The 84,989-nt window shown below is 71.1% G+C and carries 74 protein-coding genes and 2 pseudogenes (1 of these 76 running past the window's edge); 48 read left to right on the forward strand and 28 right to left on the reverse strand.

What is annotated here, in order from left to right; translation table 11 throughout:
* Window positions 1-872, reverse strand: partial view of a helix-turn-helix transcriptional regulator gene (locus ABD329_RS19945; protein ID WP_198280045.1) — the 5' portion only. 10 nt of this gene lie to the left of the window's left edge; the window shows 872 of its 882 coding nt (coding positions 1-872); it begins with the start codon at window positions 870-872; the stop codon falls past the left edge of the window.
* A 90-nt stretch (window positions 873-962) separates the two neighbouring features.
* On the opposite strand from ABD329_RS19945, the gene ABD329_RS19950 reads away from it, so the two are divergent.
* A complete protein-coding gene (locus ABD329_RS19950; protein WP_198280044.1) occupies window positions 963-1,661 on the forward strand; it encodes an SDR family NAD(P)-dependent oxidoreductase in 699 nt (232 codons plus the stop codon).
* A 20-nt stretch (window positions 1,662-1,681) separates the two neighbouring features.
* On the opposite strand, the gene ABD329_RS19955 is transcribed toward ABD329_RS19950, so the two are convergent.
* The 3 genes from ABD329_RS19955 to ABD329_RS19965 all read right to left on the reverse strand — a co-directional run bounded on the left by ABD329_RS19955 (window position 1,682) and on the right by ABD329_RS19965 (window position 5,035).
* A complete protein-coding gene (locus tag ABD329_RS19955; RefSeq protein WP_198280043.1) occupies window positions 1,682-2,275 on the reverse strand; it encodes a DUF4291 domain-containing protein in 594 nt (197 codons plus the stop codon).
* A gap of 202 nt (window positions 2,276-2,477) precedes the next feature.
* Window positions 2,478-3,626, reverse strand: a complete 1,149-nt coding sequence (locus tag ABD329_RS19960; protein WP_198280042.1) for a cobalamin B12-binding domain-containing protein — start codon at window positions 3,624-3,626, stop codon at window positions 2,478-2,480.
* Window positions 3,623-5,035, reverse strand: a complete 1,413-nt coding sequence (locus tag ABD329_RS19965; RefSeq protein WP_246618875.1) for a PP2C family protein-serine/threonine phosphatase — start codon at window positions 5,033-5,035, stop codon at window positions 3,623-3,625. The genes ABD329_RS19960 and ABD329_RS19965 overlap by 4 nt, the downstream gene beginning before the upstream one ends.
* 117 nt (window positions 5,036-5,152) lie before the next feature.
* Between ABD329_RS19965 and ABD329_RS19970 the strand changes: the two genes are divergently transcribed.
* The 3 genes from ABD329_RS19970 to ABD329_RS19980 all read left to right on the forward strand — a co-directional run bounded on the left by ABD329_RS19970 (window position 5,153) and on the right by ABD329_RS19980 (window position 7,090).
* On the forward strand, window positions 5,153-5,560 hold the full coding sequence (locus ABD329_RS19970) for a RidA family protein (protein WP_198280041.1): 408 nt from the start codon (window positions 5,153-5,155) through the stop codon (window positions 5,558-5,560).
* A gap of 94 nt (window positions 5,561-5,654) precedes the next feature.
* Entirely contained in the window at window positions 5,655-6,416 is a 762-nt protein-coding gene (locus ABD329_RS19975; protein ID WP_198280040.1) for a MerR family transcriptional regulator, read from the forward strand.
* A 134-nt stretch (window positions 6,417-6,550) separates the two neighbouring features.
* Entirely contained in the window at window positions 6,551-7,090 is a 540-nt protein-coding gene (locus ABD329_RS19980; RefSeq protein WP_198280039.1) for a DUF2231 domain-containing protein, read from the forward strand.
* Between the two features lie 310 nt (window positions 7,091-7,400).
* Here ABD329_RS19980 and ABD329_RS19985 read toward each other — a convergent pair.
* The 3 genes and pseudogenes from ABD329_RS19985 to ABD329_RS19995 all read right to left on the reverse strand — a co-directional run bounded on the left by ABD329_RS19985 (window position 7,401) and on the right by ABD329_RS19995 (window position 9,827).
* Window positions 7,401-7,754 (reverse strand): annotated as a pseudogene (locus tag ABD329_RS19985) (DUF6247 family protein).
* A gap of 188 nt (window positions 7,755-7,942) precedes the next feature.
* Entirely contained in the window at window positions 7,943-8,602 is a 660-nt protein-coding gene (gene msrA / locus ABD329_RS19990) for a peptide-methionine (S)-S-oxide reductase MsrA (protein WP_198280038.1), read from the reverse strand.
* Between the two features lie 127 nt (window positions 8,603-8,729).
* Window positions 8,730-9,827 carry a hypothetical protein gene (locus tag ABD329_RS19995; RefSeq protein ID WP_344316702.1) on the reverse strand — a complete coding sequence of 366 codons (1,098 nt, stop codon included), beginning with the start codon at window positions 9,825-9,827 and terminating at the stop codon, window positions 8,730-8,732.
* Window positions 9,828-9,947: 120 nt separating this feature from the next.
* Here ABD329_RS19995 and ABD329_RS20000 point away from each other — a divergent pair, with 120 nt between their 5' ends.
* A complete protein-coding gene (locus tag ABD329_RS20000) occupies window positions 9,948-11,111 on the forward strand; it encodes a cystathionine gamma-synthase (protein WP_198277802.1) in 1,164 nt (387 codons plus the stop codon).
* A 46-nt stretch (window positions 11,112-11,157) separates the two neighbouring features.
* Here ABD329_RS20000 and ABD329_RS20005 read toward each other — a convergent pair whose 3' ends face one another.
* From ABD329_RS20005 to ABD329_RS20015, 3 genes are all read right to left on the reverse strand, one after another.
* Entirely contained in the window at window positions 11,158-11,412 is a 255-nt protein-coding gene (locus ABD329_RS20005) for a hypothetical protein (protein ID WP_198277801.1), read from the reverse strand.
* A complete protein-coding gene (locus ABD329_RS20010; RefSeq protein WP_198277806.1) occupies window positions 11,409-12,047 on the reverse strand; it encodes a sigma factor-like helix-turn-helix DNA-binding protein in 639 nt (212 codons plus the stop codon). The genes ABD329_RS20005 and ABD329_RS20010 overlap by 4 nt, the downstream gene beginning before the upstream one ends.
* A gap of 72 nt (window positions 12,048-12,119) precedes the next feature.
* Entirely contained in the window at window positions 12,120-12,620 is a 501-nt protein-coding gene (locus tag ABD329_RS20015) for a MarR family winged helix-turn-helix transcriptional regulator (RefSeq protein ID WP_198277800.1), read from the reverse strand.
* Window positions 12,621-12,859: 239 nt separating this feature from the next.
* Between ABD329_RS20015 and ilvA the strand changes: the two genes are divergently transcribed.
* The 3 genes from ilvA to ABD329_RS20030 all read left to right on the forward strand — a co-directional run bounded on the left by ilvA (window position 12,860) and on the right by ABD329_RS20030 (window position 16,174).
* Window positions 12,860-14,224 carry a threonine ammonia-lyase gene (gene ilvA, locus ABD329_RS20020; RefSeq protein WP_214664985.1) on the forward strand — a complete coding sequence of 455 codons (1,365 nt, stop codon included), beginning with the start codon at window positions 12,860-12,862 and terminating at the stop codon, window positions 14,222-14,224.
* A 190-nt stretch (window positions 14,225-14,414) separates the two neighbouring features.
* Window positions 14,415-15,371, forward strand: a complete 957-nt coding sequence (locus ABD329_RS20025; protein WP_198277799.1) for an ATP-binding cassette domain-containing protein — start codon at window positions 14,415-14,417, stop codon at window positions 15,369-15,371.
* Window positions 15,368-16,174: an ABC transporter permease gene (locus ABD329_RS20030; RefSeq protein ID WP_198277798.1), complete on the forward strand. Its 807-nt coding sequence runs from the start codon at window positions 15,368-15,370 to the stop codon at window positions 16,172-16,174. Before ABD329_RS20025 ends, ABD329_RS20030 begins: the two co-directional genes overlap by 4 nt.
* A 56-nt stretch (window positions 16,175-16,230) precedes the next feature.
* On the opposite strand, the gene greA is transcribed toward ABD329_RS20030, so the two are convergent.
* Together greA and ABD329_RS20040 are read right to left on the reverse strand one after the other, a co-directional pair.
* Window positions 16,231-16,728 (reverse strand): transcription elongation factor GreA, encoded by a 498-nt coding sequence (gene greA, locus ABD329_RS20035; protein WP_020868807.1) that lies wholly within the window; start codon window positions 16,726-16,728, stop codon window positions 16,231-16,233.
* 188 nt (window positions 16,729-16,916) lie between these two features.
* Entirely contained in the window at window positions 16,917-17,321 is a 405-nt protein-coding gene (locus ABD329_RS20040) for a DUF4307 domain-containing protein (RefSeq protein WP_198277797.1), read from the reverse strand.
* A 97-nt stretch (window positions 17,322-17,418) separates the two neighbouring features.
* On the opposite strand from ABD329_RS20040, the gene mca reads away from it, so the two are divergent.
* Window positions 17,419-18,291: a mycothiol conjugate amidase Mca gene (gene mca / locus ABD329_RS20045; protein ID WP_198277796.1), complete on the forward strand. Its 873-nt coding sequence runs from the start codon at window positions 17,419-17,421 to the stop codon at window positions 18,289-18,291.
* Window positions 18,292-18,298: 7 nt separating this feature from the next.
* Window positions 18,299-18,559: a hypothetical protein gene (locus ABD329_RS20050; protein WP_198277804.1), complete on the forward strand. Its 261-nt coding sequence runs from the start codon at window positions 18,299-18,301 to the stop codon at window positions 18,557-18,559.
* Between the two features lie 257 nt (window positions 18,560-18,816).
* Here ABD329_RS20050 and ABD329_RS20055 read toward each other — a convergent pair whose 3' ends face one another.
* Window positions 18,817-22,095, reverse strand: coding sequence for a tetratricopeptide repeat protein (locus tag ABD329_RS20055; protein ID WP_198277795.1), 3,279 nt, complete (start codon window positions 22,093-22,095; stop codon window positions 18,817-18,819).
* A 121-nt stretch (window positions 22,096-22,216) separates the two neighbouring features.
* Here ABD329_RS20055 and ABD329_RS20060 point away from each other — a divergent pair, with 121 nt between their 5' ends.
* The gene (locus tag ABD329_RS20060; protein ID WP_198277794.1) at window positions 22,217-24,253 is read left to right on the forward strand and encodes a thioredoxin domain-containing protein; all 2,037 of its coding nucleotides are present in this window, start codon (window positions 22,217-22,219) and stop codon (window positions 24,251-24,253) included.
* An 808-nt stretch (window positions 24,254-25,061) separates the two neighbouring features.
* On the opposite strand, the gene ABD329_RS20065 is transcribed toward ABD329_RS20060, so the two are convergent.
* From ABD329_RS20065 to trhA, 5 genes and pseudogenes are all read right to left on the reverse strand, one after another.
* On the reverse strand, window positions 25,062-25,952 hold the full coding sequence (locus ABD329_RS20065; RefSeq protein WP_198277793.1) for an MmyB family transcriptional regulator: 891 nt from the start codon (window positions 25,950-25,952) through the stop codon (window positions 25,062-25,064).
* Between the two features lie 576 nt (window positions 25,953-26,528).
* Window positions 26,529-27,332 (reverse strand): SDR family oxidoreductase, encoded by an 804-nt coding sequence (locus ABD329_RS20070; RefSeq protein ID WP_344316705.1) that lies wholly within the window; start codon window positions 27,330-27,332, stop codon window positions 26,529-26,531.
* A gap of 388 nt (window positions 27,333-27,720) precedes the next feature.
* Window positions 27,721-28,359 (reverse strand): TetR/AcrR family transcriptional regulator, encoded by a 639-nt coding sequence (locus ABD329_RS20075; RefSeq protein ID WP_198281221.1) that lies wholly within the window; start codon window positions 28,357-28,359, stop codon window positions 27,721-27,723.
* A 52-nt stretch (window positions 28,360-28,411) separates the two neighbouring features.
* Window positions 28,412-29,411 (reverse strand): annotated as a pseudogene (locus ABD329_RS20080) (MFS transporter); the annotation flags it as partial.
* 137 nt (window positions 29,412-29,548) lie between these two features.
* Window positions 29,549-30,250, reverse strand: coding sequence for a PAQR family membrane homeostasis protein TrhA (gene trhA, locus ABD329_RS20085; RefSeq protein ID WP_246619056.1), 702 nt, complete (start codon window positions 30,248-30,250; stop codon window positions 29,549-29,551).
* Window positions 30,251-30,504: 254 nt separating this feature from the next.
* On the opposite strand from trhA, the gene ABD329_RS20090 reads away from it, so the two are divergent.
* Window positions 30,505-32,340: a phosphoenolpyruvate carboxykinase (GTP) gene (locus ABD329_RS20090; RefSeq protein ID WP_344316706.1), complete on the forward strand. Its 1,836-nt coding sequence runs from the start codon at window positions 30,505-30,507 to the stop codon at window positions 32,338-32,340.
* Window positions 32,341-32,512: 172 nt separating this feature from the next.
* On the opposite strand, the gene ABD329_RS20095 is transcribed toward ABD329_RS20090, so the two are convergent.
* Entirely contained in the window at window positions 32,513-32,923 is a 411-nt protein-coding gene (locus ABD329_RS20095; protein WP_198282102.1) for an SCO4983 family protein, read from the reverse strand.
* A gap of 71 nt (window positions 32,924-32,994) precedes the next feature.
* Window positions 32,995-34,206, reverse strand: coding sequence for a pyridoxal phosphate-dependent aminotransferase (locus tag ABD329_RS20100; protein ID WP_198282101.1), 1,212 nt, complete (start codon window positions 34,204-34,206; stop codon window positions 32,995-32,997).
* 264 nt (window positions 34,207-34,470) lie between these two features.
* Between ABD329_RS20100 and ABD329_RS20105 the strand changes: the two genes are divergently transcribed.
* From ABD329_RS20105 to ABD329_RS20130, 6 genes are all read left to right on the forward strand, one after another.
* Window positions 34,471-36,099 carry an ABC transporter substrate-binding protein gene (locus ABD329_RS20105; RefSeq protein ID WP_344316708.1) on the forward strand — a complete coding sequence of 543 codons (1,629 nt, stop codon included), beginning with the start codon at window positions 34,471-34,473 and terminating at the stop codon, window positions 36,097-36,099.
* Window positions 36,099-37,058: an ABC transporter permease gene (locus ABD329_RS20110; protein ID WP_198281946.1), complete on the forward strand. Its 960-nt coding sequence runs from the start codon at window positions 36,099-36,101 to the stop codon at window positions 37,056-37,058. Before ABD329_RS20105 ends, ABD329_RS20110 begins: the two co-directional genes overlap by 1 nt.
* Before the next feature lie 41 nt (window positions 37,059-37,099).
* The gene (locus ABD329_RS20115) at window positions 37,100-37,969 is read left to right on the forward strand and encodes an ABC transporter permease (protein WP_198281947.1); all 870 of its coding nucleotides are present in this window, start codon (window positions 37,100-37,102) and stop codon (window positions 37,967-37,969) included.
* The gene (locus ABD329_RS20120; RefSeq protein WP_344316709.1) at window positions 37,969-39,768 is read left to right on the forward strand and encodes a dipeptide ABC transporter ATP-binding protein; all 1,800 of its coding nucleotides are present in this window, start codon (window positions 37,969-37,971) and stop codon (window positions 39,766-39,768) included. The genes ABD329_RS20115 and ABD329_RS20120 overlap by 1 nt, the downstream gene beginning before the upstream one ends.
* Window positions 39,769-39,888: 120 nt before the next feature.
* A complete protein-coding gene (locus tag ABD329_RS20125) occupies window positions 39,889-41,901 on the forward strand; it encodes a CocE/NonD family hydrolase (protein WP_198281065.1) in 2,013 nt (670 codons plus the stop codon).
* The gene (locus tag ABD329_RS20130; protein WP_309142909.1) at window positions 41,898-42,536 is read left to right on the forward strand and encodes a TetR family transcriptional regulator C-terminal domain-containing protein; all 639 of its coding nucleotides are present in this window, start codon (window positions 41,898-41,900) and stop codon (window positions 42,534-42,536) included. Before ABD329_RS20125 ends, ABD329_RS20130 begins: the two co-directional genes overlap by 4 nt.
* A gap of 175 nt (window positions 42,537-42,711) precedes the next feature.
* On the opposite strand, the gene ABD329_RS20135 is transcribed toward ABD329_RS20130, so the two are convergent.
* A complete protein-coding gene (locus ABD329_RS20135) occupies window positions 42,712-43,404 on the reverse strand; it encodes a TetR/AcrR family transcriptional regulator (protein WP_198281067.1) in 693 nt (230 codons plus the stop codon).
* 85 nt (window positions 43,405-43,489) lie between these two features.
* Here ABD329_RS20135 and ABD329_RS20140 point away from each other — a divergent pair, with 85 nt between their 5' ends.
* Window positions 43,490-44,365, forward strand: coding sequence for an SDR family NAD(P)-dependent oxidoreductase (locus ABD329_RS20140; RefSeq protein WP_425574355.1), 876 nt, complete (start codon window positions 43,490-43,492; stop codon window positions 44,363-44,365).
* A 169-nt stretch (window positions 44,366-44,534) separates the two neighbouring features.
* Here the strand turns inward: ABD329_RS20140 and ABD329_RS20145 are convergent, their stop codons facing one another.
* Window positions 44,535-46,142 carry an N-acyl-D-amino-acid deacylase family protein gene (locus tag ABD329_RS20145; RefSeq protein ID WP_344316710.1) on the reverse strand — a complete coding sequence of 536 codons (1,608 nt, stop codon included), beginning with the start codon at window positions 46,140-46,142 and terminating at the stop codon, window positions 44,535-44,537.
* 508 nt (window positions 46,143-46,650) lie between these two features.
* Window positions 46,651-47,940, reverse strand: coding sequence for an amino acid deaminase (locus tag ABD329_RS20150; RefSeq protein WP_344316711.1), 1,290 nt, complete (start codon window positions 47,938-47,940; stop codon window positions 46,651-46,653).
* A 146-nt stretch (window positions 47,941-48,086) separates the two neighbouring features.
* On the opposite strand from ABD329_RS20150, the gene ABD329_RS20155 reads away from it, so the two are divergent.
* The 12 genes from ABD329_RS20155 (at window position 48,087) to ABD329_RS20210 (ending at window position 61,684) form a co-directional block, all read left to right on the forward strand.
* Window positions 48,087-49,259, forward strand: a complete 1,173-nt coding sequence (locus ABD329_RS20155) for a sugar kinase (protein WP_198281851.1) — start codon at window positions 48,087-48,089, stop codon at window positions 49,257-49,259.
* A complete protein-coding gene (locus ABD329_RS20160; protein WP_198281850.1) occupies window positions 49,256-50,077 on the forward strand; it encodes an IclR family transcriptional regulator in 822 nt (273 codons plus the stop codon). Before ABD329_RS20155 ends, ABD329_RS20160 begins: the two co-directional genes overlap by 4 nt.
* On the forward strand, window positions 50,074-50,487 hold the full coding sequence (locus ABD329_RS20165) for a RidA family protein (RefSeq protein ID WP_262702963.1): 414 nt from the start codon (window positions 50,074-50,076) through the stop codon (window positions 50,485-50,487). Before ABD329_RS20160 ends, ABD329_RS20165 begins: the two co-directional genes overlap by 4 nt.
* Window positions 50,488-50,679: 192 nt before the next feature.
* Window positions 50,680-52,152, forward strand: a complete 1,473-nt coding sequence (locus ABD329_RS20170) for a GntP family permease (protein WP_198278813.1) — start codon at window positions 50,680-50,682, stop codon at window positions 52,150-52,152.
* Between the two features lie 236 nt (window positions 52,153-52,388).
* Window positions 52,389-53,330 (forward strand): ABC transporter ATP-binding protein, encoded by a 942-nt coding sequence (locus ABD329_RS20175; protein ID WP_198278814.1) that lies wholly within the window; start codon window positions 52,389-52,391, stop codon window positions 53,328-53,330.
* Window positions 53,327-54,703: an ABC transporter permease gene (locus tag ABD329_RS20180; protein WP_198278815.1), complete on the forward strand. Its 1,377-nt coding sequence runs from the start codon at window positions 53,327-53,329 to the stop codon at window positions 54,701-54,703. Before ABD329_RS20175 ends, ABD329_RS20180 begins: the two co-directional genes overlap by 4 nt.
* 6 nt (window positions 54,704-54,709) lie before the next feature.
* Window positions 54,710-57,460: a bifunctional YncE/alkaline phosphatase family protein gene (locus tag ABD329_RS20185; RefSeq protein WP_198278816.1), complete on the forward strand. Its 2,751-nt coding sequence runs from the start codon at window positions 54,710-54,712 to the stop codon at window positions 57,458-57,460.
* Between the two features lie 685 nt (window positions 57,461-58,145).
* Window positions 58,146-58,484, forward strand: coding sequence for a MerR family transcriptional regulator (locus ABD329_RS20190; RefSeq protein ID WP_198278817.1), 339 nt, complete (start codon window positions 58,146-58,148; stop codon window positions 58,482-58,484).
* Between the two features lie 352 nt (window positions 58,485-58,836).
* Window positions 58,837-59,040: a cold-shock protein gene (locus tag ABD329_RS20195; RefSeq protein WP_020868774.1), complete on the forward strand. Its 204-nt coding sequence runs from the start codon at window positions 58,837-58,839 to the stop codon at window positions 59,038-59,040.
* A gap of 326 nt (window positions 59,041-59,366) precedes the next feature.
* Window positions 59,367-60,878, forward strand: coding sequence for a DEAD/DEAH box helicase (locus ABD329_RS20200; protein ID WP_198278818.1), 1,512 nt, complete (start codon window positions 59,367-59,369; stop codon window positions 60,876-60,878).
* A gap of 46 nt (window positions 60,879-60,924) precedes the next feature.
* Window positions 60,925-61,323, forward strand: coding sequence for a CBS domain-containing protein (locus tag ABD329_RS20205; RefSeq protein WP_198278819.1), 399 nt, complete (start codon window positions 60,925-60,927; stop codon window positions 61,321-61,323).
* Between the two features lie 49 nt (window positions 61,324-61,372).
* On the forward strand, window positions 61,373-61,684 hold the full coding sequence (locus tag ABD329_RS20210) for an SCO5918 family protein (protein ID WP_198278820.1): 312 nt from the start codon (window positions 61,373-61,375) through the stop codon (window positions 61,682-61,684).
* A gap of 245 nt (window positions 61,685-61,929) precedes the next feature.
* Here ABD329_RS20210 and ABD329_RS20215 read toward each other — a convergent pair whose 3' ends face one another.
* The gene (locus ABD329_RS20215) at window positions 61,930-63,285 is read right to left on the reverse strand and encodes a M14 family metallopeptidase (RefSeq protein ID WP_198278821.1); all 1,356 of its coding nucleotides are present in this window, start codon (window positions 63,283-63,285) and stop codon (window positions 61,930-61,932) included.
* Window positions 63,286-63,410: 125 nt separating this feature from the next.
* Between ABD329_RS20215 and ABD329_RS20220 the strand changes: the two genes are divergently transcribed.
* Window positions 63,411-64,301 (forward strand): S1 family peptidase, encoded by an 891-nt coding sequence (locus tag ABD329_RS20220; RefSeq protein ID WP_344316714.1) that lies wholly within the window; start codon window positions 63,411-63,413, stop codon window positions 64,299-64,301.
* 84 nt (window positions 64,302-64,385) lie between these two features.
* Here the strand turns inward: ABD329_RS20220 and ABD329_RS20225 are convergent, their stop codons facing one another.
* On the reverse strand, window positions 64,386-65,396 hold the full coding sequence (locus tag ABD329_RS20225) for a chitinase (RefSeq protein ID WP_198278563.1): 1,011 nt from the start codon (window positions 65,394-65,396) through the stop codon (window positions 64,386-64,388).
* A 260-nt stretch (window positions 65,397-65,656) separates the two neighbouring features.
* Window positions 65,657-67,366, reverse strand: a complete 1,710-nt coding sequence (locus ABD329_RS20230; RefSeq protein WP_198278564.1) for a chitinase — start codon at window positions 67,364-67,366, stop codon at window positions 65,657-65,659.
* A gap of 282 nt (window positions 67,367-67,648) precedes the next feature.
* Here ABD329_RS20230 and ABD329_RS20235 point away from each other — a divergent pair, with 282 nt between their 5' ends.
* From ABD329_RS20235 to ABD329_RS20290, 12 genes are all read left to right on the forward strand, one after another.
* On the forward strand, window positions 67,649-68,554 hold the full coding sequence (locus ABD329_RS20235; protein WP_198278565.1) for a hypothetical protein: 906 nt from the start codon (window positions 67,649-67,651) through the stop codon (window positions 68,552-68,554).
* A gap of 26 nt (window positions 68,555-68,580) precedes the next feature.
* Window positions 68,581-69,285 carry a Flp pilus assembly protein CpaB gene (cpaB, locus tag ABD329_RS20240; RefSeq protein ID WP_198278566.1) on the forward strand — a complete coding sequence of 235 codons (705 nt, stop codon included), beginning with the start codon at window positions 68,581-68,583 and terminating at the stop codon, window positions 69,283-69,285.
* 16 nt (window positions 69,286-69,301) lie between these two features.
* Window positions 69,302-71,041, forward strand: coding sequence for a CpaE/TadZ family protein (locus ABD329_RS20245; protein ID WP_344316716.1), 1,740 nt, complete (start codon window positions 69,302-69,304; stop codon window positions 71,039-71,041).
* 1 nt (window position 71,042) lies between these two features.
* On the forward strand, window positions 71,043-71,489 hold the full coding sequence (locus ABD329_RS20250; protein WP_198278568.1) for a TadE/TadG family type IV pilus assembly protein: 447 nt from the start codon (window positions 71,043-71,045) through the stop codon (window positions 71,487-71,489).
* Window positions 71,486-73,009 (forward strand): TadA family conjugal transfer-associated ATPase, encoded by a 1,524-nt coding sequence (locus ABD329_RS20255; protein WP_198278569.1) that lies wholly within the window; start codon window positions 71,486-71,488, stop codon window positions 73,007-73,009. Before ABD329_RS20250 ends, ABD329_RS20255 begins: the two co-directional genes overlap by 4 nt.
* A gap of 8 nt (window positions 73,010-73,017) precedes the next feature.
* Window positions 73,018-73,956 carry a type II secretion system F family protein gene (locus tag ABD329_RS20260; protein WP_198278570.1) on the forward strand — a complete coding sequence of 313 codons (939 nt, stop codon included), beginning with the start codon at window positions 73,018-73,020 and terminating at the stop codon, window positions 73,954-73,956.
* Window positions 73,957-73,985: 29 nt separating this feature from the next.
* Window positions 73,986-74,873, forward strand: coding sequence for a DUF5936 domain-containing protein (locus ABD329_RS20265; protein WP_198278571.1), 888 nt, complete (start codon window positions 73,986-73,988; stop codon window positions 74,871-74,873).
* Between the two features lie 289 nt (window positions 74,874-75,162).
* A complete protein-coding gene (locus tag ABD329_RS20270) occupies window positions 75,163-75,312 on the forward strand; it encodes a hypothetical protein (RefSeq protein ID WP_162496074.1) in 150 nt (49 codons plus the stop codon).
* An 8-nt stretch (window positions 75,313-75,320) separates the two neighbouring features.
* Window positions 75,321-76,046 (forward strand): pilus assembly protein TadG-related protein, encoded by a 726-nt coding sequence (locus ABD329_RS20275; protein WP_198278572.1) that lies wholly within the window; start codon window positions 75,321-75,323, stop codon window positions 76,044-76,046.
* 50 nt (window positions 76,047-76,096) lie between these two features.
* A complete protein-coding gene (locus ABD329_RS20280) occupies window positions 76,097-76,678 on the forward strand; it encodes a hypothetical protein (RefSeq protein WP_198278573.1) in 582 nt (193 codons plus the stop codon).
* Between the two features lie 8 nt (window positions 76,679-76,686).
* Complete coding sequence (locus ABD329_RS20285) at window positions 76,687-77,322, forward strand: OmpA family protein (RefSeq protein WP_198278574.1); 636 nt, start codon at window positions 76,687-76,689, stop codon at window positions 77,320-77,322.
* 211 nt (window positions 77,323-77,533) lie between these two features.
* The gene (locus tag ABD329_RS20290; RefSeq protein ID WP_198282161.1) at window positions 77,534-78,796 is read left to right on the forward strand and encodes an SLC13 family permease; all 1,263 of its coding nucleotides are present in this window, start codon (window positions 77,534-77,536) and stop codon (window positions 78,794-78,796) included.
* Window positions 78,797-78,922: 126 nt separating this feature from the next.
* Here ABD329_RS20290 and ABD329_RS20295 read toward each other — a convergent pair whose 3' ends face one another.
* Both ABD329_RS20295 and ABD329_RS20300 read right to left on the reverse strand, forming a co-directional pair.
* Window positions 78,923-79,330 carry a cold shock domain-containing protein gene (locus tag ABD329_RS20295; RefSeq protein ID WP_198282159.1) on the reverse strand — a complete coding sequence of 136 codons (408 nt, stop codon included), beginning with the start codon at window positions 79,328-79,330 and terminating at the stop codon, window positions 78,923-78,925.
* Between the two features lie 103 nt (window positions 79,331-79,433).
* On the reverse strand, window positions 79,434-79,763 hold the full coding sequence (locus ABD329_RS20300) for a DUF192 domain-containing protein (protein WP_198282160.1): 330 nt from the start codon (window positions 79,761-79,763) through the stop codon (window positions 79,434-79,436).
* A 310-nt stretch (window positions 79,764-80,073) separates the two neighbouring features.
* Between ABD329_RS20300 and ABD329_RS20305 the strand changes: the two genes are divergently transcribed.
* The 4 genes from ABD329_RS20305 (at window position 80,074) to ABD329_RS20320 (ending at window position 84,757) form a co-directional block, all read left to right on the forward strand.
* The gene (locus ABD329_RS20305; RefSeq protein WP_344316717.1) at window positions 80,074-80,820 is read left to right on the forward strand and encodes a prepilin peptidase; all 747 of its coding nucleotides are present in this window, start codon (window positions 80,074-80,076) and stop codon (window positions 80,818-80,820) included.
* A 296-nt stretch (window positions 80,821-81,116) separates the two neighbouring features.
* Complete coding sequence (locus ABD329_RS20310) at window positions 81,117-81,878, forward strand: isoprenyl transferase (protein ID WP_198277563.1); 762 nt, start codon at window positions 81,117-81,119, stop codon at window positions 81,876-81,878.
* A gap of 396 nt (window positions 81,879-82,274) precedes the next feature.
* Complete coding sequence (gene phoH2, locus ABD329_RS20315; RefSeq protein ID WP_198277562.1) at window positions 82,275-83,612, forward strand: RNA 5'-3' helicase PhoH2; 1,338 nt, start codon at window positions 82,275-82,277, stop codon at window positions 83,610-83,612.
* 428 nt (window positions 83,613-84,040) lie between these two features.
* Window positions 84,041-84,757 carry an aggregation-promoting factor C-terminal-like domain-containing protein gene (locus tag ABD329_RS20320; protein ID WP_486388699.1) on the forward strand — a complete coding sequence of 239 codons (717 nt, stop codon included), beginning with the start codon at window positions 84,041-84,043 and terminating at the stop codon, window positions 84,755-84,757.
* The last annotated feature ends 232 nt before the right edge of the window (window positions 84,758-84,989 follow it).

Consider the following 84,989-nt stretch of genomic DNA (forward strand, 5'->3'; position numbering starts at 1 on the left):
GGCGCGGAGGTGCTGGTGGTGGCGGGCGCCGTGAGGTGCCTCAACTTGGTCTCATCCGCACTGCCGGGCACGGCGGTCAAGATCACGATCTTGAAGTCGGAATCGCCGTCGGTCAGGACGTCGCAGTCCACGTCGACGGGGCCGACCTCGGGATGCTCGACCGTCTTGCGGTCCTCGCGGTGCGCGGCCACCGTGCCGCTCGCCCACAGCCGGGCGAATGTCGGGTTGCCCGTGGTGAGCACCTGGACCAGTTCCGCCAGACGTGTGTCATGGGGGAAGCGGCCGGTGGCGCGGCGCAGGTCGGAGACGATGGCGAGATCTGTGGCCTCGCTGTTCCGCGCGATGACCGGCCATGCGGCGATGCGCACGGGGTCGGAGCCGATCGGGAACCTCTCGCGGGCGAAGTTGCGCAGCGCCGGTGGCGACGCCGACGGGTCGCCGAGAAGCGCCGCCCACCCGGCGTTCCACCAGATCAGCTGCCAGTCCGCGGCGAATACGGCGACCGCGACGTCTCCGAGACGGCGCAGTACGCGGTGGACGCCCGGCGGGATGCGATCCGGGATCGGATCGTCATTCGGAGGGGCCAGCCCGGCCATGCGGTGGAGGTGGTCACGCTCGGCGGTGGTCAGTCGCAGGGCGCGGGCCAGGGACGCGACGACCTGGGCCGAAGGTGCCGTGGCCCGCCCCTGCTCCAGGCGCACCACATAGTCGACGGAGACTCCGGCGCGTTCGGCGAGTTCCTCACGGCGCAGCCCGGTCGCGCGGCGTGCCCGGTCCGTCGGCAGCCCCACGGCGGATGGGGACAGCCGCTCCCGCCAGGCGCGGATCGTCGCGCCCAGCCCGACTCCCTCTTTCGTCGCCATACCGGCCATCCTGCCCCTTCCCGCCCCCATTCTGGTACTGCCGTTCCTACGGTCGAAGCGTCCCTGGTACGGCCTCGGCGCCGCGCGGACGATCGATCCATGACCACTACGTTCATCACCGGAGCCAACAAGGGGCTCGGCCACGAGACCGCCCGCCGCCTCATCGAACTCGGTCACACCGTGATCGTCGGGGCCCGCGATCCGGAGCGGGGCGCGGCGGCCGCCGCCGCGCTGGGTGCGCGATTCGTCCGTATCGACGTCACCGACGACGGCTCCGTCACCGCCGCGGCGGCCGACGTCGCCGCGCACGAAGGCGCGCTCGACGTTCTGATCAACAACGCCGGGGTGCACGGTCCGCATGGCGATCCCGGTGCCCTGACCGGCGCGGACGCTCTGAGCGTCTTCGATGTCAACCTGTTCGGTGTGGTGCGGACGACCACCGCCTTCCTGCCGCTGCTGCGCCGCTCGCCGGACCCCGTCGTCATCAACGTCAGCAGCGGGATGGGGTCGCTCGCCATCACCCACGATCCGTCCCGGGTCGAGTCCTCGGTGATCGCGCCCCTCTACACCGCATCGAAGGCGGCCCTCACCATGCTGACCACCCAGTACGCCAAGGGGCTGAAGGACATTCGCGTCAACGCCGCCGATCCCGGCTACACGGCGACCGATCTCAACGGCCACACCGGTCCGCAGACCGTCACCGAGGGCACCGACGCGATCGTCCGCCTCGCGACCGAGGGGCCCGGCGCCGGAACGGGGCGCTTCATCGACCGCGCCGGTCCGATCGGCTGGTCCTGATCGGCCGGCCAGACGGCCGGTCATCCCCGTAGGTGGGCAAGGAGGTCGTCCGGGGCGGGATAGGGGCGCTCCTGGGGCAGCAGTTGGCCGGCGGAGTCCAGGTCACCACCGCTGACCAGGGAGTGGATCTCGCGGGCGAGCGGGGTTACGTCGCGGATGGCGACCGTCCACTCGTCCGCGTAGCGCCGTACGGCCTCACCGGAGAGACCGAGTTGCAGGGACCGGTACGGCAGGGGCTGAAGGCGCAGGTCCCGCTCGGGATCCCACTGCACGCGAGCGGGCGCGCGCTTCAACTGCCGCTGCCAGGTGTTCTGGTCGGGGTGTACCCCACGCACATGGCTCGACAGAATCGCGTGGCGCAGCGCCCACTCGAAGCCGTCACGGCTGATCTCGACGGCCAGGACGGTGTCCTGCCCCGCCTTCGAGCCCCAGCCGCAGCGGTACATCATCCACAGGAACGACGGCTTGATCCATGTCATCCTGTCCCGCTTCCACCGGGCCGGAAAACGGCCCTCGCGGACGGCGGGCAGGCCGATTTCGGGGGAGTACGCCTGGTAGACGGTGATCGTGGATTCCGAATGGACGGCACGGATCACGCGTTGCGGATCTTCCATGACGTACAGCGTGGGGTCGGCCGGTTCGGGTGGCCACTGATTTTCGGCGCCGTCGGCTCGGACGGCTTCGGCTCGGACGGCTTCGGCTCGAACGACTTCGGCGTCGGTTCGCCACGGCGGGCGGGATCGGTGGGTTGGCGCCGTACGCGGCCCGTGCCGCCTGGATCGAGTGGGCCGGGGAACCCCCGGCGGGTTGGCTGATCTAGTCCTCGGTCTCCGGCGCGGCGAGCCATCGGCGGCCCGCCGAGAGCGTGTCGCGGGTCCGGGGCGACCCGCGCAGCTGGTCGGCCAGGGCATCCGTCATCGCGAGGAGGCAGCGGGGCTCCACCGAGCGGGCGGCGAAGTACGCCGCGGCGAAGGCGAGCTGCCCGGTGAATACGCGTGCGTCGTCGACGAACACGGCCGCCGCCAGGGAATCCAGCAACCGGCCCAGAAAATCGGTGCCCTCCTCGTGTTCCCTGGCCGAGGCGGCCGAGGCGGCCGAGGCGGCCGAGGTGGCCGAGGTGGCCGAGGTGGCCGAGGTGGCCGAGTTGCCCGAGCCGTCCGAGTTGTCCGAGCCGTCCGAGCGGGGCCGCAAGCCGGGGAACACGTCACGCAGCGCATACGCCAAGTGCGCCAGCAACTCGGGTCGTCGTCTGACGAGTGCCGCGTACTCCTCCACGGCACCGGCCTGGACCGAGGACTCCCCGCACAACACCGGCGGCCAGCGGTGAAGCAGCGCTCCCGCCGCGGCGCGGGCGTCTGCCGCGTACAGGTCCGCGCCCAGCGCGTACGCCCATACGCCCTCGGGGCCGAACCCCGGACCGCCCGCCATGACCGGGACACCGGCGCATCTACAGGTCTCGATCTGCCGGTGCGCGAGCGGAAGGTTGAACGTCAGCGTGCACGAGAGAGCGACGACGTCGGGGCCGGTCTGATGGACGTCCGACAGGAGCTCGGGCGGGGAGATCGAGCCGCCGAGCGAACGCACCTGGAAGCCGCGCAGGCGCAGCACCTCGGCGAGGATGTGGGAGGGCAGAACGTGCCATTCGCCATCGCTGCACGCCACCAGCACCTGGCGCGGTGGCCCGGCCTCGACAGGGGTGCGGGCGGCGGAGGCGACCGCGTCCACCGTCAGCCTGCTGACATGGGTGGCCGCGTGCTCCCGCGCCACCGTCCACTCGCCGGACTCCCACCTCTCACCGACCCTCACCTGGGCGGGTGCCACCAGGCCGAGCAGTACGTCCTCCGCGCTCACGCCGCCGCTCGTCACCAGGCCGACGGCCAGCTCCAGCGCTCCGCCCTCGTCCGCGTCGGCAAGGCAGGCATCGAAGTCCGCCCGGACGGCGTCGGTGATCCCGGTGGCGTTCATGGGCTCCGTGGCTCCCCGGTACTCGCGGACCCGCCGGGGCCCTCGGGCCGACGGTGCGGCGGTGAGCCACGGCGGGGAGGCGCCTGAAGCGTCAGGAGGGAGATGTCGTCGTGCGGGCGGCCGGCGAGCCATTCGGTCGTGAGGAGCTCCAGCCGCTCGGCGACCGACGGCGCCTGCATGCCGGCGCAGCTGGCCAGCGCGTCGACGAGGCGTTCGTCGCCGTATATCTCCCGTCCGCTCATCCCGCCTCGGGCCTCGGTGAGCCCGTCGCTGTAGAGAAGCATCAGCTCACCGGGTGCGAGGCGGAACTCCGTACAGCCGAAACTGGGATCGGGCAACGCCCCGACGAGCATGCCCTCGCAGACGATTTCCTCCACCTTTCCGTCGCCACGGAGTACGAGCGGGGAGAGATGGCCCCCGCTGGCGATCTCCACCTTCACCGAGCCGTCGTCGCGGGGCCGGGCGGAGCCCGTGACCAGGGTCGTGAAGCGGCGTCCGGCGCTGATGACGAGGTCGTTGAGCAGTTGGAGGTCGCCCAGGGGGTCGGGGCCCCGCTTGACCATGGCCAGGGTGCGCAGGCTCTGCCGTACCTGCCCCGCCAGCACCGCGGCCTCCGCGCCCTTGCCGGCCACATCGCCGAAGAAGAACGTGACACCGCCCGCGGGGCAGGGGGCCACGTGGTAGTAGTCGCCGCTGATGCGCAGGGCCTCGGCGGCCGGCCGGTAGGCGGCGCCGAGCCTGAGGCCGTCGGCCACCGGCAGCGGCTCCGGAGCCATGCTGGCCTGGAGGACGGCGATGGTGTGGGCCTGCTGCGAGTAGAGCGCCGCCGTCGCCAGCGCGAGTCCGGCCCGTTCGGCGAACTTGTGCGCCAGCTCGATGTCCGCGTCCTCGAAGCGGGCACGCCCCGGACCGCGCAGCATGATCAGCACACCGGCCGGTACGCCTCCCGCGGCGAGCTGGACCACCAGCGCCTCCTCGCCCTGAACGAGCTCACCCGGCAGGACGTCGTCGAGCGCGGCCATCTCCTTGGGGCGTACGACAGCGGGGCGGGGTTGGAGTCCGTGCAGCGCGTCCGCGACCTTGGGTATCCGCTCGAGCGCTTCGACCGTCACCTCCCCGGCGGCCCGGCCATCGCCCGGACCCGCCCGGTGCCAGTGCGTACGTCGTCCGCTCGCGGGCAGGACGACCACGGACGCGTCCGCCAGTTCCGGGATCACCAGCTCCACGAGCGCACGGGCGGTACGGCCGTGGTGGAGCGAGGCACCCAGGCGCCGGGTGGTCTCGTCCAGGAAGGCGGACCTGTCGCGCTCGTCGCGGAGCGCGGCCTCGACGAGCCCCAGCAGCTCACTCAGCTGCGCCGGGGCACGACCCCGTGCGCCCCGGCCCCCGCCGTCGCCGCTGTCCGTCATCGGCCACCGCCTCTTGTACGCTTCGCCACTCCGCCGCTGCGCCCGTAATGCCCAATTATTCCCCTTCCGTGTGTCTCGCCATGTAGCGGGAGGGCGTCCGTGACGGAGGATGTCTCCATGATCGAAGGCATCCACACCGAGAAGGCCCCGTTCGTACGCTTCTCCGACGGCACCGCGCCCCCGTTGTCCCAGGCCATCAGGGTCGGTGAGCTGATCTTCACCTCCGGGCAGGGGCCACTCGACCCCGTTACGCACGAGATACCGGCCGACTTCGACGACCAGGCGCGGCAGGTCCTGCGCAACCTCGTCGCGGTCTTCGCCGCGGCCGGTGGCGGCAAGGACCTGATCGTCAAGTGCACCTGCTATCTCAGCGACCGCGGCCACTTCGCCGCCTTCAACCGCGTGTACGCGGAGTTCTTCGCGGATTGCGCTCCGCTGCCCGCCCGGACCACGGTGGTCACGCAACTCGTGCGCGACGGCGTACTCGTCGAGATCGACGGCGTCGGTCGCGTCGGACGCCGGTAACCGCCCGCCGTCCGCGGCTTGCGCTTTCCGTCGCGTCAACTCCTACGGTCGCACGTGTGGCCGGACGCACCGGCCCGGCGAGGAGGGTGCGGCCATGGCCTGGTCGATTGCGGACGTGGCACGGATGTCCGGGGTGACGTCCCGGACTTTGCGTCACTACGACGAGATCGGACTGCTCGCTCCCGCGTACATCGGCGGCAACGGCCACCGCTACTACGAGCAGGCCGGCCTGCTGCGGTTGCAGCAGATCCTGCTGATGCGGGAACTGGGCCTGGGGCTGCGCGAGATCGCGGCGGTCCTGGCGGACCAGGTTGACCAGGTGGCCGCGCTGCGCGAGCACCAGCGCAGACTGCTGGCCGAGCGGGACCGCCTCGACGTGCTCGCCCGCACGGTCGCCCGCACCATCGCCGAACTGGAGGAAGACGAGGAGACGCCCGACATGGGAAAGATCAACGGGCCGGAGAACCTGTTCACCGGCTTCGACACCACCCGCTACGACTCGCCCGCCCGCACACAGTGGCCCGACCAGGCGCAGCGGTCAGCGCAGTTCGCCGCCACGCTCACCGAGGCGGAGACGGAGCGGCTCCAGCGTGAGGCGACTGCGGCCATCGTCCGTATGGCCGAGTTCATGCAGGCCGCCACGCCGGTGACCGACCCCGCCGTGCAGGCCGAGATCGACGCCCATTACCAGGGCATCTGCCGGATGTGGACCCCGGACGCGGCCGCGTTCAAGGCCCTGGCGCGGAACTACGTCGACGACGCGCAGTGGCGCGCGGCCTACGACCAGGTCGCGGCCGGGCTGGCCGAATACCAGCGGAACGCCATGGTCATCTACGCCGACGCCCGGCTGAGCTGACCGGCCGCCGAAAGGGGGCGGGTTCAGAGGAAGCTCAGAACTTCCTGTGCCAGTCTGGCGCGCCTCACAGGCCGACACACGGAGCGCCCGTGCACGCGCCGACTGCTCGTGGTCACTTTCTGGAGGAACACCTGATGAGCATCACCGTTGTCAACGGCCTGCCCGCACACGTCCTGGTCGTGCACTTCGTCGTCGTGCTCGTCCCGCTGAGCGCCCTGGCCGTCGTGGTCGGCGCGATATGGCCGAGTGCCGCCCGGCGGATGGGGGTGGTGCTTCCCCTTCTGGCCCTCGTGACGCTGGCGAGTGTGCCCGTGGCCACGAACGCCGGCGAGTGGCTGGAGGAACACGTCGACAGCAACGCCCTGGTGCGCGAGCACGCCGAGCTCGGCGACGGGTTGCTCCCCTGGGCGGCGGGCCTGTTCGTGCTGGCGACGGCGGTCTGGTGGACGAACCGCGGGTCGGCGTCGGCGGAGGCGGCCCCCGAGGAGCGGACCCGGGCGGCCACGCCCCGGTCCGCTCTGATCGTCCGTGCGGCGGCAGTGGTGCTCTCCGTCGTGGTGGCCGCGGGCGCCGTGGTGGACGTGTACCGGATCGGCGACTCCGGAGCGAAGGCCGCCTGGCACGACGGCTTCTCCAAGACCGCCGATGGTGGCGGACACGGTGACAACGACTGACCTCCCAGACCCGGTTGCCACGGCTGTCGGGCGAGGAACCCCGGGCCCCACTGCCGCCGAGCGTGGTCGTGCCGAGTGCCCCAGGCGGTCGCGTGGTGCCACCAGGAAGAAGAAGTAGCCGCCTGCCGCGTCCATGCGGCGTATCCCCCCCTGTCCGCGGGCCCTTGCCGTGGTCGCTGACATCGACGCCCATGCCGGCCAGGTCGACCAGTTGCCCGGCGAGACGCTCCACTTCGGTCACCACGTGAGCGGGGATGCCGCCTGCCACGTGAGCGTGATCGGGGTCGTTACTCCCAGCGCCGGCCGACGCTCATCGAGGTGGGAGTCCGAGCGCGGCATGTGCGTCGTCCAGGATCCTGCCGATCGCGGATGCAGCGCGTCGGGCCTGGGGCGCGTCCCCCCGTCTCGGCAGCGTCCTCCCAGTGACGGAACTCTTTCGCGATCTCCGGCTGCCGCTGAATGTGCACGTAGACGGCCCACTGGGCGATGAACCGCTGGAGAGGGGCCAGGTCGGAAGCCTGCCGGGACTGGTCGGCCGCCTGATCCAGCTCCCGCGTGAAGGCGGGAAGGGCGGCGGGGCGATCTGCGCGACGGCCTGGCGAAGGGCCGTGGCAGTGGCAGGCGGCTGAGGAATGAGTGGCTGCCCAGTGGCGGAGGTGGTCATTGCTGCTCCCATGGGCGGGATTCTGATCCCTGGGAGCAGCGTATCGACTGCGAGCCCGATCGCATCGCCCGATCGAGTGAGGGCGCGCCTCCTCGGCCTGGCGGGGACAGTGTCCGAGCGGCCAGAAGACCAGCGCCCCGGGATCGGCCGCGGGTTTGGCCGCGCCGGCTGCCAGTGACCGCTGGCCGTTAGCCGTCCGCCGGGGCTACCCCGATCGGGCAGGAGACGCCCGTGCCGCCGATGCCGCAGTAGCCGTTTTTGTTGCGGTCAAGATACTGCTGGTGGTAGGGCTCGGCCGGGTAGAAGGGGCCCGCGGGGAGGATTTCGGTGGTGATCTCGCCGTAGCCGGAGCCCGTCAGGACGGACTGGTAGGCGGTGCGGGAGGACTCGGCCTCGGACTGCTGCTCGGGGGAGTGGGCGTAGATCGCCGAGCGGTACTGGGTGCCGACGTCGTTGCCCTGGCGGAAGCCCTGGGTGGGGTCGTGGGACTCCCAGAAGACCTTCAGGAGGGCGGCGTAGGAGGTGATCTTCGGGTCGAAGACGACGCGGACGGCCTCGGTGTGGCCGGTGAGGCCGCTACAGACCTCCTCGTAGGTGGGGTTCTCGGTGTGGCCGCCCTGGTAGCCGACGAGCGTGGTCCACACGCCCGGGGCCTGCCAGAACTTCCGCTCCGCGCCCCAGAAGCAGCCCAGGCCGAAGTCGGCGACGACCAGGCCCTCCGGGTACGGGCCGGTCAGGGGGTTGCCGAGGACCGTGTGGCGGTCGGGCACGGGGAAGCCCGGTTCGGGGCGGCCCTTCAGCGCCTCCTCGGCGGTGGGGAGGTGGTTCCTGTGGCGGCTGAACAGCATCTTCGGGCTCCTCGCGGGACGGGTACGGCGGCTGCCACGTTCGCGCGGCGTGCTTTGACTTCAACGGGTACGGGGGTACGGGAATTCCGGGCCTCCGGCGGTCCCTCTCACCGTCAGCGCGGCAGTGTCACCGCGGCAGCGTCGCCGGTGTGCCGCCGCTGCCCTCCCAGCCCGCCACCGCCAGCGCCCGGTACACCGTGTACTCGGCCGCCGGGTCCGCCCCGTACGACCACGGGACCGCGCCCACGTGGCCGTCCACATGGCGCAGCTGCTCCAGGGCCTCCGCGTACCGCTCCGCGCGGACCAGGAAGAAGACCAGCAGGTGGCGGACGTGCGGCAGCACCGGGTGGTCGGCGGGGGCCTGGCGGACGGCGTAGAGGGCGCCCTCCATCGCCTTGGTGATCACCTCGCTGCGGTAGAGGGTGCGCACGAGGTTGGCCTCCGGCAGGTGCTCGAAGACGCCGAAGAGGGGGAGGGCGGGCAGCAGGCTCTTCGCGGGGGCGGAGGCGGCGGCCGCGTGGGTGAAGGCGTCGGCGCGGTCCTGGGAGCCGTGCCACTTCTCGCACCAGTAGTGGAGGGCGGCCAGATGGGCGCCCATGTGGTGCGGGGCGAGCTTGGTGACCTTGGTCCACAGCTCTTCGAAGTCGGCCTGCCGATAGGCCATGCCGCGGGCCACGCCGAGTTCGATGATGTGCGGCACCGGGTCCTTTGGGGCCAGCCGGGCCGCCTCGTGGCAGACGTCCCGGGCCTCCTCCAGGATCATCCGGAAGTCCTGCGAGGACGGGTCGAGCAGCGCCTGGCGGACCAGGAACTCCGCGTGCACCTCCGCCGCGCCCGGGTCCTCGGGGGCCGCCACCCGCCAGGTGCGCAGCCACATCCCGCCCTGGCCGGGGGCCTGGGCGAGCTCGAAGGCCGCCGCCCCGGCCAGGGTCTGCACCCGCTGCCAGCGCAGCTCCGAAGTCGCGTCGGTGAGGGCGAGCAGCCGGGCGGCCGGCTGCCAGTCCTGCCGGGCCTGGACCTCCTCCAGCGCGTCGATCAGCTGCCGGTCCGGACCGGGCAGCCGTACGTCCAGCCGCTCGCGCGGCACGAAGCCGTACTCCTGCGGGTCCGAAGCGCGCATCGCGCCCTGCATGGCCCCGCGGCCCCCGCGCATCCGCCGCAGCGCCGGTACGACGATCAGCCCGCCAATCATCACGATGGCGATGAGGAAGATCAGAAGCTCCATGAGGTGTCCCCGTGTGAAGGCCCGTAACGGCTTGTGGTGCGGAACGGCTTGTGGTCCAGCCTATGCGCCCCGGCGGTCGTTGAATCCAGCACGGGCGCGTCGGGCGTTACGCTCGGGCCCATGAGCCACCAGCACCCCCAGGGGCATCCTCAGAGTTTCGAGACGCTCGCCATCCACGCGGGCCAGGAGGCGGACTCCCTCACCGGCGCCGTCGTCCCCCCGATCTACCAGGTCTCCACCTACAAGCAGGACGGCGTGGGGGGTCTGCGGGGCGGCTATGAGTACAGCCGTTCCGCCAACCCCACCCGCACCGCGCTCGAGGAGAACCTGGCGGCGCTGGAGGGCGGCCGCCGCGGCCTGGCCTTCGCCTCGGGGCTCGCCGCCGAGGACTGCCTGCTGCGCACGCTCCTGGTGCCGGGCGACCACGTCGTGATCCCGAACGACGCGTACGGCGGTACGTTCCGCCTGTTCGCGAAGGTCGTGGAGCGCTGGGGCGTGGAGTGGTCGGTGGCCGACAGCTCCGACCCGGCGGCGGTACGGGCCGCGCTCCGCCCCCGTACGAAGGTGGTCTGGGTCGAGACGCCCAGCAACCCGCTGCTCGGCATCACCGACATCGCCGCCGTCGCCGACGTCGCCCGCGAAGCGGGGGCCCGGCTGGTGGTGGACAACACCTTCGCCAGCCCCTACCTCCAGCAGCCGCTCGCGCTCGGCGCGGACGTCGTGGTGCACTCCACCACCAAGTACATGGGCGGGCACTCGGACGTCGTCGGCGGTGCGCTGATCGTCGCCGACCCCGGTCTCGGCGACGAACTCGCCTTCCACCAGAACGCGATGGGCGCGATCGCCGGGCCCTTCGACTCCTGGCTGGTGATGCGCGGCATCAAGACGCTCGCCGTCCGGATGGACCGGCACAGCGCGAACGCCACGCGGATCGCGGAGATGCTCACCGCGCACCCCAAGGTGACCCAGGTGTACTACCCGGGGCTGCCGGAGCACGCGGGGCACGAGATCGCGGCCAAGCAGATGCGGGCCTTCGGCGGCATGGTGTCGTTCCGGGTCGCGGGCGGCGAGGAGGCGGCGGTCGAGGTGTGCGACCGGGCGCGGCTGTTCACGCTGGGGGAGTCCCTCGGCGGCGTCGAGTCGCTGATCGAGCACCCGGGGCGGATGACGCACGCCTCTGCGGCGGGCTCGGCGCTCGAGGTGCCGGCCGATCTCGTACGGCTGTCGGTCGGCATCGAGTCGATCGACGATCTGCTGATGGATCTGGGCCAGGCTCTGGGCTGACGACCGGCTCCGGGGTGGCGACCGGCTCTGGTCACCACCCCCAGCGTCACCACCCCTCGAGGGGAGGGGTGGTGTCGGTGGGCGGCGGCGCGGCCCACGGTTCGACGATCGCCGCCCAGACGCCGAACGCGACGATTGCGGCGAGCAGCAGCAACCAGCCGATGGTGCGCACCACTTGGTGGCGGTGGAGCATCCGCTGCCCCCGTTCGGCGGCCCGGCCCGCCAGATCCGGCGGCAGCGCCGGGTGCGGGCCCTCCAGCATCCGGCGGACCTCGGTCTCCTTGCGGTCGGGGAAGCTCATGGGCCCGCTCCGGCTCCTGCCTCGGCTCCGGCTCCGGCTTCTGCCCCCGTCGCCTCGGTGGCCGACGGGCTGCCGCTGGACGGGGGCGTTCCGCCGGAAGATGACATTCCGGCGGAGGATGACGTTCCACCGGAGGGCGACGTTCCGGCGGAGCCTGGCGTTCCGGCGGACGGGCGCGTCCCAGTCGTGCCGCGCCGGGCCGCCGCGCTGCGCATCGCCGTGACCGCGCGGGTGCAGATCGCCCGGACCCGCTCGACCGGGAGCCCGAGCGCCGCCGCCGTCTGCTCCTCCGCGACCCCCTCGTACAGCCGCAGCACCAGCACCAGCCGCTCCTGCGGGGTGAGCCGGGCCAGGGTGCCGCCGCGCGGGCGGCGGTAGCGGTGACCCCGGTGGGCGAAGAGGGCGGCCAGCGTCCGGCGGGTGTGGTCGTACGGATCCTCGCCGCGCAGCCGGTCCCAGCGCGCGTACGTGCGCGCGAGCGCGGCGGTCAGCAGGCGCTCGGCGGCTTCGGTGTCCCCCGTCGGCTCCCCCGTGAGCAGCGCGGCCGCATGCAGCAGTCGGCCACCCGCGCCCGCGACGAATGCCTCGAATTCCCGGGCCCGGCGGCCATCCCGTGCTGCCCGCCGCTCTCGCACCACGCCCTCCGCCTCCCGTTCCTTTTAGGACACGGCAGGCACAGGCACCTGGTCAAGATGTCTGCGCCGGGGTCAGGTGGCGGGCGCCGCCTGGGGCACCGTGGTGTGCGCGGCGGAGAGGGCGACGTTGAAGCGGGTCAGGAGGTCGCAGAAGAGATCGCGCTCCTCCGCCGTCCAGTCCCCGGTCACGCGGGACATCAGATCGCGCCGTGACGAACGCACCTCCTCCAGGCGGGCCTTGCCGCGCGGGGAGAGCTGTAGCACGACCGCGCGGCCGTCCTCGGGGTGCGAGGTGCGCTTGACCATGCCGGAGTCGACCAGTGGGGCGACCTGGCGGGTCACGGTGGAGGAGTCGATGCCCATGCTCCCCGCGAGCGCCTTGACCCCCATGGGGCCTTCCTGGTCGAGCCGGTTGAGCAGCAGATACGCGGCTCGGTCCATGGAATTGCGGGCCTGGCCGACGCCGCCGAGCCGGGTCTGTTCCGCACGGCGGGCGAAGACGGCGACCTGATGCTGGAGTGCGTCCAGTACGCCGGTGTCGAGTTGAGTCGTCATGTCCGATTGGGTGGGCATGGCCTAGGGCTCACTTCATGCGGTGGTCTGTGGGTGTGGCACAGAGTACGCGGCCGGGGGCCCGCCCGTACGGGGGCTGCAAAAACATGACGGCCTCCGAGCCACAACCTGCCGTTCTGGGCCGTTCCCCGGCGCCGTGGCCCGTCGGCGGCCCCGTGTCCGGCGTCGGTCCGGGGCCATCCCCGCCGCCGGCCCGGCCCGCGGGGGTGTGTCGGGGGTGAGCTGCGAGACTGGGGACCATGGCTGCACGACACGGCGACGAGGACGGGCCCGGCTCCGGGTCCGGCCCGGCCTCGCACCTCATCCCTCCCGCCCCTGCGTCCGCCCCCGTGACCGCGTCTCCGTCCGCGTCCGCGTCCGAGGGTTCTGTATCCGGAGGTTCCGCCTCCGAGGGGTCCGGGACGACGATCACCCTCGACGACATCCGCGGCGCGCAGAAGACGCTCTCGGGCGTCTCCCGGCTCACCGCGCTGGAGGGCAGCCGCTATCTGTCCGGTCTGGTCGGCGCGCCGGTCCACTTCAAGTGCGAGAACCTCCAGCGCACCGGGTCGTTCAAGCTGCGCGGCGGCTATGTGCGGATCGCGGGGCTCGGCCCCGAGGAGCGGGCGGCCGGGGTGGTCGCGGCGAGCGCCGGGAACCATGCGCAGGGCGTCGCCCTCGCGGCCTCGCTGCTGGGGGTGCGCTCGACGGTCTTCATGCCCGAGGGCGCACCGCTGCCGAAGATCGCGGCCACCCGGGACTACGGCGCCGAGGTGCGGCTGTACGGGCAGATCGTGGACGAGACGATGCGGGCGGCGAAGGAGTACGCCGAGCGCACGGGCGCGGTCTTCATCCACCCCTTCGACCACCCGGACATCATCACCGGGCAGGGCACGGTGGGGCTGGAGATCCTGGAGCAGTGCCCCGAGGTGCGCACCGTGGTGGTGGGCATCGGCGGCGGCGGGCTGGCCGCCGGTATCGCGGTGGCGGTGAAGTCGCTGCGGCCGGATGTGCGGGTGGTGGGGGTGCAGGCGGAGGGCGCCGCGGCGTATCCGCCGTCGCTGGCGGCCGGGCGGCCGGTGACGATCGACGCTCCCGTGACGATGGCGGACGGCATCAAGGTGGGACGGCCGGGCGATGTGCCGTTCCAGATCATCGAGAACCTGGTCGACGAGGTCCGTACGGTCACCGAGGACGAGCTGTCCAGTGCGCTGCTGCTCTGTCTGGAGCGGGCGAAGCTGGTGGTGGAGCCCGCGGGTGCGAGCCCGGTGGCCGCGCTGCTGTCTGCGCCGGAGTCCTTCGAGGGGCCGGTGGTCGCGGTGCTCTCGGGCGGCAATGTCGATCCGCTGCTGATGCAGCGCATCCTGCGGCACGGCATGGCCGCGGCGGGGCGCTATCTGTCGCTGCGGCTGCGGCTCACCGACCGGCCGGGCGCGCTGGCCACGCTGCTGGGGGTGCTGTCGACGCTGGACGCCAATGTGCTCGACGTCAGCCATGTGCGCACCAACCCGCGGCTCGGGCTGAGCGAGGCCGAGGTGGAGCTGCACCTGGAGACGAAGGGGCCGGACCACTGCGAGGACGTCCGGGAGGCGCTGCGCGGCGCCGGGTACACGGTGATGGCCTGACGGCGGGGGCGGGGCCTCTCTCGCGGGCGTAGGGCCGCGGCTCGATTTCTTCATTTCGTTCGCCTCGCGCATGTCGCGATGTATCGCGTCTCGGTTACGATTGCCGTCCAGTTGCTGCCGAGCGCTGCCCATATGGGCGGACTTATGCCTTGATTGAGTGTGGAACTGACCCAACCCCGGGAGTGCCAACATGCCAGGCGCTATTCACGCCGAGGGTCTGGTGAAGACCTTCGGTGACGTAAAGGCTCTGGACGGCGTCGATCTCGACGTACCGGAAGGAACCGTGCTCGGACTGCTCGGCCCCAATGGCGCCGGCAAGACCACCGCGGTGCGCGTGCTCACCACGCTGCTGCGCCCGGACAGCGGAACGGCGGTGGTCGCGGGGGTGGATGTGCTCAAGAACCCCAACGAGGTCCGTCGCTCCATCGGGCTGTCCGGCCAGTTCGCCGCCGTGGACGAATATCTGACCGGCCGTGAGAACCTCCACATGGTCGGCCAGCTCTACCAGATGGGAGCGCGGCAGGCCAAAGCCCGCGCGAGTGAGCTGCTGGAGCGGTTCAGCCTCGCGGATGCGGCCGACCGCACCGCCAAGACGTACTCCGGCGGGATGCGCCGACGGCTGGACCTCGCCGCGGCCCTGGTGGTCAGCCCGCCCGTGATGTTCATGGACGAGCCCACCACCGGTCTGGACCCGCGCAACAGACAGGCGCTGTGGGAGGTCATCCAGGAGCTGGTGGCCGGCGGTACGACGCTGCTGCTGACCACGCAGTATCTGGAGGAGGCGGACCATCTGGCGCATGACATCTGCGTGATCGACCGTGGCCGGGTCATCGCCCGCGGCACCTCCGACCAGCTCAAGGCCCGTACGGGCGGCGAGCGCGTGGAGGTCGTGGTGCATGAGCGCGAGGACATCGCGGCCGCCGAGGAGGTGCTGCGGGTCCTGGGCAAGGGCGAGACGACCGTGCAGGAGCACACCCGTAAGGTCACCGTCCCGGTCGTGGGCGGCGCCAAGCTGCTCGCCGAGGTCATCCGCGAACTGGACACCCGTGGTGTCGAGATCGACGACATCGGGCTGCGCCGCCCGACCCTGGACGACGTATTCATCTCGCTCACCGGCCATGGCGCCGGGAAGGGGGAGGCGAAATGAGCACGATGAGCGATTCCCTGGTCATCGCCCGACGGAATCTGATCCGGATGACCAGAATTCCGGAGATGGTCCTGTTCGGGCTGGTTCAGCCGGTGATGTTCGTGATCCTCTTCACGTACGTCTTCGGCGGCTCGATGAAGATCGGCAACAGCACCGACCCGGACGTCTACAAGAACTTCCTGATGGCCGGGATCTTCGCGCAGACCGTGACCTTCGCCACCGCGGGCGCGGGGGCGGGGATCGCGGAGGACATGCACAAGGGGTTGATCGACCGGTTCCGCTCGCTGCCGATGGCCCGGGGCGCGGTGCTCACCGGCCGGACCTTCGCCGACCTGGTGCAGACGACGCTCACCCTGGTGGTGCTGGCCGTCGTCGCGCTGATCGTGGGCTGGCGCCCCGGCTTCGCGGACTCGACCAACATCGGGAAGATCCTGGGCGGCTTCGGCCTGCTGCTCCTGCTGGGATACGCCTTCACCTGGATCGGGGCGCTGATCGGCCTGTCCGTCCGCACCCCGGAGGCGGCGACCTCCGGCGGTCTGATCTGGCTGTTCCCGGTGACGTTCATCTCGAACGCCTTCGTGGACTCCAGCCAGATGACCCCGTGGCTGCGGCATATCGCCGAGTGGAACCCGTTCAGCGCCACCGTGCAGGCGTGCCGCCAGCTCTTCGGCGACCCCGGTCTGTCGCGGTCCGGCGCCTGGCCGATGCAGCACCCGGTCTGGGCGTCGCTGATCTACTCGGCCCTGATCATCGTGGTCTTCCGGACGCTGGCGGTGCGCAAGTACCGCTCGGCGGCCGCCTGAGCGGCCCGTGGTGAGGGGGAGCCCCGGCCGCATGGCCGGGGCTCCACACCGGGCGTTCAGCCCTGGTAGGGCTTGGCCTCGAGGATGCGCACCGAGGCGGTGCGGCCGTTGGGGAGCTCGTACTCCGCGTCCTGGCCGACCTTCTTGCCGTTCACACCCGAACCCAGCGGGGACTGCGGCGAGTAGGTCTCGACGTCCGCGCTCGCGTACTCACGGGAGGCGAGCAGGAACGTCAGGGTGTCGTCGGGGTCGCCGTCGAAGGCGATGGTGACCACCATGCCGGGGGCGACCACGCCCGTGTCCGCGGGTGCCTCGCCGACCTTCGCCTGCTGGAGGAGCTGCGTCAGCTGACGCACTCGGAGCTCCTGCTTGCCCTGCTCCTCCTTGGCGGCGTGGTAACCCCCGTTCTCCCGGAGGTCACCCTCCTCCCGGGCAGCCTCGATCTTCTTCGCGATCTCGACACGTGCGGGACCCGACAGGTACTCCAGCTCCGCCTTGAGCTGGTCGTACGCCTCCTGGGTCAGCCAGGTGACGTTCTCGCTGGTCTGGGTCACAGGTGCTCCTCGTCGGTACTGGGAATACAAATGAACGCCCTACTCAGAAGGGTGCGCCTTCGTCGCCGGGCGAAACCACGAGCCTAACAATTCCGGCAAGAAACGGGGAGGAGGGAACTGGGCGCAATGCGTAGGAATCGCGTCAGTGCTGGTCAGATCGGGGCACGCACCCGACACGTCCTGTTCGATTATCGAACAGGCGTGCAGTCGATCAACTCGGCGCTGGTCGCCCGGGCCGTGGTCCGTACGGTCACGACCTTGACCATGTCCTCCTGGTGCTGGCCGAAGGTGAAGTCCTTCCGGCCCACCTCGTCGTGGTACTCGTCCAGGGTACGCACCGTGCAGACGCCGGTCGCGTCCTTTTCCTTGGTGATCTCCAGCCGGACCTCGACGGCGTCGTCGGCGACCACCTTGAAACCGGTCAACCGGCCGCTGACGTCCTGACCGGCGATGTAGTCGTACCCGAACCACGCGATCAGGGCCAGCAGCCCGGCACCGAGCACGGCGCCGACGATCTTCAGCGTCCGGTCGGCACGCGCGTCCGCGGACCGGCCGTAACGCCCGTCGGGCAGCCCCTCGCGCACCGCGGCCATGGGCGTTCCTCCTGCTGGGGGAGAGATCGGAATTATTCGTCCCCGGTTTAGGTCACTATAGAAGCCGTCTCCCACGACGAATCACTGAGGATCGAACTTGACTGAGCAGCTGCGTTTGATGGCCGTGCACGCGCACCCGGATGACGAGTCGAGCAAGGGCGCGGCCACCATGGCCAAGTACGTGTCCGAGGGGGTGGACGTGCTGGTCGCCACCTGCACAGGCGGGGAGCGCGGCTCCATCCTCAACCCCAAGCTCCAGGGTGACCCCTACATCGAGGAGCACATTCACGAGGTCCGCGCCAAGGAGATGGACGAGGCGCGCCAGATCCTCGGCGTCAGGCAGGAGTGGCTGGGCTTCGTGGACTCCGGACTGCCCGAGGGCGATCCGCTGCCGCCCCTGCCCGAGGGCTGCTTCGCGCTCCAGGACGTGGAGGCCGCGGCGGAGCCCCTGGTGAAGCTGATCCGTACGTTCAAGCCGCAGGTGATCACCACCTATGACGAGAACGGCGGCTATCCGCACCCCGACCACATCATGACCCACAAGATCTCGATGGTGGCCTTCGAGGCGGCCGGTGACCCCGAGAAGTACCCGGCGGCGGGGGAGCCCTGGCAGCCGCAGAAGCTCTACTACAACCAGGGCTTCAACCGGGCGCGCACCATGGCGCTGCACGAGGCGCTGCTGGCCCGCGGGCTGGACTCGCCGTACGGGGAGTGGCTGGAGCGCTGGAAGACGTTCGGACGGCCGGAGCGCACCCTGACCACCTATGTGCCCTGCGCCGACTTCTTCGAGATCCGCGACAAGGCGCTGATCGCGCACCGTACGCAGATCGACCCCGACGGCGGCTGGTTCCGGGTGCCCATGGACATCCAGAAGGAGGTCTGGCCCACCGAGGAGTACGAGCTCGCCAAGTCGCTCGTGGACACTTCCCTCCCCGAGGACGACCTCTTCGCGGGCATCCGCAACAATTGAGTTCATGATGAGCGCCACCAGCACCCTCGCCATGACGCATCTCGTCCCGCTCGCCAAGGACCTGGACGAGAACAAGGTGACCCCGGGCGTCCTCGGTTTCATCGTCTTCGCCGTGATCGGCGCGGCGGTGTGGCTGCTGATGAAGTCCATGAACAAGCACATGAAGCGGGTGAACTTCGAGGAGGCTCCGGAGGAGCCCGGCAAGGCTGCGGCGGCCGCCTCCACCGAAGGCGCCAAGGGCGCCAAGGGCGAGGAGCGCACGGCCTGACCCCTGGGCCAGCCCAGCTCCCTGGGCCAGCCCTGACCCCTGGCCGGGCCTGACCGCGTGTCCCGCGAGCGGGACCCACGCCCGGTCACGACCCGGCCGGACCTCCCTGGCGGCCCCGGCCGGACCCCGCGGCCCGGCCCGTCTGTGCGCTCCGCGTGGCTCAGCGGATCGGCGGAGGTCGGCCACCGTTCGAAACGACCGGCCACGATGGTGTCGCAGACGAACGACGGCATCTCCGCGCACGTCCAGCGGAGCGGCTAGGCGCGAGGCCGGTCCGGCAGCACGGCCATGACCTCGCGCGAGTGGCGGCTCGGCACCATGCCGAGCTGCCATGCCTGCCACCCCGTCTCCGGCTCGACGCCGCGCTCCAGCACCAGCGCGAACGCCTCCGCGCACCCCTCCAGCCGGGAATCGCCCGCCGTGCCCTCCTCGCGCATCTCCCGCAGCAGCTCCGCCAGCTCCTCCTGGGCCACCGCCGTGCCGATGACGGAACCGCCGGCGGAGGCGAACGGCAGCAGCGTGCAGCGCAGGAACCGGGCCCAGGAGCGGCCGCGCCGGTCCCCGTACCCCGCGAACAGCACCGCCGCCTCGTCCACCAGATCCAGGGCCTGCGCCGCCTTGCCGTTTCCCGCGTCGATCACCGCCAGCTCGACACAGGACCACGCCTCGCCATGGGCCACGCCCACCCGGCGGAAGTCCTGCCGCGCGTCCTGGAGCAGCTGCCTCGCGAAGCCGCTGTTGCGCAGCGAGCCCGTCTGCGCCGCCCGCAGATCACGGGTCACCCGCGCCGAGTGATGCCGGGCACACGCCAGCCCGTACACATCCCGCATCCGGCTGAACATCGTGCGGGCCCGCTCCAGCTCGCGCACCGCCGAGTCGTGGTCGCCGCGCTCCTCCAGCGCCTGGCCCAGGTAGTACAGCGTCCATGCCTCACCCCGCGCGTCCTCGTTCTCCCGGTGGCGGGCGAGGGCCTGGCGCAGCTGGTCGACGGCCGTCGACGCCTCCCCGGCCACCAGCCGGGCGCGGGCGAGCTGGGTGAGCGCCCATGCCTCACCGCGCTGGTCATGGGTGCGGCTGTAGGTGTCCAGCGCCTCCCCCAGCTCGGTCTCGGCGCGCGGCACATCGCCCATCCGCAGACATGCCTGGCCGAGCTGGAAGTGCGCCCATGCCTGGCCGTGCAGGCTTTCGCTCTCCTGGTGCAGCTCCAGGGCCTCGCCCAACAGCTCCAGCGCCTCGGCCAGCCCGCCGCGGTCGCGCTCCACCGCCGCCAGGGCGTGCATCGTCCAGGCCCGGTCGCCGCGCAGCTCCTCGGCCCGCTGGAGCTCCAGCGCCTCGCGCAGCTTCGCCGCGGCTTCCACGAGATTGCCCTGGTGGTGCAGGGTGATGCCGAGACTGCACAGGGCACGGGCCGCGCCCGCCTGGTGCTGGGCCTCGAAATACAGGTCCACCACCGAGGAGAGCGTGGTGCGGGCCTGGTCCAGCTCGCCGAGCTGGCGGGCCGCGATACCGGTGCGCCACTGCACGGACCGCATCAGCAGGCCCTGGTCGACGGCCTGGGTGAGCTCGCTGATCTCGCCCAGCCGGTAGAGATCGCCGCGCAGCAGGCAGTAGTCGCACAGCGCGCCCAGGAGGTGGAGCACCGCGGACTGGTCCACACCCTCGGCATGGCGCAGCGCGGCGGTGATGAAGCTCGATTCGTCGTCCAGCCAGCGCAGCGCCGCGTCCAGCGAGGCGAAGCCATGGGCGGCGCCCTTGCCGAAGATGTCGGCACGGGTGGAGGTCTTGCCGTCGACCAGCCGGATCACCGAGTCCGCGAGCTCGGCATAGCTGCGGATCAGCCGCTCCTGCGCGGCGGTGCGCTGCTCCGGCTGCTCCTCGTCCAGCAGCCGGGCGTGGGCGAAGGAGCGCACCAGGTCATGGAGGCGGTAGCGGCTGCCGCGCACATGCTGGATCAGCCCGGCCCGGCCGAGCGCCTCCAGATGGCGGCCGGCCTCCTGCTCATCGGCGTCCAGCAGCGCCGCGGCCGCCGCGCCGCCCAGGCTGGCCCGCCCGGCCAGCGCCAGCCGGCGCAGCAGCCGCCTGGCGCCCTCCTGCTGGTCGGTGTAGCGCAGCCACAGGGTGCGCTCGATCGCGCCCACCGGGCCGTACGCCTCCAGGTCGGTGACCAGGGCGGCGGGGGAGCGGGGGCCGAGCGAGGAGCCCGCGATCCGCAGCGCCAGCGGCAGCCGCCCGCACAGCTCGGCGATCCGCTCCACGGACTGCCCGTCGTAGGGGCCCGCGCCGGAGGGCTCCTCGGCGGAGGCCCGCAGCAGCTCCTCGGCGCCCGGCTCGTCCAGCGGGCCCACCTCGATCCGGTGGACCCAGGCGGCGAGGTCGTCCGGCAGGCCGAGCGGGGTGCGCGAGGTGATCAGGACCAGGCCGTCGGACCGCTCGGGGATCAGCGTGCGCACCTGCTCGGCGTCGCGGGCGTCATCGAGCACGATGGTGACCGGCAGCCCGGTCAGATACTGGTGATACAGCTCGGTGAGCCGTCTGATGTGCTGGTCCTGCGAGGAGCGCTCCCGGAAGAGCAGCTGGTCACGGGGTGCGCCGAGCCGGTTCAGCAGATGCAGCAGCGCGTCGCGGGTGGGCAGCGGGGCGTGCTCGGGGCTGTCGCCGCGCAGATCGACCAGACAAGCGCCGCGGAACTCATCGCGCAGATGGTGGGCCGCCCGCACGGCCAGCATCGTCCGGCCGGAGCCCGGCGGGCCCTCCAGCAGCACCACCGTGGGCTTGGTCTCGGTGGACGCGCGGGCCTGCCGCACCCACTGCGCGATCTGGGTGATCTGCGCATGGCGCCCGGCGAACGGGCCGTCCGCCTCGGGGAGATGGGCGAAGGACTGCTCCAGCACGGTGCGCCTGCGGGCCGCCTGGCTGCGGTCCGCGCCGCGCAGCTTCGGCTGCCCGGTGGCGGAGGCGGAGCGCTTCGCCGAACCGCCGCCCTGGCGGGTGGCGGCCGTGGTCATCCGGTGCTGGTCGATGAACGGCCGGATGCCCCGCACCTCGACCGCCGTGAGCCACTGGAGCCGCAACTGCTCGGCCCCACCGGGCTGGTTGCGCAGTGCGGCCTGGCGGTGGGCGGCCGGCCAGTGGCTCGCGGTGAGCTTGACGACGGCCGCGACCGACCCGGCCACGACGGCCGTGACCCCCGCCCCCAGCGCCGTGCCCGCCGAGGTGCCGTACCCGAGATCGGCGCCGAAGGCCGCCACCGCGGCGACCGCCGCGGCCAGTGCCGGGGTGCCCAGCTGCCCGCGCGACAGCCGGGCGGACAGCGGTCTGCTGCCCGCGTCCGACTCGTCCAGCGCGCGCACATACGCCCCGTACTCCTCCGCGGCGGCGGCGGTGATCTCGCCGAGCGCGCCGCGCGCCCGGCTGAGCAGCACCCCGCCGTCGGTGCGCCCGCCCGAGCGGCGCACCTCCTCCTCCACGGCCCGCGACAGCAGTCGCTCGACTTCCGTCCGGTGGCTGTCCCGCAGCACCGCCAGTGACCCCGGCATGGTGATCCCCCTCCTGCGCAGTGCCATCAGTCTCCCGTTTCTGGCTCTTATCCGGCAGTCCTGTGGATAACTCCCCTGTGGATAACTTCGCCTGTCTCGCCGGGTGGGGGAGGATGGAGCCATGCCGAACCGTCTGGCGCACGAAACGTCCCCCTATCTGCTCCAACACGCCGAGAACCCGGTCGACTGGTGGCCGTGGTCGGACGAGGCGTTCGAGGAAGCGCGTCGCCGCGGGGTGCCCGTGCTGCTGAGCGTCGGCTATTCGAGCTGCCACTGGTGCCATGTCATGGCGCACGAGTCGTTCGAGGACAAGGCGACCGCCGATTACCTCAACGCCCACTTCGTCTCCGTGAAGGTCGACCGCGAGGAGCGGCCGGACGTCGACGCGGTGTACATGGAGGCGGTGCAGGCCGCCACCGGCCAGGGCGGCTGGCCCATGACCGTCTTCCTGACCCCCGAGGCCCAGCCCTTCTACTTCGGCACGTACTTCCCGCCCCGCCCCCGGCCCGGGATGCCGTCCTTCCGGCAGGTGCTGGAGGGGGTGAGCACAGCCTGGTCGGACCGCCGCGACGAGGTGCGGGACGTCGCCGGCCGGATCGTGGAGGACCTGTCCCAGCGCGGCGGTATCGCCCTGGGTTCGGACGCGCCGCAGCCGCCCGGCGAGGAGGATCTGCACAGTGCGCTCATGGCGCTGACCCGCGAATTCGACACCACCCGCGGCGGGTTCGGCGGTGCGCCGAAGTTCCCGCCGTCCATGGCGCTGGAGTTCCTGCTCCGCCACCACGCCCGCACCGGCTCCGAGGGTGCGCTCCAGATGGTGTCGGCCACCTGCGAGGCGATGGCCCGCGGGGGTATCTACGACCAGCTCGGCGGCGGTTTCGCCCGCTATTCCGTCGACGCCACCTGGACCGTGCCGCACTTCGAGAAGATGCTGTACGACAACGCGCTGCTGTGCCGGGTCTACGCCCATCTGTGGCGGGCCACCGGCTCGGACCTCGCGCGCCGGGTCGCCCTGGAGACGGCGGACTTCATGGTCCGCGAGCTGCGCACCCAGCAGGGCGGCTTCGCCTCCGCGCTGGACGCCGACAGCGACGACGGCACCGGCAGGCATGTCGAGGGCGCGTACTACGTGTGGACCCCCGAGCGGCTGAGCGAGGTGCTGGGGGAGGCCGACGCGGAGCTCGCCGCCGGGTATTTCGGCGTCACGCGTGAGGGCACCTTCGAGCACGGGGCCTCCGTGCTCCAGCTGCCCGACGGGGAGCGGCTGACGGACGCCACCCGCATCGCCTCCGTGCGGGAGCGGCTGCTGGCCGCCCGGGAGCTGCGGGCCCGCCCCGGCCGCGATGACAAGATCGTCGCGGCGTGGAACGGGCTGGCCATCGCGGCGCTCGCCGAGACCGGCGCCTATTTCGACCGCCCCGACCTGGTGAACGCCGCGACCGAGGCCGCCGAGCTGCTGGTCCGCATCCACATGGACCAGCGCGGGCGGCTGGCCCGCACCTCGCTCAACGGCACCGCGGGCGGCCACGCGGGCGTGCTCGAGGACTACGGGGATGTGGCCGAGGGCTTCCTCGCGCTGTCCGCCGTCACCGGGGACGGCGCGTGGGTGGAGTTCGCCGGGCTACTGCTGGACACCGTGCTGAGCCGGTTCACCGACGAGGACGGCACGCTGTTCGACACCGCCGATGACGCCGAGACGCTCATCCGCCGCCCCCAGGACCCGACGGACAACGCGGCACCGTCCGGCTGGACGGCCGCCGCCGGGGCCCTGCTGTCCTACGCCGCCATCACCGGTGGAGCGCGCCATCGGGAGGGTGCCGAGCGCGCCCTCGCCGTGGTGCGGGCCCTCGGCTCCCGGGTGCCCCGCTTCATCGGCTGGGGCCTGGCCGTGGCCGAGGCCCGGCTCGACGGGCCGCGCGAGGTGGCCGTGGTCGGCCCCGGTGACGACCCGGCGACTCGCGCCCTGCACCGCGCTGCGCTGCTCGCCACCGCCCCCGGGGCGGTCGTCGCGGTCGGCGAGCCCGGCTCCGGCGAGATCCCGCTCCTCCAGGACCGCCCCCTCCTGGAGGGCCGCCCCGCGGCCTACGTCTGCCGCGGCTTCACCTGCGACGCGCCCACGGCCGACGTCGAGGCCCTGACGGCCAAGCTGGGGGGTTGACCGGGGGCGGGACCGGATCTGCCGACGTACGGTGCGTGGTCCCGCCGCCGGGGCCGGGAGCCGCGACAGCCCGGGACCCGGGGCCGCGAGGCCGGGGCCCGGGGCCGGGGGTCGGGGCCGCGAGGTCGGGGGCCGGGGCCGCGATGGACCTGTCCGGAGCCGGGTCCCATGCCCGCGGCGGGGTCTGTCCGGAGCCTCGACGGGCCGGAGTCCGTGCCCGCGACGGGGCCTGTCCGGAGCCTCGACGGGCCGGAGCCCGGGGCCACGGTGGGGCTTGGGGGTGAGCACAGCGGTGCAGCCGTTGGCGCTAAGTCAAGATCCGCAGGTCAGGCTGGGTGTTCCGACCGCTCCTCGTCGGCAACGGAAGACGTATCCAAGCCCGCGATGGATACGGGCGCACGCCTGTGAACAGGTCAGTCGGTGCTGGTGTCCTCGGCACAGAACCGCGGCTGACGACCGATACGTCGGGCGACGGCGGCGATCTCCTCGACCGTGTAGGAACTGCGGGCGCCGGAGATCGGCATCCCGGTCGCGTCGGCGAGCGCCCAGCCTCGGGGTGAGCCTGCCGTTTCTCGTGCTCGGCCAGGGCCCGGTAGATGCTGGCGATGCTGGGGTTCTTCCCCCGGCGTTTGCCGGTCGGGATGTAGAGATCCCGGCGGATGTCCTCGACGGACTCGCGCTTCGCGCGTCGGCGCGGCACGGTGTGCGGCATGTCGTCGGTGATTACCGGTGGCCGCCCGCCGTACTCAGCCATATCCGCCCGATTTCGGCGAGTACTACGGCGATCCCGACTGGGTTTGCCGGAATATCAGCTGAGCGCTTGAATCTCGGTCGCTAGCCTCTCCTGACTAGCCGCCCACGACACCAATAGGGCTAGACCGTCCGCGGTCGCCGTGCCAGCGGGCGCGGTGTAGACATTCAGGAGCAGGCCGGGTTCGGCAGGCATCTCCATCGACTCGACGTCCAGGTCGAGCTGACCCACTACCGGATGGTGCACACGCTTGCGTCCGGACCGGTGGAGCCGAACGTCCTGAGATGCCCACCGCTGCCGAAATAGTTCACTGCGTGTTGATAGTTCATCGACTAGGGCCATCAACTCTTCGTCGTGCGGATCGCGGCCGGCTTCCATGCGTAGCTTCGCGGCCACATCGCAGGCGATTCGGTCATAGTCGACGAAGAACGTCTTTGCCGCCTCGGGATCTAGATACACGAACCGCGCGGTGTTCGCCGGCCGTCGCGTGTCGGCCAGCACCGGTGAATACAGCGCGCGGGCAGGTTGATTCATGGCCAGCACGTCATAACGGCCGTTGCAAATCCAAGCCGGCGCATCGGTGATGGCGTCGAGCACCTGCTGAAGCGCCGGACGCACCGTCGCGGCCGGTCGCCGACGGCGTGGACCGCTGGGCGTCCTGGACTGCCGCGCAAGGTGGAATAGGTGATCGCGCTCGGCCTCGTCAAGTTGCAAGGCGGAGGCCAACGCGTCGAGCACCCCGTCGGAGGCGCCGGTGAGGCTGCCGCGCTCCATACGCACGTAGTAGTCGACCGATACCCCTGCCAGCAGAGCTACCTCTTCGCGACGCAGACCTTTGACCCGGCGGTTGCCGCCGTAGGCGGGCAGCCCGGCCCGCTCGGGCGCGATCCGCGCGCGACGCGAGCTCAGGAATTCCTTGATCTCAGTGCGCAGATCGATCGTGGCCACCCCCTCACCATAGGCCCTGTCCGCGGGCGAAGGGAGGTTCTGCTGGTACCCCGACGGCTACGCACCCCCTCCGCCCGTCAGGTAGGACCCGGCCCGACTGGCGAGGAACACGGCGATACCCGCCATGTAGTCGTCGCGCCAAGCCGGCGTAGCGGGGCCGACCCCGCGATCGGGTAGTTGATCAGGTCTTCGAGCCGGGCGTGGTGTTTGCCGAGGCCGTCTGCGGGGCGACCGCGGCGCGGGGGCCGGCCGGCCATGCGGCGGCCAGCATGGACAGGGTGGTGTGGGCGTACCAGGCCCGGTGGTCGCGGGCCTGGTACGTCGTCGCGGCGGGTGGCCAGTACGTGGAACTGGTCCTGGCTCTCGATTCCCGCTGCCCGGCACCGGCCGCGGTCGTCGGTCCACGACCGCGGTAGGTAGAGCTCCGGGTCGATCAGCGCGTGACCGCGTGCTGATCGGTAGGCCGACCGCGGCAACCCCGCCACCAGCCCCGAGACGTACTCCCGCACCCGGCGCCGCCGCTCAGCCCGCCCGAACCGGCCCGCCACCCGCCCCACCAAGGCCCCGCGCCGACGCCTACGTACCTGATGCGGTCGTGGCGATGCCGCCGTCGATCGGGATGATGGTGCCCGTGAGGTAGGAGCCGGCCCGGCTAGCGAGGAACACGGCGATACCCGCCATGTCGTCGTCGCGGCCGAGCCGACGCAGAGGGGCCTTCGCCGCGATCGTGTCGCCGATGGCATCGAGCGTGGACGCCATCATCTGTGACGGGAACGGCCCCGGGGCTACCGCGTTCACCGTGACGTGCTGTGGGCCCAGTTCTCTGGCCAGCACCCTGGTGAGTTGATGGAGTGCCGCTTTGCTGCTGGCGTAAGAGTAGTTGGGCGACTCGGCGACGTGGACGGCGGCGATACTGCCGATGTTGATGATCCGCGCGGGATCATCGGCGGTGCCCGCCCTGCGAAGTGCGGGGAGCAGCGCCTGCACCAGCCAGAACGGCGACTTGAGGTTGAGGTCGATCACTGCGTCCCAGGCCTCGTTCGGGAACGTCTCCAGCGGCTCGCGCCACATCGCTCCCGCGTTGTTGACGAGGATGTCCAGCCGTTCCGAGTCGACCTTGACAAGATCAGCGAGGCGCTGACACTCGTCGTACCTGGACAGGTCGGCGGGGATTGCCTGAACGTCGCCGAATTCGGACAGCAGATGCTGTGCCTCCGCGCACGCGTCTGCCTTGCGTGAGCTGATGATGACGCGGGCGCCCGCCTGTAGAAGGCCGCGCGCTATCATCATCCCAATGCCCCTGGTGCCGCCAGTGACAAGTGCGCACTTGCCACTCAGATCGAAAAGGTCTGAGTGAGTGGTGAAATGGCTATCCGCCAATGGTCTTCGTTCCTTCTGTCGTGAAGCATGTGCTGACACGGTCGCGCGTCCGGTGCGGCTGAATTGAACTGATGGGGGGTAAAGCTGCGGTGCGTGTCCATGGAGTGTTGTCGGCGCTTTCGTTCAGGACGCCTGGGAGGGGTTCTCGGGCGGCCGCCGTGCGCGCCTCCCGTGGATCCATTACTTCTCCGCTGTGCGGCTGGGAACCGACTCAAACAGGTTGACAGGCGTTCTGGACGTCTGGGAGACCCTGGTGATCCAGGTACTGTGAGAGCCCCCTTGCCTGGTGCGCCGGCTCACGCCGCCACCATCCGAATGGGGCTGAGCCGGGCCCGCTACGGGCCCGCTACGGAGCCCATTCGGGGCCGCCCCGGCCCAGGGGGCGGTGCTACAGCGGGAGGCCCCGGGACAGCAGGTCCAGGGCGTGGTCGATGCTCTCCTCCATGGCCGCCATCGCCGCGTCCTCCGCCGTGCTCTGGTCGGCGCAGTGGAAGAGCGCTTCCTGGAGGACGCCCAGGACGGCTCCGACCACCACCCGCACCTCGAAGTCCTCCGGTGACCGGTCGCTGCGCTCGGCCAGGACCTCGGCGAGTAGGTCGCCGGTCCGGGACATGCTCTCGCTCATACGGGCGCGCAGCCCCGGTACCTGGCGGATCAGGGTGAGGCGGACCAGCATCTCCCGCCGCTCGTCACCGGCGAAGTGCCGGAACAGGTCGAGCAGGACGCGCCGCAGCGAGGCGACCGGCGGTTCGTCCAGGGGCCGCTCCCGGAGCGCGGCGAGCAGGACATCGTCGTACTCGTCGGAGAGGACGATGTCCTCCTTGGTGGGGAAGTAGCGGAAGACGGTGCTGGGGGAGACATCGGCGGCCTCCGCGATGCGGTCCACCGGGGTCGCGTCGTAGCCCTGCTCGGTGAACAGCCGGTAGGCGGCGCGCCGGATCGCCTGCCGGGTCTGGATCTTCTTGCGTTCGCGCAACCCGAGCTTGGGCCGCGCGGACGTCGTACGTGCGGAAGCCATGGATCTCATTGTCGGGCATCGGCGGTCTCCTGGGCCATGGCGCCTTGATCGGCGGGAACCGTACGGGGCAGGAGGATCGCGACAGCAGGAGTCCGGCCATCATCGGCAGCAGCCGCACCCCGGTGCCGAAGGCGTCGTTGCCGAGGACGGCCTGGAGGTACTGCGGCAGGACGAACAGCAGCCCCAGCAGTGAGAAGCCCACCAGCGTGATGGCGACGGCGTTCCACAGGAACGAGGGCCGGAACAGCAGCCCCAGGTCGAGCATCGGCCGCGCCGACTGCCGCTCGCGCAGGGTGAGCCCGGTGAGCAGGGCGACGGACGCGGCGAAGGCGGTGAGGATCAGCGGATGGGTCCAGCCCCGGGACGGGGCCTCGATGAGGCCCCGTGACGAGCGCGATGAGCCCGCCGACGCTGAGCGCGGTGCTGGTGAGGTCGATCCTGGGGGCCGCCGGGTCGCGGGTTTCGGGGAGCAGGAAGAGGCAGGCCAGGATGGCGATCGCGACGAGGGGAAGGTTGATCAGGAAGATCGATCCCCACCAGAAGTGGTCGAGGAGCCAGCCGCCGACGAGGGGGCCGAGCGGCATGCGGAGCCCCATCGCGGCGCTCAGGGCCGCGATCGCCCTGGACCGTTCGCCGGGACCGAAGAAGGTGGGCAGGACCGCCATGGACAGCGGCATGACCAGTGCGGCGCCCAGCCCCATGACCAGGCGCGCGACAACGACCGGGGCGGGGGTGGAGACCAGCGCTCCGATGAGCGCCCCGGTCAGGAAGATCAGCAGACCGGTGATGAGCATGCGGCGGCGGCCGAACCGGTCGCCGAGGAGGCCCGCCGGAAGCATCGCGGCGGCGAACACGACCGTGTAGGAGTCGACGATCCACTGCTGTTCGCCGATGTCGGCGTGGAGGGCCGAGGCCATGGTCGGCAGGGCGATGTTGAGGATCGTGGTGTCGAACCCGATCACCAGGGTGCTGGCGACGAGGGCCGCGAGGGTCCACCAGCGACGCGGGGTCCGGGCGCGGGTCCGAGAGGGGACCCAGGCGCGGGTCCGGGCGTGGACCAGGCGCGGGTCCGGGCGTGGAGCCGGGCGCGGGTCCGGGGCAGCGGACATGGCACACCTCCGAGAGTTACCGTCAAATGACAGTAACTCTCAAAAGATGTGGGCTGTCAATCAGGGGTGTCTATCGGTCGATCGGCCGCTCAGGCGTGCTGATAGGCCACCAGGGAGATGCCGACGTAGTGCACGACGAAGGCGGCCAGCGTGAAGCTGTGGAACACCTCGTGGAAGCCGAACCAGCGGGGTGAGGGGTTCGGGCGCTTGGTGCCGTAGATCACCGCGCCCACGCTGTAGAGCAGCCCGCCGACGACGATCAGTGTCATCACGGCGATGCCGCCGGTGCGCAGGAAGTCGGGCAGGAAGAAGATGGCCGCCCAGCCCAGCGCGATGTAGCACGGGGTGTACAGCCAGCGCGGGGCGCCGACCCAGAAGACCCGGAAGGCGATTCCGGCGAGCGCCCCGGCCCACACCAGCCACAGCAGCAACTGCTGTTTGCCCTGCGGCAGGAGTAGCAGCGTGAAGGGCGTATAAGTGCCCGCGATGATCAGGAAGATATTGGCGTGGTCCAGCCGCCGCAGCACCGCGGCGGTGCGCGGCCCCCAATTGCCCCGGTGGTAGAGGGCGCTGGTGCCGAACAGCGCGCATGCCGTGAGCGTGTAGATGGCGCAGGCCAGCCGTCCGCGCGGGCTGTCGGCGAGGGCTGTCAGCACCACGCCCGAGACCAGCGCCGCGGGGAACATGCCGGCGTGCAGCCAGCCGCGCAGCATCGGCTTCAGTGGGAGCGGCGGGACCGCTTGGGGCCCTGGGGGATTCTCAACGGCGGCATCGGGCGCGGCGGCAGTCATGGCGCTCATGCTACCTACGCCACCGTAAGTTACCGGTTCATGTCGAGTGGTGATGGTCACCAGGGCGCCCACTGGACAGATGGCCCGTACAGTCGGATGATCAAATGAGCGCGGTCGGCACCGGATGAGCTGAGCATCCGGGTCGCAGCCCCCAAGGGGTAGCTGTCTCCATAAACGGATATGAGTGCACATATCCGTCCAAACCCTCAATCAAGACGCCGGAGCGAGTGCGGTTCCGGCGGGATGGAGCGATCGTGGCGCCCAGCAATGTGGCTTCCTCCCTCACGACCACCCCGAGCCCCACGAACCACCAGGAGCTGGTCTCCTGGGTCGGCGAGATCGCCGCCCTCACCCAGCCGGACCGGGTGGTGTGGTGCGACGGCTCGGAGGCGGAGTACGACCGCCTGTGCGCGGAGCTCGTCGAGAAGGGCACCTTCAAGCGCCTTGACTCGATCAAGCGCCCCAACTCGTACTACGCCGCGTCCGATCCGAGCGATGTGGCGCGCGTCGAGGACCGTACGTTCATATGCTCCGAGAAGGAGGCGGACGCGGGCCCGACGAACCACTGGAAACACCCCGAGGAGATGCGCGAGATCTTCTCCGGGGAGCAGGGCGTCTTCCGGGGTTCGATGCGCGGCCGGACCATGTACGTCGTGCCCTTCTGCATGGGCCCGCTCGGCTCGCCGCTCTCCGCGATCGGCGTCGAGATCACCGACTCCGCCTACGTGGCCGTCTCCATGCGCACCATGACCCGCATGGGGCAGGAGGTCCTCGACGTCCTCGGGGACGAGGGCTTCTTCGTCAAGGCCGTCCACACCCTCGGCGCCCCGCTGGAGCCGGGCCAGGCCGATGTGCCCTGGCCGTGCAACCCGACCAAGTACATCTCGCACTTCCCGGAGACGCGGGAGATCTGGTCGTACGGCTCCGGCTACGGCGGCAACGCCCTGCTCGGCAAGAAGTGCTACGCCCTGCGCATCGCCTCGGTGATGGCGCGGGACGAGGGCTGGCTCGCCGAGCACATGCTGATCCTCAAGCTCACCCCGCCGCGCGGGGAGTCGAAGTACGTGGCCGCGGCGTTCCCGAGCGCGTGCGGCAAGACCAACCTCGCGATGCTGGAGCCCACCATCCGGGGCTGGACGGTCGAGACGATCGGCGACGACATCGCCTGGATGCGGTTCGGCGAGGACGGCCGGCTGTACGCGATCAACCCCGAGGCGGGCTTCTTCGGTGTCGCGCCCGGCACCGGTGAGCACACCAACGCCAACGCGATGAAGACCCTGTGGGGGAACTCGGTCTTCACCAACGTGGCGCTCACCGACGACGGCGATGTGTGGTGGGAGGGCATGACCGAGGAGCAGCCCGCCCACCTCACCGACTGGAAGGGCAACGACTGGACCCCGGCGAGCGGGACGCCCGCGGCCCACCCCAACGCCCGCTTCACCACCCCCGCCGGACAGTGCCCGATCATCGCGCCCGAGTGGGAGGACCCCAAGGGCGTGCCGATCTCGGCCATCCTCTTCGGCGGCCGCCGCGCCAGCGCGGTCCCGCTCGTCACCGAGTCCTTCGACTGGCAGCACGGCGTCTTCCTCGGCGCCAACGTGGCGAGCGAGAAGACCGCCGCGGCCGAGGGCAAGGTCGGCGAGCTGCGCCGCGACCCGTTCGCCATGCTGCCGTTCTGCGGCTACAACATGGGCGACTACATGGCGCATTGGGTGGAGGTCGGCAAGAACGCCGACGCCGCCAAGCTGCCGAAGATCTACTACGTCAACTGGTTCCGCAAGGACGCCGACGGGCGCTTCGTCTGGCCGGGCTTCGGCGAGAACAGCCGGGTGCTGAAGTGGATCGTCGACCGTCTGGACGGCAAGGCCGAGGGTGTGGAGTCCCCGATCGGGGTGCTGCCGACGCCCGAGGCGCTGGACACCGACGGTCTGGACCTCGATGACGCCTCGCTCGAACTGCTGCTCACGGTCGACAAGGAGGTCTGGCGCGAGGAGGCCGGGCTGGTGCCGGACCACCTCAACACCTTCGGCGAGCACACGCCCAAGGAGATGTGGGACGAGTACCACGCGCTGGTGAAGCGCCTGGGCTGAGCCACCCCGCTCCGTGGGCCGGGGCCCGCGCCTTCGGGCGCGGGCCCCGGCCGTGCGTGTCTCTCCGGCCGTGCGTGTCTCTCCGGCCGTGCGTGTCTCTCCGGCTGTCGGCTCACGCCGGCGGCCGAGTCGGCTCGGGCCGCGGGGCGCCGCGAGGCCCGCAGCGGTCCGCTCAGGCCGCGAGGCCCAGGGCGGTCGCGTGGGAGCGCATGCGCTCGGCCGCCAGCGTCGTGGCCGCCGCGTCGTCACGGGACGTGGCCACCACCAGGGCCCATCCGGCCAGGGTGTGGGCGCGCTGGTGGAGGGCGGCGATATGCGCCGGGTCCGTGGCCGCCGCCGTGGGGGCCGCGCGCAGCGGGGCGCTGCCGTCGCGGAGGCGGGTGGCCTGCTCGGCGAGGCGCTGGGCGGCGTCGTCGAGGGTGGGGTCCGGGGTGAGGGTGCGCAGCTCGTCCGTCACGGTGAGCAGTGCGGTCAGATGTCCGGCCAGCCGGATGTCCAGCTCTTCCTCGCGGGAGCGGTGCGGGAAGTCGGGCTTGGGCTCGGCCATGCTGTGGACCGACTTGGTGCGGATCGGTTCGTACATGGATGGCCTCCAAGAGGTGAGGAGGCCATCCTAACTTAGACTCTGTCTAAAGTTGAGCGGTAACTAAAAGATCAGGGTTGGCCGTATCCGTCCAGGAAGTTCCCGATCCTGGTCACCGCGTCGGCGAGATCCTTCTTGGCGGGCAGCGTCACGATGCGGAAGTGATCCGGCTCGGGCCAGTTGAACCCCGTGCCGTGCACGATCATGATCTTCTCGGCCCGCAGCAGATCCAGGACCATCTGCCGGTCGTCCTTGATCTTGTAGACCTTGGGGTCCAGCTTCGGGAACGCGTACAGCGCGCCCTTGGGCTTCACGCAGGTGACGCCCGGGATCTGGGTCAGCAGCTCGTACGCCGTGTCCCGCTGCTCCACCAGCCGACCGCCCGGGAGCACCAGGTCGTTGATCGACTGACGGCCGCCGAGCGCCGTGGCCACCGCGTGCTGCGCCGGCATATTGGCGCACAGCCGCATATTGGCCAGGATCGTCAGCCCCTCCAGATAGCTGGAGGCGTGCGACTTGGGGCCGCAGACCGCGAGCCAGCCGCTGCGGTAGCCCGCCACCCGGTACGCCTTGGAGAGCCCGTTGAAGGTGAGGGTCAGCAGGTCCGGGGCGACGGCGGTGGTCGGGGTGTGGGTGGCGCCGTCGTAGAGGATCTTGTCGTAGATCTCGTCGGAACAGACGATCAGCTGGTGGCGGCGGGCGATGTCGGTGAGGCCGCGCAGGATCTCCTCGCCGTAGACGGCGCCCGTGGGGTTGTTCGGGTTGATGATGACGAGCGCCTTGGTGCGGTCGGTGACCTTGCGCTCGATGTCGGCGAGGTCCGGCAACCAGTCCGCCTGCTCATCGCAGCGGTAGTGGACGGCGGTGCCGCCGGCGAGCGAGACCGCGGCGGTCCACAGCGGATAGTCGGGGGCGGGGACGAGCACCTCGTCGCCGTCGTCCAGCAGCCCCTGCATCGACATCTGGATCAGCTCCGAGACGCCGTTGCCGAGGAAGATGTCCTCGACGTCGAGGTCGATGCCCTGGGTCTGGTAGTGCTGCATCACCGCGCGCCGCGCGGACAGCAGGCCCTTCGCGTCGCCGTAGCCGTGGGCGTCGCCGAGGTTCCGGAGCATGTCCTCGAGGATCTCCGGGGGGCATTCGAAGCCGAAGGTCGCCGGATTTCCGGTGTTGAGCTTGAGGATGCGGTGTCCTGCCGCCTCCAGCCGCATCGCCTCCTCGAGCACCGGGCCACGGATTTCGTAGCAGACGTTGGCGAGCTTCGTGGACTGGATCACCTGCATGCCGGCAACCATACGGCGGTGTATCCGGGGCCGCTCGGTGTTTTTCGCCACGTGGACGGTGTACGGGGGCGCCGGGTGGTGGCGGGTGGTGGCGGGCGCGGTCCCGTGCGCCGCCCCGGAGCGGCACGTCGCGCGAGATAACGAGTCTGTTTCTGGTGTTAATTTCCGCGAAAGAAGGGTTGGCCCGAACGGGTCACGTGGCTATCGTTCACGCACTTCACCCAATCGTTCCGATGAACGAATAAGGGAAGGGTGCCCCCGTTCATGTCCCCGTTGTTGTCCGAGATCTCCCGCCGCACAGCCCCCGCCGCGGCCGGGATACCGCGGCGGTCGGTGCTCACCACCGCCGCGGCGGCCGTCGCCGCGCTCGGCGGCTCCGCCGCCCTGTCCGGCTGCTCGGGAGCCGCCTCCGCCTCCCCGTCGAGGGCCGTGCCCACCCACGGCCCGGCCGGGCGGCCCGACCGCGGCGGCACCCTGCGCATCGCCCGGCCGCCCGCCTCCGACGCCGAGACCCTGGACCCCGCGAGCGCGCTGTCCGCGTACGAATACCTCGGCGCGCTCTACAACCGCCTGGTCCGGATCGCGCCCGACGGCACCGTCGCCCCCGACCTCGCCGAGTCCTGGGAGCCCGACGCCAAGGCCACCACCTGGACCTTCCGGCTGCGCCGCGGCGTCACCTTCCACGACGGCCGCGCCTTCACCTCCGCCGACGCCGCGTACACCCTGCGCCACATCCTCGCCAAGGCGACCGCGTCCCCGCAGGCCCCCGTGCTGTCCCCGCTGGTCGACCCGGGGCGGCTGCGCACCCCCGACGCCCACACCCTCGTCGTCCCGCTGAAGAGCCCGCACGCCGAGTTCCCCAGCCTGCTCACCCACTACAACTGCTACGTCGTGCCCGAGGGCAGCGCGGGCTCCATCGGCCGCACCGGCATCGGCACCGGCCCCTTCCGGCTCGCCTCCTTCACCGCCGCCGGGCCCGGCCGGGTCACCGCCTACGCCGACCACTGGGCCGGACGCCCGGTCCTGGACGCGATCGACTTCTACACCGTGGCCGATATGCAGGCGCGCTCCAACGCCCTGCTCGCCGGGCAGGTCGACCTGCTCTCCCAGACCAATCTCGACTTCGCCACCGCCCGGGTCATCGCCGCCTCCGACCGGGCCACCATCGCCCGCGCCGAGAACGCCCAGTGGTACGTGCTGCCGATGCTCACCACCGAGAAGCCCTTCACCGATCCGCGGGTGCGGCAGGCGATGAAGCTCGCCTACGACCCCGCGCACATCCTGAAGGCCGCCCTCCAGGGCGCGGGCACGGCCGGCTGGGACAACCCCGTCCCGCCGAACGACCCCGCCCATGTCGCCACCCACCCCGCCCATGACCCCGAGAAGGCGCGCCATCTGCTGAAGCGGGCCGGGCACGAGCGGCTGGCGGTGGACCTCTACACCTCCTCGTACGACCCGATCTTCACGCCCATGGCCCTCGCCTACCAGGAGTCGGCCGGGCGCGCGGGCATCCGGATCCGGGTCAAGACCGCGGCCGCGGACTCGTACTACACCCAGATCTGGATGAAGAAGCCGCTCATGGCCACCTACTGGTACACCGGGCGCCCCGTCGACCAGCTGCTCAACCAGGTCTTCCGCGGCGGCTCCTCGTACAACGAGACCGCCTGGTCGGACAAGGAGTTCGACGCGCTGCTCGACCGGGCCCGCCGGGAGATCGACGAGAGCCGCAGGCGCGAGCTCTACGGACAGGCGCAGACGCTCGTCGTCGAGCGGGGCGGGGCGATCACCCCGATGTTCGCCGACCGGCTCGTCGGGATCTCCCGGAAGGTGCGCGGCTACGCCGAGCACGGCTTCGAGTTCGACTACCTCCACATCGGGCTGAAGGGGGCGTGATGTTCTCCTTCCTCCTGCGCCGGGTGGTCGCCGCGCTCGGCACCCTGCTGCTCTCCTCGGTCATGGTCTTCCTGGCCGTCCAGGCGCTGCCCGGCGATGTCGCCACGCAGGTGCTCGGCCGGGACGCCACCCCCGACGCGGTCGCCGCGCTGCGCAAGCAGATGGGCCTCGACCAGCCCGCCTGGGAGCGGTACTTCGACTGGATCAAGGGCGCGGTGCACGGGGACTTCGGCACCTCGCTGGTCACCACCAAGCCGGTGGGCGGCGAGGTCGCCCAGTACCTCGGCAACTCCGCCCTGATCGCCGTCGTCACCGTCCTCTTCGCGGTCACCGGCTCGGTCGTCCTCGGCGTCGTGGCCGGGCTCTACCGCGACCGCTGGCCGGACCATCTGATCTCCACGGTCAGCCTGGTCGGGATGAGCGTCCCCGAATTCGTCGTGGCCACGGTGCTGGTGCTCGCCTTCTCCGTCACCGTGCCGGTGCTGCCCGCCGTGGTGCTGTACGGGCCGGGGGCCGGGTTCGGGCAGCTGCTCCCGGCGGTGTGGCTGCCCGCCGCCTCGCTCGCGATCGTCATGGCCGCGTACATCGTGCGGATGGCCCGCACCTCGGTGATCGACGTCATGGCGAGCGAATACGTCACCACGGCCCGGCTCAAGGGGCTGACCACCTGGCGCGTGGTCACCCGGCACGCGCTGCCCAGCGCCCTGCTGCCCACGCTGCACGTCATCGCGCTCAATGTGGCGTGGCTGGTGGGCGGCGTCGCCGTGGTCGAGAACGTCTTCAACTATCCCGGCATCGGGAAGCTGATGCTGACGTCCGTGCAGAACCGCGATCTGCCGGTCATCCAGGCCATCGCCCTCATCAGCGCGGTCGTCTACGTCGTCTGCAACCTCGCCGCCGACCTCGGGTCCATGGCCCTCAATCCCAAGCTCCGCACCCGAGGAGGGAGGATCCGATGAGTTCCGTGAAGGAGCCCACGGGCACGGCCCGGTCGTCCGCCATGGGTCCCGCGCCCGTACGGCCCGGCTTCGCCGCCCGCACCTGGCGCACGGTGCGCTCCTCCCGCCCGGCCGTCATCGGGCTCGCGATCGTGGCCGTTCACGTGGTGGTCGCGCTGCTCGCCCCGCTGCTCACGCCGTACCACCCCACCACCGGCGACGCCTCGCACGCGCTGCTCGGGCCGAGCGCCGACCACTGGGCGGGCACCGACCAGTACGGGCGCGACGTGCTGACCCGGGTGCTGTACGGCGGCCGGTACGCGCTCGGCGTCTCGGTCACCGCGACCCTCATCACCATCGCGCTCGGCACCGTCCTCGGATGTGCGGCCGCGCTGCGCGGCGGCTGGCTGGACGATGTGGTCATGCGCCTCCTGGACGCGGTGCTGTCCATCCCCGCGATCCTCGTCCTGCTGGTGATCGTCACCGCGCTGGGCACCGGGTCCTCGGTCATCGTGCTGGCCATCGCCGTCGTCTGCGTTCCCCAGGTGGTGCGGGTGGTGCGGGGGGCCGCGCTCGCCGTCGTGCCGCAGGACTACGTCACCGCGACGCGGGCCCGGGGCGAGAGCACCTGGGCGATTCTGCGGCGCGAGGTGCTGCCCAACATCAGCGATGTGGTGTGCGTCGAGTTCGCGATGCGCGCGTCATGGGTGGTGCTGCTGATCTCCTCGCTGTCGTTCCTCGGCTTCGGCGCGGATCCGCCCACTCCGGACTGGGGGCTGATGGTCTCGGAGAACCGCACCGCGATCACCGTGGTGCCGATGGCGAGCCTGGCGCCGATCATCGGCCTGGCCACGATGGTGGTCGGGCTCAACCTCGCGGCCGACGGCCTGTCCAAGGCGTGGGGCGTGGACCGGATCAGGGAGGGCGTCTGATGACCACGTCTCCAAAGGCCCCCATCGTGTCGGTGGACGCGCTGTCCGTGGCGTACCGCTCGGGCGGGCGCGAGATACCCGTCGTCCGGGAGGTGTCGCTGGAGGTGAGCCGCGGCCGGACGCTGGCCCTGGTCGGCGAGTCCGGCAGCGGCAAGTCGACGGTCGCCGCGACGCTTCTGGGACATCTGCGGCATGGCTCCAGGATCACGGGCGGGCGCGTCTCGGTGGACGGCGAGGACGTCTTCGCACTGTCCGCGCGGGAGTTGCGGCGGCTGCGCGGCGGTACGGTCGCGATGGTCGCGCAGAACGCGGGCCATGCCCTGACGCCGTCCATGCGGATCGGACGGCAGATCGCGGAGGCGGGCGGCGAGGTGCCCGTCACGGACCTGTTGGAGCAGGTGCGGCTGGAGCGCCCGCGCGAACTCGCCCGCCGCTATCCGCATGAACTCTCCGGCGGGCAGCAGCAGCGGGTCGCCATCGCCATGGCGATCGCGGCCCGGCCCAAGGTGCTCGTGCTGGACGAGCCCACGACCGGTCTCGATGTGATCACTCAGCGTGGGGTGCTGGACCTGATCGGCGCCCTCCGCGAGGAACTCGGCCTCGCCGCCGTCCTGGTCAGCCATGACCTGGGCGTGGTCGCGCGGATGGCCGACGAGGTGTGCGTGCTGAGCGCCGGGCGGGTGGTCGAGGCCGCCCCCACGCGGCGGCTGTTCGCCGCCCCCGCTGATCCTTACACCCGTCGGCTGCTGGCCAGCGTCCCGCGCATCGCGGATGCGGGACTCGCGGTGGTGGGGGAGGACGGTACGCGGGAGATCCGGCCGAGGGCGGGCGCGGTGGGCGCGGTGGACGCGGCCGGCGCGGTGGACGTGGTCGACGTGGTCGACGTGGTCGACGTACGGGAGGTGACGATCGACTACGGGGCCAGCCGTGCCGTGGACGGGGTCTCCTTCAGCGTGCGGCGCGGTGAGGTGCTGGCGCTGGTGGGCGAGTCGGGGAGCGGTAAGTCGACGATCGCGTGGTCGCTGGCGGGGTTGCGGGTGCCGTCGGGCGGGACGATGAGGGCTGGGGGTGGGGGCGGGTCGGGCGGCCTGCCCGGCGGTTCGTCCGGCCGTGACGGGGACCTGAGCGCCCCCGCGCGGCGGCGCCCGCTCGCCCTGCGCCGCACCGTCCAGCTCGTCTTCCAGAACGCCGACACCTCGCTCAATCCGCGGCGCTCGGTGGGCGACGCGGTACGGCGGCCGCTGCGCTTCTTCGGTACGGCCCGGTCGCGGGGCGAGGCGGCGTCGCGCGCCCGTCAGCTGATCGCCGACGTCCGCCTCGACCCCGACTTCGCCGACCGACTCCCCGCCCAGCTCTCCGGCGGCCAGCGCCAGCGCATCGGCATCGCGCGGGCGCTGGCCGGTGAGCCCGATCTGCTGATCGCGGACGAGATCACGACGGCGCTGGACGTGTCCGTACAGGCCGATGTGTTGCGTCTGCTGGACGACCTGCGCCGGGAGCGTGCACTGGCCTGCCTGTTCATCAGCCACGACCTGGCGGTGGTGCGGGGGATCGCGGACCGGGTGGTGGTGCTGCGGCACGGGGTGGTGGTGGAGGAGGGCCCGACGGACGCGGTCTTCGCGGCTCCGGGCCACCCGTATACGAGGGCGCTGATGGCGGCGGCGCTGGAGCCGGATCCGGAGGCGGAGGGGGTGGTGGTCTCGGCTGAGGAGTGGGAGGACGTGGCGGAGCCGGGCGAGCTCTGGAGCGAGTTGGGTGGTGGCCACCGGGTGCGACGCTGGCGGTCGACGGATGGTTAGCCGTTGGCAGGCTGTTCTGGTGAGCCCTCGTCCGTTGCCGCAACCACTCATTGAGAAACCCCAACGGCGAGAACCAGGTCCGCGAGAGCGGCGCCGGCTTAGGCGCAAAAAGGGAGAAGCGTGAAGTACCGCGAGACATTCGACCGTGAGGTGCTGGTCGAGGACGCGTGGATCCCCACCCGGGACGGGACCACACGGCTGCACGCCCGCATCTGGCGCCCGGCGAACGCCGAAACCACCCCCGTCCCCGCCCTGCTCGAATACCTTCCGTACCGCAAGAGCGACTGGACCGCCCCCCGCGACGCGCAGCGTCACCCCTGGTACGCCGGGCACGGCTACGCCTCCGTACGCGTCGACCTGCGCGGCAGCGGCGACTCCGAGGGCGTGATGCTCGACGAGTACACCGCGACCGAGCTCGCCGACGGCGTCGACGTCGTCAACTGGCTGGCCGCACAGCCCTGGTGCACCGGCAAGGTGGGGATGTTCGGGATCTCCTGGGGCGGTTTCAACTCGCTCCAGATCGCCGCCCTGCGCCCCGCGCCGCTGAAGGCGATCGTCACGGTCTGTTCCACCGACGACCGTTACGACAACGACGTCCACTACACCGGCGGCGCCGTCCTCGGCATCGACATGCTCGCGTGGGCCGGGACCATGCTCGCGTTCACGGCCCGCCCCCCGCACCCCACCTCCGTCGGCGAGGACCGCTGGCTGCCCATGTGGCGGGAGCGGCTCGACGCGCTGGAGCCGTATCTGCACACCTGGCTCGCCCACCAGGAGCGGGATGACTACTGGCGGCACGGCAGCGTCTGCGAGGACTACGGCGCGATCGAGGCCGCCGTGCTCGCGGTCGGCGGCTGGGCCGATCCGTACCGGGACACCGTGCTGCGGCTGCTGGAGCACCTCGACGCGCCCGTACGCGGGCTGATCGGCCCCTGGTCGCACCAGTACCCGGACCGGGGGCTGCCCCCGGGCCCGGCGATCGGCTTCCTCCAGGAGACCCTGCGCTGGTGGGACCACTGGCTCAAGGACGAGCCGACCGGCGTGCTGGACGAGCCGATCCTCCGCGCCTGGATCAACGACCCCGTACCGCCCGCCACCTCGTACGAGACGATGCCCGGCCGCTGGGTCGGCGAGGACACCTGGCCCTCGCCGTCCGTCAGTTGGGACGAACGCCCCCTCGGCGGCCCGGCCGACGAGCCGGTGATCGTGCGCTCGCCGCTGCACACCGGGCTGGACGCGGGCCGCTTCTTCCCCTTCGGCAACGCCACCGATCTGCCGCCCGACCAGCGCGAGGAGGACGGCCGTTCGGTCTGCTTCGACTCGGCGCCGCTGGACGAGCGGGTGGAGATCCTGGGCCGCCCCCGGGTACGGCTGCGGCTGGACAGCGCCACCCCGCGCGCCCATGTGATCGCCCGGGTCTGCGATGTGGCGCCCGACGGCTCCTCCACCCTCGTCACCCGTGGGGTGCTCAACCTGCTGTCCCGGAAGGGGCGGGAGCAGGCGGTGGAGTGGCGGCCGGGGCGTGCCGAGGACGTGGAGTTCGAGCTGAACGCCACGGGGTACGCCTTCCCGCCCGGCCACCGCGTCAGGGTCGCCGTCTCCGACGCGTACTGGCCGTGGGTCTGGCCGCACGGCGAGCGCGGCCGGCTGACCGTACGGCCCGGTCAGAGCGCGCTGCTGCTGCCCGTACGGGACCCGGGCGCCGACGCGGGCCGTCCGCCGATCACCTTCGAGGAGCCGGAGCAGGCCCCGCCGCTCCCCGTGACCGTCGACCCGCCCGCCGAACCCCGGCCCGAGCGCACCGTCACCCATGACGTCGCCACGGGGGAGTATGTGCTGGAGGTGGATCCCAACTACGGCGGCTCCCGCACCTATCCGGACGGACTGCGCTACGAGGAGAGCGCCCGCGAGACCTACCGCATCCGGTCCGGCGATCCGCTGTCGGCCGTGGCAAGCTCTCGGTGGACCATCCGGCTGCGGCGCGGGGACTGGGCGGCGGAAGTCGTCACCGCCATGGAACTGCGGGCCACGGCGGAGGAATTCATCATGGACAGCAGCATCGAGGCACGGGCGAACGGAGAGACAGTGGCCACGCGCGCATGGCACCGCACCACACCGAGGACGTCCGCGTGACGTCGCGCTCCGAACGCCGCCCGCCGCGCCGCGCCGTCGCTGCCTCCGCCCGCACCCGGCAGCCCACCGAGGTGCGCCGCCGGCTGATCGTGGAGGCCGCGGTGCCGCTCATCGCGGAGCGCGGCACCAAGGCGGTGGGGGTGCGCGAGGTGGCGGCCGCGGCCGGGGTGTCGGTCGGCACGGTCACGTACCACTTCGAGAGCGTGCAGGAAGTCCTCTCCGAGGCGATGGTGCTGCACATCGAGCGCTACTACGCCGCGCTGAGCGACGCCGCGGGGCAGGCCACCAGCGGGGCTGAGGGGCTGCTGCTGCTCATCGACGCGCTCTTCACGGAGGACACGGACCGGCACTGGCGGATGTGGTTCGACTACTGGAACGCGGGCGAACGGGACCAGACCTTCGCCCGTGGCCAGGCCGAGCGGTACGAGAGCTGGCACGGCGAGATCCGGGCCCTGGTGGAACGGGGCCGGGCCGAGGGCGACTTCCGCTGCGACGACCCGGCCGACTTCGCCCACCGCTTCTCCGCCCTGGCCGACGGCCTCGCCCTGCGCCGCCTCCGCCAGGTCCCGGCCCTGAGTGTGGCTGATGCCCGCCGCCACCTGCGGCGCTTCGTGGAGGCGGAGCTGCGGGGCTGAGGCTCGGGTTCCCGGGGTCAGCGCGGTGCCCGCGCGACCCCGCCGTCTCAGCACTCCGCCGTCGCGGGCGGTTCGGGCGGCCAGTCGTGCGCCGGGCCGGCAGCGTCGGCATGAACCGCCTGCCCCGGCCCGCGAACTCTCGCCGACCGGCTCGGGGTGCGGTCCGGATCGGCCGCTACGGGGCGTCGTCAGTGTTGTCCGGGACCGTCGCCGGGGGCTCCGCGTCGAGGCCGGTGAGGAACGCGGTGAGGACGCGGCGCAGCCGGGGTGCCACCTCGACGATGGCGTGGCCGAGGCGGGGGTCGGTCTCGTAGAGCTCCCGTAGCCGGGGGCCTGGGGTGGCCATCTGCCACAGGGCCCCGGCCAGGCTGGTCGCCGTGGCGACGAGGTCGACGGTCTGGAGCTCGGTCAACCCGAGCAGCCGTCGCAGCTCGTCGCAGATCAGCTCGATCTCCTCGAGCGTCACCAGTTTGAAGTCGCGCACCGAGTCGATCGACACATTGCGTTCGAGGTTCATGGGCGCCTGGGCCAGCAGGTCGCAGAACATCGGCCGGGCGGCCAGCGTGCTGGCGACGGCCTCGGCGACCTCCGGGGCCGTGGCACGCGTCCGGCGTTCGAGATCGCCGCGCAGCTCGGCGGACCACTGCCGCCAGCCCTCCGCGGTGAGCCTCAGGAAGATCTGCTCCCGCGTCTCGAAGTAGCGCAGCAGGGCCGACTTGTGCATCCCCACGGCCCCGGCGATGTCGGTGAGGGTGACGTCCCGGACCCCGCGCTCGCGGGCGAGGGCACGGGCCGCGTCCAGGATCGCCGCTTCCCGCGCCTGCTTGGCCTGGGCGCTGCGCGCACGTTGGAAGGCGGGCGTAGTCATGCCGGACATCATAGGAACCGCTTAAGGGAACGGTGTTGCGTAAATAAGAGAACGGTGTTGTACTAACGCTATGAGTTCACAGGTTATGGGTTCACAGGTCTGGTTCATCACCGGTTCTTCGCGCGGTCTCGGCCGCGCCCTGGTCACCGCCGCTCTGGAAGCCGGTGACCGCGTCGTGGCCACGGCCCGGCGCCCCGGGGCGCTCGCGGAGGAGTTCAAGGAGTACGGCGACCGCGTCCATCCCCTCGCGCTCGACGTCACCCGCCCCGAGGCGGCGCGCGAGGCCGTCGAGGCGGCGCTCGCCCGCTTCGGGCGCGTCGACGTGCTCGTGAACAACGCGGGATACGCGAATGTGTCGCCCATCGAGACCTCGGACGACGAGGACTTCCGCGCCCAGTTCGAGACGAACTTCTGGGGCGTCTACCACGTGACGAAGGCCGCGCTCCCCGTCCTGCGGCAGCAGGGGTCGGGCACCGTCGTGCAGATCTCCTCGATCGGCGGGCGGGTCGGCGGATCGCCGGGCATCGCGTCCTACCAGGCGGCCAAGTTCGCGGTGGACGGCTTCAGCCGGGTCCTCGCCGCGGAGACCGCGCCGCTCGGCGTGCGCGTCATGGTCGTCGAACCGAGCGGCTTCGCCACCGACTGGGCCGGTTCCTCCATGACGGTCCACCCGATCCCCGACGCCTACGACGCGACGGTCGGGGAGATGAATCGGCGGGTGCGGCAGAGCGCGGACGGGGCGGCCGGGGACCCTCGGCGTGCCGCCGAGATCATCGTGCGGACCGTCCACCGCGGTGAGGTCCCGGGGCATCTCCCGCTGGGCGTGAACGCGACGACCATGGCGCGCGACTACTCCCAGCGTCAGCTCGCCGAGGTGGCGGCCTGGGAGCGGGTCAGCCGCTCGGCCGACTTCGACGAGCCGTACCCGGCGGAGCTCCCGCCCGAGGGCGCGGCCGACTAGGCCCCGTCGGACACCGCCTCAGCAGGTCGGAGGAAGTCCGCTACGGTTCGGGCAGTGCCCCGAAGGGGCGCGGGGCTGTGTCGATGTGCGGCTCCGCCGCGCGGGCGCGACCAGTCACGACGGCGCCGCAGTCGGCCGACGACGCATCGCGACACTTCCAGCGGAGCGCTCAGGCGCGGCGGATCGCGCGCCCCGCGAGGACGTCCGTCCGCCGCCCGTCCTCGATGACGGAGCGGCCGTCGATGAGGACGTGGGGGATGCCGGTCGGCAGGGTGCGCGGCGCCTCGAACGTCGAGCCCGCCGCCACCGTCTCCGGGTCGAAGAGGACGAGGTCCGCGCGGTAGCCCTCGCGGATCCTGCCCCGGTCGGGGAGGCGGAGGCGGGCCGCGGGGCGGGCGGTGAGGTGGGCCACGCACTCCTCCAGGGTGAGGACGCCCAGCTCACGGACGTAGCGGCCCAGGTACTGCGGGAAGGTGCCGTACGCGCGGGGGTGCGGCTTGGCGCCGTTCAGGATGCCGTCGCTGCCGCCGGTGTGGGCGGGGTGCTTCATGATCGCCTGGACGTTCTCCTCATGCCCGACGTGCTGGAGGATCGTCGGGCCGAGGTGGTCGTCCAGGAGGAGGCGGCGCGCGGTGACCCAGGGGGCCTCGGCTCGCTCGCGGGCGCTCGCGGCGACCGTCTTGCCGATGTATTCGGTGAGGGCCGGGTCGTTCACGCCGGAGATCTCGATCGTGTCCCAGTTGATCGGCACCCCGTGGCAGCCGTCCGCCCCCTCTTCCTCCATGACGTGCCGGATGCGCTCGGCCTCGGCGTCGTCGCGCAGCCGCGCGAGGATCGCGTCGGGGCCGCCCTCGGCCGCCCAGCTCGGCAGCATCGCGGCGAGCGTGGTGCAGCCGGGGAGGTAGGGATAGGTGTCGAGGGTGATGTCGGCGCCGTCGGCGATCGCGGCGTCGAGGAGGGTGAGCAGTTCGGGGGCGCGGCCCTTGTTGAGGTCGAAGTTCATGGTGGCGTGGGCGAGGTGCAGCGCACAGCCCGCCTCCCGGCTGAGGGCCACCATCTCCTCGTAGGCGCGCAGGGCGCCGGCGCCGTACGAGCGGTGGTGCGGGCAGTAGTAGCCGTCGTACGCGGCCACGACCCGGCACAGCTCGGTGAGTTCGGCGTCGGAGGCGTACATCCCGGGGGTGTAGGTGAGCCCGGAGGACAGGCCGACCGCGCCCTGCTCAAGACCCTCCGCCACCAGCGCCTTCATCCGCTCGACCTCGGCGGGCGCCGCGTCGCGGTCCTCCCAGCCGAGGGCGAGCATGCGGACGGTGCCCTGGGGGATGAGGTACGCGGCGTTGACCGCGATGCCCCGGCCGTCGAAGCCGTGGTCGAGGCGGTCCAGGAACTCGCCGACGGTGCGCCAGGTGAAGTCGATGTCGGAGCCGTCGCCGTTCCAGCCGGTGATGGCGGTACGGATCTGGGCGAGCGTGCGGTCGTCCACGGGCGCGTAGGAGAGCCCGTCCTGGCCGATGACCTCCAGGGTCACGCCCTGGGCGGCCTTCGCGGAGTGGTCGGGGTCGCGGAGCAGGGCGAGGTCGCTGTGGGCGTGCATGTCGATGAAGCCGGGGGAGAGGGCGAGGCCATCGGCCTCCAGGGTGCGGTGGGCGGTGGGGCGCGCCCCGCTTCCCTCCGGCACGATGGCGGCGATCCGGCCGCCGTCGACGGCCACGTCTGCCCGATACCGGGCTTGCCCGGTGCCGTCGATGACGTCCGCACCGCGAATGACCAGCTCCATGGGATTGCCCTCTCTTCCTGCCGCCCGCGCCTGGGGCGCGCCGTCCGTTTTCCCACCCACCCCTGATGTGGGGAACCTCCGGGCCCCCACACCCCCGCCCCGGCCGCGAGCCTCACGGCCCGCGAGCCGCGAGCCGCGAGCCGCGCGCCCCGCGCCCGTGCCGGACGGAGGCTCGCGCTTCCGCCCGGCCCCGGGCCTTCCGCCCCGCCTGGCCCGGGCCCTGCCCGGCGCCCATTGTCCGGCGCCCTCCGGGCCCCCGCCCAGTGGCGGAGCGCCGCCGCCCGGGACTGGCGCCGGTCCCGGGGCGTGTCGCGCACCAGGTGCCTGTCGGTACGTGGCGCGCGCCCTGCTCCCGCTCGAGGGAGCCCCGTCCTGAGTCCCGGCCCCGGTAACCCGCCCTCCGGGACGTGGCCCCCGGCCCGGGGTCGGGGTTCGGGGCGGAGCCCTGGGGGGCGTCCCCATCGGGGGTCGGGGCGGAGCCCCGGGGAAGGGCGGGCGGGTGGGCGGGTCAGAAGAAGGTGCGGATGTAGTCCGTGACCGTGCCGTCCGACTCTGCCACCGGGATCAGCTGCCACTTGTCGAAGCTGGTGCAGGGGTGGGAGAGGCCCAGGGCCACCCAGTCGCCTACCTCCAGGTCCGTGTCGGCCGCGACCGAGACCCAGGCGTGCTGGTCGGAGAGGGCCGTGACGGTGAGGCCCGTGGCGGGGCGGGTGGTGGCGTCCCGGGCGGAGCGGATGAGTTGGGGTTCGGGCAGGTCCAGGTCGTAGGCCGCGTCCCGCTTGCCCGCGTTCAGGAAGGCCTGACCGGGCTCGGGGCGCGAGACGACCTGGGCCCACAGGCGGAAGGCCGGGTGCAGCTCGCCCTCCTCCGGGACGCGGTTGAAGGGGGTGATGTGCCGGTAGTGGCCGTCGTCGTGGGAGACATACGCACCCGAGCGCAGCAGCTTCAGCACCGGCCGCGACAGCGTGGGCAGCTCCGCGAAGACGTCCGCCACCGCGTCGAACCAGGCGCTGCCGCCCGCGCTGACGACCACCTCGTCCAGGTCCTCGAAGCGGCCCGCCGCGTCGAAGTCGGCCGCCAGTGCCGTGAGGCGGCGCAGCCAGGCCCGTACCCGCTCGCCGTCCGGCTTCGGCACCTCGCCCTCGTAACCGGCCACCCCGACCAGCCGCAGGGTCCCGGCGGCCGCGACCGCGTCGGCGACCGCCGCGCACTCCGCCTCCGTACGGACCCCGGTGCGCGCTCCCTCGCCGCCGCCCAGCTCGACCACCACATCGACCGGCCGCCGCGCGCCCGCCTCCCGCAGGGCCGCGTCCATCAGCTCCACGCCGCGCACCGAGTCGACGTAGGCGATGAAGCGGAAATCGGGGTCGGCGTCGAGTTCGGCCGCGAGCCAGTGCAGGGCGGCGGCGTCGACGACCTCGTTGGCGAGGAAGATCCGCTGGATGCCGAAGGCCCGGTAGATCCGCACCTGGGTGGGGACGGCCGCGGTGATGCCCCAGGCCCCGTGCGCAAGCTGGCGCTCGAAGAGCTGCGGGGCCAGGGAGGTCTTGCCGTGCGGGGCGAAGGCGAGCCCATGGGCGGCGGAGTAGCGCTCCATCGCCACCAGGTTGTGCTCCAGGGCCTCGGCCGACAGCGCCAGTACGGGCGTGGTGAAGCCACCGGTGAACAGCGAGCGCCGCTCGGCGGCGAGCTCGCCGACCGTAAGGCCCTCGGCGTTCGGCGGCAGCCCCTTGAAGCGGTGGTCGACGCGCTCCCGCGCGAGGGCGGCGACGGCCTGGTCGCGGTGGTCGGTGGCCATGGAGCGCCTCCATAACGATTCCGGTTGCAATATCTGCAACGTTCATTGCGCATAACGCTTAGCGCTGTCTAACATCCCGCCCAGCACCGGGTCAACGGTGTGTGACCGACCCCCATCCGTCCACCCCACGAGGAGCGAGACCAACCGTGTCCCCTCTCCCCAGCGTCGAGGCCGCCGACGGCGTCGCTGTTGTCGCCGACGTCGTGTGTCTCGGCGAGTCGATGGTGACCTTCGTGCCGTCCCGACCGGGCCGGCTGGCGGATGTCCCCTCGTTCGCCCGGGGCATCGGCGGCGCCGAGTCCAATGTCGCCTGCGGCCTGGCCCGCGCCGGGCACAGCGCGCGCTGGATCAGCCGGGTGGGCACGGACGGCTTCGGCGAGCACCTCGTACGGGAGATCGCGGCCACCGGCGTGGACACGGCGTACGTCCAGCGCGATCCGCGCCGCCCCACCGGGATCTACTTCCGTACGGCGGGGGAGCGTGCCGTCGGCGCCGAGTCGATCGACGGGGACGGCGCCGTGGACGGCGTCGCCGCCTCGGAACCGCTCGCCGAGGTGCTCTACTACCGGGCCGGATCCGCCGCCGCGGCCATGTCCCCCGCCCTCATCCCCCGGGAGCGGGCCTGGTCCGGCCGGGTGCTCCATCTGACCGGGATCACCCCGGCCCTCTCCGCGGACTGCCGTGCGCTGATGCGCGAGGTGACGGCCCGCGCCCCCGGCCGGCCCCTCGTCTCCTTCGACCTCAACTACCGGGTCTCGCTCTGGCGGAGGGAAGAGGAGGAGGGAGCCGACGGCGAAAGCGGGCCCGCCGTCCTGCTCGACCTCGCCCGCCGCTGCGACCTCGTCTTCGTCGGCGAGGACGAGGCCGAGGCGGTCTGGGGAGCGCGCGGCCCGGAGGCCATACGGGCCGCGCTGCCCGAGCCGGAGGTGCTGGTCGTCAAGCAGGGCGGCGCCGGTGCCACCGCCTACGCCCGCCGCCCGGGCGAGGACGCCGACGACGTCACCTTCGAACCCGCCCCGCGCGTCGACGTCGTCGCCCCCGTCGGCGCGGGCGACGCCTTTGCCGCCGGTTTCCTCTCCGGCACCCTGCGCGGGCTGTCCGTCGCCGAACGGCTGCGCCACGGCCACCTCATGGCCGCCGCCGCGCTCACCGTCCCCGGCGACCTCGGCACCCCGCCCTCCCGTGCGCACGCCGACCACCTGGTGGCACTCGATGCCACGCGGTGGGGCACACTGCGATTCGGCCCCGGCTGGACAGATCTGCCGAGTCCCGCCGAAAAGTGGGCCGAGACCGCAGCGGTGGAGGTACCCGACTCATGAGCCAGACCGTCGACCGAGCGCTGAGCATCCTGCCGCTGCTGGCGGAGGGACCGGCCAATCTGGAGCAGGTCGCCACGCGGCTGGGCGTGCACAAGTCGACCGCGCTGCGGCTGCTGCGCACCCTCCATGAGCACGGCATGGTCTACCGCCAGCAGGACCAGCGCTACCGCCTCGGCGCCCGCCTCTTCGCGCTCGCGCAGCAGGCGGTCGAGAACCTCGACGTACGCGAGATCGCCCACCCCCATCTGGTGGCGCTCAACGAACGGTGCGGGCACACCGTCCACCTCGCGGTGTACGAGGAGAACGAGGTGCTCTACATCGACAAGGTGGAGAGCCGCTACCCGGTGCGGATGTACTCGCGGATCGGCAAGCCCGTGGCCATCACCGTGGCCGCCGTGGCCAAGCTGCTGCTGGCCGATCTGCCCGAGGCCGAGCGGCGGACGCTGGCCGAGCGGCTCACCTACCCCGCGTACACGTCCCGTTCGACGCCCAACGCCGCCGCGTTCCTCAAGGAGCTGGCGACCGTGCGCGACCAGGGCTGGGCCACCGACTTCGGCGGCCACGAGGAGTCGATCAACTGCGTCGGGGCACCGATCCGGGGAGCGGACGGGCGGGTCGTCGCCGCCTGCTCGGTGTCGGCGCCGAACGTCGTCGTCAGCTCCGATGAACTCCTCTCCCTGCTGCCGCTGGTGCGCCGCACGGCGGCGGAGATCAGCCGGGAATACTCGGGCGGCGCCCCGGTGTCCCACGATGCGCAGAACCCCTCCCAAGTAACAGCGGAAACCCCCGAGAAGAGAGCCGAGGAGACCTCCTCATGACCGAGAAGCTCCAGAAGACCGCGATCACCCCGGCCACGCACACCGCCCCGCCCGCCAAGTTCTCCCACGGCGTGAAGAAGGGGAACATCCTCCAGGTCGCCGGTCAGGTCGGCTTCGGCCCCGCCGTCCCGGGCCAGGCCCCCACCCCGGTCGGGCCCACCCTGCGCGAGCAGACCCTCCAGACCCTGCGCAATGTGCAGTCCGTGCTGGAGGAGGGCGGCGCGAGCTGGGAGGACGTGGTGATGGTGCGGATCTACCTCACCGACACCGGCCACTTCGCCGAACTCAACGAGATCTACAACGAGTTCTTCGCCGACCTCAAGGAGGCCCCGGCCGCCCGTACGACGGTCTACGTCGGCCTTCCGGCCGGTCTGCTCGTCGAGATCGACGCCCTCGCCGTACTGGGCTGACCCCCCGGACCCCCGCGGTGGGCGGGAGCTTTCCCCGCCCGCCGCGGGTTCCACCGCTGACTCGTCCTCACCGTCCCCGTCGCCGGAAGCTCGAGCCCTGATCACCCCCACCCAGGTTCTGCCCCAGGTTTTCCCGGCGCGCGGCCCCCCGGCCGTGCGGCGATACCCCCTACCCACATCCCGGAGTTCCCCATGCTGCTCGCGGCCGCTCCCGCTGCCGAGACCCCACCCCACACCGGTGGTCTGCTCGCCCTCATCCACGGCACCGCCGGTCTGCTGACCGTCGCCGCCCTCGGCATCGCCCTGCTGCTCTACCTGATCATCAAGGTCCGGTTGCAGCCCTTCGTGGCGCTGCTCGGCGTCTCCATCGCGGTCGGTCTGGCCGCCGGTCTCTCGGTCACCGAACTCTTCGGCACGGTCCAGAAGTCCGACGCCGTCTCGCTCATCGAATCCGGTATGGGCGGCATCCTCGGTCACATAGCCATCATCATCGGCCTGGGCACCATGCTCGGCGCGATCCTCGAGGTCTCCGGCGGCGCGGAGGCGCTCAGCGCCCGGCTGCTCGGCCTCTTCGGGGAGAAGCGGGCGCCGCTCGCGATGGGGCTCACCGGCCTGATCTTCGGCATACCCGTCTTCTTCGACGTCGGCATCTTCGTCCTCGCGCCGATCGTCTACGCGGCCGCCAAGCGCAGCGGCAAGTCGATCCTGCTCTACGCGATGCCGCTGCTCGCGGGGTTGTCCATGACCCACGCCTTCCTGCCGCCGCACCCCGGCCCGGTGGCCGCGGCCGGACTGCTCCATGTCGACCTGGGCTGGGTCATCCTGATGGGCATCGTCGTGGGCATCCCGTCGGTGCTGGCCGCGTGGGGCTACGCCGCCTGGATCGGCAAGCGCATTTTCGTGCCCGTACCGCAGGACATGGTCGAGGCGGCCGAGGAGTCCCGGGAGGCGGTCGCGGCCCAGCAGCGCGCCTCCGGCGCCACCCCCGCCGAGCAGCCGGTCTCGGTGGCCACGGTGCTCACGATCATCGGCACCCCGCTCGTGCTGATCCTCTGCGCCACGTTCTCCTCCGTGGCGCTGGACCCGAGCACCGGCCGTTCGGTCATCGAGTTCTTCGGCCACCCCTTCGTGGCGCTGACGATCGCCCTGCTCCTCGCGTACTACCTGCTGGGCATCCGGCGCGGCTGGTCCCGCAAGTCCCTGGAGACCGTCTCCACCGCCTCCCTCAAGCCGGTGGGCAACATCCTGCTGGTGGTCGGCGCGGGCGGCGTCTTCGGCGCGGTCCTCAAGGGCAGCGGTGTCGCCCAGGCCCTGGCCGACGCCTTCGACAGCGCGGGCCTGCCGGTCATCGTGCTGGCCTGGCTGATCTCGGTGGTGCTCCGGGTGGCCCAGGGCTCGGCGACGGTCGCGATCGTCACGACGGCGGGCATCGTCACCCCGATGCTCTCCGGCGGCGACTACTCGCAGGCCCATCTGGCGCTGGTCATCATGTCCATCTCGGCGGGCTCGATCTTCGCCTCGCACGTCAATGACGGTGGCTTCTGGATGGTGGCGAAGTACTTCGGCATCTCCGAGAGCGACACGCTGAAGTCCTGGACGGTGCTGGAGACGGTGCTGTCGGTGGCGGGTTTCGTGGTGGCGGCCCTGCTGAGCATCGTGATCTAGCGGACGGGGCCCGCATGACGACGGTCCGTCGGCGTCATGCGGGCCCATGCATTAATGGGAGCATTCGAATTTGATCAAATGATGGCAAAGAATGCTGGGCGGAACGTAAGGTTCTTCCCCGGCGGCGACATCACGAATGCCAAGTCGCTTCGTGTTCTCCATACATTCAACTCTCCATTCCCCTGAGCGGCATGATCAATTCATAGGGTCCTTCCGGCACTTGAAGGAAGGAACCCATGGCAGAACTCCGCGCAATCCGGGCTCGCGGTATCACCAAGAGCTTCGGTGATGTCGTCGCGCTGGACGGCATCGATCTCGATGTGACGCAGGGGCAGATCCACGGCCTGGTCGGACCGAACGGCGCCGGAAAGACGACGTTGCTCGGCCTTCTGCTGGGGCTCGCGGTGGCCGACAGCGGTCGCCTGGAGGTCCTGGGGACACCGGTCGAGCGGGCACTCGACGCTCCCGACGGTGTCGCCGGCTTCGTGGACGGCCCCGCTCTCTACCCCTCGCTCACCCCACGGCAGAACCTCGCCGCGCTGGCCGCGCTCCGCGGCCACGACGCGCGCACGGCGGGGATCGGCGACGTACTCGCCGAGGTCGGTCTCACCGATGTCGCCGACGACCGTACCCGCGGCTTCTCCCTCGGCATGCGCCAGCGGCTCGGGCTCGCCGCCGCCCTGCTGACCAGGCCCCGGCTGCTGGTGCTCGACGAACCGTCCAACGGCCTCGACCCGGCGGGCAAGAAGCATGTGCACGGTGTCCTCAGCCGGCTCGCGGCCGGCGGAACCGCCGTCGTGCTCTCCAGCCACAACATGGACGACCTCGAGGCGCTGTGCTCCGAGGTGACCATCCTCGCCGCCGGACGCGTCGTCTTCTCCGGCCCGCTTCCCAAGCTGGCCACCGAGAACCGTGAACTGGACTACCGGCTGCTCACCTCCGACCCGCCGGCCGCGCGCCGGCTGGCGGACGACGTGCCGGGGATCCAGGTCGTCGACGGCGCCGGGGTACGGCAGGACGCCGAACTGCTCGTCGTACGCGCCCTGGTGCCCGCCCTCGACCAGCTCGTGGCGCGGCTCGTGGAGAGGGGCGTCGCGCTGCGCGAGCTCACTCCCGTGGTGTCGCCGCTCGAAGCCGCGTTTCTCGCCCTCACCGACCAGCAGGAGGCGGGCAGATGACCGCGACCCTCACCCAAAGCCGGGAACAGGAACGCGGACAGCCGACCGGGGGCCGTCGTGTCCCCGTGGCCCGCGCCTGCCGCTTCGAGCTCGTCAAGCTCGTCTCCCAGTGGCGGATCCGCCTGCTGGTCCTCGCCTGCTGGATCGCGCCCGCCCTCTTCGTCGCCGGGGTGAGCCAGCAGAGCACGCTTCCCGTCGACACCCTCTTCGGGCGCTGGATGCTCGCCTCCGGGTGGGCCGGGCCGCTGGTGATGCTCGGTTTCGCGGGGACCTGGGCGCTGCCGCTGCTGACCTCGGTCGTGGCCGGTGATGTGTTCGCCTCCGAGGACCGGCTCGGCACCTGGCGCCATCTGCTCGTCGCGGTCCGCTCGCCCCGGCGGATCTTCGTGGCGAAGGCGGTGGCCAGTCTCACCGTCCTGCTGCTGCTCGTGGCCGGGCTCGCGGTCTCCAGCACCGTCGGCGGCCTCCTCGTGGTCGGCGACCAGCCGCTGGTCGGCCTCGACGGCCATCTCCTGGCACCGTCGGACGCCGCCGTCTCGGTCCTGCTCTCCTGGGTCTGCGTCCTCGCCCCGACCCTGGCGCTCGCCGCACTCGGCCTCCTCGGGTCGGTCACGCTGGGACGGTCCCCGATGGGGCTGCTGGTGCCGGTGCTCGTCTCGCTCGCGATGGCGGTCGCCCAGATGCTGCCGCTTCCGGTGGCCGTGCGCGTCGCCCTGCCGAGCTACGCCTTCATCTCCTGGAACGGTCTGTTCACCAGTCCCCGGCAACTCGGCCCGCTGCTGATCGGCCTCGTTGTCAGCCTCATATGGGCCGTGGTCGCGACGGCGCTGGCGTATGTGCTCTTCGTACGGCGCGACTTCACCAACCCGGCCCACGACGGTTCGGGCCGCCGCGTGATCACCGTCGGCGTCCTGCCGCTCGTCGGGGTGGCCGCCGCGTCGTTCGCGGTCGTCGCCGCGACGACCTCGGCGACCGGCTCCGGGATCGAGCAGGACAAGGTGCAGCGCTCGCTCGCCACGGCGTTCGCGCACCTGTACCGCATGCAGACCGACCAGCTCAACCGGCCCGCCGTCACCGAGGCCCAGCTGAAGGCCACGGCGGCGTGCAACAAGGGAAGCGTCAGGGTCGCGGCGGAAGGTCCGGGCAACGACTGGCGCTGCGTCGTGACCTGGCATCTTCCCGGCGCCGAGGCCACCGGACAGGCCATCTACCAACTCGACGTCACTCCGGACGGGCGGTTCATGGCCGACGGCGATGGACCGAAGGAAGTGAACGGCTACTTCCTGGTGCGGACCCCCGACGGGGACACGCCGAACCCGCTGTGGCAGTTCGACGGCAATGTCGAACTGCTCGACACCACCCCGAAGGGATAACCCTCAATGCAGGTGACTCGCCGCCGCAAACTCGTCGAGGAAGCCCGGATCAACCTCATCAGCAGACGCATCGGCCGCCGGATACCGCTGTTGACGGCGGGCACCACCGCCGTAGCCCTCGTGGCCACCGGCACGGCGCTCGCGCAGACCCACCAGTTCGGCACGGAGCACGTCGGTCAGGTCACGAAGAACGGCCAGGTCGTCTCCAGCAACCAGTACATCGCCCCGTACGGCGACCGTCTCGTCATCAACCAGGGCAAGATCATGTCGTCCTCGGTCAGCCCGGACGGCACGCACATGGCCGCCTCGGTCACCGACGGCGGCGCGGCCCTGGCCATCGTGGACCTGAAGAACTGGAAGACGCAACAGCTCGTCAGCAACGCCGCGTCGTCGAACCCCCGCATCGGCAGCAACAACGTGGGCCAGGAAGGCCCGACGTACTCGCCCGACGGCAAGCAGCTGTGGCTGGGCCAGCCGGACGGCTACACCGTGTTCACCGTGAACGCGGACGGCGGCGTCTCCAGCCCGCGGACCGTCAGCATCCCGGCGCAGGGGTCCAAGCACGCACTGGTGGGCGCGGTGGCGTTCTCGGCCGACGGCAAGACCGCGTACTCCGCGGTCAACGGCCAGAACCGGGTCGTCGCCATCGACGCCGCGACCGGGACCGTCAAGCAGAGCTGGAACGTGGGCAACGCCCCGCGCGGCATGGTCGTCGTCGGGAAGAAGCTCTACGTGAGCAACGAGGGCGGCCGCCCGGCCAAGCCCGGCGAGCCCACGATCAACTCGTACGGCACGCAGGTGCTCGCCGACCAGAAGACCGCCGCCACCACCAGCGGCACGGTCAGCGTGATCGACCTGGCGAACCAGGACGCCGCGGTCTCCAGCATCGAGGTCGGTCTGCACCCGACCGCCGTGTACGCCAAGAACGGCGTGGTGTTCGTCACCAACACCGCCGACAACAACGTGTCGGTCATCGACACGGCGAAGGACAAGGTCGTCCAGACCATCTCCACCCAGCCGTGGGCCAAGGCCCGGGTGGGTTATGAGCCCGACGCGGTGACCCTCACCGACGACGGTCACCTGCTGGTGACCCTCGGCCGCGCCAACGCCGTCGCCGTCTACAAGTTCACCTCCGCGCAGGAGCCGGTCAGCTACATCGGTCTGCTCCCCACGGACTACTTCCCCTCGGAGATCACCACCTCCGGCAAGGAGGTGTACGTCTCCAACACCCGTGGCATCGACGCCCGCCGTAAGGCCGGCGGCGGTCGCGGCACCCACGACACGACGTCGAGCGTGCAGAAGTTCACGCTGCCCGACGACAGCGTGATCAGGTCCTACACCCGCAAGGTCTTCAAGCAGAACGGCTGGAACGGCGAGTCCCTCAAGAAGACCGACGGCACCCCGGCCAAGCCGGTGCCGGTCCCGGTCAAGCTCGGCGACCCCTCGACGATCAAGCACGTCTTCCTGCTCGTCAAGGAGAACCGGACCTACGACCAGGTCTTCGGTGATATGCCGCAGGGCAACGGCGACCCGTCGCTGACCGAGTTCGGTGAGAACGTCACGCCGAACCAGCACGCCCTGGCCAAGCAGTTCGGCCTGTACGACAACACGTACGACATCGGCACCAACTCCGCCGAGGGCCACAACTGGCTGATGCAGGCCGACGACCCGGAGTACACCGAGTCCTCGGCCGGTGAGTACGCCCGCAGCTACGACACCGAGGACGACGCCCTCGGCCACCAGAAGACCGGCTTCATCTGGACCGGTGCGCAGGCGGCCCGCAAGTCCGTCCGGGACTTCGGTGAGTTCCAGCAGTTCCTGACCAAGCCGTCGGACGCCAGCTGGCAGAACCTGTACTGCGACAGCAAGAACATGGCGGCGACCGGTCAGGACACCGCCTACCCGCTGAACTCGACCTCGCCGATCCCGTCGCTCAACGATGTGTCGGTGCACGGCTTCCCGAAGTTCGACACCAGCGTCCCGGACATCTACCGGGCACAGATCTGGCAGAAGGACTTCGAGAAGAACGGTCCGGCGAACCTGAACATGTTCTGGCTCTCCAGCGACCACACCGGTGGCCCGGTGAGCCCTGCCTCCCAGGTCGCGGACAACGACCTGGCCGTGGGCCAGATCGTCGACAAGATCTCGCACAGCACGTACTGGAAGGACTCGGCGATCTTCGTCGTCGAGGACGACTCCCAGGCGGGTCTCGACCACGTCGACGGCCACCGTGCCCCGGTCCAGATCATCAGCCCCTGGGCCAAGCACGGTGCGGTGGACAGCCACTACTACTCGCAGATCAACATGGCGCGCACCATCGAGCAGATCCTCGGGATCCAGCCGATGAACCAGAAGGACACCGCGGCCACCACGATGGCCTCGGCGTTCACCCGGAAACCGGACTTCACGCCGTTCAAGGCGCTGCCCAACCGGACCTCGCTGACCGACGGGGTGAAGACCCCGCCGTCCTGCGGTCTCGACACCCCGGCGGCGCAGAGCCCGAAGGCGGCGGCCGTGCCGTCGGCCTCGGTGCCGACGGACATGAGAGGCGTCGCCGCCGAGTGGGACCGGTGGAAGTCGAAGCAGCGGCTGACCGGCCCCAACGCCGTTCCGGACTACGCTCCCCCCGCCCAGATGAACCACCTCACGTGGTACCAGACACACAACTGGGCGAAGCCGTACCCGGGCGAGAAGAAGATCTACGCTCCCAGGGACGTGCCGGGCGCCTACATCCCGTCGGCGGAGAACGACGGCTGACGCAGGCCCATGTGGCGGGTGGCCCCTGGCCGGCATCATCGCCGGTCAGGGGCCACCTACGTCTGTGCCACCGTGCAGGTCGGCGCCGCGCCCGGCTGTAGCGGGACCGCCGGGCACCCGTCCCGTGGCCTGTGCCGACTATCTCTCCGCCTGGGTCACGAAAATCTATCCTGGCTGGAGTAGACATTGGGCGGTGGCGTGGTTATGGTTTCTCTCGTAGCCAGAGAGACAGCAGGGCCCGGAGACACGAACTGCCGGGCAGGGTTAACCGCAGTTGCAGTACGCAGGACGGTGCGGCGGTGGAGTTTCGAAGCCAGGGTTGTTGCAGGACGGCGACGGGACTGGCGGCCGGACCGGGTGGCCCGCAGTGATCAGGGGCCGCCGCGAGCAGTACCGCAGTTCACGCAGGAGCAGTACTCAGATCCCAGAGGGAAGAACGGAGGAACCAGGCGCCATCAGGATCGCCCGGGCGGAGTCTTGAGCCCGGGTACCGCAGGACATCGATAGTGAGGTGGTCTCCGGTCAAGCAACCGCGATCCCCGCAGCCCCGACAACTTCCAGGTCGGGTCAGCGGACACAGAAGGCCGGCGCAGTACCAGGGCCGGCAGATGGTGTAGCAGTTCCTTCGGGGCCCGGGTGCCATATGGCACCCGGGCCCCTCCACCCGTTCCACAGAGAGGTGCAAATGACAGCAGGCGAATCGTTCGACCGTCTCGACGACGACGACTATCCCGCCTACACGATGGGCCGGGCCGCCGAAATGCTCGGCACCACGCAGGGCTTTCTCCGCGCCGTCGGCGAAGCCCGCCTCATCACCCCGCTGCGTTCCGAGGGCGGCCACCGCCGCTACTCCCGCTACCAGCTGCGCATCGCCGCCCGCGCCCGGGAGCTCGTCGACCAGGGCACCCCCATCGAGGCCGCCTGCCGCATCGTCGTCCTCGAAGACCAGCTCGAAGAAGCCCAGCGCAGCAACGCCGAATACCGGCACGCCGCCGCCTCGGAGACCCCGACGACCGCAGGCTGAGGTGGCCCGGCCCCGCCTGCTGCGCGCGGAGCATGCCGCGCCGCTCTTGCCGGAACACTGTGTCGCGTGTGGGGCAATATCTATTGCCGCGAGACGAGGGTTAAATATGTCGCGCGGGCAGTGTGTTTAGCGCAGCGAACGAATTCGCTCCATCGATCGTGCGCGGCCACCACCGCATGCTACTGTCGATCTCAGTTGCAGTTGTGGTTCCCAAGACTTCAACGCTCGCGCCAGCATTTAGCTGCGGGAAGCGTTTTGTATTTCCGGTTGTTCTCCGGGCGGGGCATCATTGCGGCGACCCGGTGTCCGTGGATCGCGGGTGCCGGCGTACTGCCCCACAAGGAGATATGACATGGCGTCTGGCACTGTGAAGTGGTTCAACGCGGCCAAGGGCTTCGGCTTCATCGAGCAGGACGGTGGAGGTCCTGACGTGTTCGCCCACTTCTCGAACATCGCCGCCCAGGGCTTCCGTGAGTTGCTCGAAGGTCAGAAGGTCACCTTCGACATCGCCCCGGGCCAGAAGGGCCCGACGGCCGAGAACATCGTTCCCGCCTGACGCTGACGCGCACTTCGTAGCCGGGGCCCGCGCCCCTCGGGGTGCGGGCCCCGGCTACGGGGATTTCCCTCGGTGATGCCTCCTGTGGGACAGAACCGCTCCCAGCTCTTCTCCAGGAGTGCGCGCCTCTCCCGGGCCACACCCATCGACGTCCGGCATCCCACGCCGATATTACGTCACCCATTTCATCACCTGCGTCCCACAGCGGATTCACCGCATGGCGTCTTCGCTTTCGCATTCCATTTCGGCCCGTTCTCGTGATTCCCCGCGCTGAATTTCCGCTGCGGGAATTCCTTGATACGTGCCGTATCGAGGAAGGTTCTCAAATGAACCCCACACGTACGAACGACCGCTCCTCCCGGACCCGCCGCACCAGCGGCCCCGCTTTCAACTCCGGCACCGGTTCGGGCCGGGGCAGTCGCTTCGGCTCGTCCGCCCCGAGCCGATCAGGGCGCCCGAGCCGTTCGGGTGGCCACGGTCGGCGGTCCGCCGCGGCCTCGGGCGAGTTCGCCCTGCCGAAGACGATCACTCCCGCGCTGCCCGCGGTCGAGGCTTTCGCCGACCTCGACATGCCCGCCCAGCTGCTGGCCGCGCTGACCGCGCAGGGCCTGAGCGTCCCGTTCCCGATCCAGGGTGCGACCCTGCCCAACACCCTCGCGGGCCGCGACGCCCTGGGACGCGGACGCACCGGATCCGGTAAGACCCTCGCCTTCGGCCTGGCTCTGCTGGCCCGCACCGCAGGCCGGCGCGCCGAGCCCCGCCAGCCGCTGGCCCTGGTCCTCGTCCCGACGCGTGAGCTGGCCCAGCAGGTGACCGACGCGCTCACCCCCTACGCCCGCTCGGTGAAGCTGCGCCTGGCCACCGTCGTCGGCGGAATGTCGATCGGCAGGCAGGCAGGCGCGTTGCGGGGCGGCGCCGAAGTCGTCGTGGCCACGCCGGGCCGGCTCAAGGACCTCATCGACCGTGGTGACTGCCGGCTGAACCAGGTCGCGATCACCGTCCTGGACGAGGCCGACCAGATGGCCGACATGGGCTTCATGCCCCAGGTCACCGCGCTCCTGGACCAGGTGCGCCCCGAGGGCCAGCGGATGCTGTTCTCCGCCACCCTCGACCGCAACGTCGACCGCCTGGTCCGCCGCTACCTCACCGACCCCGTCGTCCACTCCGTCGACCCGTCGGCGGGCGCCGTCGCCACGATGGAGCACCACGTGCTCCACGTGCGGGGCGCGGACAAGCACCGTACGACCATCGAGATCGCGGCCCGCGACGGCCGGGTGATCATGTTCCTGGACACCAAGCACGGCGTCGACCGGCTCACGCAGGACCTGCTGAACAGCGGAGTGCGGGCCGCCGCCCTGCACGGCGGCAAGTCGCAGCCCCAGCGCACCCGGACCCTGGCCCAGTTCAAGACCGGACACGTCACCGTGCTCGTGGCCACGAACGTCGCCGCCCGCGGTATCCACGTCGACGACCTCGACCTCGTCGTCAATATCGATCCGCCGACCGACCACAAGGACTACCTTCACCGCGGCGGCCGCACCGCGCGGGCCGGCGAGTCGGGCAGCGTCGTCACCCTGGTCACCCCCAACCAGCGCCGCAACATGACCCGCCTCATGACCGCCGCCGGCATCGTGCCCCAGACCACCCAGATCCGCGTCGGCGAAGAGGCCCTGAGTCAGATCACCGGCGCCCAGGCACCCTCCGGGATCCCCGTCACGATCACCGCGCCGGCGGCCGAGAAGCGCAAGCGCAGCGCATCCACACGCGGCCGACGCAGCCCCGCCTCGGCTGCCCGACGCAGGACCGTGCGGCAGACTTCCTTCGACGCGGCGGCCTAGAAACTCCGTGATCAGGAAACTGACCCACCACTGCCGGAGGCACCTTTTGACGCTGGTTCAGATGCAGCCCCGCTCGACGAACGTCACCCAAGCACACCAGACTGCGGCGGACGCCGTGGACACAGGCCCACTGCAAGTCAGCGACGACATGACCATCGAAGTCGCCCTGTCCGTCATGGCCGGCGCCCGCACCGGGCAGCTGTTCGTCTGCGACAACGACGGCCCGTGCACCCAACTGGTCACCCGGGCCCAGCTCACCGCGGTCCGTGACAGCCCCGCGTACACGGACCGGGTCCAACTGCGCGACATCCTCAGCGGCGGTGGGCCGTCCACCTCGCCCGTGACCACGACCGCCGAAGCCGAGCACGCGGCCCTGGACCGCCGATACGTCGCACTGCCGGTCGTCGAAGACCAGGACAGCGCTCGGGGCGTCCTCGCCCACTGAACCGCCTTACCGCGGTAGAACTATCCCCTTCTTCTCCCTGTGAGGCATCATGCGCTGCATCATCGCCCGCTTCCCGTTCGACCTCACCAAGAGCGGCGTTCTGGAATCCATGAAGGGCGTCAAGCCCGAACAGGTCATCGGTGAGTCCGTGATCATCGGCCGCCGCACCTACCCGGTCAAGCAGGTCGGGCAGGTCATCACGCGGCAGGACCGCCGCGATTTCAGCGCCGGTGAAGTTCTCCGGGCCATGACCCGGCTCGGCTTCACCTGCTCCGGCCTCCGCCAGACCGCCGCGCCCACACGTGTCCCCAGCCCAATCCAGCAGGCTTCCACGATGCTCGGCGCACCTGCCACCGACTGACCGACGAGGGGGTGCGAGCCGCCACCGGAACAACAGTGAGGGTCCGACCGACACGTGGTTGAAACCTGTGCTGTCAGACCCGCCCTCCTAGCAGCGTAGCCGGAACCCCCCACTCTGTGAGGGAACCGCCACACAGCGTGAACAAACGCAAGACGGGGCCACGCCCTCGGACGAGGGATCGTGAGGGGCGCCGTCCCGGCGGGGATACCGCCGGGACGGCGCCTGGCGTGCCATACGGCCCCGGCTTAGGCGCAGTACTGCGCCTCCTTGCCGATCGACCGGTACATGCAGTCCGCGTTCTCCACGAGTTGGAGCACCGCGTCGCGGTTGCGGCTGGTCTCGCGGTCGATGACCTCGTCGGGCGGGTAGAAGCCGCCCGCGCCGGAGGAGGTCGGGTACATCTCGAAGGTGTAGGCGAAGACCTTCTGGGTGCCCCACAGATAGTCGTCGATCGCGCCGTCCGTGATGTACAGCTCGCTCGACTGCTCCGGGGTGTAGCCGTTGCTCGCGGCCATCTTCTTGCCGACCGCGGCGAAGGCGTCGTAGTCGTCCCGCGTCATGCCGGTGGTGGTTTCGTCGTAGGTCCAGCCGAACGGCCACAGCACCAGTTCGCTGTAGGTGTGGAAGTCGATCGCGGCCTTGATCTGCTGCTTGCCGCCCACGACCCGGCTGCGGGCGAAGTCGGCGACGACCTGCACCTCGGGGGCGGAGGCGGCGCGGGGGCCGCGGTAGGTCTCCGAGCCGGGGGAGCCGGAGGAGCCGCCGCAGCAGCCCCACTTGAAGTCCCAGTTGCGGTTGAGGTCCGTGCCCACGGACGACGAGCCGGAGTTGGGCTGGCGGTTCTTGCGCCAGCTGCGGTAGGAGCCGGTGGCGATGTCGTACTCGCCGCCGTCCGGGTTCACGTCGGGGACGATCCAGATCTCCCGGCCGTTGACCGCGTTGGTGATCCGGGAGTCGCTGCCGTAGCCCTGGGTGAACTGCCGCACCAGATAGAGCGCCATCTCCACCGTAAGGTGCTCACGGGCGTGCTGATGCGCGGTGAAGAGGACCTCGGGTTCGTTCTCGTCCGTGGCCACGTTGTCGCTGATCTTGAGGGCGACGATGTCGCGGCCCTCGTACGACTTTCCGATGACGCGCTTGCTGAGGATGGACGGATACTTGGCCACCGCCGCGTTGATCTCGGCGTTCGCTTCGGCGTAGTTGTGGTACTTCGCATCGGCCGACGGGAAGTCGAACGGCTTGGCTGCCCTGCCCTCGGCACGGTCGGGCGGGCCCTGGAGCGCGGTGAGCCGGTAGCCGAGCGCGCGCAGCCGCTTGGCCTGCGCCGGGTCGGCCGTGACGACCAGGGAGCGGGCGTCCACCTCGTCGATGGACACTCCGGTGGCGGCGACCGCGGAGCGGTCGGCCTTGGTGGCGGGGCCGGAGACCTCGTACTGCCGCACGTTCTGGTCGGCGGCGGTCTCGGCCTCGGATGGGGCGGTGCGCTCGGTGCCGGGCCGTGAGCTGGGATCGTCGGCCTGAGCTGCCATGGGTGCGGCGAGTGCGAGGGTGAGCAGGGCGGTGAGGGCGGTGGCCCGTCTACCGCTGATGCGACGTCGCATGACATCTCCTGGGGGGTAAGGGCGAGCGACTGCTGCGCCAGTGTTCGGCCATGCGCATGACATGCGCAAGGGTGGGAAATGGTCGAAGCCGAAGGAATCTCTCATCGAGGGAAGGAACCCCCCGCATGAACAGATCTCTCGTCGGTGCGCTCTCGGCCCTGTTACTGGGCGGCGCGACCCTCGTCGGCGCGGGCGCGGCGCCCGCCACGGCCGCGTCCCCCGCCAAGGCCCCGGCCCCCGTCAAGGCCCCGGCCTCCGCCACGGTCTCCGCCAAGGCCCCGAAGGCGGTCGACTTCACCGGCACGGTGGCGCTCAGCAACTGCTCCGGCTCCGTCGTCCGCATGCCGGGCTCGGCCGACAGCGACCCCGCGCTCGTCCTCTCCAACGGCCACTGCCTGGAGAGCGGCTTCCCCGGCGCGGGAGAGGTGATCGTCGACCAGCCGTCCAGCCGGAGCTTCACCCTGCTGACCGCCTCGGGCGGCCGGGCAGGCACCGTCCGGGCGAGCAAGGTCGCGTACGCGACGATGACCGACACCGACATCTCGCTGTACCAGCTGACGTCGACGTACGCCCAGATCCAGTCGTCGTACGGCATCAAGGCGCTACAGCTGTCGGACAGCCACCCGGCCCAGGGCTCCGCCATCAATGTGGTCTCCGGCTACTGGAAGAAGATCTACTCCTGCAATATCGACGGATTTGCATACCGGCTTAAGGAGGGGGACTGGACCTGGAAGGACTCGGTCCGCTACACCTCCGCCTGTAACACGATCGGCGGAACGTCGGGCTCTCCCGTCGTCGACCCGGCGTCCGGCAAGGTCGTGGCCGTCAACAACACGGGCAACGAGGACGGCGGCCGCTGCACCCTCAACAACCCGTGCGAGGTGGACGAGAACGGCACGGTGACGGTGCGCCAGGGCATCAACTACGCCCAGGAGACCTACATCATCACCAAGTGCGTGACCACCGGTAACAAGATCGACCTGAACCTGGCGGGCTGCGTGCTGCCCAAGCCCTAGCGAACGCCTGTACGCCGGTGCGCCCCGCGTGGTGTGAGCGGGGCGCACCGGCATACGTCGAACTGTCGTTCGCGCCTTGAGGGCCTACAGCCCGTGGACGTGCGGGCCGACCGCCTTCGACCAGGCGTTCCCGTTGGCCGCGTCCCAGTTGGTGGACCAGGTCATCGCGCCACGGATGCCGGGGTAGGTCTTCGACGGCTTGAAGGAGCCGCAGCCGGAGCCCTTGGCGAGGCAGTCCAGGGCGTCGTTGACCACGCTCGGCTCGACATAGCCGGAGCCGGCGCCGCTGGTGGAGGCGGGCACGCCGATGCCCACCTGGGACGGGTCGAGGCCGTTCTCGAGCTGGATGCAGGCGAGGCCGGTGAGGAAGTCGACCGAGCCCTGTGAGTAGACCTTGCCGTCACAGCCCTGCATCGAGCCGCTGTTGTAGTACTGCATGTTGACGACCGTGAGGAAGTCCTTGATCGCCAGGGCGGTCTTGAAGTACTCCGTGGACGCCGACTGCATGTCGATGGTCTGCGGCGCCATGGTGACCACGACATCGCTCTTCTTGTCGTGGATGGCCTTGAGGGCCTTGGTCATGTACGTGGAGTTGACGCCGTTCTCGAGGTCGATGTCGACGCCGTTGAAGCCGTACTTGTCCATCAGGCCGGTGATGGAGGAGGCGAAGGCGTCCGCCGAGGCGTCGTCGCTGACCGAGATGGAGCCCTTCTCGCCGCCGACGGAGACGATCACGGACTTCCCGGCCGCCTGCTTGGCCTTGATGTCGTCCTTGAACTGCTGCTCGTCGCTGTAGCCGGTGGCGGGGTCGAGCTTGAAGTCGACCGCTCCGGGGGTGCCGGTGGCGTCCGCGAAGGCCACCGCGATGATGTCGTAGTCGTCCGGGACGTCCGAGAGCTTCTGCTTCGTCGCGCCGTTGTCGAAGTTCTGCCAGTAGCCGGTGACGGCGTGCTCGGGGACGGCGGCGGCGTGCTGCTTCGCGTCCGGGTGGTCCTCGGACGCGTTGGCCGAGCCGGCGGATATGAGCCCTCCTGCGGCGAGGGCGACGACTGCGGCGGCTCCGAGCAGCCGCTTGGTGAACTGTGCGCGTACCACGACAGCCTCCGTGCGTGGGGGGATGTGGGGGAGGTGGTGCCAGTGCGCGTTCAGGGGCCCCTGTGGCGTGCGTATAAGGTGGTCCAGACCAATAGCGTTGTCAAGCCCGCGCGACGTCTTCCCTGCACGTGAGGGTGAAAAATGCGGATGAGGGGGCCAAGAGCGGTTGCGCTCCCGGCCCCCTTGGCCCCTCCCCGCGAAGGGGCCGCGGCACGGCCCCGTGAAAAGGCGCCGCGTCGAAAAGGCGCCGTGTCACGCCATTACGGCAGCCCGTGCACCTTGGGGCCCACCGCGTTCGACCAGGCGTTGCCCGCCGTCGCGTCCCAGTTGGTGGACCAGGTCATCGCGCCGCGCAGACCCGGGTAGGTGCGGGACGGTTTGAAGGAGCCGCAGTTCGTGCCGCGGGCCAGGCAGTCCAGGGCGTTGTTCACGACCGTCGGGGAGACATAGCCGCTGCCCGCGCCGCGCGTCGAGGCGGGCAGGCCCAGGCCGACCTGGGACGGGGAAAGACCGCCCTCCAGCTGGATGCAGGCCAGGGCGGTCAGGAAGTCGACCGAGCCCTGTGAGTAGACCTTGCCGTCGCAGCCCAGCATGGAACCGCTGTTGTAGTACTGCATGTTGACCACCGTCAGGATGTCCTTGATGTTCAGCGCCGTCTGGAAGTAGGCGTTGGACGTGGACTGCATGTCGATGGTCTGCGGGGCCATGGTGATCACCAGGCCGGACCCGGCCTTCGCCGACAGGGAGCGCAGCGCCTGGGTCATGTAGGTGGCGTTGAGGCCGTTCTCCAGGTCGATGTCGACGCCGTCGAAGCCGTACTCGCGCATCAGGGCGTAGACGGAGTTGGCGAAGTTGTTCGCGGAGGCCGAGTCGTTGATCGAAACCGTGCCGTTCTGGCCGCCGATGGAGATCACGACGGACTTCCCGGCCGCCTGCTTGGCCTTGATGTCGTCCTTGAACTGCTGCTCGCTGCCGTAGCCGACGGCGGGGTCGAGGGTGAAGTCGACCGCTCCGGGGGTGCCGGTGGCGTCCGCGAAGGCGACCGCGATGATGTCGTACTGGTCCTGGACGTCGCGCAGCTTCTGCACGGCCGCGCCGTTGTTGAAGTTCTGCCAGTAGCCGGTGACCGCGTGCTTGGGCACCGTGCCGCCGCCCCCGCCGCCTCCGGCCGAGGTGGTGCCCGTGACGGCGGCCGACCTCGGTGACTCACCCGCCGCGTTGGTGGCGGTGACCTGGAACTGGTACGAGGTGGACGGCGCCAGTCCGGTCACGGTCGCGGAAGTGCCGCCGACCGACTGCACCTTGGAGCCGTCCCGGTAGACGTTGTAGCCGGTCGCGCCGGTGACCGGGGACCAGGACAGATCGACGGAGGACGAGGTGACGGCGCCGGCCTTGAGGCCGCCGGGCGCGCCCGGCACCGGGTCGCCGGGGTCGCCGCCGGGGCCGGTCAGGCTGATGTCGTCGGCGTGGTAGGCGGGCTGGCCGTACCAGCCGTGGGTGTAGACGGTCACCGAGGTGGTGCTGGCGCCGGTGCTGAAGCTGGTGCTGAGCTGCTGCCAGCCGGTCGCGGAGGGCGTCCAGGTCGAGACGTCGGTGGTGCCGGTGCCACTCGCGCCGAGGTACACATAGCTGCCCTGGACCCAGGCGCTGAGGGTGTACGAGGAGTTGGGCTTGACGGCCACGGTCTGGGCGCAGCGGGCGTTGTCCGAGCCCGCCGGGGTGGCCTTGAGGGCGGCCGAGCCGCTGTGGACGGGGCTCGCGACCGTGGTGCCGCTCCCGGCGGAACAGGTCCAGCCGCTGAGGCCGGACTCGAAGCCGGGGTTCTGGGCGAGGTTGGCGGCGGCGCCCTCGGCGGTGCCGCCGAGGGCGACCAGTCCGGTGGCGCCCAGGGCGATGGTGGCGAATGCGCTGGTCAGCCGGGCGAACCGGCGTCTGAGTCGGATGGGGCGAGGGTGTGGGGCACGGTCCATGACTGCCTCCGTGGGGGAATCCGTTGGGAAGCCGGTGTGAAGGAGGAGATTGCGGACGGTGGCCACCGTATGAACGTAAAGTGGTCCAGACCAATAACCTTGTCAAGGGGATGCGCGGACTCCGCATCGGACCCGGGGTGCGTAACCCAGAGGAACTGTTCTCTCACGCCGTTTTCGTGGATAAAGTGACGACGCACCAGGACAGGGGCAGTTAAAGAGACAGGGGCAGTAGAGACCTGTGGCCGCCGCCGCTCGGCGCCGATGTGAGACGGGGTAGCCCACGTGCCCACCGCGATAGCAGTCACCGGCCGAGAGCTGGTGCTTCCGCCGCCCGACGGGCAGACCCCGTCGGCCGTCGTGCTCCGCCCGCCGGACGCACAGTCACTCGACGACGCCCTCGCCGAGGTCGGGACCCTCCTCGACCAGCAGGGCTATCTCGTCGTGCTCTACCCGGCCGCGACCCCCGCGGCCGTGGTCCGCAGACTCCACACCGTGCGCTCCGTCCTGGAGAGCGACCGGATGGCGCTGCTGCCACTCGAACTGCCTCCGCTGGCCGTGGCCGTGCTGGCCCGTCAGCTGCGCCAGCTGTCCATATCCGACTTCAGCCCCGGCGTCCTGGCGTGCGCCGCCCGGCTGCTCTCCCACTACATCCACGCGGGCGCCCTGCTGGGCAGCGTCGCCAGGCTGGACCGGGTCCCGGTCAGCCTCACCTCGCACGTCAAGTCCTGGGTGCCCGGCGCCCACTTCGGGGTGCTCGCCCACCCCACCCCGCACCTGGTCAAGGTCGGCGGCGCGACCGAGCTGCCCGCCCCGGGGTACGCCACCTCCATGACGATCGCCCGGGGCCAGCTCAGCAGCCATGGCTACGGGGGCGGCGGCGCGGGCCACGACGACTGGGTCACCGGCGCCCTCGCCCCCGCCTGGGGCGTGCGCGGCGTGGAGGAGGTGCCGCTGCCCGCCGAGTCGGCGCGCTGGTGGGGCACCCCCAAGCTCATCGAGTTCGCCGCGGCCATCCCCGACCTCTCGGTCCTCTACCAGCTCGTGGCCTCCGTACGGAGAGAGGAATGCCACTGGTGCGGCTTCGAACTCATCGGCGACCGCTGTGCCTTCTGCTCCTGCCCGGTGGCCCGCGGCGATGAGATCCCCGCACTGATCACGTCCCAACGTCCCGCCCTGACCAGCCGGTAACGTCCCCGAACGAGGTTGTGCGACCCATGAATTCACGCCAGCGCCGCGGAGTCATCCTGCTGCTCCTGTCGGTCCTGTGCGCCGTCGGCGCCTTCGCCGGAGTCCTCTCCGTCGTCAACGACGTGGAGTCGAAGGTCGGCCCCGAGACCACGGCCTACAAGCTCACCTCGGACGTCAAGCCGTACAAGGCGCTGGAGGCCGGGGAGTTCGAGAAGGTCTCGATGCCCAAGCGCTATGTGCCCTCCACCGCCGTCACCGATCTCGACGAGCTACGCGGGAAGATCGCGGTGACCCAGCTGACCAAGGGGTCGCTGCTCCAGCGCGACATGATCGTGAACCGGCCCGCCCTGAAGCCCGGGCAGCAGGAGATCGCGATCATGGTCGACGCGGCGACCGGTGTCGCGGGCAAGATCACCCCGGGGGCCAGGGTCAATATCTTCGCCACCTTCGAGGGCGACACCCAGGGCGAGAAGCCGGTCTCCAAGCTGATCGTCGCGGGCGCCGAGGTGCTCGACCTCGGCAAGATCACCGCCCTGGAGCCGGACCAGGACGACAAGCGGCGGATCAACGAGGCCGTGCCGATCACCTTCGCGCTCGACACCAGGAACGCCCAGCGCGTCGCGTACGCCGAGTCGTTCGCCTCGCATGTGCGGCTCGCGCTGGTCGCGCCCGGCGGGGGCTCTTCCATAGACCCCGACGACCGCACCTACACCCTCGACGGCGACAAATGAGTGAGGAGGTGCCGCGGTGACGATCAGAATCCTGCCGGCCGTCGGCGACCCCGACGCCGCCCACTCCCTCAGCGGGCTGCTCGGCCAGTTGCCCGGTGTCGAACCGTCGGCGCCGGTGGGCGACTCGACCCTGCTGCTCGACACCCTCGCCGCGCTGGCCGCCGCCTCCCTGGAGGAGCTGCCGGAGGTCGTCCTCGTCCATGAGCGCATCGGCCCGGCCCCGGCGCTGGAGCTGATCCGCGAGATCGCGCTGCGCTTCCCGGCGGTGGGCGTGGTGCTGGTGACCGCCGACGCGGGACCCGCGCTGTACTCGGCCGCCATGGACGCCGGGGCCCGTGGCATCGCCGGAATACCGCTGGCGTACGAGGAACTGGCGGCCCGCGTGCAGGGCGCCGCCCAGTGGGCCACCGGCGTGCGGCGCCATCTCGGGGGCGGCGGCGATCCGTATCCCGCCGGGCCGGGCGGCAAGCTGGTCGCGGTCGCGGGCGCCAAGGGCGGGGTGGGCACCACCGTGACCGCCGTACAGCTCGCGCTCGCCGCGCGCGCCGCGGGCCGTAAGGTCGCGCTGGTCGACATGGACCTCCAGTCCGGGGACGTCGCCTCGTACCTCGACGTCCAGTTCCGCCGCTCGATCGCCGATCTGGCGCAGATCAGCGACATCTCGCCGCGGGTGCTCCAGGACGCGGTGTTCACCCACCAGACCGGGCTCGGGCTGCTGCTCGCGCCGGGCGAGGGAGAGCGCGGCGAGGAGGTGACCGACGGCACCGCCCGGCAGGTCATCGGCGCGCTGCGGTCGCGCTTCGAGGTCGTGATCGTCGACTGCGGTACGCAGATGACCTCCGCGGGCGCCGCCGCCGTCGAGCTCGCGGACATCGCGCTGCTGGTGACCACCCCGGACGTGGTCGCGGTGCGCGCCGCCAAGCGCATGGTGCGGCTGTGGGACCGGCTCCAGATCCGTAAGGCGGAGGAGACCGTGACCGTGGTCAACCGGCACTCCCGCAGCGCGGAGATCCAGCCGCAGCTGGTCCAGCGGGCCACCGGTACGACGGTGGCGCGCACGGCGATCCCGGCCGGATTCAAGGAGCTCCAGCCCGCCGTCGACTCGGGCCGGATGCACGACCTGGACGCCAAGTCGGCCGTCAAGCAGGCGCTGTGGGGGCTGGCCGGTGAGCTGGGCCTGGTCGAGGCGGCAGCCCAGGGCGGCGGCCGCCGGGGCGGCCACCGGGGCGGCCACGCGGCCGGGGGCGGCGACCGCGCCCTGCCGGGGCTGCGGCGGCGCCATGCCATAGAGGCGGGCGGCGACCCGGCGCAGGGCAGCGTGGGCGACGGCACCGACGCGCTGAACGAGATCGCCCCGCCGTCCACCAGGGGCTTCCTGCGCAAGCGGGGCGGCGACCGAGGCCAGGTGACGGTCGAGTTCCTCGGCGTCCTGCCGCTGGCGCTGATCGTGCTCGCGGTCATCTGGCAGCTGGTGCTGGTGGGCTACACCTACTCGCTGGCGGGCAACTCCGCCGACAAGGGCGCCCGCGCGGGCGCCGCCAAGGGCGCGGGCGCCTGCCAGGACGCGGCCGCCAAGGACGTCCCCGGCTCCTGGACCGCCGACATCGACTGCGGCGGCGGCGACGGCACGGTCTACAAGGCCACGGTCAAGCTCCACGTCCCGATCCTCTTCCCGGGCGCCGCCGACTTCCCCTGGACGGTCACGGGCACCGCGGGCGCGGCGGACGAGACCGACCTGGCGGGCGGAGGAGAGTGAGATGACCCGTCACCACGTGCGCGCGCGACTCGCCTCCAGCCGGGGGCGGGACGACGCCGGGTCCGCGTCCATCGAGTTCCTCGGGTTTCTGCCGATCCTCATCCTCGTCGCGCTCGCCGCCGTGCAGCTCGGCATCGCCGCGTACGCCGCGCAGCAGGCTGGTACCGCGGCGCGGGCGGCGGCGCGGACGGCGTCCCTGGACGAGCCGCGGACCAGCCCGCAGGCCGCCGGGAAGGCGGCGATGAGCGGGTGGCTGGCCGACGGGGCGAGCATCGGCAGCGGGGGCTGCGGAGGCGGGGAGGCGCAGGCCACCGCGACCGTGGAGATCCCCTCCGTCATCCCCGGGTTCGACTTCGGCAGCGCCGAGAAGAGCGCCACCATGCCCTGCGACGACGGAGACGGCGGCACCGGCGGCCTGGCCCCGGCCGCGATGGGAGGCGAACGATGAGCCTGCGGGCCCGTATCACCGCGCCCGAGGGGCCCGGCGAGGGCAGCGGGCGCCAGGACGGGCACCTCGTCTCCGCCTACCGCGCCAAGCTGCTGGAGGAGATCGACCTCGCGGAGATGTCGTCCCTCTCCACCGCCGAGCGCCGGTCCCGCCTGGAGCGCGTGCTCGGCCACATCATCAGCCGCGAGGGCCCGGTGCTGTCCACCAGCGAGCGCTCCCAGCTGATCCGCCGGGTGGTGGACGAGGCGCTCGGCCTCGGGGTGCTCGAACCGCTCCTCGAGGACGCCTCCATCACCGAGATCATGGTCAACGGCCCGGACCAGATCTTCGTGGAGCGCGCGGGCCGGGTCGAGCTGGTCCCCGTCCGCTTCGCCTCCGAAGAGCAGCTGATGCAGACCATCGAGCGCATCGTCTCCACGGTCAACCGCCGGGTGGACGAGTCGAATCCGATGGTGGACGCCCGGCTGCCGTCCGGAGAGCGCGTCAACGTGATCATCCCGCCGCTCGCCCTCACCGGCGCCACGCTCACCATCCGCCGCTTCCCCCGCGCCTACACCCTCCATGAGCTGATCGGCATGGGCACGCTGGACGAGCAGATGCTGATGCTGCTCGCGGCGCTGGTGCGGGCCAAGTTCAACGTGGTGGTCTCCGGCCCCACCGGATCCGGCAAGACCACGCTGCTCAACGCCCTCTCCGGGCTGATCCCCGACGGCGAGCGCATCATCACCGTCGAGGACGCGGCCGAGCTCCAGCTCCAGCAGACCCATGTCATCCGGCTGGAGTCCCGGCCGCCCAACGTCGAGGGCAGCGGCCGGATCACCATCCGCGACCTGGTCCGCAACTCCCTCCGGATGCGCCCCGACCGCATCATCGTCGGCGAGGTGCGCGGCGGGGAGACCCTCGACATGCTCCAGGCCATGTCCACCGGCCATGACGGTTCGCTGGCCACCGTCCACGCCAACAGCGCCGAGGACGCGCTGATGCGGCTCCAGACGCTCGCCTCCATGTCGGATGTGGCGATCCCCTACGAGGCGCTGCGGGACCAGATCAACAGCGCCGTGGACTGCATCGTCCAGCTCGTCCGGCACGCCGACGGCTCACGGCGGATCAGCGAGATCGCGCTGCTCGACAGCCATGGCCACGAGTCGTACCGGATCGCCACCGTCTGTCGCTTCGACGCCCAGCCGATGGGCGCGGACCGGGTGGTGCACGGGCGGTTCGGCTACTTCCCGCTGCCGGAGCGGGTCGCCGAGCGGCTGCGGATGGCCAGCGAATCGGTGCCGCCCGCCTTCGGCGTGGCCGCCTTCCCAGCGCAGCTGGCCACCCGCGCGGCCGGATACGACCCGTACGACCGGCCCCCGTTCGGCCGACCGCCACGGGACCGACCGCCGTACGACGGACCGCCACAGGACCGACCGCCGTACGACGGACCGCCACAGGATCGACCGCCGTACGACGGACCGCCACGGGACCGACCGCCGTACGACCGACCCCCGTTCGACCCCAGGGACCGGAGGTAGCAGGGCCCATGGACCATCTCGCGACGGCCGCCCTCGGCGCGACGCTGGTGTGCGGCGCGCTGGGCGTCGTGGGCGTGCACACCTACGTACGCGGCAAGGAGCAGCAGCGCGCGCTGATCGACCGGCTGTCGGAGACCGGCCCGCTGCCGGGCACCACCCGCGCGCGCCGCTTCTCGGGGGTCGACCGGCGGCTGCGCACCACCTCCCTGGGCCGGAAGCTGGAGCTGCGGCTGGCTGCCACCGGCCTGGAGATCACCCCGGGGGAGTTCTTCGTCTACACGGCGGGGGCGGCGGCCGGGCTGTGGCTGATCGCGGCGTCCTTCCTCGCGGCGTTCTTCGGTCCGATAGCGGCGGTGGTCGCCGTCTGGGGGTCCTTCGCGTTCCTCAGCTGGCAGCGCCAGAAGCGGATAGAGCGCTTCATCAACCAACTGCCGGAGCTGTCACGGATCCTGGCCAACGCCACCCAGGCCGGGCTGGCGCTGCGCACCGCGCTCGGCATGGCGGCGGACGAGATGGAGGCGCCGGCGGGCGAGGAGCTGGCCAAGGTCGCGGCCAAGCTGGCGGTGGGCCACTCGATCGACGACGCCCTGGAGGAGCTGGCCGAGCGGCTGCCGTCCCGGGAGCTGGTGGTGCTGGTCACCACGCTGGTGCTGTCCAACCGCGCGGGCGGGACCGTGGTCAGCTCGCTGCGCAACCTCACCCAGACGCTGGAGGAGCGCAAGGAGACCCGGCGGGAGGTGCGCACCCAGCTCTCGCAGGTGACCGTCACCGCCTATGTCGTACCGCTGCTGGGGATCGGGACGCTGCTGCTGATGAACCGGATCTCGGCCGGTTCGCTGGACCGGATGACCTCGTCCTTCTGGGGGCAGGCGGCGGTGGTCGTGGCCTTCTGCCTGTACGGGATCGGCTTCTTCCTCATCCGCCGCATGTCCAAGATCGACGTCTAGCGAAGCCAGGTAGAGGGGACTTGAGGTTGATGGCACTGCTGCTGGCGCTGGCGGCCGGTCTCGCGGTGGCGGGCATCGCCTACGGCATCACGCTGTACCGCAGCGAGGCCAAGCTGCCCAGCGATCTGGCCGTGGCCCTGGAGGTCGGCTCCAGCCGGACGACCGCGGTCGGCTCGGCCGTCGACCGGCTGGGCATGCGCTACGCCCCGCTGGTGCTGCGGCTGATGGGGGAGAAGCGGGTGGCCCGGGTCCGCCGCCGGATCGATCTGGCGGGCAACCCGGGCGGCCTGACGGTGGATCGCTACGCCGCCCGGCGGGCGGTCTACGGGGCGCTCGGCTTCGTCGGGGCGCTGGTGATGCTGGTCAAGGGCCAAGTCCTGCTGGCGCTGCTGCTGGTGGCGTTCGGGCTGTTCTGGATCGAGGTGGGCATCTGGGCGGCGGTGCGCGAGCGCAAGGACGCGATCGAGCGGACGTTGCCGGACTTTCTGGACGTTCTGGCCGTCGTGGTGAGCGCCGGCTTGAGCTTCCGTCAGGCCCTGGACCGGGTCGCCGAGAAGTATGAGGGTCCCTGGGCGGATGAACTTCGCATCACACTTCGGCAAATGGACATGGGTGTCAGCCGCCGCCAGGCGTTCGAGGAACTACGGAAACGTAATGACTCGGAACAGGTCGCGCAGTTCGTCACCGCCCTTCAGCAGGGCGAGGAGCTGGGCGCTCCGATTGTCGAAACGTTGATCGCCATTGCGAACGACATGCGCCGTACGGACGCGCAGAACGCCCGGCGGCGCGCGGCCCGCGCGGTGCCGAAGGCGACCATGGTCATCACGACCTTCATGGTGCCCGGAACCATGGTGTTGCTCGTCGCGGGGTTCTTCATCGGCTCGGGCACCGACTTCGGCTCGGTGACCGGGGACTGACGGTCTCTTTTAGGTGAAGCTCCTTCGCGGTTGCAATTCAATGTGGGACAGTCGTCGACGGAGAACTCCTCGGTGCGGGAGGGGGTGAGACGGATGCGCGGTCGGGGTTGGTCGTCACGTCCACGGTTCGAACGTGGTGGACGGGGAAGGCAATGCTTCCTAGGGCACTGTTCCGAGACGGCTGTTTCGGCGTACTTTGCTCGTGTCGCGAGCGACACCACGGGGGTTGAGTCGCCGGACCACAGAGGGACGGCAGCCCATGGAGGGGAACACAATGGGGAAGCGCGTCATGCGGAACGATCGGGGACAGACCTCGATCGAATATCTGGGCATCATCGCCGTGGTGGTCGCCATCGTGCTGGTCCTGTCGACCACGGACTTCGGCAGCATGATCGCGAACGCCATCTCCGACAAGATCTCGCAGGTCGTCGGCATCTGACCGGTCCCGTGACAGCGCGCCGAGATCTGAGGAGCGACGCGGGCCAGGCATTTCCGATCTACATCACGGCGGTGGCGGGCCTGCTCTTCCTGGCGCTGGCCCTCTTCGCCGTCGGCCAGGCCGGAGCCACCCGCAACGGCGGACAGACCGCCGCCGACGCCGCGGCCCTCGCGGCCGCCCAGGACTACCGCGACCAGCTGCGCAAGGGGTTCCTGGAGGCGATCGCGAACGGCAGCGCATGGGACGACCTGCTGGACGGACGGGGACTGGGCGGCACCAACGCCTGTGACCAGGCGCAGTGGTTCGCCGACCAGAACGGGGCGGATGTGACCGACTGCCGCGGGCCCGACTTCCTGCCGACGTCCTTCACCGTCACCGTGAAGACGCACAAGCCCGTGGGCAAGACCGTCATCCCCGGTACGGAGAGCAAGTACGGGGAGGCCACGGCCAAGGCGGTCGTCACCCCGCGCTGCACGGCCGAGCCGCCCGCGCCGCCGACCGAACGGCCCGACGACGGTGGCAAGGGCGACGGGGGCGGGGACGGCGACGGCGGCGGCAAGGATGACGGCGGTAAGGACGACGGCAAGGGCGGCGACGGCGGTAAGGACGACGGCAAGGACGACAAGCCGCCCATCGACCTCCTCTGCGACGGAACCGACTTGACCATCGACCCGACGCGTCTCGATCTCTTCCCCGACGCCAAGGACCTCTTCTCCGTGCACCTGGCCGACTGACGGCCGACTGACGAGCGAACGAAGAGCAGAAGAGCAAAGGACAGCGAGCGATGAGCATTCGGCACACGACGAAGGCCCGGAGGGGGGCCGCCGCGACGGCGCTCGCCGCGGCCCTGGCCCTCGCCGTGGCCGGGTGCGGCAGCGGCGACGGGGACAAGAAACCCGACGACGCCGCGGACCGGACGTCGACCGCGGGCAAGGACGGCGGCGACGAGCAGGAGCCCGCGGTGGACTCCTCCAAGACCATCGGCGAGATGAAGGGGCCCGGCGGGGTCGTCGTCACCCTGCACTCCGCCGTGCGCGACGACGGCGGGTTCGTGACCGTGAACGCCACCGTCACCAACCACGGCAGCCGGCTCTTCAACGCGATCGACTGGCGCTCGAAGGAGACCGAGGTGAAGTCACTCTCGTCCGTCTCCGGCGCGTCCCTGGTCGACGAGAAGGGCAAAAAGCGCTATCTCGTCCTGAGGGACACCGACGGCCAGTGCCTGTGCACCACGGGGCTCTCCGGGATCAAGCCCAATGAGAGCCGTCCGCTGTTCGCGCAGTTCCCGGCCCCGCCGAAGAGCGTCAAGGACATCGACTTCCAGATACCGACCATGCCGTCCGTCAGCATCACCCTCTCCGGGTGAGCCGCGCCATGACACCGCAGACGACGACGGCCCGCCCCGCGCGCCGCGGCCCCGTGCTGGCCGCGCTGGCCTCCACCGCGCTCCTGGTCACCCTCACGGCCCCGGCGCCGCCCGCCCACGCGGACAGCGGCCCCGGCGCGCCCGCCGACACCACCCCGCCGGTGAAGATCGACGCCGAGGACTCCGACCTGAAGATGCCCGAGGGCGCCAAGCTGGCGCCCGGCCGGGTCCTGGACATCAAGTCCGTGGTCGAGACGGACGACGGCGACGAGCGGCGGGAGGACACCAACGCCAAGGTGAAGTTCGCCCTCCAGGCCGAGGTGCTCTTCGGCAAGGACAGCGCGAAGCTGGGCGGCGACGCACGGGCCCGGATCAAGGAGATCGCCTCCGAGGCCGAGCGGCAGAACGCCAAGAGCGTCCGTGTCTTCGGCTTCACCGACGACCTGGGCTCCGCGGGCCACGGCATCGTGCTCTCCAAGCAGCGGGCCAACGCGGTGCAGCAGGCGCTCGCCGCGGACCTGGACCCGTCCGTCAACTACGAGATCCGGGGCTACGGCGAGCAGTACCCGATCGCGGACAACGCGACCGAGGAGGGTCGCAAACGCAACCGCCGGGTGGAGGTCAGCTTCCCCCGGACCGCCTGACCCCCACAACCGGGGCTCCGCCCCGGACCCCGCTCCTCAATCGCCGGAGGGGCTGATTTCAGCCCGTCCGGGGTCCAGGGGCGGAGCCCCTGGTATCGGGAAGGGGCGGGGAGGGGGAACAGCCCGCCGCAGGCGAACCCGTCGAGCGGGGCCGTCGTGCGCGATGCCGCATCATGGGTGTGTTGATCGCACCCCTCCGCCGGAGTCTGTTCTGAGTACCGCCGTCGCCGAAACCCTTGCCGTCGCCCTGCTCCTCGGCGTACTGGCTTTCGCGGTGGTACGGCCCCGCGGCCTGCCGGAAGCGGTCGCGGCCGTGCCCGCCGCCGGGATCGTGGTGGCCATCGGGGCGGTCTCGCCCGCCCGGGCCTGGGCGGAGGCCCGGGAGCTGCTGCCCGTCGTGGGCTTTCTGGCCGCCGTACTGCTGCTGGCCCGGATGTGCGCGGACGAGGGGCTCTTCGAGGCGGCGGGACAGGCCGTGGCGCGGGCCTGCGCGGGGCGTACGGACCGGCTCCTGGGCGGGGTCTTCGCCGTCGCGGCCACCGTCACCGCCGTGCTGAGCCTGGACGCCACCGTGGTGCTGCTCACGCCCGTGGTGTTCGCCACGGCGGCCCGGCTCGGGGCGCGGTCCCGGCCGCATGTGTACGCCTGCGCCCATCTGTCGAACTCGGCGTCCCTGCTCCTCCCGGTCTCCAACCTCACCAATCTGCTCGCCCTGGAGGCCGGCGGGGTCTCCTTCACCCGCTTCGCCGTGCTGATGGGGCCCGCCTGGTTGGTGACCATCGGCATCGAGTACCTGGTCTTCCGCCGCTTCTTCGCCGACGATCTGGCCGCCGGGACCAGCGAGCCCCCGCCCGCCGACTGGCCCCGGGTGCCGGTGTTCGCGGTGACCGTGCTGCTGCTGACCCTCGCCGGGTTCGTGGGGACCTCGCTGGCGGGGCTCGACCCGCAGTGGGCGGCCTGGGCGGGTGCCCTCGTGCTCACCGTAAGGGCGCTGCGGCACCGCCGGGCGACCGTAAGGGAGGCGATCGGCGCGACCGGGCCGCTGTTCTGCCTGTTCGTGCTGGCGCTCGGGGTGGTGGTCCAGGCCGTGCTGGCGGGTGGCCTCCAGGAGGCGCTGGGGCAGGTGCTGCCCACCGGGGCGGGCCTGCCCGCGCTGCTGGGGATCGCGGCGGTCGCGGCGGTGCTGGCCAACCTGATCAACAACCTGCCCGCCGTGCTGGCGCTGCTGCCGATCGCCTCCGGCGGCGGCCCCGGGCCCGTGCTCGCCGTGCTGATCGGCGTCAACCTGGGCCCCAACCTCACCTATGTCGGCTCCCTGGCCACCCTGCTGTGGCGGCGCATAGTCCATCGCCACGACCCGGAGACCGGCTCCGACCTGGGGGTGTTCACCCGTCTGGGGCTGCTGACCGCACCGGCGACCGTGGTGGCCGCGACGGCGGCCATGTGGGCGATGCTGAGGGTCACCGGAAGCTGAGGGTCACCGGAAGCTGAGAGCCAACGGAAGCAGTCGACGGAAGCAGTCGACGGAAGCTGAGGCTCAGCGAAAGCGAAGGGCCGCCGTCCCGACTGTTCATCGCGGCGGCGGCCCCTCACCCAGCTGTCAGGATTCGATCCAGTTGTGCGCCTGGGCGATCTCGATGACCCGCCTGCGCACCTGCTTGATCTGGTCGGCGGTCAGACTGCCGCCCACCTCGACCAGCGCCTCGGTCAGCTCCTGCCGGAACTCGGTCACCGACAGCACATCACACATGGTGTCGTCGCCGTCCGGACCGGCGGAGGGCCGTACGACCGGCGCGACGGCACGCTCGACGATGCGCACCTCGGAGGCCTTGGGCCCCTTGTCGCCGTATTCGGGAACGAACCGCACCTTCGATCCCGGCTGGAACAGGTGCTTCTCGTCCAGCAGGTCGTTGGCGTGCATGAAGACGTCCTCGCCACCGTCGTCCGGAGCGATGAAGCCGTAGCCGCGGAACTCGTCGAAACGCAGAATCTTGCCCGTGGTCGTCACGTGCTACCCCTACCCCTATACCTCTACCTCGATGATCTCGACCGCGATCGAGGGTGTCCCGACCATGACCGATCGAGGGTGTCCCAACCATGACACCGAGACGTCAGCGTACAGAAGGTTGCGGCGGCGCTGAAGGGCCGGGGGCGATCACGACGCGCACGCCCCGCCGCACGCCCCAGCGCTCCAACGCGCCCGCCTCCGCCTCCAGCACATGGCGGGACCGCAGCCGGGGCCGCCCGAGCCGCCCGGGGCGCAGGGTGTGGACGTCCAGGACGGTCATCCGCCGGTCCAGATAGGCGACGTCGATGGCGAACCGCATCCGGAAGGTGTGCACCCCGCTCGCGGGGGTGAGTAGGAGCGCGCCGGTCAGCCCGTCCCGGCCGAGCAGCCCGCGGGCGCGGGCGCGGTAGGAGGCGGCGATGGTGAGCGGAATGCCCGCCTCGCGTCCCGCGCCGTCCGCCTCGCGTCCCGCGCCGCTCGCCTCGCGCCCCGCGCCACCCTCCGCACGCCCCGCGCCGCCCGCCTCGCGCCCCGCGCCGCCCGCCACGCCCCCCGGGTCCTCCTTCGCGCCGTTCGGGCCGCCGCCCGAGCCGCCGTCCGCGCCGTCCGCGCCGTCCGCCATGAGGAGCGTCCCCGTACCGTCCCGAAAGCGGCCCATCACCCGCGCCCCCCTTCGCCCGTTCCACGCCGTCCGCCCGTCCCGGCAGTGTTCCACCGGCCGGACGCTTCCGTAGGCTCGGCCCGTGCAACCGCTGCTGATCGTGCTCGCCGCCGCGTACGGCGCGGCCGCCGGGCTGCTCGTACCGCGCCCGCTCTACCGGCTGGCCGTCGAGCCGGAGGAGCCCTGGCGCGGCGCCTGTCCGCGCGGGCACGCGCTCACCGGCCCGGCGCGCGGCTGGCTGGGCCCCGCCCGCTGCGCCGGCTGCCGGGACGGCGAGCGGGACTACGGGACCGAGCCGGTGCGCGCCGCCGTGCTCACCGCGCTGGTGTGCGCGGGTCTGGCGGCGGCCGTCGTCGCGCGCCCCGAGCTGGCGGTGTGGCTGCTGCTGGTGCCGCTGGGGGTGCTGCTCACGGCCGTGGACCTGGCGGTCAACCGGCTGCCGGACGTCCTCACCCTGCCCATGGTCGGCGGCGCCGCGGCGCTGCTCGGCGCGGCGGCGCTGCTGCCGCACAGCGCCGGGTCCTGGACGCGGGCGCTGCTGGGTGGGGCGGTGCTGGGCGGGGCGTATCTGGTGCTGTTCCTGATCAGCCCGAGCGGGATGGGGTTCGGCGACGTCAAGCTCGCGCTGACGCTCGGGGTCGCGCTCGGCTGGTACGGCTGGGACGTGCTCTTCGTGGGCGCCCTCGCCGGGCTGCTGCTGGGCTCCTGCTGCGCCGTGGGCCTGGTGCTGACCCGGCGGGCCGGGCGCCGGACCGCGATGGCGTTCGGTCCTTTCATGATCCTCGGGGCGGGCGCGGGACTGGTGCTGGGGGCGCTCGGCGCCGGATGACATCGGCGCGCGGAGAGGCGTCCCCGCCGAGATGCATGGACATCCCCTCACGAAGCGTTATGGTGGAAGCCCCCCCTCGGGCCGGTCCGTACTCCCCCCCCACGGACCGGCCCGCTCTATTTCGGGCTTCTGGGACCCAAAGGGCTGCACGTATCCCACACGGTCGACTACGAAGCGTGATGGGGGGCGATCATTCGGTCGTCCCGGTTAGCCAGTCCCCCCGCCCCGCAGTAGGGTGTCGGCCTTGGGGCGGACTGCCATGGCGAGCCATGTGAAGCACTGAGGGGCTGGAAGACGTGAAGTTGCGCGACCTGGTGTACGGGCTCTACGCACGCCGGGTGGAAGGCCGCCTCGATCACGCCCAGGTGCCCAAGCACATCGGAGTCATCCTCGACGGCAACCGCCGCTGGGCCCGCGCCGCGGGCGGCACCGCCGAGCAGGGTCACAAGGCGGGCGCCAGCAAGATCCAGGAGCTGCTCGGCTGGTGCAGCGAGACGGACGTCGAGGTCGTCACGCTCTGGCTGCTCTCCACGGACAACCTGGACCGTCCCGAGGAGGAGCTGGTACCGCTCCTGAGCATCATCGAGGGCGCGGTCCGCGACCTGGCGGCCGACGGCCGCTGGCGGGTGCACCACGTCGGCAACCGCGATCTGCTGCCCTCCCGCACCCAGACGGTCCTCAAGGAGGCCGAGCGGGACACCGAGGGCGTCGACGGGATACTGGTCAACGTGGCCGTCGGGTACGGCGGACGGCAGGAGATCGCCGACGCGGTGCGGTCGCTGCTGCTGGACCACGCCACCAAGGGCAGCTCCTTCGAGGAGCTCGCCGAGATCGTCGACATCGACCTCATCTCCGAACACCTGTACACCCGTGGGCAGCCCGATCCGGACCTGGTGATCCGTACCAGCGGCGAGCAGCGGCTCTCGGGCTTCATGCTGTGGCAGAGTGCCCATTCGGAGTACTACTTCTGTGAAGTTTTCTGGCCCGCCTTCCGCAAGGTCGACTTCCTCCGCGCGCTGCGCGACTACGCCGCCCGTCATCGCAGGTACGGCAACTAGTTCCCGTTAGTAGTACCGCAGTTCACCGGCTCGGGGCCGGACGCCGGCCGGTGTCCGGCCCCGAGCCGCGTAGCACGCTGGTTTCACAACGTTCATATCCGCGCCGTCATATGCCGTTGCATGCCCCCGCACGTTCGAGGGAATATCCCTTCCAGGTCGACGCCCTGTCCCACCTGTCCAGTTGGGCGTCGAACTGCCAGCGGACGGCATCGGGCCGTTCGCCCGGGAGGCCCTTTGCACACGGACGACTGTGCGGATCGTGCGTATGACGCGGAGGGCCGGCGCTCGGCCCTCCCAGTGGGGCCTGAGCCCGGTCCGTTCCCCGTCTACGGCGGGGATACCTCACTCCCGCGACGCCGTCGCACCCCGACCTCTCCCGAGGGGGTTCGTCCACCCGTGGTGACCAGCAAGAAACGCCGCGAGCACGACCGGCGCACCTATGTCCTCGACACCAGCGTCCTGCTGGCCGACCCCAATGCCATGGCCCGCTTCGACGAGCACGAAGTCGTGCTGCCGGTCGTGGTGGTCACGGAACTGGAGGCCAAGCGGCACCACCCGGAGCTCGGGTACTTCGCACGGCAGGCGCTCCGCCTGCTGGACGAGTACCGCATCCGGTACGGCCGTCTGGACGCTCCGATTCCGATCGGGGAACTGGGCGGCACCCTGCGTGTCGAGCTCAACCACTCCGACCCGGGCATCCTCCCGGCCGCCTTCCTGAACCACGGCGGCAAAGTGGGGGACAACGACTCGCGGATCCTCGCGGTCGCCAGAAACCTCCAGGCAGAGGGGTACGACGTCACCGTCGTGTCCAAGGACCTGCCGCTGCGCATCAAGGCGTCCTCGGTGGGGCTGCTCGCCGAGGAGTACCGCGCGGAGCTGGCGATCACCGACTCGGGCTGGACCGGGATGGCGGAGCTCGCCGTCTCGGCCGAACAGGTGGACGACCTGTTCGCCGCCGAGACGGCGTATGTCCCCGAGGCGGCCGGACTGCCCGTGCACACGGGCCTGGTGCTCCAGTCCGAGCGCGGTAACGCGCTGGGTCGGGTCACCCCGGACGGGCAGGTCCGGCTGGTGCGCGGCGACCGCGAGGCGTTCGGCATCCACGGGCGCAGCGCGGAGCAGCGCATCGCCCTGGACCTGCTGCTCGACCCGGAGGTCGGCATCATCTCGATGGGCGGCCGGGCCGGTACCGGCAAGTCGGCGCTGGCGCTGTGCGCCGGTCTCGAGGCCGTGCTGGAGCGGCGTCAGCACCGCAAGGTGATGATCTTCCGCCCGCTGTACGCGGTGGGCGGCCAGGAGTTGGGCTATCTGCCCGGCACCGAGGCCGAGAAGATGAGCCCTTGGGCACAGGCGGTCTTCGACACCCTGTCCGCGGTGACCAGCGCCGAGGTGATCGAGGAGGTCGTGGGGCGCGGGATGCTGGAGGTGCTGCCCCTGACGCACATCCGCGGCCGCTCGCTCCATGACGCCTTCGTCATCGTTGACGAGGCCCAGTCGCTGGAGCGGAATGTGCTGCTGACCGTTCTGTCCCGGATCGGCGCCAACTCCCGGGTGGTGCTCACCCACGATGTGGCGCAGCGGGACAACCTCCGCGTCGGGCGGTACGACGGTGTGGTGGCGGTCGTCGAGAAGCTGAAGGGGCATCCGCTGTTCGCGCATGTCACCCTGACCCGCTCCGAGCGTTCGCCGATCGCGGCGCTGGTGACCGAAATGCTGGAGGACGGCCACATCTGAGCCGGTTGAGTCGTTTGCGGCCACAGGGCGCCGCGCGGAAAGGCCAACGAGCTTAGCCGCGCGGCGTCTTGGTGCGCGGGGATTTCCAGAAATCCTAGGGCGTAAACAGGATGTGAGCTTTCACACCTGGCGGGGAATTGCCTAGGGGGCTCCGCGTCCGGCAGTGTGTGGGTTCTGTCAGGCCCCGCATACGGCACCCCAGTACCCCCAGCGGTACCGAGCAACAGCAGTAACAGAATTGAACAGCGTTCGCCGTATGCCGCCCGAGCACCTCGAGGATCTCCCGCGGGAGATTCCCACCGGGCCCGTGCCTCCCGTGACCAGCCGACCCCATCGCACCACCGGGGACGGAACAAGGGGAGGACAGCGCCAGGGGCACGATTGCGCCCGCGAGGTCACCTAAGCGGGCGATGCTGGAAGGAAACCGAGTGAGCCGGATTTCGGTCCGGGGATTCGCAGTGGCTTCGGCCACCGCGGTCACCACTGTGGGCGCCGTCGTCGGCGTCGCCGCGGGCGGACAGCAGCAGCAGGGCTCGTCCGACCCGATCGAGGCGACCGCCGCCGATTCGACGCTCCTTGCGGACATACCTGCTGGGCAGCAGGCCGTCGCGCAGACCGCATCCCTGACGCAGCAGGCGGACGTCCAGTCCACCGCGGCCGACGCGGAGGCGCGCAAGTCCGCAGAGGAAGCAGCCCGCAAGCAGGCGGCCAAGGACGCGAAGGCCAAGAAGGCCGCCGCGGACAAGGCAGCCGCCGAGAAGCTGGCCAAGGAGCGCGAGGCCAAGGAGAAGAAGGAGATCGCGAGCCGTTCGGCCACGCGTGACGCCTCCAGCTTCCCCCAGCAGGCTTCGTACACCGTGGCCGAGGTCCAGGCGATGGCGCGGCAGATCGTGCCGAGCGGTCAGTTCCAGTGCTTCAGCAACATCGTGGACCACGAGTCCACCTGGAACTACAAGGCCACCAACCCCTCGTCGGGTGCCTACGGTCTGGTGCAGGCGCTGCCGGCCGGCAAGATGGCCTCGGCCGGTGCCGACTGGCAGACCAACCCGGCCACCCAGATCAAGTGGGGCCTGAACTACATGAACGAGCGCTACGGCAGCCCGTGTGACGCTTGGTCGTTCTGGCAGGCCAACGGCCACTACTGAGCCGGCTCCACCGGGCCCCGCCCGGTAGCGGCCCAGCATCGAACGCTTCACGAAACCCCCGGCCCAGGTCGGGGGTTTCGCGCATCCTCAGCAGGTAACGTCTCCTTGACGGCCTAGGGGGCTTCTGATGGATCTCCGTGGCGTCGCGACGCCCGGCACGCCCTCTCGCCGCACCGGACAAAAGCCCTAGTAGCTCCGCTACGAGGGCTTCCGCCCGGCACGCCGAGAGCAC

The sequence above is a fragment of the Streptomyces javensis genome (assembly GCF_039525925.1).
In the GTDB taxonomy this organism is placed as follows: Bacteria; Actinomycetota; Actinomycetes; order Streptomycetales; family Streptomycetaceae; genus Streptomyces; species Streptomyces asiaticus.

Coding starts and splice junctions, on each gene's coding strand:
- ABD329_RS19950 (WP_198280044.1), top strand. CDS start 963: ATGACCACTACGTTCATCACCGGAGCCAACAAGGGGCTCGGCCACGAG.
- ABD329_RS20215 (WP_198278821.1), bottom strand. CDS start 63,285: ATGCGACGTCGCATCAGCGGTAGACGGGCCACCGCCCTCACCGCCCTG.
- ABD329_RS19955 (WP_198280043.1), bottom strand. CDS start 2,275: ATGGAAGATCCGCAACGCGTGATCCGTGCCGTCCATTCGGAATCCACG.
- ABD329_RS20165 (WP_262702963.1), top strand. CDS start 50,074: ATGACCGAGAAGCTCCAGAAGACCGCGATCACCCCGGCCACGCACACC.
- cpaB (WP_198278566.1), top strand. CDS start 68,581: ATGAATTCACGCCAGCGCCGCGGAGTCATCCTGCTGCTCCTGTCGGTC.
- ABD329_RS20120 (WP_344316709.1), top strand. CDS start 37,969: ATGACCACGTCTCCAAAGGCCCCCATCGTGTCGGTGGACGCGCTGTCC.
- ABD329_RS20025 (WP_198277799.1), top strand. CDS start 14,415: ATGCCAGGCGCTATTCACGCCGAGGGTCTGGTGAAGACCTTCGGTGAC.
- ABD329_RS20145 (WP_344316710.1), bottom strand. CDS start 46,142: ATGGAGCTGGTCATTCGCGGTGCGGACGTCATCGACGGCACCGGGCAA.
- ABD329_RS19965 (WP_246618875.1), bottom strand. CDS start 5,035: ATGACGGACAGCGGCGACGGCGGGGGCCGGGGCGCACGGGGTCGTGCC.
- msrA (WP_198280038.1), bottom strand. CDS start 8,602: ATGCTGTTCAGCCGCCACAGGAACCACCTCCCCACCGCCGAGGAGGCG.
- ABD329_RS20200 (WP_198278818.1), top strand. CDS start 59,367: ATGAACCCCACACGTACGAACGACCGCTCCTCCCGGACCCGCCGCACC.
- ABD329_RS19970 (WP_198280041.1), top strand. CDS start 5,153: ATGATCGAAGGCATCCACACCGAGAAGGCCCCGTTCGTACGCTTCTCC.
- ABD329_RS20195 (WP_020868774.1), top strand. CDS start 58,837: ATGGCGTCTGGCACTGTGAAGTGGTTCAACGCGGCCAAGGGCTTCGGC.
- ABD329_RS20040 (WP_198277797.1), bottom strand. CDS start 17,321: ATGGCCGCGGTGCGCGAGGGGCTGCCCGACGGGCGTTACGGCCGGTCC.
- ABD329_RS20015 (WP_198277800.1), bottom strand. CDS start 12,620: ATGCCCACCCAATCGGACATGACGACTCAACTCGACACCGGCGTACTG.
- ABD329_RS20100 (WP_198282101.1), bottom strand. CDS start 34,206: ATGCAGGTGATCCAGTCCACGAAGCTCGCCAACGTCTGCTACGAAATC.
- ABD329_RS20255 (WP_198278569.1), top strand. CDS start 71,486: ATGAGCCTGCGGGCCCGTATCACCGCGCCCGAGGGGCCCGGCGAGGGC.
- ABD329_RS20175 (WP_198278814.1), top strand. CDS start 52,389: ATGGCAGAACTCCGCGCAATCCGGGCTCGCGGTATCACCAAGAGCTTC.
- ABD329_RS20005 (WP_198277801.1), bottom strand. CDS start 11,412: ATGAGCTTCCCCGACCGCAAGGAGACCGAGGTCCGCCGGATGCTGGAG.
- ABD329_RS20280 (WP_198278573.1), top strand. CDS start 76,097: ATGAGCATTCGGCACACGACGAAGGCCCGGAGGGGGGCCGCCGCGACG.
- ABD329_RS20285 (WP_198278574.1), top strand. CDS start 76,687: ATGACACCGCAGACGACGACGGCCCGCCCCGCGCGCCGCGGCCCCGTG.
- ABD329_RS20190 (WP_198278817.1), top strand. CDS start 58,146: ATGACAGCAGGCGAATCGTTCGACCGTCTCGACGACGACGACTATCCC.
- ABD329_RS20140 (WP_425574355.1), top strand. CDS start 43,490: ATGGGTTCACAGGTCTGGTTCATCACCGGTTCTTCGCGCGGTCTCGGC.
- ABD329_RS20060 (WP_198277794.1), top strand. CDS start 22,217: ATGCCGAACCGTCTGGCGCACGAAACGTCCCCCTATCTGCTCCAACAC.
- ABD329_RS20030 (WP_198277798.1), top strand. CDS start 15,368: ATGAGCACGATGAGCGATTCCCTGGTCATCGCCCGACGGAATCTGATC.
- ABD329_RS20220 (WP_344316714.1), top strand. CDS start 63,411: ATGAACAGATCTCTCGTCGGTGCGCTCTCGGCCCTGTTACTGGGCGGC.
- ABD329_RS20115 (WP_198281947.1), top strand. CDS start 37,100: ATGGGTCCCGCGCCCGTACGGCCCGGCTTCGCCGCCCGCACCTGGCGC.
- ABD329_RS20270 (WP_162496074.1), top strand. CDS start 75,163: ATGCGGAACGATCGGGGACAGACCTCGATCGAATATCTGGGCATCATC.
- ABD329_RS20135 (WP_198281067.1), bottom strand. CDS start 43,404: ATGACTACGCCCGCCTTCCAACGTGCGCGCAGCGCCCAGGCCAAGCAG.
- ABD329_RS20160 (WP_198281850.1), top strand. CDS start 49,256: ATGAGCCAGACCGTCGACCGAGCGCTGAGCATCCTGCCGCTGCTGGCG.
- ABD329_RS19960 (WP_198280042.1), bottom strand. CDS start 3,626: ATGAACGCCACCGGGATCACCGACGCCGTCCGGGCGGACTTCGATGCC.
- ABD329_RS20110 (WP_198281946.1), top strand. CDS start 36,099: ATGTTCTCCTTCCTCCTGCGCCGGGTGGTCGCCGCGCTCGGCACCCTG.
- ABD329_RS20095 (WP_198282102.1), bottom strand. CDS start 32,923: ATGTACGAACCGATCCGCACCAAGTCGGTCCACAGCATGGCCGAGCCC.
- ABD329_RS20260 (WP_198278570.1), top strand. CDS start 73,018: ATGGACCATCTCGCGACGGCCGCCCTCGGCGCGACGCTGGTGTGCGGC.
- ABD329_RS20050 (WP_198277804.1), top strand. CDS start 18,299: ATGAGCGCCACCAGCACCCTCGCCATGACGCATCTCGTCCCGCTCGCC.
- ABD329_RS19995 (WP_344316702.1), bottom strand. CDS start 9,827: ATGGAGCTTCTGATCTTCCTCATCGCCATCGTGATGATTGGCGGGCTG.
- ABD329_RS20000 (WP_198277802.1), top strand. CDS start 9,948: ATGAGCCACCAGCACCCCCAGGGGCATCCTCAGAGTTTCGAGACGCTC.
- ABD329_RS20105 (WP_344316708.1), top strand. CDS start 34,471: ATGTCCCCGTTGTTGTCCGAGATCTCCCGCCGCACAGCCCCCGCCGCG.
- trhA (WP_246619056.1), bottom strand. CDS start 30,250: ATGACTGCCGCCGCGCCCGATGCCGCCGTTGAGAATCCCCCAGGGCCC.
- ilvA (WP_214664985.1), top strand. CDS start 12,860: ATGGCTGCACGACACGGCGACGAGGACGGGCCCGGCTCCGGGTCCGGC.
- ABD329_RS20075 (WP_198281221.1), bottom strand. CDS start 28,359: ATGAGATCCATGGCTTCCGCACGTACGACGTCCGCGCGGCCCAAGCTC.
- ABD329_RS19975 (WP_198280040.1), top strand. CDS start 5,655: ATGGCCTGGTCGATTGCGGACGTGGCACGGATGTCCGGGGTGACGTCC.
- ABD329_RS20265 (WP_198278571.1), top strand. CDS start 73,986: ATGGCACTGCTGCTGGCGCTGGCGGCCGGTCTCGCGGTGGCGGGCATC.
- ABD329_RS20150 (WP_344316711.1), bottom strand. CDS start 47,940: ATGGCCACCGACCACCGCGACCAGGCCGTCGCCGCCCTCGCGCGGGAG.
- ABD329_RS20180 (WP_198278815.1), top strand. CDS start 53,327: ATGACCGCGACCCTCACCCAAAGCCGGGAACAGGAACGCGGACAGCCG.
- ABD329_RS20250 (WP_198278568.1), top strand. CDS start 71,043: ATGACCCGTCACCACGTGCGCGCGCGACTCGCCTCCAGCCGGGGGCGG.
- ABD329_RS20210 (WP_198278820.1), top strand. CDS start 61,373: ATGCGCTGCATCATCGCCCGCTTCCCGTTCGACCTCACCAAGAGCGGC.
- ABD329_RS20170 (WP_198278813.1), top strand. CDS start 50,680: ATGCTGCTCGCGGCCGCTCCCGCTGCCGAGACCCCACCCCACACCGGT.
- ABD329_RS20055 (WP_198277795.1), bottom strand. CDS start 22,095: ATGCCGGGGTCACTGGCGGTGCTGCGGGACAGCCACCGGACGGAAGTC.
- ABD329_RS19980 (WP_198280039.1), top strand. CDS start 6,551: ATGAGCATCACCGTTGTCAACGGCCTGCCCGCACACGTCCTGGTCGTG.
- ABD329_RS20230 (WP_198278564.1), bottom strand. CDS start 67,366: ATGGACCGTGCCCCACACCCTCGCCCCATCCGACTCAGACGCCGGTTC.
- ABD329_RS20185 (WP_198278816.1), top strand. CDS start 54,710: ATGCAGGTGACTCGCCGCCGCAAACTCGTCGAGGAAGCCCGGATCAAC.